Source organism: Herbaspirillum sp. GW822-FHT03A08, from assembly GCF_058801885.1.
In genome coordinates this window covers 1-115,343 of the sequence record NZ_JBXANR010000008.1, presented here as the reverse complement: position 1 = coordinate 115,343, position 115,343 = coordinate 1, and the positions used below count along the sequence as shown (strand labels likewise).

The 115,343-nt window shown below is 58.3% G+C and carries 95 protein-coding genes and 1 other RNA gene (1 of these 96 running past the window's edge); 35 read left to right on the top strand and 61 right to left on the bottom strand.

Going from position 1 to position 115,343, the window contains the following annotated elements:
* The 3 genes from AC1RN6_RS22675 to dnaE all read right to left on the bottom strand — a co-directional run.
* Positions 1–1,104, bottom strand: partial view of a glycosyltransferase family 9 protein gene (locus AC1RN6_RS22675; protein ID WP_493007726.1) — the 5' portion only. Its footprint begins 24 nt before the window's first position; the window shows 1,104 of its 1,128 coding nt (coding positions 1–1,104); it begins with the start codon at positions 1,102–1,104; its stop codon lies beyond the left edge, outside the window.
* Between the two features lie 78 nt (positions 1,105–1,182).
* Positions 1,183–2,436 (bottom strand): O-antigen ligase family protein, encoded by a 1,254-nt coding sequence (locus AC1RN6_RS22670; RefSeq protein ID WP_493007725.1) that lies wholly within the window; start codon positions 2,434–2,436, stop codon positions 1,183–1,185.
* A gap of 23 nt (positions 2,437–2,459) precedes the next feature.
* Positions 2,460–5,921, bottom strand: a complete 3,462-nt coding sequence (dnaE, locus tag AC1RN6_RS22665; protein WP_493007724.1) for a DNA polymerase III subunit alpha — start codon at positions 5,919–5,921, stop codon at positions 2,460–2,462.
* Positions 5,922–6,127: 206 nt separating this feature from the next.
* On the opposite strand from dnaE, the gene AC1RN6_RS22660 reads away from it, so the two are divergent.
* Positions 6,128–7,030, top strand: coding sequence for a sulfurtransferase (locus tag AC1RN6_RS22660; RefSeq protein WP_493007723.1), 903 nt, complete (start codon positions 6,128–6,130; stop codon positions 7,028–7,030).
* A 75-nt stretch (positions 7,031–7,105) separates the two neighbouring features.
* Here AC1RN6_RS22660 and AC1RN6_RS22655 read toward each other — a convergent pair whose 3' ends face one another.
* Entirely contained in the window at positions 7,106–7,681 is a 576-nt protein-coding gene (locus AC1RN6_RS22655; protein WP_493007722.1) for a flavodoxin family protein, read from the bottom strand.
* 251 nt (positions 7,682–7,932) lie between these two features.
* On the opposite strand from AC1RN6_RS22655, the gene AC1RN6_RS22650 reads away from it, so the two are divergent.
* On the top strand, positions 7,933–8,859 hold the full coding sequence (locus AC1RN6_RS22650; protein ID WP_493007721.1) for a LysR family transcriptional regulator: 927 nt from the start codon (positions 7,933–7,935) through the stop codon (positions 8,857–8,859).
* Positions 8,856–9,761, top strand: coding sequence for a tRNA glutamyl-Q(34) synthetase GluQRS (gluQRS, locus tag AC1RN6_RS22645; protein ID WP_493007720.1), 906 nt, complete (start codon positions 8,856–8,858; stop codon positions 9,759–9,761). The genes AC1RN6_RS22650 and gluQRS overlap by 4 nt, the downstream gene beginning before the upstream one ends.
* A 9-nt stretch (positions 9,762–9,770) precedes the next feature.
* Here the strand turns inward: gluQRS and AC1RN6_RS22640 are convergent, their stop codons facing one another.
* Together AC1RN6_RS22640 and AC1RN6_RS22635 are read right to left on the bottom strand one after the other, a co-directional pair.
* Entirely contained in the window at positions 9,771–11,288 is a 1,518-nt protein-coding gene (locus AC1RN6_RS22640) for a DEAD/DEAH box helicase (protein WP_493007719.1), read from the bottom strand.
* Positions 11,289–11,634: 346 nt separating this feature from the next.
* Complete coding sequence (locus AC1RN6_RS22635; protein ID WP_493007718.1) at positions 11,635–12,318, bottom strand: fumarylacetoacetate hydrolase family protein; 684 nt, start codon at positions 12,316–12,318, stop codon at positions 11,635–11,637.
* 185 nt (positions 12,319–12,503) lie between these two features.
* Between AC1RN6_RS22635 and AC1RN6_RS22630 the strand changes: the two genes are divergently transcribed.
* Positions 12,504–14,339, top strand: coding sequence for a tetratricopeptide repeat protein (locus AC1RN6_RS22630; RefSeq protein WP_493007717.1), 1,836 nt, complete (start codon positions 12,504–12,506; stop codon positions 14,337–14,339).
* 75 nt (positions 14,340–14,414) lie between these two features.
* On the opposite strand, the gene AC1RN6_RS22625 is transcribed toward AC1RN6_RS22630, so the two are convergent.
* Both AC1RN6_RS22625 and AC1RN6_RS22620 read right to left on the bottom strand, forming a co-directional pair.
* Positions 14,415–15,296 carry an SMP-30/gluconolactonase/LRE family protein gene (locus tag AC1RN6_RS22625; RefSeq protein WP_493007716.1) on the bottom strand — a complete coding sequence of 294 codons (882 nt, stop codon included), beginning with the start codon at positions 15,294–15,296 and terminating at the stop codon, positions 14,415–14,417.
* A gap of 140 nt (positions 15,297–15,436) precedes the next feature.
* Positions 15,437–16,546 carry a porin gene (locus tag AC1RN6_RS22620; protein ID WP_493007715.1) on the bottom strand — a complete coding sequence of 370 codons (1,110 nt, stop codon included), beginning with the start codon at positions 16,544–16,546 and terminating at the stop codon, positions 15,437–15,439.
* Between the two features lie 294 nt (positions 16,547–16,840).
* On the opposite strand from AC1RN6_RS22620, the gene AC1RN6_RS22615 reads away from it, so the two are divergent.
* Positions 16,841–17,782 carry a LysR family transcriptional regulator gene (locus tag AC1RN6_RS22615; protein WP_493007714.1) on the top strand — a complete coding sequence of 314 codons (942 nt, stop codon included), beginning with the start codon at positions 16,841–16,843 and terminating at the stop codon, positions 17,780–17,782.
* An 87-nt stretch (positions 17,783–17,869) separates the two neighbouring features.
* On the opposite strand, the gene AC1RN6_RS22610 is transcribed toward AC1RN6_RS22615, so the two are convergent.
* The 11 genes from AC1RN6_RS22610 to AC1RN6_RS22560 all read right to left on the bottom strand — a co-directional run bounded on the left by AC1RN6_RS22610 (position 17,870) and on the right by AC1RN6_RS22560 (position 30,845).
* Positions 17,870–17,944: non-coding RNA, sX9 sRNA (locus tag AC1RN6_RS22610), on the bottom strand.
* Between the two features lie 60 nt (positions 17,945–18,004).
* Complete coding sequence (locus AC1RN6_RS22605) at positions 18,005–18,781, bottom strand: SDR family NAD(P)-dependent oxidoreductase (protein ID WP_493007713.1); 777 nt, start codon at positions 18,779–18,781, stop codon at positions 18,005–18,007.
* Positions 18,782–18,805: 24 nt separating this feature from the next.
* Complete coding sequence (gene araD1, locus AC1RN6_RS22600; protein ID WP_493007712.1) at positions 18,806–19,804, bottom strand: AraD1 family protein; 999 nt, start codon at positions 19,802–19,804, stop codon at positions 18,806–18,808.
* A 12-nt stretch (positions 19,805–19,816) separates the two neighbouring features.
* Complete coding sequence (locus AC1RN6_RS22595; RefSeq protein ID WP_493007711.1) at positions 19,817–21,565, bottom strand: IlvD/Edd family dehydratase; 1,749 nt, start codon at positions 21,563–21,565, stop codon at positions 19,817–19,819.
* Positions 21,566–21,679: 114 nt separating this feature from the next.
* A complete protein-coding gene (mmsB, locus tag AC1RN6_RS22590) occupies positions 21,680–22,894 on the bottom strand; it encodes a multiple monosaccharide ABC transporter permease (protein WP_493007710.1) in 1,215 nt (404 codons plus the stop codon).
* On the bottom strand, positions 22,881–24,428 hold the full coding sequence (mmsA, locus tag AC1RN6_RS22585) for a multiple monosaccharide ABC transporter ATP-binding protein (protein WP_493007709.1): 1,548 nt from the start codon (positions 24,426–24,428) through the stop codon (positions 22,881–22,883). Before mmsA ends, mmsB begins: the two co-directional genes overlap by 14 nt.
* A gap of 199 nt (positions 24,429–24,627) precedes the next feature.
* The gene (chvE, locus tag AC1RN6_RS22580) at positions 24,628–25,701 is read right to left on the bottom strand and encodes a multiple monosaccharide ABC transporter substrate-binding protein (RefSeq protein ID WP_402274584.1); all 1,074 of its coding nucleotides are present in this window, start codon (positions 25,699–25,701) and stop codon (positions 24,628–24,630) included.
* Between the two features lie 200 nt (positions 25,702–25,901).
* Positions 25,902–26,945: a galactofuranose ABC transporter, permease protein YjfF gene (yjfF, locus tag AC1RN6_RS22575; RefSeq protein ID WP_493007708.1), complete on the bottom strand. Its 1,044-nt coding sequence runs from the start codon at positions 26,943–26,945 to the stop codon at positions 25,902–25,904.
* Positions 26,946–26,961: 16 nt separating this feature from the next.
* The gene (locus AC1RN6_RS22570) at positions 26,962–28,044 is read right to left on the bottom strand and encodes an ABC transporter permease (RefSeq protein WP_493007707.1); all 1,083 of its coding nucleotides are present in this window, start codon (positions 28,042–28,044) and stop codon (positions 26,962–26,964) included.
* A gap of 8 nt (positions 28,045–28,052) precedes the next feature.
* A complete protein-coding gene (locus AC1RN6_RS22565; protein WP_493007706.1) occupies positions 28,053–29,627 on the bottom strand; it encodes a sugar ABC transporter ATP-binding protein in 1,575 nt (524 codons plus the stop codon).
* A gap of 246 nt (positions 29,628–29,873) precedes the next feature.
* Positions 29,874–30,845, bottom strand: coding sequence for an ABC transporter substrate-binding protein (locus AC1RN6_RS22560; RefSeq protein ID WP_493007705.1), 972 nt, complete (start codon positions 30,843–30,845; stop codon positions 29,874–29,876).
* 411 nt (positions 30,846–31,256) lie between these two features.
* On the opposite strand from AC1RN6_RS22560, the gene AC1RN6_RS22555 reads away from it, so the two are divergent.
* From AC1RN6_RS22555 to AC1RN6_RS22535, 5 genes are all read left to right on the top strand, one after another.
* Positions 31,257–32,189: an aldose 1-epimerase gene (locus AC1RN6_RS22555; RefSeq protein WP_493007704.1), complete on the top strand. Its 933-nt coding sequence runs from the start codon at positions 31,257–31,259 to the stop codon at positions 32,187–32,189.
* Positions 32,190–32,203: 14 nt separating this feature from the next.
* Positions 32,204–33,175, top strand: coding sequence for a 2-dehydro-3-deoxygalactonokinase (locus AC1RN6_RS22550; RefSeq protein WP_493007703.1), 972 nt, complete (start codon positions 32,204–32,206; stop codon positions 33,173–33,175).
* 59 nt (positions 33,176–33,234) lie between these two features.
* Complete coding sequence (locus tag AC1RN6_RS22545; RefSeq protein WP_493007702.1) at positions 33,235–33,888, top strand: 2-dehydro-3-deoxy-6-phosphogalactonate aldolase; 654 nt, start codon at positions 33,235–33,237, stop codon at positions 33,886–33,888.
* Positions 33,889–34,018: 130 nt separating this feature from the next.
* Positions 34,019–35,167, top strand: coding sequence for a galactonate dehydratase (dgoD, locus tag AC1RN6_RS22540; protein ID WP_094565122.1), 1,149 nt, complete (start codon positions 34,019–34,021; stop codon positions 35,165–35,167).
* Positions 35,168–35,400: 233 nt separating this feature from the next.
* Positions 35,401–36,561 (top strand): MFS transporter, encoded by a 1,161-nt coding sequence (locus AC1RN6_RS22535; protein WP_493007701.1) that lies wholly within the window; start codon positions 35,401–35,403, stop codon positions 36,559–36,561.
* A gap of 99 nt (positions 36,562–36,660) precedes the next feature.
* On the opposite strand, the gene AC1RN6_RS22530 is transcribed toward AC1RN6_RS22535, so the two are convergent.
* On the bottom strand, positions 36,661–36,912 hold the full coding sequence (locus AC1RN6_RS22530; RefSeq protein WP_493007700.1) for a GlsB/YeaQ/YmgE family stress response membrane protein: 252 nt from the start codon (positions 36,910–36,912) through the stop codon (positions 36,661–36,663).
* A gap of 207 nt (positions 36,913–37,119) precedes the next feature.
* On the opposite strand from AC1RN6_RS22530, the gene czcI reads away from it, so the two are divergent.
* The 4 genes from czcI to AC1RN6_RS22510 all read left to right on the top strand — a co-directional run bounded on the left by czcI (position 37,120) and on the right by AC1RN6_RS22510 (position 43,468).
* On the top strand, positions 37,120–37,584 hold the full coding sequence (gene czcI, locus AC1RN6_RS22525; protein WP_493007699.1) for a cation efflux protein, CzcI family: 465 nt from the start codon (positions 37,120–37,122) through the stop codon (positions 37,582–37,584).
* Between the two features lie 77 nt (positions 37,585–37,661).
* On the top strand, positions 37,662–38,894 hold the full coding sequence (locus AC1RN6_RS22520; RefSeq protein ID WP_493007698.1) for a TolC family protein: 1,233 nt from the start codon (positions 37,662–37,664) through the stop codon (positions 38,892–38,894).
* Positions 38,895–38,906: 12 nt separating this feature from the next.
* Positions 38,907–40,193: an efflux RND transporter periplasmic adaptor subunit gene (locus tag AC1RN6_RS22515; RefSeq protein WP_493007697.1), complete on the top strand. Its 1,287-nt coding sequence runs from the start codon at positions 38,907–38,909 to the stop codon at positions 40,191–40,193.
* Between the two features lie 59 nt (positions 40,194–40,252).
* Entirely contained in the window at positions 40,253–43,468 is a 3,216-nt protein-coding gene (locus AC1RN6_RS22510; RefSeq protein WP_493007696.1) for a CusA/CzcA family heavy metal efflux RND transporter, read from the top strand.
* A gap of 90 nt (positions 43,469–43,558) precedes the next feature.
* On the opposite strand, the gene AC1RN6_RS22505 is transcribed toward AC1RN6_RS22510, so the two are convergent.
* The 7 genes from AC1RN6_RS22505 to AC1RN6_RS22475 all read right to left on the bottom strand — a co-directional run bounded on the left by AC1RN6_RS22505 (position 43,559) and on the right by AC1RN6_RS22475 (position 50,271).
* On the bottom strand, positions 43,559–43,873 hold the full coding sequence (locus AC1RN6_RS22505; protein ID WP_493007695.1) for a hypothetical protein: 315 nt from the start codon (positions 43,871–43,873) through the stop codon (positions 43,559–43,561).
* An 80-nt stretch (positions 43,874–43,953) separates the two neighbouring features.
* Complete coding sequence (locus AC1RN6_RS22500) at positions 43,954–44,349, bottom strand: hypothetical protein (RefSeq protein ID WP_493007693.1); 396 nt, start codon at positions 44,347–44,349, stop codon at positions 43,954–43,956.
* 532 nt (positions 44,350–44,881) lie between these two features.
* Positions 44,882–45,478: a hypothetical protein gene (locus tag AC1RN6_RS22495; RefSeq protein ID WP_493007691.1), complete on the bottom strand. Its 597-nt coding sequence runs from the start codon at positions 45,476–45,478 to the stop codon at positions 44,882–44,884.
* A gap of 231 nt (positions 45,479–45,709) precedes the next feature.
* Positions 45,710–46,849, bottom strand: a complete 1,140-nt coding sequence (locus AC1RN6_RS22490) for an ABC transporter ATP-binding protein (protein WP_408168549.1) — start codon at positions 46,847–46,849, stop codon at positions 45,710–45,712.
* 157 nt (positions 46,850–47,006) lie between these two features.
* A complete protein-coding gene (locus AC1RN6_RS22485) occupies positions 47,007–47,906 on the bottom strand; it encodes a carbohydrate ABC transporter permease (protein WP_493007690.1) in 900 nt (299 codons plus the stop codon).
* The gene (locus AC1RN6_RS22480) at positions 47,896–48,861 is read right to left on the bottom strand and encodes a carbohydrate ABC transporter permease (protein ID WP_493007689.1); all 966 of its coding nucleotides are present in this window, start codon (positions 48,859–48,861) and stop codon (positions 47,896–47,898) included. Before AC1RN6_RS22480 ends, AC1RN6_RS22485 begins: the two co-directional genes overlap by 11 nt.
* Positions 48,862–49,017: 156 nt before the next feature.
* Positions 49,018–50,271, bottom strand: coding sequence for an ABC transporter substrate-binding protein (locus AC1RN6_RS22475; protein WP_493007688.1), 1,254 nt, complete (start codon positions 50,269–50,271; stop codon positions 49,018–49,020).
* A 250-nt stretch (positions 50,272–50,521) separates the two neighbouring features.
* Here AC1RN6_RS22475 and zwf point away from each other — a divergent pair, with 250 nt between their 5' ends.
* The gene (gene zwf, locus AC1RN6_RS22470; protein ID WP_493007687.1) at positions 50,522–51,997 is read left to right on the top strand and encodes a glucose-6-phosphate dehydrogenase; all 1,476 of its coding nucleotides are present in this window, start codon (positions 50,522–50,524) and stop codon (positions 51,995–51,997) included.
* Positions 51,998–52,151: 154 nt separating this feature from the next.
* On the top strand, positions 52,152–54,113 hold the full coding sequence (locus tag AC1RN6_RS22465) for a glucokinase (RefSeq protein WP_493007686.1): 1,962 nt from the start codon (positions 52,152–52,154) through the stop codon (positions 54,111–54,113).
* A 270-nt stretch (positions 54,114–54,383) separates the two neighbouring features.
* On the opposite strand, the gene AC1RN6_RS22460 is transcribed toward AC1RN6_RS22465, so the two are convergent.
* Complete coding sequence (locus tag AC1RN6_RS22460) at positions 54,384–55,307, bottom strand: LysR family transcriptional regulator (RefSeq protein ID WP_493007685.1); 924 nt, start codon at positions 55,305–55,307, stop codon at positions 54,384–54,386.
* 217 nt (positions 55,308–55,524) lie between these two features.
* Here AC1RN6_RS22460 and AC1RN6_RS22455 point away from each other — a divergent pair, with 217 nt between their 5' ends.
* The 7 genes from AC1RN6_RS22455 (at position 55,525) to AC1RN6_RS22425 (ending at position 62,766) form a co-directional block, all read left to right on the top strand.
* Positions 55,525–56,628, top strand: a complete 1,104-nt coding sequence (locus tag AC1RN6_RS22455) for a porin (protein WP_493007837.1) — start codon at positions 55,525–55,527, stop codon at positions 56,626–56,628.
* A 101-nt stretch (positions 56,629–56,729) separates the two neighbouring features.
* On the top strand, positions 56,730–57,749 hold the full coding sequence (locus tag AC1RN6_RS22450) for an ABC transporter substrate-binding protein (protein ID WP_493007836.1): 1,020 nt from the start codon (positions 56,730–56,732) through the stop codon (positions 57,747–57,749).
* A gap of 124 nt (positions 57,750–57,873) precedes the next feature.
* A complete protein-coding gene (locus AC1RN6_RS22445) occupies positions 57,874–58,734 on the top strand; it encodes an ABC transporter permease (protein WP_493007684.1) in 861 nt (286 codons plus the stop codon).
* Positions 58,731–59,510, top strand: coding sequence for an ABC transporter permease (locus tag AC1RN6_RS22440; protein WP_493007683.1), 780 nt, complete (start codon positions 58,731–58,733; stop codon positions 59,508–59,510). The genes AC1RN6_RS22445 and AC1RN6_RS22440 overlap by 4 nt, the downstream gene beginning before the upstream one ends.
* Positions 59,511–59,524: 14 nt before the next feature.
* A complete protein-coding gene (locus AC1RN6_RS22435; RefSeq protein WP_493007682.1) occupies positions 59,525–60,541 on the top strand; it encodes an ABC transporter ATP-binding protein in 1,017 nt (338 codons plus the stop codon).
* Between the two features lie 61 nt (positions 60,542–60,602).
* Positions 60,603–61,571, top strand: coding sequence for a nucleoside hydrolase (locus tag AC1RN6_RS22430; RefSeq protein ID WP_493007681.1), 969 nt, complete (start codon positions 60,603–60,605; stop codon positions 61,569–61,571).
* 127 nt (positions 61,572–61,698) lie between these two features.
* Positions 61,699–62,766: an adenosine deaminase family protein gene (locus tag AC1RN6_RS22425; protein ID WP_493007680.1), complete on the top strand. Its 1,068-nt coding sequence runs from the start codon at positions 61,699–61,701 to the stop codon at positions 62,764–62,766.
* 275 nt (positions 62,767–63,041) lie between these two features.
* Here the strand turns inward: AC1RN6_RS22425 and AC1RN6_RS22420 are convergent, their stop codons facing one another.
* Positions 63,042–64,166 (bottom strand): porin, encoded by a 1,125-nt coding sequence (locus tag AC1RN6_RS22420; protein ID WP_493007679.1) that lies wholly within the window; start codon positions 64,164–64,166, stop codon positions 63,042–63,044.
* A 538-nt stretch (positions 64,167–64,704) separates the two neighbouring features.
* Positions 64,705–65,424: a GntR family transcriptional regulator gene (locus tag AC1RN6_RS22415; RefSeq protein ID WP_493007678.1), complete on the bottom strand. Its 720-nt coding sequence runs from the start codon at positions 65,422–65,424 to the stop codon at positions 64,705–64,707.
* 652 nt (positions 65,425–66,076) lie between these two features.
* Here AC1RN6_RS22415 and AC1RN6_RS22410 point away from each other — a divergent pair.
* The 7 genes from AC1RN6_RS22410 (at position 66,077) to AC1RN6_RS22380 (ending at position 72,966) form a co-directional block, all read left to right on the top strand.
* Positions 66,077–67,162, top strand: a complete 1,086-nt coding sequence (locus AC1RN6_RS22410) for a porin (RefSeq protein WP_493007677.1) — start codon at positions 66,077–66,079, stop codon at positions 67,160–67,162.
* Positions 67,163–67,309: 147 nt separating this feature from the next.
* Positions 67,310–68,488, top strand: a complete 1,179-nt coding sequence (locus tag AC1RN6_RS22405; protein ID WP_493007676.1) for an ABC transporter substrate-binding protein — start codon at positions 67,310–67,312, stop codon at positions 68,486–68,488.
* Between the two features lie 241 nt (positions 68,489–68,729).
* Entirely contained in the window at positions 68,730–69,596 is an 867-nt protein-coding gene (locus tag AC1RN6_RS22400; RefSeq protein ID WP_493007675.1) for a branched-chain amino acid ABC transporter permease, read from the top strand.
* A 41-nt stretch (positions 69,597–69,637) separates the two neighbouring features.
* On the top strand, positions 69,638–70,588 hold the full coding sequence (locus AC1RN6_RS22395; RefSeq protein ID WP_493007674.1) for a branched-chain amino acid ABC transporter permease: 951 nt from the start codon (positions 69,638–69,640) through the stop codon (positions 70,586–70,588).
* Positions 70,585–71,421, top strand: coding sequence for an ABC transporter ATP-binding protein (locus tag AC1RN6_RS22390; protein ID WP_493007673.1), 837 nt, complete (start codon positions 70,585–70,587; stop codon positions 71,419–71,421). Before AC1RN6_RS22395 ends, AC1RN6_RS22390 begins: the two co-directional genes overlap by 4 nt.
* Positions 71,418–72,182 (top strand): ABC transporter ATP-binding protein, encoded by a 765-nt coding sequence (locus AC1RN6_RS22385; RefSeq protein WP_493007672.1) that lies wholly within the window; start codon positions 71,418–71,420, stop codon positions 72,180–72,182. The genes AC1RN6_RS22390 and AC1RN6_RS22385 overlap by 4 nt, the downstream gene beginning before the upstream one ends.
* 76 nt (positions 72,183–72,258) lie before the next feature.
* Positions 72,259–72,966: an aspartate/glutamate racemase family protein gene (locus tag AC1RN6_RS22380; protein WP_493007671.1), complete on the top strand. Its 708-nt coding sequence runs from the start codon at positions 72,259–72,261 to the stop codon at positions 72,964–72,966.
* Between the two features lie 14 nt (positions 72,967–72,980).
* Here AC1RN6_RS22380 and AC1RN6_RS22375 read toward each other — a convergent pair whose 3' ends face one another.
* The 3 genes from AC1RN6_RS22375 to AC1RN6_RS22365 are packed head-to-tail and all read right to left on the bottom strand — an operon-like array spanning position 72,981 to position 76,368.
* On the bottom strand, positions 72,981–73,694 hold the full coding sequence (locus AC1RN6_RS22375) for an ABC transporter ATP-binding protein (protein WP_493007669.1): 714 nt from the start codon (positions 73,692–73,694) through the stop codon (positions 72,981–72,983).
* Positions 73,691–74,476, bottom strand: a complete 786-nt coding sequence (locus AC1RN6_RS22370; RefSeq protein ID WP_493007668.1) for an ABC transporter ATP-binding protein — start codon at positions 74,474–74,476, stop codon at positions 73,691–73,693. The genes AC1RN6_RS22375 and AC1RN6_RS22370 overlap by 4 nt, the downstream gene beginning before the upstream one ends.
* Positions 74,473–76,368: an ABC transporter permease gene (locus AC1RN6_RS22365; protein WP_493007667.1), complete on the bottom strand. Its 1,896-nt coding sequence runs from the start codon at positions 76,366–76,368 to the stop codon at positions 74,473–74,475. The genes AC1RN6_RS22370 and AC1RN6_RS22365 overlap by 4 nt, the downstream gene beginning before the upstream one ends.
* Positions 76,369–76,584: 216 nt before the next feature.
* Between AC1RN6_RS22365 and AC1RN6_RS22360 the strand changes: the two genes are divergently transcribed.
* A complete protein-coding gene (locus AC1RN6_RS22360; protein WP_493007666.1) occupies positions 76,585–77,211 on the top strand; it encodes a flavin reductase family protein in 627 nt (208 codons plus the stop codon).
* A gap of 89 nt (positions 77,212–77,300) precedes the next feature.
* Here the strand turns inward: AC1RN6_RS22360 and AC1RN6_RS22355 are convergent, their stop codons facing one another.
* The 13 genes from AC1RN6_RS22355 to AC1RN6_RS22295 all read right to left on the bottom strand — a co-directional run bounded on the left by AC1RN6_RS22355 (position 77,301) and on the right by AC1RN6_RS22295 (position 89,183).
* Positions 77,301–78,434 carry a porin gene (locus AC1RN6_RS22355; protein WP_493007665.1) on the bottom strand — a complete coding sequence of 378 codons (1,134 nt, stop codon included), beginning with the start codon at positions 78,432–78,434 and terminating at the stop codon, positions 77,301–77,303.
* Between the two features lie 226 nt (positions 78,435–78,660).
* Entirely contained in the window at positions 78,661–79,089 is a 429-nt protein-coding gene (locus tag AC1RN6_RS22350) for a nuclear transport factor 2 family protein (RefSeq protein WP_493007664.1), read from the bottom strand.
* A gap of 5 nt (positions 79,090–79,094) precedes the next feature.
* The gene (locus AC1RN6_RS22345) at positions 79,095–79,856 is read right to left on the bottom strand and encodes an ABC transporter ATP-binding protein (protein ID WP_493007835.1); all 762 of its coding nucleotides are present in this window, start codon (positions 79,854–79,856) and stop codon (positions 79,095–79,097) included.
* Positions 79,849–80,658 carry an ABC transporter ATP-binding protein gene (locus tag AC1RN6_RS22340; RefSeq protein ID WP_493007663.1) on the bottom strand — a complete coding sequence of 270 codons (810 nt, stop codon included), beginning with the start codon at positions 80,656–80,658 and terminating at the stop codon, positions 79,849–79,851. The genes AC1RN6_RS22345 and AC1RN6_RS22340 overlap by 8 nt, the downstream gene beginning before the upstream one ends.
* The gene (locus tag AC1RN6_RS22335; RefSeq protein ID WP_493007662.1) at positions 80,655–81,680 is read right to left on the bottom strand and encodes a branched-chain amino acid ABC transporter permease; all 1,026 of its coding nucleotides are present in this window, start codon (positions 81,678–81,680) and stop codon (positions 80,655–80,657) included. Before AC1RN6_RS22335 ends, AC1RN6_RS22340 begins: the two co-directional genes overlap by 4 nt.
* On the bottom strand, positions 81,677–82,558 hold the full coding sequence (locus AC1RN6_RS22330) for a branched-chain amino acid ABC transporter permease (protein WP_493007661.1): 882 nt from the start codon (positions 82,556–82,558) through the stop codon (positions 81,677–81,679). Before AC1RN6_RS22330 ends, AC1RN6_RS22335 begins: the two co-directional genes overlap by 4 nt.
* 58 nt (positions 82,559–82,616) lie before the next feature.
* Positions 82,617–83,726, bottom strand: coding sequence for a 4-oxalomesaconate tautomerase (locus AC1RN6_RS22325; protein ID WP_493007660.1), 1,110 nt, complete (start codon positions 83,724–83,726; stop codon positions 82,617–82,619).
* An 11-nt stretch (positions 83,727–83,737) separates the two neighbouring features.
* Positions 83,738–84,415 (bottom strand): 4-carboxy-4-hydroxy-2-oxoadipate aldolase/oxaloacetate decarboxylase, encoded by a 678-nt coding sequence (locus AC1RN6_RS22320; protein WP_493007659.1) that lies wholly within the window; start codon positions 84,413–84,415, stop codon positions 83,738–83,740.
* Complete coding sequence (locus AC1RN6_RS22315; protein WP_493007658.1) at positions 84,412–85,137, bottom strand: PIG-L deacetylase family protein; 726 nt, start codon at positions 85,135–85,137, stop codon at positions 84,412–84,414. Before AC1RN6_RS22315 ends, AC1RN6_RS22320 begins: the two co-directional genes overlap by 4 nt.
* Before the next feature lie 405 nt (positions 85,138–85,542).
* On the bottom strand, positions 85,543–85,902 hold the full coding sequence (locus tag AC1RN6_RS22310) for a protocatechuate 3,4-dioxygenase (RefSeq protein ID WP_493007657.1): 360 nt from the start codon (positions 85,900–85,902) through the stop codon (positions 85,543–85,545).
* A gap of 21 nt (positions 85,903–85,923) precedes the next feature.
* Positions 85,924–86,760 (bottom strand): gallate dioxygenase, encoded by an 837-nt coding sequence (locus tag AC1RN6_RS22305; protein WP_493007656.1) that lies wholly within the window; start codon positions 86,758–86,760, stop codon positions 85,924–85,926.
* Positions 86,761–86,801: 41 nt separating this feature from the next.
* A complete protein-coding gene (locus AC1RN6_RS22300; RefSeq protein WP_493007655.1) occupies positions 86,802–87,905 on the bottom strand; it encodes a Rieske 2Fe-2S domain-containing protein in 1,104 nt (367 codons plus the stop codon).
* Positions 87,906–88,001: 96 nt separating this feature from the next.
* Positions 88,002–89,183 (bottom strand): ABC transporter substrate-binding protein, encoded by a 1,182-nt coding sequence (locus AC1RN6_RS22295; RefSeq protein WP_493007654.1) that lies wholly within the window; start codon positions 89,181–89,183, stop codon positions 88,002–88,004.
* Positions 89,184–89,524: 341 nt separating this feature from the next.
* On the opposite strand from AC1RN6_RS22295, the gene AC1RN6_RS22290 reads away from it, so the two are divergent.
* Complete coding sequence (locus tag AC1RN6_RS22290; protein WP_493007653.1) at positions 89,525–90,220, top strand: alpha/beta fold hydrolase; 696 nt, start codon at positions 89,525–89,527, stop codon at positions 90,218–90,220.
* A 46-nt stretch (positions 90,221–90,266) separates the two neighbouring features.
* Here the strand turns inward: AC1RN6_RS22290 and AC1RN6_RS22285 are convergent, their stop codons facing one another.
* Positions 90,267–91,511: a LysR family transcriptional regulator gene (locus AC1RN6_RS22285; protein ID WP_493007652.1), complete on the bottom strand. Its 1,245-nt coding sequence runs from the start codon at positions 91,509–91,511 to the stop codon at positions 90,267–90,269.
* A gap of 122 nt (positions 91,512–91,633) precedes the next feature.
* Positions 91,634–91,783 (bottom strand): hypothetical protein, encoded by a 150-nt coding sequence (locus AC1RN6_RS22280; RefSeq protein WP_493007651.1) that lies wholly within the window; start codon positions 91,781–91,783, stop codon positions 91,634–91,636.
* On the opposite strand from AC1RN6_RS22280, the gene AC1RN6_RS22275 reads away from it, so the two are divergent.
* Together AC1RN6_RS22275 and fdhA are read left to right on the top strand one after the other, a co-directional pair.
* Positions 91,782–92,738 (top strand): NAD(P)-dependent oxidoreductase, encoded by a 957-nt coding sequence (locus AC1RN6_RS22275; protein WP_493007650.1) that lies wholly within the window; start codon positions 91,782–91,784, stop codon positions 92,736–92,738. The genes AC1RN6_RS22280 and AC1RN6_RS22275 overlap by 2 nt on opposite strands.
* A 113-nt stretch (positions 92,739–92,851) precedes the next feature.
* Positions 92,852–94,048 carry a formaldehyde dehydrogenase, glutathione-independent gene (gene fdhA, locus AC1RN6_RS22270; protein ID WP_493007649.1) on the top strand — a complete coding sequence of 399 codons (1,197 nt, stop codon included), beginning with the start codon at positions 92,852–92,854 and terminating at the stop codon, positions 94,046–94,048.
* Between the two features lie 220 nt (positions 94,049–94,268).
* Here the strand turns inward: fdhA and AC1RN6_RS22265 are convergent, their stop codons facing one another.
* From AC1RN6_RS22265 to AC1RN6_RS22230, 8 genes are all read right to left on the bottom strand, one after another.
* Complete coding sequence (locus AC1RN6_RS22265) at positions 94,269–95,246, bottom strand: serine hydrolase domain-containing protein (protein ID WP_493007648.1); 978 nt, start codon at positions 95,244–95,246, stop codon at positions 94,269–94,271.
* A gap of 769 nt (positions 95,247–96,015) precedes the next feature.
* Entirely contained in the window at positions 96,016–96,861 is an 846-nt protein-coding gene (locus AC1RN6_RS22260) for a DUF6602 domain-containing protein (protein ID WP_493007647.1), read from the bottom strand.
* 225 nt (positions 96,862–97,086) lie between these two features.
* A complete protein-coding gene (locus AC1RN6_RS22255) occupies positions 97,087–98,466 on the bottom strand; it encodes an ATP-dependent nuclease (protein WP_493007646.1) in 1,380 nt (459 codons plus the stop codon).
* Positions 98,467–98,468: 2 nt separating this feature from the next.
* Positions 98,469–99,419 carry a reverse transcriptase domain-containing protein gene (locus tag AC1RN6_RS22250; protein ID WP_493007645.1) on the bottom strand — a complete coding sequence of 317 codons (951 nt, stop codon included), beginning with the start codon at positions 99,417–99,419 and terminating at the stop codon, positions 98,469–98,471.
* Positions 99,420–100,257: 838 nt separating this feature from the next.
* The gene (locus AC1RN6_RS22245) at positions 100,258–101,568 is read right to left on the bottom strand and encodes an MFS transporter (RefSeq protein WP_493007644.1); all 1,311 of its coding nucleotides are present in this window, start codon (positions 101,566–101,568) and stop codon (positions 100,258–100,260) included.
* A 119-nt stretch (positions 101,569–101,687) separates the two neighbouring features.
* Positions 101,688–103,106 carry a pyruvate kinase gene (gene pyk / locus AC1RN6_RS22240; protein WP_493007643.1) on the bottom strand — a complete coding sequence of 473 codons (1,419 nt, stop codon included), beginning with the start codon at positions 103,104–103,106 and terminating at the stop codon, positions 101,688–101,690.
* The gene (locus AC1RN6_RS22235) at positions 103,090–104,442 is read right to left on the bottom strand and encodes a glycerate kinase type-2 family protein (protein ID WP_493007642.1); all 1,353 of its coding nucleotides are present in this window, start codon (positions 104,440–104,442) and stop codon (positions 103,090–103,092) included. Before AC1RN6_RS22235 ends, pyk begins: the two co-directional genes overlap by 17 nt.
* Positions 104,443–104,583: 141 nt before the next feature.
* A complete protein-coding gene (locus AC1RN6_RS22230) occupies positions 104,584–105,675 on the bottom strand; it encodes a tartrate dehydrogenase (protein ID WP_493007641.1) in 1,092 nt (363 codons plus the stop codon).
* 109 nt (positions 105,676–105,784) lie between these two features.
* On the opposite strand from AC1RN6_RS22230, the gene AC1RN6_RS22225 reads away from it, so the two are divergent.
* Complete coding sequence (locus AC1RN6_RS22225) at positions 105,785–106,765, top strand: LysR family transcriptional regulator (protein ID WP_016835141.1); 981 nt, start codon at positions 105,785–105,787, stop codon at positions 106,763–106,765.
* A gap of 212 nt (positions 106,766–106,977) precedes the next feature.
* Here AC1RN6_RS22225 and AC1RN6_RS22220 read toward each other — a convergent pair whose 3' ends face one another.
* From AC1RN6_RS22220 to AC1RN6_RS22200, 5 genes are all read right to left on the bottom strand, one after another.
* Complete coding sequence (locus tag AC1RN6_RS22220; protein WP_493007640.1) at positions 106,978–108,162, bottom strand: branched-chain amino acid ABC transporter substrate-binding protein; 1,185 nt, start codon at positions 108,160–108,162, stop codon at positions 106,978–106,980.
* Entirely contained in the window at positions 108,159–110,246 is a 2,088-nt protein-coding gene (locus AC1RN6_RS22215) for a sulfotransferase (RefSeq protein ID WP_493007639.1), read from the bottom strand. The genes AC1RN6_RS22220 and AC1RN6_RS22215 overlap by 4 nt, the downstream gene beginning before the upstream one ends.
* 26 nt (positions 110,247–110,272) lie before the next feature.
* Positions 110,273–113,836, bottom strand: a complete 3,564-nt coding sequence (locus AC1RN6_RS22210; RefSeq protein WP_493007638.1) for an autotransporter domain-containing protein — start codon at positions 113,834–113,836, stop codon at positions 110,273–110,275.
* A gap of 192 nt (positions 113,837–114,028) precedes the next feature.
* Positions 114,029–114,601, bottom strand: coding sequence for an adenylyl-sulfate kinase (gene cysC, locus AC1RN6_RS22205; protein ID WP_493007637.1), 573 nt, complete (start codon positions 114,599–114,601; stop codon positions 114,029–114,031).
* A gap of 76 nt (positions 114,602–114,677) precedes the next feature.
* A partial coding sequence (locus tag AC1RN6_RS22200; RefSeq protein WP_493007636.1) for a methyl-accepting chemotaxis protein occupies positions 114,678–115,343 on the bottom strand: 666 nt, incomplete at its 5' end.

The window sequence follows — 115,343 nt, the reverse complement described above, 5'->3', positions numbered from 1 at the left end:
GGGCAAGGCTTCGATTACCCGATCCAGACTAATCTCTTCCACCCAATCATCACGCTGCTCCGTCATCACGACGCGGCTATGTTGTTTGTCTATCGGCACCCATTCCGGGGTCAATTGCCGCATCAGAGCGACAACCGGAACCTGAACCGCATTCGCTAGATGCATGACGGCTGTTTCTACTGAAATGACTAAGTCGCATTGATTCAGCATTGCCGGCAATTGAAAAAAATTGTCGCTCGCACTAAACAGGAACACGTCGGACGCATCTGGTCTACGCTCCAGAATTGCTTTAGTTTCAGCCCATTTCTCCGGCACTGTATTGAGAACATAAGCACTGTGCTTCCACGCCTCTGTTTTTTGCATGGTGGCGATCAGATCCAACGCCTTCTCGACTGACCAAGAGCGTTCGTCCTGCTTGGAAAACGCATTGACGAATACCAAAGGAATCTTGCGCTCCTTTTTATCGCCAATCCCCCATTGCAATAAGCGCTGCAAAGCTTCCGCACGCCACATGTCGGGCAAGATCATCTGCGGAAAGCGGTCTTCAGCACTGATGTCCAGACCGAACAGTTGCTGAAACCATGCCGCGTATATATCGCTGACATGGATTGCGCCGACCGGATAGTCGACAAGCCTGGCATCAAGACTTTCAAAAGTATGACGCTTAAGCAGATCATACGATTTATAACGTTTCACGATGGCTGCCGTCGTCGCGCGAGGGTTGATCTTACGGACCAGACGCGCATAAAACGTGCGGCGCGAAAGTGCGAACGATACAACAATTGGATAAGACTGCTTCTTTGCCTCTCGCAATGAACGTGCAAATACAAACGGGCTATAAGTATCTTTATAAATCTTGTTGAAACAAGGACTTGTCTCCAGCCAATCAAAGAGCGAATACTTTCTGAGTGCTGTCCATTGACGAAAATCATAAGACCGCCTGAGTTCATCAACCCAGATATCAATCTGTATATGTGGGTAAGTCTTGTGAAAAGCCTTGAAACAACTTTCCATATAGGTAAAGTCACCCAGTGCGAGATGGGTAACAAACAAGATCTTATCGGCGCTTCGCAGCGCATCTCTCGAAATTAACTGGTCTGGCATGACGACAATCCAGTCAGCACAAATTGATTCCGAACTACGCTGTTCACCGAACTCTTATCAAGTCGCGTCGCCACAATGTCAAGCATGTTGCAATTCTTCTTTTCGCCGGACGATAAAAGCCAGGAACAGCGCAATGGCCATTGCATAGAAAATATCGCAAACTCTCCACATGAACATGACATCGACCAATCCAAAAATCAAATAACCCAGACAAAGGCTCAGCCCCATTGCCGCAGTAGCTTTTATTTGACGATCCTGGTGTCGCATTTCACGGGCAAAGTAAAAAATCGGGACCAGATAAATAGCCAAGATTCCCAGAAGACCAAACACGCCCAAGATTGCCATGTTATAGAGAACTTCGTTATGCGAGTGTGGATAGGTTGCCGCTTCTGGGGTCAGTACTTTGCGATCCGACAAATTCACCAAAGCTTTTGAAAAACCGCCTCGTCCCACGCCAAACCATGGATTTTCTTTGAACAGAACCCATGACGCATTCCATAACTGAAAACGCGTTCCGACTGATGTGTCGAGATTTTTCTTCTCTGAATAAAGATGAATATCGCTGGCTGCCTGATCAATTCTGGAACGAACAATATTTGTTGTACTGAAAAAACCAGTCAACAGTGCCGCGATCACCACAGACCACATGATTGTTTTAGTGATACGCCTCTGCTTCGAAAAAGCCATGCACGCGAGAATAACGAAGACAGGAATAGCAATCCAGGCTCCTCTGGTCTGAGAGATATAAATATTGTAGAGCCCGATTACGCCGGTAGCAGACAGCAGAATGATTTTGAATATTGCAGTGTTACGCATCCAGATGATAGAGAGCAGCGCAAATATCGCCATCAACAAACTCAATTGCGAATACGCAATAATTGGAACAAAATCGATCAGACCTACTCGTGAATGACCAAAATCCGTACTGATACATAACTTGATCGTTGCAAGTATGGTTCCCACTGCAAAAGTCCAGCGCAAGCTTCGGATGTAATTGATAGGCATCAGCAGAGCAGCCCAGGTGAGAACTCCCAGCAGAGCCATCCTTGACGCATTGTCGTACGAACGTATATTTACGTCGCCGTGGGAAATCTCGTTAATCAGAATGGCAATGGCAGTTCCGGTGCAAGCCAGATAGATCCATTGATATTGCTTCCACGATTCACGGAGAAATGCTTTGTCAGTACGTTTCAAACTGCATGCATGTACCAGCGCAAGCAACATGAGGACATAGAAACTTATATTTCCGATCTTGTTGAACAACAACGAAAAACAGAAAAAAATAGAAAAAGAGACCCAGACGATCCCGGCAGGTACGTTGACTCGGTTCATTTTGTTATTGTGCTCATCTCTATTTAGTACTCAACCGCAACAGCCTCTTGCCCCAGCGACTCTTTTAACGCTACTTGCAATCCATCGCTGGGTACCACACGCCACGCTTCACCTAGCATGACTTCGCATTCAACGCCCGACTGGACGTACTTCATGACGAAGGGTAAACCTTGCTCCTGACGGTATGTTGACAAGGTGTCCCGCAGATACGCCGGATCGATGCTCTTGTTCAGCGACACTACCACCCGTTGCCCATACTGAATACGCGCCGCACCGATATCCATGACTTTCTCGGCGGAGATACGCAGGCCGCCGTTGAAACGGTCTTCCGATACCTTGCCCTGCACGATCAGCAATTCATCTTCCTTGAAGAAAGCTTTGTTCGGCTCGGCCAGTTCGCCGTAGACGGTGACGTCGACCGTGCCGCTGCCGTCGTCGAGCGAAACGATCAGCAGCTTGCCGCGCTGGGTCATCTGTACGCGGATGCCGGTGATGATGCCGGCCAGCGAGCGCGGATCGCGTGAAGGTTCAAGGCTGGAAATTTTGGTGCGCACAAATTGGCGCACTTCTTTCTCATAGGCGTCAAACAGATGGCCGGAAAGGTAGAAGCCGAGCGCGGTCTTCTCTTCGGTCAGGCGTTGCTTGTCGGTCCAGGGACGCACTTCCACATACTCGAGCGGTGTTTCGAGGTCGCTGTCGTCGCCGCCGAACAGGCTCACCTGATTGGCAGAGGCTTCCAGCTGCTCGGCGTTTTCCCAGGCCAGGCCGACCGATGCCTGCAGGATCGCGCGGTCCACGCCGAAGCAGTCGAAAGCGCCTGCGCGGATAAGCGAGTCAACGGTGCGGCGGTTGATCTGCTTCTTGTCGACACGTTTGGCGAAATCGAACAAGTCCTTGAACGCGCCGCCTTGCTGGCGCGCGGCGATGATGGCTTCGATCGCACTCTGGCCGGAGCCCTTGACGGCGCCGAGGCCGTAGCGGATCTGCATGGCCTTCTTGCCCGGTTCGCCGACCGGCGTAAAGCGGTAGTCGGACAAATTGATGTCAGGCGGCAACAAACCCAGGCCGCAGACATCGAGTGCATCTTCGACCAGGATCTTGATCTTTTCGGTGTCGTCCATGGCGAGCGACAAGTTGGCTGCCATGAACGCTGCGGGGTGATGGGCCTTGAGGAAAGCGGTGTGATAAGACAGTAGTGCGTAAGCAGCGGCGTGCGACTTGTTGAAGCCGTAGCCCGCAAACTTTTCCATCAAGTCGAAGATTTCGTCGGCCTTCTCTTGCGACAAGCCGTCCTTGGCGGCGCCTTCACGGAAGATATTGCGATGCTCCGCCATCTCTTCGGCTTTTTTCTTACCCATCGCGCGGCGCAGCAAGTCGGCGCCGCCGAGCGAGTAGCCGCCGACGACCTGCGCCATCTGCATCACCTGCTCCTGATACACCATGATGCCGTAGGTTTCGGACAAAATGCCTTCGGTACGCGGATCGGGATAATCGAACTTTTCGCCGTGCTTGCGTTTGCAGAAATCGGGAATCAGGTCCATCGGACCCGGACGGTACAGCGCCACCAGCGCAATAATGTCTTCGAAGCGGTCGGGACGCGCATCTTTCAGCATGCCTTGCATGCCGCGGCTTTCAAGCTGGAACACGGCGACCGTTTTGGCCTTGGTCAGCAGGTCGTACGAAGCGCGATCGGTCAGCGGCAGCTTGGCCAGATCGAAATCGGCCATGTTCGGATCGAGCTGCTTGATGTAGCGCACCGCGCGATCGAGGATGGTCAGCGTGGTCAGCCCCAAAAAGTCGAACTTCACCAGGCCGACGGCTTCAACGTCGTCCTTGTCGTACTGCGACACTACGCCGGCGTCGCCGCCCTGCGTGTACAGCGGGCAGAAATCGGTCAGCTTGCCCGGGGCGATCAAGACGCCCCCGGCGTGCATGCCGATGTTGCGGGCGATGCCTTCGACCTGTTGCGCCAGGCCCATCAGTTGCTTCACTTCGTCTTCGTTTTCGAGACGCTCTTTGAGCAGCGGCTCCTCTTCGATGGCATCGGCCAGCGTCACCAGCTTGCCCGGTTTGAATGGGATCAGCTTGGAAATGCCGTCGCAGAAGTTGTAGCCCAGATCGAGCACGCGGCCGACGTCGCGCACCGCGCCCTTGGCCGCCATGGTGCCGAAGGTGGCGATCTGCGAGACCGCCTCCTTGCCGTAGCGATCTTTCACGTACTGAATGACGCGGTCGCGGCCTTCCTGGCAAAAGTCAATATCGAAGTCGGGCATGGAAACCCGCTCAGGATTGAGGAAGCGCTCGAACAGCAGGTTGTATTGCAGCGGATCCAGATCGGTAATCGACAGCGAATACGCCACGAGAGAGCCTGCGCCCGAACCCCGGCCTGGACCGACCGGCACGCCGTTGTTCTTGGCCCACTGAATAAAGTCGGCCACGATCAGGAAGTAGCCCGGGAATTTCATCTTGATGATGGTGTCGTTCTCGAACTTCAGGCGCGCTTCATAACGTGGGCGTTCCTTCTCGCGCCGCGCTTCGTCCGGGAACAAATGCTTGAGGCGCGCTTCCAGACCGAGCTTGGTTTCCGCCACGAGGAAGTCGTCGATGGTCATGCCGTCCGGCGTCGGGAAATTCGGCAACTGCGGCTTGCCCAGTGTCAGCGTCAGGTTGCAGCGCTTGGCGATCTCAATGGTGTTTTGTACGGCGCCCGGCAAGTCGGCGAACAACTCCGCCATCTCGGCCTGGGATTTGAAATCCTGCTGGTCGTTGAAGCGGCGCACGCGGCGCGCATTCGCCAGAATTTCTCCTTCGGCAATACAGGTACGCGCTTCGTGGGCGATAAATTCTTCCTGCGACAGGAACTGGATCGGATGCGTCGCCACCACCGGCAGGCCGAGACGCGCCGCCAGGGCAACCGACTGGCGCACCTGGATGTCCATGTTGGGCTGATTGGCGCGCTGGATTTCCACGTAAAACGCGCCGGGAAAGTAGTCGCTCCAGCGTTGGGCGCAACGTTCAGCGGCTGGCACATTGCCGTTCTCGATGGCGATGCCGACGTCGCCAAAATGCGCGCCGGAAAGTGCGATCAGGCCATTGCCGCCTTCTTCGTGGCGCAATTGTTCCAGCCACTCGGGGCGGATCTCGGCGCGGCCGCGATGGAGGTTGGTAAGCCAGGCTTTGCTGAGCAGGTCGCACAGCTGCAGGTAGCCATGATGGTTCTTGACCAGCAGCAGCAGGCGCGACGGCTTATCGCGGTCGTCGTCGTTGCTGATCCAGACGTCGCAGCCGGCGATCGGCTTGACGCCCTTGCCGCGCGCACCTTTGTAGAACTTGACCATGCCGAACAGGTTGGCCAGATCGGTGATCGCCAGCGCCGCCTGGCCGTCTTTTGCTGCTGCTTTGACAACATCGTCGATGCGGACCAGGCCGTCAACAATGGAATACTCGGAATGGAGTCGAAGATGAACGAATTGCGGTGTAGTCATAGGACGATATTTTACCGTGTCGTGACATGCGGCTCAGATGGAATTTACGATTGGAAAACACGAAGCAACACCATACCCGCGAATAAGTAGCGCACCGGACCATTTGATTTGCATCATGCTTCCCGCAAATTGCCGCACGCCGGCGGCGCAGAATAGGCGCGGGGCGTTTATAATGCTGTTAATTCAAAGACTTAGGCAATATCACCATGCAACAAATGCAAGAAACCGCCAATTCGTATGTCAACATCGCGGCCTATAAATTCATCACCTTCAATGACACCGTTGAAAAGCGCCCGGTGTTTCTGGAGTTTTGCCAGCAACACAAGCTGCGCGGCACCGTCATCCTGAGCCCGGAAGGCATTAACCTGTTTCTGGCCGGCAAGCGCGCCGACATTGACGCCTTTTTGACCTGGCTGCGCGCTGACGCGCGTTTTGCCGACATTCAGGTCAAGGAAAGTTTTTCCGAGCACCAGCCGTTCAACCGCATGCTGGTCAAGCTCAAGGCCGAAATCATCACCATGAAGCATCCGCTGATCAAGCCGGAAGAAGGCCGCGCCCCCTTCGTCGAAGCAAAAACGCTCAAGCGCTGGCTCGATCAGGGTCATGACGACAACGGCAAGCCGGTGGTCATGGTCGATACGCGTAACGCCTTTGAAGTCGACGTCGGCACGTTTGAAAACACCATCGATTACCGCATCGAGAAATTCACCGAGTTTCCGCAAGTCATCGCCGACCATAAAGACGAGCTGAACGACAAGACCGTAGTGACCTTCTGCACCGGCGGCATCCGCTGCGAAAAAGCTGCCATCCATATGCAAAATATCGGCTACGACAGCGTCTACCAGCTCGAAGGCGGTATTCTCAAGTACTTTGAAGAAGTCGGCGGCGCACATTATGAGGGCGATTGTTTCGTCTTCGACTACCGCACCGCGCTCAATCCGCAATTACAGGAAACACAAACCGCACAATGCTTTGCCTGCCGCGCCGTGGTGACGCCGCGCGAGCAATTGTCGCCGGCCTATGTGCCCGGCAAATCCTGCCCTCACTGCGCCCCTGAACTGGCTGCGGCAGCGTCGGCTACGGCGCCGAGTACAGGTGCTGCTGCCTGAGTCGCTCTCGCTTTAGTGTGCACATAAGCAAAAAGCCCACCGAAAGGTGGGCTTTTTGCATGGGAAGCGTAAAACTTATTTCTTGAACTGGGCCGCAGTTTCAGCAACGCGCTTGCCGAACAGTTTGGCGGTTTCCAGATCGCCAGGCAGCGGGCCTTCTTCCGGCGAGGAATCCGATGGACTTTGCGCCATCAGACCGGAAAAAGAACCGACAAAATTGATGTCATTGCGTTGCGCCGCCTTGGAGTTGGCAGGCATCAGGCCGGTGCCGACCCAGACCATGCTGTGCTGCATGCCCAGCGTAAACAGGTAGTGCAGGGTCGACAGCTTGTCGCCGTTCATTGTGGCCGAGTTGGTAAAAGCCGCGCCGATCTTGTCTTTCCACTTTTGCGAGAACCATGGCTTGGAGCTGGCGTCGGCGAATTTCTTGAATTGCCAGGACACGGAGCCCATGTAGGTCGGCGAGCCGAAGATGATGGCGTCGGCTGCATCCAGCGTGGCCCAGTCGGCATCGGTGATATTGCCTTCGGCGCTGATGGCGATCAGATCAACGGTAGCGCCGGGAGCGGAGGCGGCGCCTGCCTGCACGGCTTCAGCTTGCTTCTTGGTGTGGCCGTAGCCGGAGTGATAAACGATAGCGACTTTGCTCATGTTGGTTTCCTTGTTGGGGTGAGAGGAAAAACTGACGCCTGTACTAACGGGAGAACTGCAGAAGAAGCTGGAAAAGAATAACTTCTTTTGGCAGTCCCAATGGGAAATTTTCGGGCGTTTGTACAAATTTTCTGTGTGTGCACTACACTATATCCACTTGCTCTCACCGAGATAAGCCTGCCAATTCAGACATATCATTCAAAAAATTTAAACAAGCTTTCCAACACACCTCTTCTGCCTGTTCTCACTGCATGAATCTCACGCTGGAAGCCCTGCAAATTCTCGACATGATCGACCGCAAGGGCAGCTTCGCTGCTGCCGCGCTGGCGCTTGACCGCGTGCCGTCGGCGCTGACCTATAGCGTGCGCAAACTGGAAGACGACCTCGATGTGCTGCTGTTCGACCGCCGCGGCCATCGCGCCAAACTGACGGCAGCCGGACTGGAGCTGCTGACCGAAGGCCGCCATCTGCTGCATGCCGCCGACGACCTGGAGCAGCGCGTCAAACGCACCGCCACCGGCCGAGAGAGCGAATTGCGCATCGTCCTCAACAGCATCATCCCTTTCGCCAAAATGCTGCCACTGATCGCGGCCTTCGACCGCGAGGCCGGCGGCACGAAATTACGCTTCGTCCCCGGCGTGCTGTCCGGCACCTGGGAAGAACTCATGGCCGGGCGCGCCGACCTGGTCATCGGCGCCACGCTGGACGGGCCGGAAATCGTGCGCACCAGCGGCCGTTTCCAGACACGCCCGCTGGGCGTGGTCGATTGGGCCTTTGCGGTGGCGCCGGACCATCCACTGGCCGATGCACCGGAACCGCTCTCACCCGAACTGGTGCGCCAGCATCGCGCCGTGGCCGTCGGCGACAGCAGCCGCAGCAATCCCGGCATCACCATGGGCTTGCTGGCCGGTCAGGAAACGCTGACCGTACCGGGCGTCGACGACAAACTCCGGGCGCAACTGGCCGGACTGGGCTGCGGCCATCTGCCGCGTTTCTGGGCGCAGCACTACCTCGACAACGGCGCCTTGATCGAGAAACAAACCATCATGAGCAAACCGCATGAAAACTTCCTCGTGGCCTGGCCCAAGGCCGATCAGGGGAAGTCACTAAAATGGTTCCTCCACCAACTGTCGCAACCTGCAATCCAGGACTCGCTGCTGGGTCCCGTTATTCCATGAAATCTGCCTCCCCCGCATCTCCCCCTTACGTCGGCCGTTTTGCCCCTTCGCCGTCCGGCCCGCTGCACGCCGGTTCGCTGGTAGCCGCCATGGCCAGTTATCTGGACGCGCGCGTACATAAGGGACAGTGGCTTCTTCGCATCGAAGACATCGACGAAGCGCGTACGGTCGCTGGTGCAGCACAGGACATCGAAGCTGCTCTGCATGTGTTCGGCATGCGCTGGGATGGGCCCGTGCTGGTACAGAGCGAACGCAAGCAACATTATCGCGATGCCTGCGACCGGTTGGGTACGCATGTTTACGCCTGCGGCTGCAGCCGCAAAGAGATCGCCGATTCCCGGCTGGGTGTCGCTGCGGATGGCGCAGCCATTTATCCCGGCACCTGCCGCAACGGCCTGGCGCCTGGCAAGATCGCACGCGCATTGCGTGTGCGCGTACCGGATCAAGGGCAGGATGGTGAAGAAATAGGCTTCGAGGATCGTTGGCTGGGATGGCAAACCCAGCATCTGGCCAGTGAGGCCGGAGACTTCGTCCTGAAACGCGCGGATGGTTTCTGGGCTTATCAACTGGCGGTTGTCGTCGACGATGCCGAGCAAGGCGTGACGCACATCGTGCGCGGCGCCGACCTGCTGGAGTCAACCGAGCGGCAAATCTATCTGCAACGCTTGCTCGGCTATCCGACGCCGTCGTATTTGCACGTGCCGCTGGTCAGACATACGGACGGAGAAAAACTGTCCAAGCAAAACGGCGCGCAGGCCCTGGATCTCACTCGCCCGCTCGACGAATTGCACAAGGCCGCAGAATTTCTCGGACTGGAAATGACAACGGCGACCGAAGTCGCCGCATTCTGGGAGCTTGCTACGTCAGCGTGGCAACGCAAACTGGTGGAGTTGCCAGCTTAATCTGCAAATTTAAGCCTGACGCTTGGGCATGCCGCCCAGCAGCGCAGCGACTTTGTGCTTCGGCGGCTTGCTGCTTACCGGCTTGGCGGCAGCAGCGCCGGATTCCACCGGCGCCGGCGCGGAAGTCGGTTCGTACGGCTTGAGGAACCACGGATCGACCTTTTCCTTACGACCACCACCGTTGCTGCGGCCATAGGATTGCGTGTCGCGCGGTGCACTGGCGCGGTCGCTGCGATCGCCGCCATTGCTACGGCTACTGCTGCGGTCACCACGATCGCCACGATCACTTCTTTCGCCACGTTCTGAACGCTCGCCGCGATCACTGCGCTCACCACGCTGACGCGGCACAAAACCGGTCAGCTCGGAACGCACGAATTTGATCTTGATCAGCTTCTCGATATCGACCAGCAGGCGCTCATCCTTGTCGGAGAACAGCGAGATCGCATCACCCGAGGCGCCCGCACGGCCGGTACGGCCGATACGGTGAACATAGTCTTCCGCGTTGTACGGCAAATCGATATTGATGACGCAAGGCAAATCGGTGATATCCAGACCGCGCGCAGCGACGTCGGTCGCCACCAGGACTTCGACCTGGCCTTGCTTGAAGGCTTCCAGTGCAGCCATGCGCTCGCCCTGGGATTTGTCGCCGTGGATCGCGGAGGCTTTGACGCCGTCGTTTTCCAGCTGGCGCGCCAGTTTGGAAGCGCCGATTTTGGTATTCGAGAACACGATCACCTGCTTGAGCTGACGCTCGCGGATGATGTGTGCGACAGCGTCGCTCTTGGCGTCTTCGTCGACTTTGTAAATGGTCTGGGTCACGCGCTCGGCGGTGGCGTTGCTGCGCGCCACTTCGATGGTGACCGGATTGTTCTGGAAGCTGGCGGCCAGCTTCTTGATTTCCGGCGAGAAGGTCGCGGAGAACATCAGGTTCTGGCGTTGCTTCGGCAGCAGGTTGATGATGCGCTGCAGATCCGGCAGGAAGCCCATGTCAAGCATGCGGTCGGCTTCGTCCATGACCAGGATCTGGGTCTGCGACAGGTTCACGGTCTTTTGCTGAACGTGATCCAGCAGGCGGCCCGGCGTTGCGATAACGATTTCAACGCCGCCGCGCAGCGTCGCGGTTTGCGGCGCCATGTCGACACCGCCGAAGACCACGGTGGAGCGCAGCGGCGTGAAGCGCGAATACGCCTTGACGTTCTCTGCAACCTGATCTGCCAGCTCACGTGTCGGCGTCAGGATCAGTGCGCGCACCGGGTGGCGCGCCGGCGACATGCTGGTGCTGGCATGGGCCAGCAGCAACTGGATGATCGGCAACGAGAAGCCCGCTGTCTTGCCGGTGCCGGTCTGTGCGGCCCCCATGACATCGCGCCCTTGCAACACAACAGGAATCGCCTGCGCCTGGATCGGTGTCGGATGGGTGTACCCCTGCTCCGACAGCGCTTTCAGGATGTCGGGCGACAGGCCGAAGTCTTCAAAACGGACTTCAGGCATTTCAGGTACTGCTGTTTCAGGCAATTGCTCGGGCATGTTAGGGATGAGTCCTCAGGCGAACCCTGCGTGAATCAATGCAATGCGACACAATGTTCTGCACAGCAGATTGCGGCGGGCACATTCGCGAAGAGGCTCTGTTGCTTTCAGTAATAACGGATGTTTGACATATCACGCGGCGCCGACCAGGCATGGAAAACAGGGTGCCCGCGTCAAGAGGTTGCCGAACGGAAACCGACCGGCAAACCGCTATTATACGCCGCTCGGCAATTTGGCTTCATGACAGTTTAATGTCACGTCACCGGGGTGATATAAAAATGACAATGAGGCCATCCCGCCCGCAGTCGCGAAAAGGATGGCGCTCATAGGAGAAAACCGGAGAAAATCAGACAATCGTGACGTTCAGATCGACCAGTCCGTCGACATGGCCCTGCAACTTGTCGCCCTTGACCACGGCGCCTACACCTTCCGGCGTGCCGGTATAAATCAGATCGCCGGGGAACAGTTCGACCAGGCCCGACAGATAAGAAATGGTCTCGGCCACGTTCCAGATCAGGTCCGACAGGTCGCCTTGCTGGCGCACTTCGCCATTGACCTTGAGCCAGATTGCGCCCTTGCCGGGGTGGCCGATCTTCGATACCGGCAGCAACGGCGCGCATGGCGCCGAATGGTCGAAGCCCTTGCCCATATCCCAAGGACGCGCCAGTTTCTTGGCTTCGCCTTGCAAATCGCGGCGTGTCATGTCGAGGCCGACGGCATAGCCGAATACCAGTTCCAGCGCCTTTTCCACGGGAATGTCTTTACCGCCCTTGCCGAGCGCGACCACCATTTCGATCTCATGCTGGTAGTCGTTGGTCTTGACCGGATACGGCACTTCGCTGTCGGTCGGCACGATGGTGTCGGTCGGCTTCATGAAGAAGAACGGCGGTTCGCGATTCGGATCGTGGCCCATTTCACGCGCGTGAGCGGCGTAGTTGCGGCCGACGCAATAGATGCGGCGCACCGGGAAAGGATCGCCGCCGACGACCGGTACGGTAGTGATGGCGGGAACGGGTATGGCGTAAGTCATGACTGAAACTCCGGCTATAAATGTGTTCTTGGATGCTGAGCAGCCCACTGGGCCTCTGCGAGTGTAAAAGAAAACGCCGCAGCATGCTGGCCGCAGACGGCGAAATCCGACATGAGGCCTGGTTTTTTGTGTAGCATCGTGAAACTTAATGCCTTATTACGAACCGTCAACCAGACCTCCAGCTTATGCGGCCCACACCCCAGAATCCAGCCATCGCAGCACAAATCCAGCAAGCCGTCGTCCTGCACCAGCGCGGCGACCACGACAAGGCAGAAGCCCTGTACAAGAAAGTGCTGGCCAAGGCGCCCAAGCATTTCCAGGCGCTGTATCTGATGGGCATGCTGCAATTGCACCGTGAAGATCCTGCCGGCGCCATCGAATGGATCGATCAGGCGCTCAAGATCAACCCGACCCATATCGACGCACAATTCGACCGCGCCACCGCGCTGGAAGATCTGGAGCGCTACCACGAAGCCCTGCGCAGCTACGATCTGGTGCTGGCGCTTAAATCTGATTTCACCGAAGCGCTATACCGCCGCGGCAATGTGCTGCGCGCCATGAAGCGCCATATGGAAGCGCTGGATTGCTACAAGCGGGTACTGGCCGTCAAACCTGATCATGCGCATGCATGGCTCAAGCAGGGCAACTCGCTCAACGATCTGGGCCGCCTGCGCGAAGCCCTCACCTGCTACGAAAAAGCCGTGGAAGCCGAACCGGAATATCCTGAAGCACTGTTCAACCTGGCCAATACGCTCAAGGAATTCGACCGCATCGACGAAGCGATGGCGACCTATGACAAGGTGCTGGAAATCGAACCCGATTTCGCCGAAGCGATCGCCAACCGCGCTTATCTGCTGGCCGCCAGGAATCGTCCGGAAGAAGCCCTGGCCGGATACGACCGCGCCATCGAGCTGCTGCCCGATTATCCAGACATGGCCTACAACCGCGCCGTCACGCTGGAAGAACTGCAACGCTACGATGAAGCCATCGCCGCTTACGCGCAGGTGCCATCCAACGATCCGAACTACCAGTCGGCGCGCTGGAACACAGCGCTGTGCAATCTGAAGCTCGGCAATCTCGAAGCCGGCTGGCGCCAATACGAACAACGCTGGCAGACCGAACAAATGCGCAAGACCCAGCGCCATTTCACGCAACCATTGTGGCTGGGCGACAGCCTGTTGCTCGGCAAAACCATCCTGCTGCATTCCGAGCAAGGCTTCGGCGATACGCTGCAATTCGCACGTTACGTTCCCATGCTGGCCCAACGCGGCGCACGCGTGATCCTGCAAGTGCAACCGGCGCTCAAACCTCTGATGGCCAATATCAAAGGCGTCGCCGCTGTACTTGCAACCGGCGAGCAGTTGCCGCCGTTCGACCTGCAATGCCCACTGATGAGTCTGCCGCTGGCCTGCGAAACGTTTTCACTCAACGACATCCCGGGCGCGAATTACCTGCAGCAAGATCCTGTGAAATCCGAAAGCTGGAAGGCCCGTCTCGGCGCAAAGAGCAAGTTGCGCGTCGGTCTCGTCTGGGCCGGCAGCAACCCGCGCGTCAACAGCCCGGCCACGAAACGACTCGATGCCGCGCGTTCGATTCCATTCAACGCGCTGTCGCCGCTGCTGCAAAACGAGCAGGTTGAATTCTTTGCTGTGCAACCGCAAAACAGCGCTATTTCGTCACTGAGCCTCAACCTCGGCGGTCAATCGTCGAGCCCGGCCACCGGCGGCCAGCGCCTCGTCGACCATACGCGCGAGTTACGCGATTTCTCGGATACCGCAGCCCTGATCGACAACCTCGATCTGGTGATTTCAGTCGATACCGCCGTTGCCCATCTGGCGGGCTCACTGAGCAAACCGGTCTGGCTGCTCAATCGCTACAACCCCGACTGGCGCTGGCTGCTGGGCCGCAATGATTCACCGTGGTATCCGAGCATGCGGATCTTCCGCCAGGACAAACCCGGCGACTGGGGCAAGGTCATCGAAGACGTTCGCGCAGAACTGGAGCAGCAAACGCAGCGCTAAGCGCAGATCGTTTCTTCCAAAAAGAAAGCCCGGCAATCACGCCGGGCTTTTTTACGCCTTCAATGCTCTTCAGCATCAGCCTCCAAATCGCACTTCCGGAATACCCTTCACGCCGTCCAACGCAACAGCAAACAATCCTCCCGACAACGGTTCGCGAGCACGCTGTGCGGCATCCATGCCTTCATGCGCCGTTGTTATGTACAAAGTGTCCAGATCGGGGCCGCCGAACGCCGGACAGCTGGGCTGCGATACCGGCACCGCGATGATCCTGTCGACTAACCCGTCGGGAGCATAGCGCACCACGCGCGCGCCACCCCATTGTGCGTTCCAGAGATAGCCGCGGCTATCGATCGCCGAGCCGTCAGGGCTGCCTTGCTCGCCGCTCAGGTCGACGAACAGACGCTGTCCGCTGATTGCGCCGGTGACGACATCGTAGTCGCAGCACATGATCCTGCCCTGCATCGTATCGCAGTAATACATGCGGGCACCGTCGGGACTGAAGCACACGCTGTTCGGAATCGCCACGCCCGGCAACGGCAAACGCTCCAGACTGAGATTGGTGTTGAGGCGATAGTAGCTGCCGATGGGCGCGCGTCCTTTGTCTTCGTTCAAGGTGCCGAACACGAAGCGTCCCTGGCGATCGCAGCGGCCGTCATTCAGGCGGGTGGTCGGCAGATCGTCCTCGATACTGCAGATCGGCGTGATGGCCTGCGTATCCAGATCGAAAAATGCCAGCCGCGAAGCGAGACCGATCAACAGGCGATTGGCTTGCGCCGTCAGCGCAAAGACCGACAAGCGCTCCGGCATGGTCCAGCTGCGCGTAACGCCATCGGCAGGACGGTAGTTCCACAACACCGAGGCCTGGATATCCGTCCAGAACACCGACTGCGTGCGATCGCACCAGATCGCGCATTCGCCGAGTTCACATTTTCCATCAACGATCAGGCTTGCTTGCATCGGACATCATCTCCATTTTTACTTTTAAGAACACTATGGTGAATCAACTTTAAACGAAAAAAGGCAAGCCGTGGCTTGCCCTTTTCCGCTGCTGCGTTTTACTGCGCTCTGCTGCACATTATGATCGGATCCTCATACGATCAGAACGAGTGAGCGATACCGAAGTAGCCGCCGGTCTGGCTTTGACCTGCCAGTGGCGCACCGGCTTCGTCTGCTTCCAGCGAGAAGGTGCCGTTGCCGCTGTTGCGAACAGTACCAGCGCCGACATACAGCAAGGTGCGCTTGGACAGGTTGTAGTTCAGGCCGGCCATGAACAGGTTGGCAGAACCGCCGTTGTTGTTGGCATTGACGCGAAAGACCGAGCCGATCAAAGTCAACGCAGGCGAGACCTCGTAGTTGGCGCCGATCCAGTAATGATTGACCTTGTTGGTCGAACCTGGAGCAACGTCTGGCGCCTTCAGGTTTTCATAACCCAGGTACATCTTCAGCTTGTCGATGGTGTAAGTACCGCCCAGGATCAGCTCTTTGGAAGAGTCGTAGATATTTCCCGGGACCACAACGCCAGCCTTGTTCGTCGTAACGCTGCCGTACTTGCCGTTGGCGTCACGCGCCAGATCGTAAATCGCGCGCAGTTCCAGACCTTGGTTTTGATAGACCAGCGACACGCCATCTTTGCGGCCCTTGGTTGTGGAGCCGGCCTGCTCGCCCAGACTGGTCTGGAAGGTTGCATTGAAACCACCCCATGTCGGCGTCTGGTATTCAATCACATTGTTGGCGCCGCCCCAGTTGCGGCCATGCACCAGATTGGCGGTGCCGATCCATTGCTGACCGGTCGGATCCAGGAACCAGACGTCATTGTCGATGAACAGGTTCTTACCGAGTTTGATCGAACCGGCGCTGCCGTTCAGACCGACATATGAGCGGCGATTGAACAAACCGGTGCCGTTGAAGTCACCCTTGGTAGCGCCGAAACCCGACTCCAGCAGGAAGAAGCTGTTCAGCCCGCCGCCCAGATCCTCCTTGCCTTTGAAGCCGATCATGCTGGTGCCCCACTGATTGCTTGCAGCGCGGACTTGCGTGCCGGTGTTGCCGTTGGCCTGATGCACATTTGTCTGAACGTCGACACCTGCGACGACGCGGCCGTAAATGGTGACGCTGTCTTCCGCCTGCGCGGATGCGAGACATGCGCCGAACAACGAGGCCGTGCCCAAGGCCTTAAGAATGGTTTTGGTTGAGATGGACTGAGTCATCTGAGGTCTCCGTAGAACTTTGTAGTTTTAACAGGGTGTAGTCGATTGCTGCACCCGCACTTTTTTGTCAAAAGTCACATTAATCCGGCGCGCAAAAAGTCTCCTCGATACCGGTAGTCATAACCGTTCGATAAGCCTTCCAGAAGCGTCATTTCAACGTGAAGATCACAACGTGAAATCGTTGTGAACTGGGCTAGATACTAAGGACTCGCGACATATATTTCTAATGAATTATTTGCCTAAGCTGATACTTGATTTGATATCATCGAAAGATATAAAAAATGGTGGAGACAAATGAAGAACAGCGACCCGAATTGGTTTCTGCGCGCGCGTCTGAAAACACGGCAACTCTTGCTGTTAATCGCGCTAGATGACGAACGAAATATCCATCGCGCAGCCAACGAATTAAACATGACGCAACCAGCCGCGTCCAAGCAGCTCAAGGATCTGGAGGACACGCTCGGCGTGACGCTGTTTGATCGTCTGCCGCGCGGCATGCGTCCTACCATCTACGGCGAAGCCATGATCCGCCACTCGCGCATGGCCCTCACCAGCCTGTCCAAAGCGCATGAAGATATCGTTGCATTGAAGTCAGGTTTGTCCGGCCAGGTTGACGTCGGCGTCATCCTCTCTCCCGGCATGTCTTTGATCCCCGCCGCCATTGCGCGCGTCAAGGAGCACTCCCCGATGTTGCGCATCGGCGTCGAAGTGGAAAGCAGCAACATCCTGCTGGCGCGCCTGTTGCGCGGCGATCTGGATTTTCTGGTTGCGCGCATTCTCGATGAAGAAGTCAGCCACAACCTGCACTACGAAGAGTTGTCAGACGAACCGATCTGCGCCGTCGCCCGCGTCGGCCATCCACTCCACGAACACAAGAACCTGGAGCTGAAAGACATCGTCGACGACCCGTGGATCATGGCGCCCAAAGGCAGCATCCTGCGCAGCCGCGTCGACCTGATGTTCCGCAAGAGCGGACTGACGCCGCCGGCCAACGTGGTCGACACCACCGCCATCCTGACTATCACCAGCCTGCTGCAACAGACCGACTTCCTGTACGCCATGCCGACCGAAGTCGCACGCTATTATTCCCAGGCGCGCCTGATGGATCTGTTGCCGATAGAATTGCCCTGCAAGATGGATGGCTTCGGCATCATCACCCGCCGCGAACATCTTCTCTCGCCGGGCGCGATGATCTTGCAACAGGCGATCAGGGATGTGGCGAAAACGATTTACTGATTTCCTAAATTCCAGCCATAAAAAAAGCGAGACCAAAAGTCTCGTTTTTTTATTTTCAGCAGCAACATTCTCAGAAGCTCGCGAACCTGTTCACGATCTGTAGCGAGAGGCCATCAGCCGGTAGCGGACGGAGCGGAGGAACCGGAGTGTGCTTGAGCACATGAGGATTCCGAGCACAGCCCGATGCCGGATCATGGCCTCTCAGTAAGATCGTGGGCAGGTTCAAGCCCAGCCGGCGTCTACGATGAACTCTTGTGCCGTACACATGACGCTTTCATCCGACGCCAGGAACAACACCATGCGCGCCAGATGCCAGGGCAGCAACTCGCCCTGCAGGCATTGATTGCGCTTGATGTCTTCCTTGCCCTTTTCATCCAGCCACAATTCAATCTGACGCTCCGTCATAACCCAACCCGGCGTCACGGTGTTCACGCGAATATTGTGCGCGCCCAGATCACGGGCCAGACCGCGCGTCAGGCCCAGCACCGACGACTTGGCCGTGGTGTAGACCGGGAAGCCGCCGCTGGAAGTATGCCAGCTGATCGAGCTGAAATTGATGATGGAACCGGCCTTCTTCTTGATCATGCCCGGTGCGATAGCCTGCACCGCGAAGAACGAGGGACGCTGATTGATCGCGATACGGTTGTCCCAATATTCTTGCGTCACGTCTTCCAGCTTGTGACGCTCGTCGTTGGCAGCGTTGTTCACCAGCACGTCGAAATCGCCGAGCTGCGCAGCCAATTCCTTGATGGTGTTTTGCAGCGAGGCGATGTCGCGCAGGTCGCAATAACGGAACGATGGCGCGGCGAAACCGGCGTCGGCGATCTGCTTGCACAGCGCTTCGCTGGCGTCCTTGGCGATGTCGACGAATGCGACCACCGCGCCTTGTTCTGCCAAAGCGCTGACAATCGCCGCGCCGATGCCGGTGCCGCCGCCCGTGACGAAGACGCGCTTGCCCTTGAGACTGGGATAATTCGCCAGTTGGTATGTTGCAGACATGTTTTCTCCAGAATTAGATTTTGCTCAGAGCACGTTGACCTGCGGATGCGGTACATCGTCCAGACTCAGACGATTGCGCAATGCCGGGCCGAATGCGGCGACGTCGATTTCAAACGTCTCACCGGGTGCGACGGTGATGTTGTCCGAGCAGCTCAGCGTTGCCGTGCCGAAGAAGTGGATATGCACGTCGCCGGGACGGCGGAACAGCGGGTACTTGAAGTGATGGTATTCAAGATTGGCAACTGTGTGCGACATGTTGTCTTCACCGCTGACGAAAGGTTTTTCCCAGCGCACTTTGCCGTCTTGCGCGCGGATGCGCGACATGCCCTGCACGTGCGCCGGCAGTTCGCCCACCAGCAGTGCCGGTCCGACTGAACATACGCGCAGCTTGGAATGCGCAAGGAACAGATAATTCTGACGTTCGGTCACGTGATCGGAAAACTCGTTGCCGATGGCGAAACCGAGACGATACGGCTGGCCGTTGTCGCCGATGATGTACAGGCCGGCGATCTCCGGCTCTTCACCGCCATCGAGTGCGAAGTGCGGCATCGCCAGCGGTTCTTCCGCGGCGCGCACGATGGAGCCGTCGCCCTTGTAGAACCATTCCGGCTGCACGCCGATCTTGCCGGCGGCAGGCTTGCCGCCTTCCAGCCCCATGCGGAACATCTTCATGCTGTCGGTCAGGTTGTCGCCGGCGCCGTCCAGCTTCTTGTGCATGGCGTCGCGGCCATCGGCGCTGCCCAGATGGGTGAGGCCGGTGCCGGTGACATAGCAGTGCGCCGTGTCTTCATGGTCCAGCGGCGCCAGCAGGCCGCCGCTTGCAGCGATCTGTGCATAGTCGGCCACGGTTGAACCGAGTACCGCGTTGGTGAAATCCTGCAAAGAACTCTTCTTGGCAATGGCGGCGCGCGCCAATGCGTAGGTGCTGCGATAACCGTCGACGACACGGATCTTCTTGCCGTCGTCGTCGAGAACCCCGACATGACGATTACCGTCGGCTTGTTTGAATTGCACCAGCAACATGCTTGTTACTCCTCAATGTGAATGCTTGGGAACGGCAGCGCCACGGCAACCGACCAGGAAGTCGAAATCGCAGCCTTCATCGGCCTGCAGTACGCGGTCGATGTACAGCGACTGATAGCCGCCCTGCATTGCCGGTTTGACCTGGGCCAGCTTTTCGGCGCGTGCAGTCTGGCGCTGCGCCATTTCTTCATCGCTGATGTCGAGGTGCAGGCGGCCGGCAGCGCAGTCCATTTCGATCCAGTCGCCGTCCTGCACGATGCCCAGCGGACCGCCGGCGGCCGCTTCCGGCGCCACGTGCAGCACCACGGTACCGTAGGCGGTACCGCTCATGCGCGCGTCGGAAATACGCACCATGTCCTTGACGCCCTGCGCCAGCAGCTTTGGCGGCAAGCCCATGTTGCCAACTTCGGCCATGCCCGGATAACCCTTGGGGCCGCAGTTCTTCATCACCAGCACCGAGCTGGCGTCAACGTCCAGATCGGGATCGTTGATGCGCTCCTTGTAATGCGCGAAGTCTTCGAACACCACTGCCTTGCCGCGATGCTTCATCAACTCGGGCGAAGCAGCCGATGGTTTCAGCACCGCACCGCGCGGCGACAGATTGCCGCGCAGGATGCAGATGCCGCCGTCATCGATCAACGGGTTGTCGAGTTTGCGTACGACTTCATCGTTATAGATCGGCGCATCCTGGTTGTTTTCCCACAGCGTCTTGCCGTTGACGGTCAGCGCGTTTTTGTGCGGGATCAGGTCGGCTTCGCCGAGGCGGCGCAATACGGCCGGCAAGCCGCCGGCGTAATAGAACTCTTCCATCAGGAAACGTCCCGAAGGCTGCAAATCGACGATGGTCGGTGTACCACGGCCAACGCGGGTCCAGTCTTCCAGTTCCAGATCGACGCCGATGCGACCGGCGATTGCCTTCAGATGAATGACGGCGTTGGTCGAACCGCCGATGGCGGCGTTGACGCGAATGGCGTTTTCAAATGCTTCGCGCGTCAGAATCTTGGACAAGGTCAGGCCTTCCCACACCATGTCGACGATACGCATGCCGGACATGTGCGCCAGCACGTAGCGGCGCGAATCGACGGCAGGGATCGCCGCATTGTGCGGCAAAGACGTGCCCAGTGCTTCGGCCATGCAAGCCATGGTCGATGCGGTACCCATGGTGTTGCAGGTGCCTGCGGAGCGCGACATGCCGGCTTCGGCCGACATGAACTCGTGAATCGAAATCTTGCCTGCCTTGACTTGCTCGCTCAGTTGCCAGACCACAGTGCCTGAGCCGATGTCCTTGCCTTCGTGCTTGCCGTTGAGCATCGGACCGCCGGTGACGACAATCGCCGGCACGTCGCAGCTGGCCGCGCCCATCAGCAACGCCGGCGTGGTCTTGTCGCAGCCGACCAGCAGCACCACCGCATCCAGCGGATTGCCGCGTATCGATTCTTCGACATCCATGCTGGCGAGATTGCGCGTGAGCATTGCGGTCGGACGCAAATTGGATTCACCGTTGGAAAACACCGGAAACTCCACCGGGAAACCACCCGCCTCGATGATCCCGCGCTTGACGTGTTCAGCGATCTTGCGGAAGTGCGCATTGCACGGCGTCAGTTCGGACCAGGTGTTGCAGATGCCGATGACCGGCTTGCCTTGAAATTCGTGATCGGGAATACCTTGATTCTTCATCCAGCTGCGGTACATGAAGCCATTTTTGTCGGCCGTACCGAACCATGCTGCCGAACGCAGCGTGCGCTTCTTGTCGATAGTCATTTACTCATCCATTGGAATAATGCGGTCGCCACCTCCCGACGTGGCGACACTGATCTAAACCGGCTGCAAGACGCGATACACATTTTGCAGCCACCCCCTCTTGCAGAATTTTTATTATTTATTTTTGTTATAAACGTCGAAGAACACTGCGGCCAACAACACCAGGCCTTTGATCACCTGCTGATAATCGATACCGATACCCATGATGGACATGCCGTTGTTCATGACGCCCATGACAAAAGCACCGATGACTGCCCCCATCACTTTACCGACGCCGCCCGATGCCGATGCGCCACCGATGAAACAGGCTGCAATCACATCCAGCTCGAAGCCGGTACCCGCTTTCGGTGTCGCCGTATTCAGACGCGCCGCGAAGATCAGACCCGCCAGCGCAGCCAGCATGCCCATGTTGACGAAGGTGTAGAAACTCACGCGTTCGGTCTTGATGCCCGACAGCTTGGCCGCTTTTTCATTACCGCCGACAGCGTATACGCGGCGGCCGATCGTGGTGCGGTTGGTGACGAAGGTATACACCACCATCAACGCAAACATGATGATCAGCACGTTCGGCATGCCTTTGTAGGATGCCATCAGATAGCTGAAGGCAATGATCGCAGCAGCAAACAAGCCGTTTTTCAGCAGGAAAAACACAGCCGGCTCTTCCTCCATCCCATGCTTGACCTGCTTGCTGCGGCCGTGAACTTTCACCGCCAGCAAGATTGCCGCTGCCGCCACACCGACCAGCAAGGACGTCAGACGCACGCTGCCGGTATCGGCAAACAATTCAGGAATGAAACCCGAGCTGAGCAACTGGAAGCCGCGCGGGAACGGACCCACCGATTGCCCTTCGAGCAGCGCCAGCGTCAGGCCCTTGAACACCAGCATGCCCGCCAGCGTGACGATAAACGACGGGATGCGGAAGAAGGCCACCCAGTAGCCTTGCGCCGCGCCGATGGCGGCGCCGGCGATCAGACAGATGACGGTGGTCAGGATGAAGTTCATCTCATAGTTGACCATCAGCACCGCCGCCAGCGCACCGATGAAACCGACCACCGATCCTACCGACAAGTCGATATGGCCGGCGACGATCACCATCAGCATGCCCAGCGCCATGATCACCACGTAGCTGTTTTGCAGCACCAGGTTGGTCAGGTTGAGCGGCTGCATCAGTGTGCCGTCGGTCATCACCTGGAAGAAAGCCATGATGGCGACCAGCGACAGCAGCATGCCGTATTCGCGCATATTGTTCTTGAGGAAGCCGGTGTATTCCCGCTTGGCTTCCGGGACCGCGTCGAGCGTAGGTTTCTTGCTCATTTCAGTGTTCTCCATTCTTCACAATCCTCTCGTTCCTGACGATGGAACGCATGATTTTTTCTTGCGATGCATCCGCCGCCGTGTACTGGCCGACGAACTGCCCTTCGTTCATGACATAGATCCGGTCGCACATGCCAAGCAGTTCCGGCATTTCCGACGAGATCATGATGATGCACTTTCCCTCGGCAGCCAGCTGGCTGATCAGGGTATAGATTTCAAACTTGGCGCCGACGTCGATGCCGCGCGTCGGTTCGTCCAGGATCAGCACTTCCGGATTGGAGAACAGCCATTTGCTGAGCACCACCTTCTGCTGATTGCCGCCGGACAGATTGACCACGCGCTGCAGCACGCTGGAGCAGCGGATGCGCATCTTGCTGCGAAAATCGTCCGCCACCTTGAATTCGCGCGCCTCGTCGATCACCGACTTGTCGGAAACCGCGCCGAGATTAGCCAGCGAGATGTTTTTCTTGATGTCTTCGTCCAGCACCAGACCGTCGCCCTTGCGGTCTTCGGTCACATAAGCGATGCCGTGATTGATTGCCTTCTGAATCGTGCTGACGTCGATCTTCTTGCCGTGCAGGTGAACTTCGCCGCTGATCCTGGTGCCGTAAGCACGGCCAAAAATGCTCTTGGCCAGTTCGGTGCGGCCGGCGCCCATCAGACCCGCGATGCCGACGATCTCGCCCTTGCGGACGTTGAAATCGATGTCCTTGATCACCACGCGTTCAGGGTGAATCGGATGATGCACGCGCCACTGCTTGACTTCAAAAATGGTTTCGCCGATGTGCGGCTCGCGCTTGGGATAACGGTCCGCCATCTCGCGGCCGACCATGTTCTGGATGATGCGGTCTTCGCTGATGGCTTCCTTGCGGCAGTCGAAGGTATCGACCGTGGCGCCGTCGCGCAGCACGGTGATCGAATCGGCGACTTTGGAAATTTCGTTGAGCTTGTGCGAAATCAGGATGGACGAAATCCCCTGCGCCTTCAGCTCCAGCAACAACTCGAGCAAGGCGTCGCTGTCGCTTTCGTTGAGGCTGGCGGTGGGCTCGTCGAGGATCAGCAGCTTGACCTCTTTCGACAAGGCCTTGGCGATCTCGATCAATTGTTGCTTGCCGACGCCGAGGTTGGTGATCAGCGTCGATGGCGGATCCTTGAGGCCGACCTTGGCCAGCAGTTCCTTGGCTTTGGCATAGGACACTTCCCAGTCGATCACGCCGCCGGTGGCTTGTTCGTTGCCGAGGAAAAGATTTTCGGTAATCGACAGCAGCGGCACCAGTGCCAGCTCCTGATGGATGATGATGATGCCGACGCTTTCGCTGTCGACGATATCTTTGAATTCGCGCGTCTGGCCCTGATAGACGATGTCGCCGGAATAGGTGCCGTGCGGATAAACGCCGCTGAGGACTTTCATCAGGGTGGATTTGCCGGCGCCGTTTTCGCCGACCACGGCGTGGATTTCGCCGGTGCGCACTGCCAGGTTGACGTTGTTGAGCGCCTTGACACCTGGGAATGTCTTTTCAATTCCGCGCATTTCCAGAATTGTACTCATGTGTTCTGACCTCTTCTTCTGCTCCGGCCTGCCATGATGGTGGGATGCTGCGGGCCGCTTTCCCGGTCCAGGTTGCTGCAAAACCGCCGCAACTGCACCTTCTCCGGAAACACCAACCCCGCGCGCACGGCGCGGGGCTGCTTTTTTGTCCGGTCAATGCATGCCGACCGGACCACACTCATTCAACGCGGCAAGCGAATTATTTCACTTGCGCTTCAGTGTAGTAACCGCTGCCAACCAGCACTTCTTTCCAGTTACTGGCGTCGACACTGACCGGCTTCAACAGATAGGAAGGCACAACCTTGACGCCATTGTTGTAGGTCTTGGTGTCATTGATGGTTGGTGCTTTGCCCGACAGCACGGCGTCCACCATGGAAACAGTGACCTTGGCCAGTTCACGTGTGTCCTTGAAGATGGTCGAACGCTGTTCGCCGCGGATGATGGACTTGACCGAAGGCACTTCCGCATCCTGACCGGTCACGACCGGCATTGGCAGCTTCGGTGTACCGTAGCCGACGCCCTTGAGCGACGAGATGATGCCGATACTGATGCCGTCATACGGCGACAGCACCGCGTCAACGTGCGCATTGCCGTAATAGGCGCTCAGCAGGTTATCCATACGGGCTTGCGCAGTCGCGCCGTCCCAGCGCAGGGTTGCAACCTTGTCCATGCCCAGCTGTTTGCTGCGCACGACCAGCTTGCCCTTGTCGATGTATGGCTTCAGCACCGACATGGCGCCGTTGTAGAAGAAGAAAGCGTTGTTGTCATCAGCCGAACCGCCGAACAGCTCGATATTGAATGGGCCCTTGCCGCCCTTCAGATCCAGCGCCTTTTCGATGTACGAAGCCTGCAGCACGCCGACCTGGTAGTTATCGAAAGTTGCGTAGTAGTCGACGTTCTTGGAGTTGCGGATCAGGCGGTCGTATGCGATGACCTTGATGCCCTTGTCGGCTGCTTTTTGCAGCACGTCGGACAATGTCGTGCCGTCGATCGCCGCGATGACCAGCACTTTCACGCCCTTGGTCACCATGTTCTCGATCTGCGCCAGCTGATTCGGGATGTCGTCTTCTGCGTATTGCAGGTCGGTCTGGTAGCCCTTTTCCTTGAATACCTTGACCATGTTGTTACCGTCGGCGATCCAGCGCGCCGAGGATTTGGTCGGCATGGAGATCCCGATCAGGCCTTTGGTCTGGGCGCTGACTTGCGCGCTCACAGCCATCAGACCCATGCTCAGGCCGAGTGTCAGCCCGGCCAATACCGATTTGAGTTTCATACTTCTGTCTCCTAAGTTGTTTGTTGTTTTACTAGCAATGCAGAACGTGCGGGGGACGTTATATTCTGCAAGGCCTCTAAGATAACCATTAGAGCAATACATTTCTAATGATTTTTTTCATGAAACCAATATTGTTTTCAGCATCACTTTTTGCGCAAACACCGTAATTATCAACAACTCGCGTCTACAGTATTTGCGACTTACGCTGCCTGCGCGGTCGGTTTGACGACAGCGTTGCCGGTATTCGCATCTGAAGCCTTGGCCGCACCCAACGACATTAAGCGCTGCGCCAGACAAAACACGAACAGCAGCACGCCAATCACAATCTTGGTCCACCACGAACTCAAGGTACCGTCAAAGGCGATCAGGGTCTGGATTACGCCCAGGATCAACACGCCGGTCAGCGTCCCTGCCACATAACCATAACCGCCGGTGAGCAAAGTGCCGCCGATCACTACCGCGGCGATGGCATCGAGCTCGGTCCCCTGCGCATGCAAGCCATAGCCCGACAACATATAGAAAGAGAACAATACACCCGCCAGCGCCGCACAGAAACCGCTGAAGGCGTATATCGCGATCTTGGTGCGACCGACCGGCAAACCCATCAGCAAGGCCGAATGCTCGTTGCCGCCAACGGCATAGACCGCGCGGCCGAAGCGTGTGTAATGCGCCAGATAGATCGCCAGCACCAGCATCAGCACGGCGATCACCACACTGGGCGAAATGAAGACATCACCGAGTCCGAACTCCAGCCGCGTCTGCGACATCGCTACGTACAAGGGATCGTCGATAGTGATCGAATTGATGCTGATCAGATAACACAGACCGCGCGCCAGGAACATCCCCGCCAGCGTGACGATGAAAGGCTGCAACTTGAAAAAATGGATCAGCACGCCCATCGCCGCACCGAACAGCCCCCCCAGCACCAGCACGCTGACGATCACCAGCAAGGGATGCCAATGCCAGGCATGCAGCAGGTAGGCCGAAATCATCGTGGTCAGCGCCAGCACCGAACCGACCGACAGATCGATGCCGCCGGACAGGATGACAAAGGTCATGCCGATGCCGATCACCAGCAGGAAGGCGTTGTCGATCAGCAGGTTCAACACCACCTGTACCGAAAAGAAACCGTCGTAGACGACCGAACCCATCGCGAACAGCAGCACCAGTAAGGCGACGGTGATCAGCGAAGTGAAATAAGGCGTCGCCAACACATGATGAAAGGAAGAGCGAAAATTCTTCATGATTTATCCTGAATGCTTAAGCTTGGTTGCCGGATTTGAACAAGCGCAGACGGCGGAATTCAGGCGACTGCGACAGACAAACCAGGAACACCACCACCGACTTGACCACCATATTGACTTCCGGCGGTACGCCCAGCGAATAGATGGTGTAGGTCAGCGCCTGAATGATCAGCGCGCCGATCACGCTGCCGACCAGGCTGAACTTGCCGCCGGCCAGCGAAGTACCGCCCAGCGTCACCGCCAGGATGGCATCCAGCTCCAGCAGCAGACCGGCATTGTTGGCGTCGGCGCTCTTGATGTTGGCGCTGATCATCAGCCCCGCCATGCCGGCGCAGGCGCTGCAAAAGATGTAGACGAAAAAGATCAGCGCCGCCGTGCGGATGCCCGCCAGACGCGACGCCACCGGGTTGATGCCGACCGACTGGATGAACAGTCCCAGCGCCGTCTTGCGCATCAGCAGCGCCAGCACGATGAACATGCCCGCCACGATGAACAGCGAAAACGGCAAGCCGAACAGATAGCCGCTGCCGATATAGAAGAACGGCTTGTAATACACCGTGATGATCTGGCCGTCAGTCATCAGCTGCGCCAGGCCACGCCCGGCCACCATCAGGATCAGCGTGGCGATAATGGGCTGCAAACCCAGCGTCGCCACCAGCAGGCCGTTCCACGCGCCGCACAGAATTGCCGCTCCCATCGCGGCGGCAATCGCCCAGCCCATAGGGATATTGCTGGCGTATTCCTGCACGCCGTTGTGCATCACCATGGTGCCGCCAATCAGCATCGCCGCGACCGTGCCGGAAATCGCCACCACCGCGCCGACCGAAATATCAATGCCGCGCGTGGCGATCACCAGTGTCATCCCCAGCGCCGCCAGCATCAGCGGCGCCGCGCGGTTGACGATGTCGATCACGCTGCCGTACAGATGGCCGTCCTTGAACTCGATGCGGAAGAAGCCCGGAATCATGAAGAAGTCGATCAGCAGCAGCACCGCCAGCGCTCCCAGCGGACGCGCCAGCGGATGGCGCAAGCCGAGCAGCAGGCCGCGCCAGCCGGCGGTATCGTTGTTGTCCTGCCCGGAAACCAGATTTGAATTCATTGATGCACTCACACTGTTTCTCCCGCGTTTTCACCCGCGATCACCTGCAACACCGACGCATCGTCTAGCTCGCCGCGCAGGTATTCGCCGCAGCCTTCACGATCGCGCAGCACCAGCATGCGGTCGCTGCAGCGCAGGACTTCGGGAATTTCGGAAGAAATGAAAAGAATCGCCATGCCTTTGTGGCACAGCGCCATGACGAAATCCATGATCTCCTGCTTGGCGCGCACGTCGATCCCGCGCGTCGGCTCATCCAGGATCAACATGTCGGGATCGGTCGCCAGCCAGCGCGCCAGCAGCGCCTTTTGCTGATTGCCGCCGGACAGCGAGCCGATCGGGGTATCGATGTCTGGCGTCTTGATACCCAGCCATTTGACGTAGTCGGAGGCGATCTGCTGCTGGCGCTTGCGCGGAATCACATGCAGCAAGCCGTTGCGCGCCTGCAGGGCGAGGATGATGTTTTCGCGCACCGACAACTCCAGGATCGCGCCCTCCTTCTTGCGGTCTTCGGAACAGAAACCGATGCCGGAGGAAATCGCATCGCGCGGCGTGGAAAACTTCACCGCCTTGCCCTTGATGCTGATCGTGCCGCTGTCCGCCTTGTCGGCGCCGAACAGCAAGCGCGCCGTTTCGGTGCGTCCCGATCCGAGCAGACCGCACAGGCCGAACACTTCACCGGCGCGCAGATCCAGATCCTGCGGCTCCAGTGCGCCCTTGCGACCCAAACCGCGCGCCTGCAGGAACACTTCGCCGTCACTGGCCGCCGGCGTGATGGCGGCGTTGGCGGCCAAGGCATTACCGGCGGCAGTGGCATCAATCTGCACGCCGACCATCTTGTTGACGAGGTCGAGGCGCGACAATTCGCTGGCGGCGTACTCGCCTTCCCGCACGCCATTACGCAGCACGGTGATGCGATCCGAGATTTCATAAGTCTGATCGAGGAAGTGCGTGACGAACAGGATCGCCATGCCTTCATCACGCAGGCTGCGCAAGACTTTGAAGAGCAGCTGCACTTCCGCCTCATCAAGGCTGGAAGTGGGTTCGTCGAGGATCAGCACGCTGGCCGACACGCTCACCGCACGTGAGATCGCCACCATCTGCTGGATCGCCAGCGGATACGATGACAGCGGTTTTTGTACGTCGATATGCAAGTCGAGCTTGGCCAGCAGCTTGGTAGCGCGGCGATGCATCGTGGCCCAGTCGATGGGACCGAAGCCGCCCCACTTGCGCGGATAGCGGCCGATAAAAATATTCTCGGCCACCGATAAATTCGGACACAGGTTCACTTCCTGATACACCGTGCTGATGCCCAACTGCTGCGCTTCCAGCGTGGAACCCGGCTGGACCGCACTGCCTTTGAGCAGGATGTGGCCACTGTCGGGCGTGTACACGCCGGTCAGCACTTTGATCAGGGTCGATTTGCCGGCGCCATTTTGCCCCATCAGGGTATGGACTTCGCCGGGATAGAGGCGCAGGCCGACATCGGTCAGGGCCTTGACGCCGGTGAATGCTTTGTGAATACCGATCAGTTCCAGCGCCGGTTCGGCGCTACCGGTTGCGGCAGTCGTGGCAACTCCAGACATGGGCGTTTCCAGAAAAGAAAAGGCGGCAGAGCGAAGTCTGCCGCGTAAAGCCTTTTTTTACAGAAGGCCCGACACCATGCCGATGACAGGATGCAGCACTGGCTGGTCAACAGGCAGTCAATGGCATGGTGTCAGACCCTCAAGGCCCAGGGGGATACTCCAGAGGAGGAGAACAAGACCGGAAGCGTCGCCGCCCCCGGCGATACGATCAACACTGATTCAGCGTAGTCGCTGAATCAACATCGATCAATATTTACGGTTAGGGAATTCCTTGGCGGCCACTTCCGCCGGGAATACACCTTCTTCTGTCGTGATGCGCTTCGGCACTTCCTTGCCGGCCTTCACATCCTTGGCAATCGACATCAGTTGCGGTCCGAGCAGCGGGCTGCATTCGACGGTGACGTTAAGCTTGCCTGCCATCATGGCTTCAAACGCGCCCTTCACGCCGTCGATGGAGATCACGAGAATGTCCTTGCCCGGTTTCAGGCCGGCTTCTTCGATCGCCTGGATGGCGCCGATGGCCATGTCGTCGTTATGCGCGTAGAGCACGTTGATTTTCTTGCCGTCTGCCTTGAGGAAGGCTTCCATGACTTCCTTGCCCTTGGCGCGGGTGAAGTCGCCGGTTTGCGAACGGATGATCTTCAGGTTCGGATTGGTCTTGATGGTTTCTTCGAAACCGGCCTTGCGGTCGATGGCAGGCGCCGAACCCACGGTGCCTTGCAGCTCGACGATATTGATGTCGCCGGCAGGCATGGTCTTGGCGCGGTCCAGCAACCAGCGCGCGGCGCGGCGGCCTTCTTCGACGAAGTCGGAACCGATGAAGGTGACATACAGCGATTTGTCGGTGACGTTGACCGCGCGGTCAGTCAGGATGACCGGAATCTTGGCGGCCTTGGCTTCGCGCAGGACGGTATCCCAGCCTGACTCAACCACCGGCGAGAATGCGATCACGTCGACTTTTTGCGCGATGAAGGAGCGGATGGCCTTGACCTGGTTTTCCTGCTTTTGCTGCGCATCGGCAAACTTCAGATTGACGCCTGCCTTCTTGGCGGCATCCTTGATCGAAACGGTGTTGGCGGTGCGCCATTCGCTTTCGGCGCCGACTTGAGAGAAGCCGATTGTCAGCGGTTTGTCCGCGGACATGGCGGAGGACATGACGCCCCAGCCCAGACCCACACAGATTGCGGCACCCAATAGGGTTCTACGTGTCATTTTCATTGCTTGTCTCCGATATGTGAATCACAGATTCTTTTGTTATGAATTGGTGCGTGTTCTTGGCGAACCGCCCATTTTTTGCGACGAATTTCCACTTCTTTGCGTCCTCGCCAGAACCTTGCGTCCTGCGAAATGTGCCGGTCAATATTAGGAGTGTGAGAAATATCTATCCAATGAATTTTTCGCGCTTTCCGATACAAAAACAGACATGACGCTTTACCTGACTACATCCGGACCGGGATGCAGAAATCCAGATCGTTTTTGATATCAATCTTCATTAATTTTTCATTATTCCGCATCAGTAGCCGATGTTAGGATCGGCCCTGTTTTTGCTTGCCCTCGCAGCAAGCCCCCCAAAGCGGAGCAGACCGCACAGCATCCGCCCGAATAATCGAGACAAGTAATCGAGACGCCATGACCACCACATCACCTGCACCGCTGCGCGGCGGCGCCTCTGCCGTTGAGACGCTCACCCTGCAATCCGGGCGGCAGCGCCTGAGCGTATTGCCGGGTCTGGGAGCCAGTGTGGCGGCGTGGGATCTGCAATGGCGCGGCCAATGGACGCCGCTGTTTCGCCCTTGGGCGGGCAGCAAGGATCTCTATACGACGGCGTGTTTTCCGCTGGTGCCATGGTCCAATCGCATCACCGAAGGCGGCTTCATGCATCAGGGCATGCACTACCCGGTGCTCCAGAACCGCGCCGGCGAAAGCTATCCCATCCATGGCGACGGCTGGCTGCAGGCATGGCAAGCCGAGGCCTATACCGACAATAGCGTGGTGCTGACGCTGAGTTCGGAACAATATGACGGCGATCCGTACACCTATTCCGCGACGCAAACGCTGACCTTGCACGACGACGGTCTGGAAATCGACCTGCAAGTCACCAATCGCGGCGCCGAAGAACTGCCGTTCGGCCTCGGCCTGCATCCTTACTTTCCACGCAACGCAGCGACGCGGCTGCAATCGCGCGCCGACGGCGTGTGGCTGTGCGGTGCCGATCCGATTCCGACCGGACATACGCAGGACTTTCCGCCGACCTTCGACTACAACCGGTTTGCGCCGGTGGATTTTCCTGCCGACGGACCGTTGATCGACAACTGCTTTACCGGCTGGGACGGCGTCTCCTATATCAACTATCCCGACCGCGGCCTGCGCATCGAAATGCGCATGGAGGACTGCAACGGCTACAGCCTGATGTATCGCCCGCCCGGTCTCGACTATTTTTGCCTGGAACCGATCACGCATCCTATCGATGCCTTCCACATGCCTGGCCGCGATGGCCTGGTCAATCTGGCTCCCGGTGCTTCGATGCGACTGCTCACACACTTCAAGGTGAGCGAACTCTGAACATGACATCTGCAATGCAAACATCTTCATCCACCGGCCTGATCGCGCTCGACTGGGGTACGTCATCCCTGCGCGCCTATCGTTTCGATAAACAAGGCAAGGTCGTCGGCAAACGCGCGCTGCCCTGGGGCATCATGAATCTGCCGCCTGCTGAAAACGGCGCGGACGACAACGTCGATGCCGGCTTCCGACGCGCGCTGCAAGCCGCTTGCGGCGACTGGCTGCGCGAGGCGCCCGGCACACCGCTGATCGCCGCAGGCATGATCGGCAGCAAACAAGGCTGGCGCGAAGCGCCGTATCTCGACGTGCCGCTGGCCGTGAGCGACATCGGCAAATCGCTGATCACCATCGACACCGGCCTCGGCACGGTGCTGCACATTGTCTCGGGCCTGCTCGAACGTTCCGCTCTGCCCAATGTGATTCGCGGCGAAGAGACGCAGGTCGCCGGCATTCTCGACCAGTTGCAGGTAGAAGACATCCTGATCGGCTTGCCCGGCACGCATTCCAAGTGGGTGCACGTCGCCGGTCGCCGCATCACGCATTTCGACACCTTCATGACCGGCGAGATGTATGCCGCGCTGTCCAACCACACCATCCTGGGCCGCACCATGCAGCGCGACGGCGCTCCCGACGAAGCCGCCTTTCTGCGCGGCGCGGGCGTGGCGAAAACAGCCGACGGCCGTGCCGGCATGCTGTCGAACATTTTCAGCAGCCGCACGCTGGGTCTGACCGGCGAACTGTCGCCGCGTGCCCAGGCCGATTATTTGTCAGGCCTCCTGATCGGCCACGAAATTGCTGCTTTGCTGGCATTGGCCGATGGCCGCCTGCAAGCCCGCATCGCTTTGATCGGCGACGACATGCTGTGCCGACGCTATCGCCAGGTGCTGGCGCTGTACGGCGTCACGCAAGTGGAGATCGCAGAGGCGGCAACCGAACACGGCCTGTGGAAACTGGCCGGACATGCCGGCCTGCTTGCTTCGTCCTAATTATCTGATTGCCTGATCAGATTTCGTCACCACGTTTTTGTCACACAGAAAGCAGAACCATGCTGAAGAATCTTTTCCAACACGCGCTCAGAGACTGCGGCCTCATCGCCATCCTGCGCGGCGTGCGCCCCGACGAAGTCGAAGCCATCGGCAGCGCCTTGTACGAAGCCGGTTTTCGCATCATCGAAGTACCGCTCAATTCACCTGAACCGCTGCAAAGCATCGCCACGCTGCGCCGCACGCTGCCGGCCGATTGCATCATCGGCGCCGGCACCGTACTCAGCCCCGAAGCCGTCTTGCAAGTCAAGGAAGCCGGCGGCGAACTGATCGTCATGCCGCACAGCGATGCGCGCGTCATCACCGCCGCCAAGGAAGCCGGCCTGTGCTGCGCACCGGGCGTGGCGACGGTCACCGAAGCTTTCGCCGCGCTGGCGGCAGGCGCCGACGTGCTGAAGATGTTCCCGGCCGAGCAGCTCGGCCCGCACGTGGTCAAGGCCTGGCGCGCAGTCATCCCGACATCGGTAGCGCTGCTGCCGGTGGGCGGCATTCTGCCGAGCAGCGTCTCGGTCTTTATCGACGCCGGCGCCTCCGGCTTCGGCCTAGGCTCGGCGCTGTATAAACCGGGCCTGACAGCGGCCACCGTCGGCGAAAACGCCAAGGCCTTCGTCAGCGCGTGGCAAACCCGCGCAGCTGCCAGCTCCAGCGTCAGCTGACGGCAGAGAAACATAAGCGAACCAAACAAACGAAAAGACAAAATCCCTGCCGCCAGAACCGGCCAAGTATTTAACCAGCTCTGCCATCGACCATGGCCGGGCGCTACTCAGAGAAACGGAAATCTCTCCGATGAAAATCACCAAACTGACTACCTTTATCGTTCCACCGCGCTGGTGCTTCCTGAAGATTGAAACCGACGAAGGTATCGTCGGCTGGGGCGAACCGGTCGTCGAAGGCCGCGCACACAGCGTCGCCGCCGCCGTGGAAGAACTTGCCGACTACCTGATCGGCAAAGACCCACGCCACATCGAAGACCACTGGACCATCCTCTATCGCGGCGGCTTCTACCGCGGCGGCGCCATCCACATGAGCGCGCTGGCCGGCATCGACCAGGCCTTGTGGGACATCAAGGGCAAGGCGCTCGGCGTTCCGGTCAGCGAATTGCTGGGCGGTCCGGTGCGCGACAGCATTCGCGTGTATTCGTGGATCGGCGGCGACCGTCCTGCCGATACGGCCAAGGCTGCCAAGGACGCCGTCGCGCGCGGCTTCACCGCCGTCAAGATGAACGGCACCGAAGAACTGCAATTCATCGACACCTATGACAAAGTCGAAGCCACGCTGGCCAACGTCGCCGCCGTGCGTGAAGCCGTCGGTCCGAACATCGGCATCGGCGTCGACTTCCACGGCCGCGTACACAAGCCGATGGCGAAAGTCCTGATCAAGGAACTGGAGCCGTACAAGCTGATGTTCATCGAAGAACCCGTGCTCAGCGAAAACTACGAAGCGCTGAAGGAAATCGCACATCTGACCGCGACGCCGATCGCGCTGGGCGAACGCCTGTATTCACGCTGGGATTTCAAACGCATCCTCAGCGAAGGCTATGTCGACATCATCCAGCCTGACGTCTCGCACGCAGGCGGCATCACCGAAACACGCAAGATCGCCACCATGGCCGAAGCCTACGACGTCGCGCTGGCGCTGCACTGCCCGCTCGGCCCGATTGCGCTGGCCGCCTGCCTGCAGGTCGATGCGATTTCGTACAACGCCTTCATCCAGGAACAAAGCCTCGGCATTCATTACAACGAAAGCAACGACTTGCTCGACTACGTCACCAAGCCGGAAGTGTTCAGCTATAAAGATGGCTATGTGACAATTCCGAACGGACCGGGTCTGGGCATCGAGATCAATGAAGAGTATGTGAAGCAGCGCGCAGAAGTCGGTCATCGCTGGAGAAATCCGATCTGGAGACACAAGGACGGCAGCTTCGCAGAGTGGTGAGAAAAACCTGTTCCTGATGTAGTAGCAACCGCTTTCACACCACTGGGTCCCGGCATGCGCCGGGACGACTGCATTTTTGATTTCTGCGACGCGACGGCGCCATCTGAAATAGAAGAAAGCGCCGTCGTCCTGACGAACGTCAGGACCCAGTGGCGTTTGCCGCACTGAAAAAACATTTGCCAAGTAAAATAGCGGTTTTCTCCCCCGCAGTAATTCCACAGGATTTCTCCACCATGCATTGGCCCCTCTTCGCCCTCGCCGTCGCTGCCTTCGGCATCGGCACTACAGAATTCGTGATCATGGGGCTGTTGCCTGATGTCGCTCGCGATCTTGGCGTGTCGGCTCCGGCGGCGGGTATGCTGGTGTCAGGCTATGCACTGGGCGTGGCAGCGGGTGCACCGGTGCTGGCGATCCTCACCGCCAAGTGGCAGCGCAAACGCGCACTGGTCGGTCTGATGTGCCTGTTCATTCTTGGCAACGTATTGTGCGCGATTGCGCCCAACTACAACTTTCTGATGGTGGCGCGCGTGGTGACGGCGTTCTGTCATGCAGCGTTCTTCGGTATCGGCGCCGTAGTCGCCGCCGAACTGGTGCCGCGTGAAAAACGCGCGCAAGCGGTGGCGCTGATGTTCACCGGCCTCACTGTGGCCAACATTCTCGGCGTGCCGTTCGGCACCGCGCTGGGTCACGCCGCCGGCTGGCGTTCGACCTTCGGTGCGATCACGCTGATCGGCCTGGCCGCCGTCATCATGCTGTGGGTCTGTCTGCCGAAGAAGATCGCCATGCAAGGCGGCAGCATTTTCAAGGAATTCCGCGCCATCATCCATCCGCAAGTGCAGCTGGCGCTGCTGACCAGTACGCTGGCCTCGGTCAGCATGTTCAGCGTGTTGACCTATATTGCTTACATCCTGCTCGACGTTACGGGTTTCACGGCACATCAGGAAAGCTGGGTGCTGTTGCTGTTCGGCGCGGGCATTACGGTCGGCGGCCTGATCGGTGGACGTCTCGCCGACTGGCGCCTGATGCCGGTGCTGTTTTCGATGTTCGTCTGCATCGCGCTGATCCTGGTGCAATTCTCGTGGAGCAGCCACTACCAGTTGCCGACATTAATCACCATGTTCATCTGGGGCGCCTTCTCGTTCGCCGTCGTGCCGGCGGCGCAGATCCGCGTGCTGGACAAAGCCAAGGACGCGCCGAACCTGGCCTCCACGCTTAACCAAGGCGCCTTCAACGTCGGCAATGCGACGGGTGCATGGCTGGGCGGCCTGGCGATTTCGGCAGGTCTGCCGCTGACCGACTTGCCGCTGCTGGGTGCCGGCGTGTCGGTGCTGGGTTTCCTGACGGTGCTGACGTCGGCGATGCTGGACCGTCGGGCAGCAAGAGCGCTGGCATAGAAGATTCTGTCGACGCATCAATGAAAACGCCCCCTGGCAATCGCGCCAGGGGGCGTTTTTCATAGCGGTCGCGGAAACAACAGCGACGTCATCTGCGCATCAACGAAGAAAGTGGTTATAGGCCATCAGAACCAGCACCGCACCGATCACCGACAGGATCAAGCCTGCCGGATGGACGAACGAGCCATCAACAGGCTTACTGAACAGACGAGCGATCAGGCCGCCGACGACCGAGCCGACGATACCCAGCACGCCGGTCAGCAAAATGCCGAAATGCTCGCTCCCCGGAACGAAAAGGCGGGCAATCGCGCCGACAACAATACCAACGATGAACATCAAAATGTAGTGCATGGTTTACCTTCGAAAAATAATGGACATGTCGATTACCCTGAAAAAGTCAGGAAATCGACGCCTTGCCTGAGAGATATGCCCTGCGTACATCCTGCGCTACACAGCGCCGCTCCCAAGGACTGGATCAACAACGATGCCCTGTCGACGCGTGTTGACGCTGCAGTTGCGAGAGATTGAAATCCTCTCCGTTAATCGAGAATTTTCTATTTGCTCATCAAAAATGAATGCCCTGTTCAACACGCATGCATCAATCCGCCGTCAACTATCGCCTGTATCAGATTTGAGCGCCCTTTCAGCAAGTGCGGCTATAATTGCCGCGCCATGCGACGCTACCTGATCATTTTCCTGCTGCTGCTCCTGCCGTTCCAGTTCTCCTGGGCGGCGGTCGCGTCGTATTGCCAGCATGAAACTGAAAGCAGCACGCAGCATCTCGGCCACCATGCCACCGATGCCGGCAGCAAGCAGGATCAGACTCCGGAAAAAAAACTCAGCGAAGGCGATGACGCCGATTGCGGCTTTTGCCATTTTTCGTGCAGCAAGCCTGTGAATTCGCACGCGACATGGACGCCGCCTGCGCAGGAAAAGAATAGCTTCAAGCCTTCCTTACCCTCCCAGTATCTCTCCCACATCGGGGAATCCCCTGATAAGCCCGACTGGATGCTCGCCGCCTAAGCCGGCGAGCCGTCCTTCTCTTTACCTCACCACAGCCGACCGCTCGCCGAATTCCTTTCCTTTAATCGGAGAATTCGATGTACACCCGTTTCTATCCGCTGGGACTGGCGCTTCTGCTCGCCTGTCCGGCCTACACGCATGCGCAGGAGGCGGCAACGCCCATCACCCTGAGCAACGCCGTCGCGCTCGCGCTCGACAACAATCCTGAACTGTCCGCCGCCCGGCACGAACTGGAGGCGGTCGACGCCACCGTCACGCAAGCCGGCGCGCGGCCCAATCCCGAACTGTCGACGCTGATGGAAGACACGCGCAAAAGCACGCGCACCACCACCATCCAGCTCAATCAGCCGATCGAACTCGGCGGCAAGCGCGCCGCCCGTATCGGCGCAGCCGAACGGTCACGCGAGGCCGCCCGCATCGAGCTGGCGATCAGGCGCGATGAAATCCGCATCGCCGCCACGTCCGCGTTCTTCGCCGTGCTGACGGCGCAGGAACGCCGGCGCCTGGCGCAGGAATCCGCCGAGCTCGCGCGCAGCGCCGCCGACGCCACCGGCCGTCGCGTCACCGCCGGCAAGATCTCGCCGGTAGAAGAGACCCGGGCGCGCGTCGCCGCGGCTTCTGCACGACTCGAACTGAGCCAGGCCGACGGCGAACTCGATCTCGCGCGCCGCCGCCTCGCCGGCCTGTGGGGCAACGCCCAGCCGCGCTTCACGCTGGCCGAAGGCGCGGCCGGGCAATTGCCGCCGCTGCCGGCCATCGCCGACATTGCGGAGCGCAGCGTCGACGCGCCGCAACTCAAGCTGGCCCGGCTCGAAGTCGAACGCCGCCAGGCACAGAGCAAGATCGAAAGCAGCAAGCGCATTCCCGACGCCACACTGAGCCTGGGCAGGAAACGCGACGAAGAAGCCGGCCGCAGCATGTGGGTAGTCGGCGTATCGATGCCGCTGCCCTTCCTCGACAGCAATCGCGGCAACCTGGAAGAAGCCTTGCGCCGCACCGACAAGGCGCGCGATGAACTGGCCGCCACCGAGACACGCGTGCGCACCGACATCGCCCAGGCGTATGAAAAGCTGCGCAACGCCCATGCCGAAGTCGCCGTCCTGCACAGCGACATCCTGCCCGGCGCGCAGAGCGCCTATGCAGCCGCCGGCAAGGGCTTCGAACTCGGCAAGTTCAATTTCCTGGAAGTGCTCGACGCCCAGCGCACCTTGTTCCAGGCGCGCTCGCAATACCTGCGCGCGATCTCCGACGCCCATCTTGCCTCGGCCGAACTGGAGCGCCTGCTCGGTTCCGCCGGCACCAACCAATAACCGGACGCCATCATGACCAAGAAACAGAAACTCACCCTCGCCGCAATCGCGGCCATCACGGCGCTTCTCGCTGCCCTGATCCTGCTCAGCGGAGCGAGCAAATCGGCGCCGACAGATGCCCATGCCGAAAGCGGCCATGACCATGCCGCAGAGAAAACGACCAAGGACGATCACAAGGAAGAAGGCCACAAGGAAGCCAAAGGTGACCATGACGATCACAAAGACGACGATCACGCTGAAAAGGGGCACGATGAAAAGGGTCACGAAGAAGACGGCAAGATCGCCTTCAGCGAAACGCAACTGAAAGCCGCCGGCATCGTCCTCGCCACCGCCGCACCGGGCAGCATCCGCACCAGCCTGCAACTGCCCGGCGAAATCCGCTTCAACCAGGACCGCACTGCGCACGTGGTGCCCAAGGTCAACGGCGTGGTCGAATCGGTCAGCGCCAATCTCGGCCAGCAGGTGAAGAAAGGACAAGTGCTCGCCGTCGTCAGCAGCAGCACGGTGTCCGAACAGCGCAGCGAATTGCTGAGTGCACAGCAACGCCTGGCCCTGGCGCAATCGACGCACGCACGCGAAAAAACCTTGTGGCAGGAAAAAATCTCCGCCGAGCAAGACTATCTGCAAGCCGGACAGGCGCTGAAAGAAGCCGAAATTGCCGTACGCAATGCGCAGCAGAAGCTGGCCGCCATCGGCGCAGGTAGTGCCTCATCCGGACTGAACCGTTATGAAATCCGCGCCCCCTTCGACGGCATCGTAGTCGAAAAGCACCTGGCGCTGGGCGAAGCGGTGAAAGAAGACGCCAACGTCTTCACGATCTCCGACTTGTCCAGCGTGTGGGCCGAGATCACGGTCGCCGCCAAAGACCTGGCCGCCGTACGCGTCGGTGAAAACGTCACCGTCAACGCCACCGCGTTTGCCTCCAGCACGAACGGCAAAATCGCCTATGTCGGCGCGCTGCTGGGCGAGCAGACACGCACTGCCAAGGCCCACGTCGTGCTGCCCAATCCGGGCAACGCCTGGCGTCCCGGCCTGTTCGTCAACGTTGACGTGCTGGCGCAGGAAACCGAGGCAGCGCTTGCCGTCGCCGCCGATGCCGTGCAATCGGTCGAGCAAAAGCACGTCGTCTTCGTCCGTACGCCTGACGGCTTCAGGAAACAGGAAGTCACACCGGGACGCAGCGACGGCAAGCGCGTGGAAATCGTCAAGGGCCTCAGCCCCGGCGACGTCTATGCTGCTGCCGGCAGCTTCGTCATCAAGGCCGAAATGGGCAAAGGGAGCGCCGAACATGCGCACTGATTTCGCCCCTGGCATAAACAGCAACGTTATCGCTCACCTCCCGCGAGAAGGACACGCTCATGTTTGAACGCATCATCCGCTTCGCCATCGAGCATCGATGGCTGGTCATGCTGGCCGTCTTCGGCATGGCGGCCTACGGCGTCTACAGCTACCAGAAGCTGCCCATCGACGCCGTCCCCGACATCACCAACGTGCAGGTGCAGATCAATACGTCCGCGCCGGGCTATTCGCCGCTGGAAACCGAGCAGCGCATCAGCTACCCGATTGAAACGGTCATGTCCGGCTTGCCGAATCTGGAACAGACGCGCTCACTGTCGCGCTACGGTTTGTCGCAGGTGACCGTGATCTTCAAGGACGGCACCGACATCTACTTCGCGCGCCAGCTGGTCAACGAACGCATCCAGGAAGCGCGCAGCAAGCTGCCGTCCGGCATCGATCCCGCGATGGGACCGATCTCGACCGGCCTCGGCGAAATCTACCTGTGGACGGTCGAAGTCAAAGACGGTGCAAAGAAAGCCGACGGCACACCCTACACGCCAGCCGACCTGCGCGAGATCCAGGACTGGATCATCAAGCCGCAACTGCGCAACGTCGCCGGCGTGACTGAGATCAATTCCATCGGCGGCTACGCCAAGGAATATCACGTCGCGCCCTCACCGGCCAAACTGGCCTCCTACGGCCTGACGCTGCAAAACGTGGCAGCCGCGCTGGAACGCAACAACGCCAACGTCGGCGCCGGCTACATCGAGAAACGCGGCGAGCAATACCTGATCCGCGCACCGGGACAGGTGGCGTCCATCGACGATATCCGCAACATCGTCCTCAGCAACGTGCAAGGCGTCGCGATCCGCATCCGCGACGTGGCGGAGGTCGGCATCGGCCGCGAACTGCGCACCGGGGCCGCGACGGAGAACGGCCGCGAAGTCGTGCTCGGCACCGTCTTCATGCTGATCGGCCAGAACAGCCGCACGGTCTCGCAAGCGGTCGACAAGAAGATGACCGAGATCAACCGCTCGCTGCCGGAAGGCGTGCAGGCCGTCACCGTCTACGACCGCACAGTGCTGGTCGACAAGGCCATCAACACCGTCAAGAAAAACCTGATCGAAGGCGCGGTGCTGGTGATCGCCGTGCTGTTCCTGTTCCTCGGCAACATCCGCGCTGCGGTGATCACGGCGACGGTGATTCCGCTGGCGATGCTGTTCACCTTCACCGGCATGGTGTCGAACCATGTCAGCGCCAACCTGCTCAGCCTCGGCGCACTGGACTTCGGCATCATCATCGACGGCGCCGTCGTGATCGTGGAAAACTGCGTGCGCCGCCTGGCGCATGCGCAGCAGCACCACGGTCGCCCATTGACGCGCAGCGAGCGCTTCCACGAAGTCTTTGCCGCCTCACGCGAGGCGCGCCGCCCGCTGCTGTTCGGCCAGCTCATCATCATGATCGTGTACCTGCCGATGTTTGCGCTGACCGGCGTCGAAGGCAAGATGTTCCAGCCGATGGCCTTCACCGTGGTGGCGGCCTTGCTGGGCGCGATGATTTTGTCGGTGACCTTCATCCCGGCGGCGATTGCGCTGTTCATCGGCGACAAGGTCGACGAAAAGGAGAACGCGTTGATGCGTTTTGCCAAGCGCAGCTATGCACCCATACTGCAACGCTCGATGGCCAACAAGCCGATTGTGCTGTCGCTGGCGGCGGCCGTCATCGTGCTGTGCGGCCTGCTGGGGACAAAGCTGGGCAGCGAATTCGTGCCCAGCCTCAATGAAGGCGACCTGGCGATCCAAGCCCTGCGCATTCCCGGTACCAGCCTGACGCAATCGGTGGAAATGCAGCAGCAGCTGGAACGCACGCTCAAGGACAAATTCCCCGAGATTGAGCGTGTGTTCGCCCGTACCGGCACCGCCGAGGTCGCGTCCGACCCGATGCCGCCGAATATCTCGGACGGCTACATCATGCTCAAGCCGCAAGACGAATGGCCGAAGCCGAGGAAGACGCAGGCCGAATTGCAGGAAGCGATTCAGGATGCGGTAGCTGCACTCCCCGGCAACAGCTACGAGTTTTCGCAGCCGATCCAGTTGCGTTTTAATGAGCTGATCTCGGGTGTGCGCAGCGACGTGGCGGTCAAGGTCTTCGGCGACGACATGGACGTGCTCAACGACACCGCCGCCAAAATCGCCGGGGTATTGGGCAAAGTCCCCGGCGCAACCGAAGTCAAGGTAGAGCAATCGACCGGCCTGCCGATGCTGACGGTAAAGATCGACCGAGAAAAGACGGCGCGCTACGGTCTCAACATCGGCGACGTGCAGGACACCGTCGCCATGGCCGTCGGCGGCAAGGAAGCCGGTGCGCTGTTTCAGGGCGACCGCCGCTTCGACATCATCGTGCGGCTGCCGGAAAACGAGCGCAACGACCTCGACGCCATCAAGCGCCTGCCGATACCCTTAACGCACAGCGACGGCAAGGTAAGTTTCATTCCATTGGGTGAAGTGGCCGACTTCGACATCGCCCCCGGACCGAACCAGGTCAGCCGCGAAAACGGCAAGCGCCGCGTGGTCGTCAGCGCCAACGTGCGCGGACGCGACCTCGGCTCCTTCGTCGACGACGCGGCAGGCCAGATAGCCACGCAGGTGAAAATCCCCGCCGGCTACTGGACTGCATGGGGCGGCCAGTTCGAGAACCTGCAATCGGCGACGCAGCGTTTGCAGATCGTCGTGCCGGTCGCCTTGCTGCTGGTGTTCGTGTTGTTGTTTGCGATGTTCAACAACGTCAAGGACGGCCTGCTGGTCTTCACCGGCATCCCGTTCGCCCTGACCGGCGGCGTGCTGGCGCTGACGATGCGCGGCATCCCGCTGTCGATCTCGGCGGCAGTCGGCTTCATCGCGCTGTCAGGCGTGGCGGTGTTGAACGGCCTGGTGATGATCGCCTTCATCCGCACCCTGCGCGAAGAAGGCCGCTCGCTCGACGACGCCATCTTCGAAGGCGCGATGACACGCCTGCGACCGGTGCTGATGACCGCGCTGGTGGCGTCGCTGGGATTCGTGCCGATGGCACTGGCGACCGGGACCGGGGCGGAAGTGCAACGGCCATTGGCGACCGTGGTCATTGGGGGGATTTTGTCGTCGACGTTGTTGACGTTGCTGGTGTTGCCGTTGTTGTATCGGTTGGTGCATGCGGGGGATGCTGAGGATGGCGATGCAGGCAGAACATCATCAACTTGGCGAAGTTGCTTGCGGGCTTGGCTACGCATCGATAAGTTCAGGAATACTTCGTCGCCATGAAGAAAAAAGCCCCGCAACATAATCGTTGCGGGGCTTTTTTCTTTTGACTGGCTGCTCCTGGCCGATTGGAGACGCCGGAGGGAAGGAAAATTATGGCTTATAACCATTCTGAATGAATTGCCACAATTCCCTTGCGGTTCCTATCTTCCAAGGCGATTCTCCATCCTCTGGGTTCCACAAAATTGCGTGAGACAAGTCTGGAGACCAGCCCAAAAAATTCCCTGTTCCATCGTCCCCAAACCAGATAATTTTTTCGAGCGACACCGGATACCAATCTTCAGCACGTAACCAGATTTGCATCTCTAAGAGTTTCTGCTCCGGCAAAACAAGCCACACCCCAGGAGTAAGCTGATAGCCGTCTGGGAGATTATTCTTAATTTCGTTAGGAAGAGAAGATAGATTCATTTTTTGGAATCCCGATTATTTTGAATGACTGTTACTGGCCGATTGCAGCCGTCGCAAACTATGCGTGTTTCTAGCAGTTGTTATTGGTCAGGGCACGCCGTTATTCCAGCCGATTGAAGGGCTTCTGAAAACTCGTTTGAAAAATCCATGTAGCCACGTCCATTCGGAAGTTTTTCACGAAGAAAACGACCCACTAAAAGTGGAGCCTGTTTTTGAAGCTCCTCTATTCCTAGATTCGTTTCTGTATTTAGCTGAAGAATGTAGCAATCGCAAGCCTCCCCCTCTGGCATGCCAAAAAGCGTGAATTCGACTCCTCCCTTTTTCATCATGAATGCGGGAACTTCGTCAAATCGGTCCGTCTCTTCAAAAACGTTCTCTAAGGTACGCTCGAGTAAATCAGCGGTCTGGCTTAACGAATTCTGCGCACTAAGTTGAACTGTTGCAATTATGGAAATTGAAGATTTGTTGTTCATCATGTGTTCTCAAATTTGACTATGACACTAGACGTCTGCGCCTGGCCGGTTGCGGACCTCTTTAGTTATTCTGATTGCGTATCCACCACAACATCGTTTCCAGTTCCTTACGTTTGTTCTCGTCAGACTCTAGCTTCAATATCTCTCGCAAGCACTCGTTGCAAATATCAGCGCCATATGTGGACGCAAGGTAGTGAGGAAGTTGTTCAACACTACGGTCCCAATGCCCAAGTGCAGACTGAATTATTGCATGCACATCGGCGGCATAAGGAGGTTATAGTTCAACTAAGAGCCGACCACCCAATTCCTGACGCTCATAAGAATTTTCTCGCGTGAAAATATCAATAAGCGCTTTAGCCAATTGCTGTTACTCGCACTTAGCGAGCACGGAGGAAAGAAATGCAAATTGCTGAGGATTCTGAGCGCCGAATCTATCCGCTGATGTCGTCACTCTTTCATAGATTTCGTTGCTATTCATTCTTAGTCTGCCTAGAATATTTCTATCTGAGATGCCTGCTTCTGGCCGATTGCGGTCTTAGGCTACAGGAAGGTCGTGATAAGCCTCGTAGAATTCCTGTTGCACGATTAGCTGCTCGATAATTTTTTGCAGATCGCCGTCGTTGACGGCACGCTGCTTCAGCGGTCCAAGTGCGTAAGTCAATGCCTCTTCGCGGAATGTGGGTGCCGCGCTGACAAGCGATGAGACGATCTCCTGTTGATCGGGATCTTGCGCGGCAAGCCGGCACAATACTTCGATCGCATTTCCTTGTGACCAATCGTACGGGCCGAAGGCTACTTTTTTTACAAGCGGAAGCGCTGGGGAACCGACATAGAACAAGATCTCAAAGATCGCAAACTGTCTAGCTGCTAGCCATTGGCCCAGACCTGGGAATTGCTGCTGAAGATGTTCAGGAGGAACGGATTCCGCGTGGATTTGCGCTTCCATACCCGCCAATTCGTATTCGCCAATATCTTTTGCTACGCTGCTTGCCCGTCGCTCGAATTCAGGAACGTCAGCAATCACTTCAGCTACCCATCGAATTTTTTGAGAGAGAGGGGCATATTCCTCCGCTTTTTTATTGAAGGGAGATATTGATGTCCGACCGAATATGGTTCGGAGAAATCGGATCATAGACAGATTGACGCTCTAGACGAAGATGCGAGGAATTATAGCCACAAAGCTTCTGCCTACTCCATCCGCCACGACCGCTCCTGGCCGATTGTAGGCTCTGCCTATGAACTGAATTGCAACTCTATCAAAAAAATTACTGAGAGCGCATTTAACTAAAATTGGTACTCCTCAACGAATAAGAAAAAAGCCCCGCAACATCACTGTCGCGGGGCTTCTTTTATTTACTTTACTTCAAGCAATCCGCTGCTCCGAAGCCGGATCAAACAACAATGCCTTGGTCAGGTCAAACGCCAGCTTCAACGGCTCATTCGGCAAAGCGCCTGCGCGCGGGTGCGTGCGGCAAGTCACTGGCGCATCGTTGAAACGCGCCACCACCAAGGTATCCGGGCCGGTCGGTTCGGTCAGTTCTACCGTGCAGTCGACTTCTGTCGGGCGGTAGTTGCCGTTGCTCAGTGGATCTCCGTTACGGGCGCTCATGGCGTCGGTGACGTGTTCCGGACGAATGCCGAGGACGATGTCGCGGCCTACCCATTTTGCGACGGCGTCGGTGTGGCCGTTCAGCGGCAGGGTCAGCAAGGTCTTGCGGCCACCGTGGTCGAGTTCGAATGCAGGGGCCGAGCCGTCGGTGGTGAGTTTGCCGCGCAGGAAGTTCATCGACGGCGAGCCGATGAAGCCGGCCACGAACAGATTGCTCGGCGAGTCGTAGATCTCTTGCGGGCTGCCGAATTGCTGGACCACGCCGTCCTTCATGACGGCGATGCGGTCGCCGAGGGTCATCGCTTCGATCTGGTCGTGCGTGACGTAGACGATGGTGCTGCCGAGACGTTGATGCATGCGCTTGATTTCGGCACGCATTTCGACACGCAGCTTGGCGTCCAGATTCGACAGCGGTTCGTCGAACAGGAACAGTGACGGATCACGCGCAATCGCACGGCCCATTGCGACACGTTGACGCTGGCCGCCAGACAGCAGCGCCGGCTTGCGGTCCAGCAGATGTGTAATTTGCAGGATGTTCGCGACGCGCTCGACGATTTCCTTTTGTTCGGCTTTGGGGATCTTGCGGATGCCTAGGCCAAAGGAAATGTTTTCGCGCACGGTCATGGTCGGGTACAGCGCGTACGACTGGAACACCATGGCGATGTCGCGCTCTTTCGGGGCGACGTTGTTGACGACGCGGTCGCCGATCATGATCTCGCCTTCGGAGACGGTCTCCAGACCGGCGATCATGTTGAGCAGTGTCGACTTGCCGCAGCCGGAGCCGCCGACCAGGATCAGGAACTGGCCGTCTTCGATTTCGAGGTCGATGCCTTTGAGGACTTCGTTACCGTTCGGGTAAACCTTGCGTACGTTGCGAATTGATAAGCTTGCCATTTTCTTACATCTCCATGAATTCTTTTCTATTCAGTTAAGCCCAACTGTATAACTGTCGTCCTGACGAAAGTCAGGACCCAGCGTCGTATCGACCGTCTTTACGACACTGGATCCCAGCGTTCGCTGGGACGACAGCCAGGAACTGAGGATTAACTGCTTAACCTTTGACTGCGCCAGCCGTCAGGCCACGCACAAAATACTTGCCTGCCAGGATGTAGACCAGTAGCGTCGGCAGAGCCGCGATGATCGCCGCCGCCATGTTGACGTTGTACTCGGTTACGCCGGTCGAGGTGTTGACCAGGTTGTTCAGCGCCACGGTCACCGGTTTTGCATCCGAACCGCCGAACACCACGCCGAACAGGAAGTCGTTCCAGATCTGCGTGAACTGCCAGATGAAGCACACCATGAAAATCGGCAGCGACAGCGGGAAGATGATCTTGCGGTAGGTCAGGAAAAATCCTGCGCCGTCGATGCGCGCCGCCTTGACCAGCTCTTCCGGCACAGTCACGTAGTAGTTGCGGAAGAACAGCGTGGTGAACGCAATGCCGTAGACGATGTGGACGAAGATCAGGCCGGGCGTTGTATTAGCCAGATCGAACATGCCCAGCAGACGCGCCATCGGCAAAATCACTACCTGAAACGGAATGAAGCAGCCCACCATCAGTGCGGCGAACAACGCCTCCGATCCGCGGAAGCGCCAGTGCGCCAGCACGTAGCCGTTGAGCGAACCGATCAGGGTCGAGATCAGCACGGCCGGGATCGTCATCTTCAGCGAATTCCAGAAGAATGGCGCGAGGCCGCCGCAGTCGACGCCGGTACACGCGGTGTCCCAGGCTTTGCCCCAGGCTGCGGTGGTGGGCGACATCGGCAGCGCCAGCAGATTGCTGGTGCGGATTTCGTCGAGCGACTTCAGCGAGGTAGTGATCATCACGTACAGCGGCGCGAGGTAGTACAGCGCCACCAGCACCAGCAGGATATAGATCAGCACGCGGCCGATGGTGAGCGGCTTGCGCTCCTGGTTCGGCCCGCCTTTGGGCGCAAAAGTATCAACGGCCATTGCGGGTTCCTTTCGTTTCCAGATACATCAAAGGCACCAGCACGGCCAGCACGGTCGCCAACATCATCACGGCGGAAGCGGCGCCCAGGCCGAGCTGTCCGCGCGTGAAGGAGAACTGATACATGAAAATCGCCGGCAAGTCCGACGAGGTGCCGGGGCCGCCTGCGGTCAATGCCATGACAAGGTCGAAGCTCTTGATCGCGATGTGGCCGAGCACCAGCAGCACGCTGAAGAACACCGGGCGCAGCGCCGGAATGACGATACGGCGATAGATGGTCGGCAAGCTGGCGCCGTCAACCATGGCAGCCTTGATGATGGCATCGTCGATGCCGCGCAAACCCGCCAGGAACAGCGCCATCACAAACCCCGACGACTGCCACACACCGGCGATGACGACGGTGTAGATCGCCATGTCGGAGTTGACCAGCCAGTCGAAGGTGAAGTTGGCGAAGCCCCAGTCATGCATCATTTTTTCCAGGCCGAGACCGGGATTGAGAATCCACTTCCATGCGGCGCCGGTCACGATGAAGGACAACGCCATCGGATACAGGTACACGGCGCGCAATGCGCCTTCGGCACGGATCTTCTGATCCAGCAAGATTGCCATGAACAGGCCGATGACCAGGCACAGCAGAATGAACAGGCCGCCGAAGATACCGAGGTTGGCCGCAGCCGTCCACCAGCGGTCGAGGGCGAACAATCGGGTGTATTGATCGAAGCCGGCGAATTCGTAGTTGGGCATCAGGCGCGAATTGGTCAGCGACAGATAGCCGGTGAGTGCGATAAAGCCGTAGACAAATACCAGCGACAAAATGATGGTCGGTGATAAGACCAGGCGCGGCAGCCAGTTGTCGGCCAGCGCGGCGAATTTTCCACTGCGCCGCGGTGCGGCCTTGCCGGCAGCGTTGTTGCCGCCAGTGCCGGTCGACGACAGGGAAACTGTTGAGTTGGACATGCATGTCTCCTGAACCCGGGGAAGCATCGCGAAGCCGGCCGGACAATCTTGCCGGTCTTTCACGAAGATGGGCGCCCGACCGCTGCGCCCGCCCCGTAAATACCCTGTCCGCAGGCGCCGAAGCGCTACGGACAGGTCCTTAGTACATATTACTTATTATTGCGTTTTAGCTGCTTTGGCCAGGGCTTGCACGGCGGCTTGCGAAGTCATGTTGGAGTTCATGAACTTGGCAATCACGTCGAACATCGCGCCTTGAGCGGCCGAGCTGACAGCCATACCGTGGGCCATGCTTGGCTCCAGTGTATTGGCTTTGCTGGAGGCGGCAAAGTCATCCATCGACTTGGTCGCGCAGCTGTCGAACTTGGTGCGCGGCACATCAGGACGGACCGGGATCGAGCCCTTGTTCAGGTTGAAGACTTCCTGGAATTCCGGGCTCATGATGGCAGTAGCCAACGTCAGCTGCGCTTTTTGTGAATCAGGATTCTTGACCTTGAACATGGCGATCGAGTCGATGTTGAAGGTGTAGGACTTGTCGGTGCCTGGTGCTGCTACGCACAGATAGTCCTTGCCTGGTTGCTTGCCGGCTGTCGTGAATTCGCCCTTGGCCCAGTCGCCCATGAATTGCATGCCTGCCTTGCCGTTGATGACCATGGCGGTTGCCAGGTTCCAGTCGCGGCCTGCGGAATCCTTGTCGATGTAGGTCTTGATCTTGCCCAGTGTATCGAAAGTCTTGACCATGTTGGCGCTGGTCAGGGCTGTCTGGTCCAGTTTCACCAGCGCCTTCTGATAGAAATCGGCGCCGCCGACGCCCAGGGCGACGGTTTCAAACACGGTGGCGTCCTGCCATGGCTGACCGCCGTGAGCAACAGCGACGAAACCGGCCTTCTTGATCTTTTCAGCAGCGTCGAAGAATTCGTCCCAGGTGGTCGGAGTCTTGGCGCCGGCTTTCTTCAGCACTTCCGGATTGATCCACAGCCAGTTGACACGGTGCACGTTGACCGGTGCGGCGACATAGTGGCCTTGGTATTTCATCACGCTGGACACGGACTTCGGCAGCAGCGAATCCCACTTGCCGGCGGTTGCGGCGGAATCAATGTTCGCCAACACGCCTTCTTGACCCCACTCTTGAATTGCCGGGCCCTTGATCTGGGCAGCTGTCGGAGGGCTGCCGGCGATGACGCGCGCCTTCAGCGCTGTGGTTGCGTTTTCACCCGCGCCGCCTGCAACGGCGAAATCCTTCCAGGTTACGCCCTTGGCTTCCATGATTTTTTTCAGTTCAGCAACCGATTTTGCTTCACCGCCGGAGGTCCAGTAGTGCAGCACTTCCACTTCCGCGGCATACGCTACGGTGGAAGCTGCGATCAGGCTGGTGGCGATCAGACTTTTTTTAATGGCGTGCTTCAACATCATTTTTTATCTCCTGTGTTTTAAAAATTGCCGGCGACTTGCATCGCGGCAAGGTCAGCGTTCCCGGGGGAGAGAACTTGCTACTGGTTGGCGGTGCCTTGCTGACACTCTTTGCCGGTTCACTTTACTTAAACTACAAAAACTGCCTCAATAAAATTTAATTATTAGGGCGAACTCCCGTCGCTCGCTTGTAATTGTAGTAATGCTACAGTAACATTGCAATATAAGTTTTGTTTAATTACATAGAAATTACATGCACGTCATTCAAGAAGAAGAGACTTTGTTCAATTTCGTCCTGTTTGGAGCGACAGGCGATCTGGCAATGCGCAAGATTATTCCGGCGCTGTTCTCCGCGCATCTTGACGGTAAATTGCATCAACACGGTCGCATCATTTGCGTTTCCAATCAGCAACTGAGTCAGGACGCCTATCTTGACTGGGCGCACACCCAGGCCGGCGCCCATGTCAGCGAAGGTGTTGCCGGTGAGAACGCAAAAAAATGGCAAAGTTTTCTTGAACGGATCACCTACGTCGTGCTGGACGCCACCAACGCCGCCGACTACGCCCTGCTGGGACAGCAACTGAATAGCGACGCCGTCACGGTGTTTTATCTGGCGACTTCGCCCAAGCTGTTTGAGCCGATCTGCAATCATCTGGCGGCCAGCAGCATCTCTCTCGGCAACGCCCGCGTCGTGCTGGAAAAGCCGCTGGGCCACGATCTGCAATCCTCACGCGCGATCAACGACGCCGTGGCGCGTGTCTTCGCGGAAGACCAGATTTATCGTATCGATCACTATTTAGGCAAGGAGTCGGTCCAGAACCTGCTGGCGCTGCGCTTTGCCAACAGCCTGTTCGAACCGCTGTGGCGGCGCGAGTCGATTGAACACGTGCAACTGACCATCGCCGAGCAGCTCGGCGTGGAAGGCCGCGGCGAGTTCTACGACGGCACCGGCGCCCTGCGCGACATGGTGCAGAACCATTTGCTGCAGCTGTTATGCATGGTCGCGATGGAACCTCCGACCTCGCTTGATGCCAACGCTATACGGGATGAAAAAGTTCGCGTGCTGCGCGCCCTGAAACCGTTCAGCCGCGACGACCTGGAATCACACGCCGTGCGCGGCCAGTACGCCGCTGGTGCAGTGCGCGGCCAGCCGGTCGTCGGCTACCACCAGGAAGCAGGCATCCCGAAGCAATCCAAGACGGAAAGCTTTATCGCCCTGCACGCTGAAATCAACAACTGGCGCTGGGCCGGCGTGCCGTTTTTCTTGCGTACCGGCAAGCGCCTGGCGGAACGCACCGCGGAAATCGTGATTACCTTCCGTCCGATTCCGCACGCGATCCTGCCGATGCCGAGCGGCATCCCGACCAGCAACCGCCTGGTGATCCGCTTGCAGCCGGAAGAATCGATACAGTTGCATTGCTTTGCCAAAGAACCCGGCGACGGCATGGCGATCCAGCCGGTGGCGCTGGATCTGGCCTTTGACCAGGCGTTCAAGCAAAAGCGAGCCGATGCCTATGAGCGTCTGCTGCTGGATGTGATCCGGGGAAATCTGTCGCTGTTTGTGCGGCGTGACGAGCAAGAGGCCGCCTGGCGCTGGGTGGAGCCGCTGCTCAATCACTGGCAGAGCACCTCGGCCGCACCGAAATCGTATTTGGCTGGAAGTTGGGGACCCAGTGCATCGTCGGCAATGATGTCGCGCGCCGGCGCGCACTGGCCAGAAGACCGGTGATCGAACGGGTAAAGCAGTCACGCCGGCATGATCAGGCGTTGCAGCCTTACCAAAACGGATTTGCGCAAAGCGAGCTACTATACGCCACTGCGATCTGCAACCGTTCAGAATCACCGATAACGCATAACCGTTTTTATTCGGAAAGTTTTACTACATGTCTTCAGCATCGCTCATACATGGCAGTTACAATTCGTCGAACACCTTCATGGATGGTCCGCGCTTGTTGGCTGATATCGGCGGCACCAATGCCCGCTTTGCGCTGGAACGCGCGCCCGGGCAGATAGACACCATCCAGACACTGCGTTGCGCCGATTACCCGGAGTTTTCGCAGGCCGTCAAAGCCTATCTGGCGACCAACGATCATCCCGCGATTCACCACGCAGCCATCGCCATCGCCAATCCGGTGCAGGGCGACCAGATCAAGATGACCAATCACCACTGGGCGTTTTCGATTGAAGAGACGCGCAAGCTGCTCGGTCTCGATACGCTGCTGGTGGTCAATGACTTCACCGCGCTGTCGATGGCCTTGCCGCATCTGGAACAGTCGCACTGCATACAGATCGGCGGCGGCCAAGGACTGGAAGGCGGCGTGATCGGCCTGGTCGGCGCCGGCACCGGCCTCGGCGTGGGCGGTCTGATCCCGAGCGAGGGCCGTTGGATTGCGCTGGGCAGCGAAGGCGGTCACGTCTCGTTCTCGCCGGCCGATGAAAAAGAAGCGGCGATCCTGCAATATTGCTGGCGCACTTATAAACACGTCTCGGCCGAACGCCTGATCTCCGGCCCCGGCCTGGAAATGATTTACAGCGCCTTGTGCGAGATCAACAAGATCAAAAACGCCGAAGAACTGGCGGCGCCGCAGATCGTTGACCGCGCGCTGAACCAGAAAGACGCGCTGTGCCTGGAAGTGGTCGACTGCTTCTGCGGCATGCTCGGCACGCTGGCGTCCAACGTCGCCGTCACGCTGGGTACGCTGGGCGGGATTTATATCGGCGGCGGCGTGGTGCCGCATCTGGGTGATTATTTCGCGAACTCGGCTTTCCGTGCGCGCTTCGAGAGCAAAGGGCGTTTCGACGCCTATATGCAAAAGATCCCGACTTACGTCATTACCGCGCCCTACCCGGCTTTCGTCGGCGTCGCCGCAATCCTGGCGGAACGTCTGGGCGGCGGCAATGCCGTGCCTTTCCTGGAACGCATCCGCAAGGCGCGCTCGCAATTCTCGCCGGCTGAGGAACGCGTCGCCAGCCTGATCCTGGCGCATCCGCGCGCCGTCATGAGCGAACCGATCTCGGAAATCGCCCGCCGCGCCAACGTCAGCCAGCCGACCGTGATCCGCTTCTGCCGCACGATGGGTTGCCAGGGCCTGGCCGACTTCAAGCTGAAACTCGCCTCGGGCGTCACCGGCACCGTGCCGGTCGCACACAGCCAGGTGCATGTCGGCGACTCGCCGCTGGACGTCGGCGTCAAGGTGGTCGACAACACCATCGCCGCCATGATGGAAGTGCGCGACAGCCTCAATGCGGACACGCTGAGCAAGGTCATCGAAGTGCTGAGCCACGCCACCCGCGTGGAGTTCTACGGCTTCGGCAGCTGCGGCCTGGTGGCCGAAGACGCGCAACAAAAGTTCTTCCGTCTCGGCATTCCATCGACCGCTTATACCGACCCGCAATTGCAGGAAGTGTCGGCATCGCTGCTGAAGAATACCGACGTCGCCGTGATCATCTCCAACTCAGGCCGCCTGCGCCATCTGGCCACCACGGTCGAGGTCGCGGTCAACTCCGGCGCGACTATCATCGCGCTGGCGCCGAGCAATTCGCAACTGGCCAAGCGCGCCGACTTCACCTTGGCGGTCGAGCACGATGAAGGCAGCACCATGCACATTCCGATGGTGTCGCGCATCCTGCTGCTGCTGCTGGTCGATGTGCTGGCGGTCGGCGTGTCGCTGAACCGTTCCAGCCCGTTCGCCGAACTGCAGCGCCAGGCCAAGCGCGGCATCCTGGCGCACATCGCCTCGACGCATGACGTGATCGGCGACAAGGTGTCGGCGGCGGATGACCACTCTGCCGATCGCCATGGCGAAGAAGGCGGCAAACCCAATCTGATCTCGCATACCAAGTAAGCGGGCGCATCGTTTCATCGGCGGAGACAAGGAAGGCAGACGAAACAATAAGCCTTCTGCATAAAAGACAACCGGCAAGACCTTTGGGTCTTGCCGGTTTTTCTTTGCACCTTGCCAGCTTGATGCAAAAGATTGTTTCGCCGTCGTCCTGACGAAAGTCAGGACCCAGTGTCGTATCAACGGTTGTCACGCCACTGGGTCCCAGCGTTCGCTGGGACGACGGTGAATTATGAAAGACGGTAATAAATTTAATCAAACGGCATCAGCCCCTCAGAACCAATGATTGGCCTGCTTGAGGTCGTCGCGCAACTCGCGGAAGCAGTGATCGGTCCATTCGCTGCGACTCACTTCATTACGCCGCATCAGCACGATCTTGCGCTTGAGCGTAGGAAAGCGCAGCGGCGCGACGTGCAGCGTATCGTCGCGCAGATAGCTGGTATACAGGCTCGGCATGATGCCGATGGCGATGCCCGAGCGCACCACGCCGTACAGCGACTCGCTGTGCACCACCTGATAGCGCTTGGATGACGACAAGCCATGCTGCAGCAAAGCCGCCGAGGCGAACTCCCACACGCTGCCCTGAGTAAATAACACAATCTCCTCGCCCGCCATCTGCCGCCAGTGCACTTCCTTGGAGCCGGCCAGCGCATGCTCACGCGACACGATCAGCACCAGTTCGTCCTCGAACAGCGTGACGGTATCGAGCGACGCGGCATCCGGATCGGGCGGCTTGATGCCGACGCAAAAATCCAGCTTACCGGTGTGCAAGGCCGCCAGCAGCGCATCGTTGGGCATGTCCGACAACATGATTTCCACATGCTCGTCATGAGCAGCGTTGTAGCGCGCGATCACGGCCGCGGTCAGCGTGACAGCGGATGGAATCGCGCCGATACGGATGCGATGGCGCCCGGTTCCGATCACGTGCTGGATATCGTTGAAGGTATTGGCGGCAGTATTGAGCAGGTGTTTGGCGTATTCCAGCACCACCGCGCCCTGCGCGGTCAGACCGATCTGGTGCGTGGTGCGGTCGAACAGCTTGGTGCCTAGCTGGTTTTCCAGCTGCTTGATGGAGGCGCTGAGCGCCGGCTGCGTCACAGACAGTTCTTCCGCCGCCTTGCTGAAACTGTTGGTAGAAGCCAACGTCGCCAGCGCCTGCAGATGGCGCAAGGTAACCTTGTTATTGAGCTTGATCATGGCAATGGCCCGCTTTCGCCCGCCCCGTGCGCGTTACATCAGGGATACGCACAGAATGGTTATAAGTTAAATTTATGAAATTATAAAAATAAACAAATTATATTATTTATCTAATTATCATATTCTGCATCCCGGTGGCATAACGCCTAAAACGTATCTTTTATTTTCTCGGGCTCTGCGCCCGATTTCCGGGGGGATGGTGATGATGAAGCAATGGATGATCGGCACGGTGGCAATTCCAGCGTTGCTGGCAGGTGCTCAGGCACAGGCGCAGAGCAAGGTGGAAATTTATGGTTTGATCTCCGGCGGCGTCGGCTATCTGAGCAATCAGGGCGGCCCGCACAATCTGGAAGCCCTGAGCGGCACCAACCAGAATCCACGCATCGGTTTCCGCGGCCAGGAAGACCTCGGCGGCGGATCGAAGGCGATCTTCAATCTGGAAAACGGCTTCAACATGATGAACGGCACCGCCTCTCAGAACGGCCGTCTGTTCGGACGCCTGTCCTACGTCGGCCTCAGCAGCAACAGCATGGGTACGCTGACCGTAGGCCGCCAGTACGAAGCCGTCAAAGACTATCTCGGCCCGGTGGTGATCGCCAGTAACGGTGTGCATATCGGCGACAACGACAACGGCTACAACAACCTGCGCGCACAAAATTCGGTCAAGTACATCAGCCCGACCTTCAACAACTTCAACGTCACCGCGCTGTACGGCTTCGGCGAAGTTGCGGGCGATAGCAGCATCAACCGCGTCATGAGCATCGGTTCCGGCTACAAGAGCGAGCGCTTCAAGTGGGCCGTGGCCTACACCCAGATGGATACGCCCAACAGCGCCCAGAGCCCTGACGGCGCGATGTCCAACGACTACGCCAGTTCGCTGCTGATCTTCAACAAGAGCGCCGTCCACAGCACCGTCGGCGTGCAAAAGCAACGTATCCTCGGCACCGGCGGCTTTTACACCGTGGGCAATACCGACTTCGGCCTGATGTACAGCAACGTCAAATACGACTACCTGGACAACACCAAGCTGACGCTGCAGAACCTGGACCTGAACCTGGTGCACCACATGACGCCGGCGCTGAACCTGGGCGCGTCCTACTTCTACACCGTCGGCAAGTACGACACCATCAACACCAATCCGAAGTGGCATCAGGTCAACTTCCAGGCGGATTACTTCCTGTCCAAGCGCACTGACGTAGCCATCACCTACAGTTACCAGATCGCTGCAGGCGACGCCAAGAACGCCACCATCTTCGGCTTCCCATCGTCGAGCGACAAGCATCAGGGCGTCCTGATGCTGGGCATGCGTCACGTATTTTAAGTAAGACCCGGGCCTGTCTTCCCATGGACAGGCCTAAAATAGGCATCGCATCTGATTATGTCTAAAGGAAATCTATTTTGAAAAAAGCAAGTTTGGCGGGCATGCTTGCCCTGCTCGGTACGGGCCTGCTCACCCTGGCAGTCTCCCCAGCCCATGCCGAGAAACGTACGTTGGTATTGTCCGCCTACCCGATCGCACAGCCGCTGTTCAACAAGTACGTGTATGCGCCGTTCAAGGAAAAATGCGGCTGTGAAATCGTGGTCGAAACCGGCAACAACGCCGACCGTATCGCCAAGCTGGATGCGCGCCGCGACAATCCGGTGGTCGATCTGGTGCTGTTGTCGGACTTCGGCATGCTGGAAGCGTCGCGCAAGGGGCTGATCCAGCCGCTCGACTACAGCAAGCTCAAGAACTACAGCCAGATCTATCCGTTCGCGCGCAATCCCATCGGCGGCAACTACGCCGTCGGCTACACCATTTACTCGGTCGGTCTGGTGTATCGCACCGACAAGATCAAGTCGCTGACCTCGTGGAAAGATCTGTGGCGCGACGACATGAAGGGCCGCATTGCGCTGCCCGACGTCAGCACCACGCAAGGTCCGCTGGCGCTGCAAATGGCAGATATCGCCTGGGGCGGCAAGACGGAAAACTTCAGCACCGGCATGCAAAAGATCCTGGCCATCAAGAACAACGTGGTGACCTTCTCCAAGAACAGCGCGCAGTTGTCTTCACTGTTCGCGCAGGATGAAATCTGGGCTGCTCCGGTGGCGCGCTTCACCTGGGCGCAACTGATGAAGACCGGCATGCCGCTGAAATGGAGTATCCCGGCCGAAGGCCAGGCCGCCGGCATGAACGTGATGGGCATCGTCAACAAATCCAAAAACGCCGACCTGGCTTACCAGCTGATCGACTTCTGGCTGTCGAAAGAGGTGCAGACCGCACTGGCTATGGATCTGGTCGACTCGCCCGTGAACACCCAGGTGGTGCTGCCGAAAGACAAGGCCGAGTTCAACACGTACGGCGGCGAACACATTGCCTCGCTCAAGTTCGTCAAGCCGGAAACTTTGCTCAAGCACCGCTCCGCCTGGCTTGAACAGTGGAACAAGGGAATTAGCAAGTAGGCTGCAAATAAGCCGATGCCCTGAAGCTTCAAGCAACGCCCGGGATCGCGGCCACGCCATCCCGGGCTTGCGCATCTGACGCAGCAAACAAGTAGCAAATAGCAAGAAAACGGAGTCGCAACACATGGTTGCACATGATAAAAAACGCTTAGGCATCCTGCTGGTGACGCCGGCACTGATCTTCACGGTAGTCTGCTTCCTGCTGCCGGTGCTGGCCTTGTTGCTGGACGCCTTCCGCGTCGGCGGTCCCGATAGCGTCGATGGAGCAGCATTGCACTGGGGCGTGGATCGTTTCGTCGCCTTCTTCTCTGAACCGCTCAATCGCCAGGTCTTCATGCGCACCTTGCGCATTGCTGCTCTGGTGACGCTGTTCTCTGCCCTGCTGTCCTATCCGGCGGCACAAGCCATCGTGCGCGTGTCGCCACGCTATCGCGGCCTGGTGCTGGGCATGATGATCCTGCCGCTGATGGTGTCGCCGATTGCGCGTACCTATGCCTGGATCGTGCTGTTCGGCCGTAACGGCGCCATCAATTCCATCCTGTTGCACCTGGGCCTGGCCGATGAGCCGCAACGCCTGCTGTTCAGTGAAATGGCGGTGTTCGTCGGCCTGCTGCAATTGCTGCTGCCGCTGATGCTGATGTCGCTGGTCAGCTCGATGGAAAATCTCTCGCGCGACATCACGCTGGCGGCGTCCACGCTCGGCGCCAATACCTGGCAGGTATTCACCCGCGTCACGCTGCCCTTGACGCAGGAAGGCCTGATCGTCGGCGGCACGCTGGTGTTCACCGGTTGCGTCACCGCTTATGTCACGCCGGCACTGCTGGGCGGCCCCAAGGTGTTGATGCTGGAAACCCTGCTGTATCAAAAAGTCAGCGTCGAAAGCGATTTCGGCACCGCCAATGTGATCGCGGTCATCCTGGTTGCCATGACGCTCGCCGTCAACGCCGGATTGAAACGCATCTCTTCCAGCCGGAGCTCCACATGAAAGAAGGTTTATTTTCCCGCGCCATCCTGTGGCTGGTTTTCCTGTTCCTGCTGGGACCGTTCATCATCGTCTTTCTGGCCGGCTTCAGCGCCGGTGAAACACTGGCGTTTCCGCCGACATCGTATTCGCTGCGCTGGATCTTTGAAGTGCTGGCGGCGGAGGAATTCCAGCGCGCCTTCCAGACCAGCCTTGAAATCGGCTTGCTGGCGACCGTGATTGCCTTGCTGCTCGGCGTGCCGGTGGCCTACGCCATGTCGCGCATGCCGCCGCCGGGCATGGGTGCGATCAAACAAATTCTGACCTCGCCGCTGATCGTTCCGGCGATGCTGGTGGGTCTGGGTCTGCTGCGCCATTTCGTGCTGCTGGTGGATGCGCCGGTGTTCCTCGGCTTGCTGGTCGGCCATATCGGTTTGCTCACACCCTATGCAGTGCGGGTGGTGTACGCCAGCCTGGTCAACCTGCGCGTCGATATCGAAGAAGCCGCGATCACGCTGGGCGCCTCGCGCGCACAGACCTTTTTCCTGATCGTGCTGCCGAATATCCGCAGCGCCGTCATTGCCGCCTTCTTCCTGGCCTTCGTCACTTCGTTCAACCAGGTACCCGTGTCGCTGTTCCTGACCGGCCCCGGCATCAGCACTTTGCCGATCGAGATGCTAGGCCATATGGAAAACAGTTTCGATCCTTCGATCGCCGCCCTGTCGACCTTGCTGGTCTTGTTCACCATGGCCTTTGTGCTGGTGACCGAGAAGGTGCTGGGAATTTCAAAATACATGTGAGACGCGAGAGCACGATGAGTTATCTTGAACTGCGCCAACTGGCGCTGGGTTACGGCAAAAGCAATGCCGCCGTAGAAAATCTGGACCTGTCGGTCGAACAGGGCGAACTGATTTCTCTGCTCGGCCCGAGCGGTTGCGGCAAGACCACCACCATGCGCGCCATCGCCGGCCTGATCGACCTGCGCGCCGGCAGCATCACGCTGGACGGCCGCGACATCGGCCGCCTGCCGCCCAACAAACGCAATATCGGCATGGTGTTCCAGTCATATGCCTTGTTCCCGCATCTGAACGTGTTCGACAACGTCGCCTTCGGCCTGCGCCTGCGCAAGGTCGACGACAAGACGCTGCGCGCGAAAGTGGAAAAGGTCATCGCCGCCGTCGGCCTGGCCGGTTTCGAATCCCGTCTTCCGGCGCAGATGTCGGGCGGCCAGCAGCAGCGCGTCGCACTGGCGCGCGCCATCGTCATCGAACCCAAACTGCTGTTGCTGGACGAGCCGCTGTCCAACCTCGACGCCAAACTGCGCGTGCAGATGCGTGCAGAGTTGCGCCGCATTCAGCGCGAACTCGGCATCACCATGCTGTACGTCACCCACGACCAGGAAGAAGCGCTGGCGCTGTCGGACCGCATCGTCGTCATGAACGCCGGCAAGATCGAACAAATGGATGCGCCGGAAAACCTGTTCCGCCAACCGCGCACCCGCTTCGTCGCCAACTTCATGGGCTTTGAAAACATCTTCGGCTATCGCGACGGCAACTTGCAGGGCAACGGCCAGCAGTTGCCGTTCAACGCGTCCGTGCCGGCCGGCACCGCCTGCATCGGCTGGCGTCCGGAGCGCGTGATTGTCGGCATCGGCACCTACATGGGCACCGTGTTGTCGCGCGGCTTCCTCGGCGACTCGGTCGAATATCTGCTGCAAACCCCGCTGGGCGAAGTCAAAGGCTTTGCCGAAGCGCGCTTTGCGACATGGCGCGAAGGAGACACGGTCTTGTTCGATCTGCCGCCTGACAGCGCCTTGTTTTTGCCGGCCTAAAGCAACAAAAATACAGAACAAGAACAGAGCAGTAAAAAGCACACGCAAGAAAGAACACAACATGCAAAAAATCTGGCTGGATACCGATCCCGGCTTCGACGACTGGCTCGCGATGCTGATGCTGTCGGCCAATCTCGACGTGCAATGGCTGGGCGTCTCGGTCGTCGCCGGCAACGCACCGCTGGCGACGACATACGACAATGCCTTGCGCATCAAGAAGCACTATCACCTCGACGTGCCCGTCTACGCAGGCTGCGACGCCCCGCTGGCAGGCGCACAGGAAACCGCGCAATGCATTCTCGGCAATGAGGGCATGGCAACCACCGGCGAGGCTTTGCCGACCGTCGACATCCGCCAGTCGGAAGCAGAACAAGAAGCGCGCGAGCAACGCAGCCCGCTGCCGCATGCGGTCGATGCCCTGATTGAAGCGGTACGCAAACATCCGGGCGAACTGACGCTGATGTGCATCGCACCGATGACCAACATCGCCACCGCTCTGCAGCGCGCGCCGGACATCGCCGCGCAGATCAGGGAAATCATTCTCATGGGCGGCTCGGCCGACCAGGGCAATCACACCGCCGCTGCAGAATTCAACATCTTTGCCGATCCGGAAGCGGCCGACATCGTCTTCAATGCCGGCATCCCCTTGCGCATGTTCGGCCTGAACCTGTGCCGCCAGTTGCTGGTGACCTCCGCCGAAGTACAGCAAGTGCGCGCACTCGGCACGCCGCGTGCCAAATGGCTGGCGGGATATTTCGATGCCTATCTGCGCATTCGCAGCGCCGACGGTTCGGTGCCGATGCCGATGTACGATCCGGCAGTGGCGATTTATCTGCGCCGTCCGGAGTTGTTTTCCTTCAAGCCGGCACGGGTGGACATTGAAGTGCAAGGCCGCCTGACACGCGGCATGACGGTGTGCGAATTCCGCGTGCCGCGCCGCGCCGAAGCCAATACCGAAGTCGCCATGACCGTCGACGGCCCGCGCGCCATGGAATGCATGATGCAGGAATTGCTGGGCACGCTGTCGTAGTTCACTCCCGGCCACGCGCAAACAGAAAAACAGCAGCAGAACAGAATGGATTCAGGTTTTATGAAAGCAGTTGATTCATCCGTCATCGCCAAGCTCTCCGTGATTTTTGCAACTGAGGGGGCGCGCCATGCATAGCGACAACACAACGCCACTGAGCCTGGAACAATTCGTGCGCGCCATGCCGAAGATGGAATTGCATTGCCATCTGTTCGGCGCGGTGCGCAGACAGACCTTCATCGACTTATCGGAGAAATCAGGCAATCGCGTCTCCCGCGAGGAAATCGATGCCTTCTATACCCGCGGCGAAAAGCCGGTCGGCGTGCTGCGCGTATTGCGCGCACTGGACGCGCATCTGATTCAGAGTCCGACCGACTTGCATCGCATCACTTACGAATATCTGGAAGACCTGCACAGTCACGGCGTGCTCTATACCGAATTTTTCTGGAATCCGACCGGTACGGTGCGCGTGTCCGGCATCAGCTACGCCTCGGCGCAGGCGGCGATTGTGCTGGCGATTCGCGAGGCGCAGCGGGACTTCGGCGTCATCGGGCGTCTGATCCCCAGCATCGACCGCGAAGCGGATCCCTTGGAAGCAGTCGCCATGGTGCGATGGATGGCCGAACATCGCCAGCCGGAAGTCATCGGCATCGGCATGGACTATCGTGAAAACGATCGTCCGCCGGAACTGTTCCTGCAGGCCTATCGCGATGCGCAGGCCGCCGGTTTCAGGACCACCGCGCACGCCGGCGAATTCGGCATGCCCTGGGTCAATGTGGAAACGGCAGTCGAACGACTGAAAGTCGACCGCGTCGATCACGGCTACACCATCGTTGATAATCCCGCGTACATGCAAGAGTGCATCGCTAAAGACATCATCTTCACCGTGGTGCCGACCAATTCCTACTACCTTCGCACCCTGCCGCCGGAGCGCTGGGCACAAGATCACCCGATTCGCGCGATGGTCAACGCCGGCGTGCGCGTGCATCCCAACACCGACGATCCGACGCTGCATCTGGTGACGCCGACACGCGCCTGGCTGATGATGACGGAGTTCGGTTTCGGCGTGGACGACATGCGCAACTTCATGCTCAACGGCCTTGATGCAGCCTGGATCAGCGACGACCAGCGCGACCACTGGCGCACCGAATGGACGGCATCTTTCGACGCCCTGCGTGACAGGCTAACTACCGACTAACTCCGGACCGGCTGTGCAATAAGAATGGTGCGATGGTGAAAATGCGGCGGACATAAAAAAGCCCGCTCAACATCGAACGGGCCAAGAGGGGGAGTTCCTCAGGATGTCACTACACCTACGACTACTCTGCGTTACGTGTGCCGCCCGACTAAAGTACAGCACGTTTGCTGCAGACCCGCGCAGGATGCCCCTGCCGCGACTATTAACGACAGAATCATGCCCGCGAGGACGGTGCCGGGGTCGCGGGACCCCGGGCTTGTCTTACATGAGAACGATTAGAACGAGTGGCTGACGCCGAAGTACAAGGCGTTCATGTTCTGACCGACAGCACCGCCGTTGGTACCGTATTCGACCGAGAAGTCCGAAGTCGAGCTGTTGCGGATCGTACCGACGGTTGCGTACAGCAATGTACGTTTGGACAGGCTGTAGTTACCGCCCAGAACAAACAGGTTGGCGCTACCGACGCCAGCATTGACGTTCACGTGATAGGCGGCACCGATCAAGGTCAAAGCAGGCGTGATCTGATAGTTCGCACCCAGCCAGTAGTGGTTGGCACGGTCCGGTGAACCTGTCGCTACAGAATTCGCACGCAGATTTTCATAGCCGGCGAACAGCTTCAGTTTGTCGATGGTCACAGTGCCGCCGAGTGTCAGCTCTTTCGAGGAAGCAAACAATGACGAGTACTGACCGTTGGTGTCGCGTTGCACGTCATAGATAGCGCGCAGTTCATAGTTCGGTTGCACGAAGGCCAGCGAAATACCATCACGGCTGCCATTGTTCGACACGACGCCTGGTGCAGTCGCCACACCCTTGGTGAACGAACCTGCAGCTTCGCCGAAACCATGCATCACAGTTGCAGTGAAGCCACCTAAGTTTGGCGACTCATAGCTGACCATGTTGTTGGTTTGCGGCCAATTGCGTTCCTTGACCAGCGTTGCTGTACTCAGCGCTTGTTGACCAGTTGGATCCAGCGCCCAGATCGGATCGCTTTGGATCGCCAGGTCTTTACCCATCTTCAGGGTACCCGCAGAACCGCTCAGGCCTACGAAAGAACGACGTGTCCACAAACCGGTGTTGCCGTTGACTTGTCCGTTCGATGCGTCAAATCCGCTTTCCAGTGTAAACAGTGCTTTCAGACCGCCGCCCAGATCTTCATTGCCTTTGAAGCCGAACATGCTGGTGCCCCACTCATTGCCGTCAACGCCCCATTTGCTACCGCGCGAAACAACTGCGCCAGTGGCATCACGTTGAGTGAAGTTGCTTTGATAGTTAACACCAGCATCAATACGACCATAGATGGTCACATTTGTCTGCGCCTGAACGGCAGCGGATGCGCATGCCAGAACGGCTGCAACAGCGAGTGGCTTCGCAATGAATGCGACTTTTGAAGCTTTTTTCATTTCATCTCCTAAATTTGCTTGTGGGACTTCCACTATTTTTCGAGCATTGCACCCGAATTCTTTTTTATGGGCATTGTTTCCGTACAGCCATGTAACGGTCCGTACTTCTTTTTGCCTCTCTACATTTTATGTAGTTTTACTAAAAATTTTATTTAATTCTACACATTAAAAATTTTATTTCCATCACTTTTTTACCTCAACTACAGTGATTCATTAGATTTAATGCGAATTACAACACTCTTTTCCTATGACGACAAATAATATGTGTACTAATGTTACAAGTAGCTTTGCTACTTGCAACTAGTTTTAAAACTACATTTGGACGTATTGGAAAGTTGTTCAGCAGAATGAAAGCTTGCTGTCAGGAATGGATTTGGAGAGAAAACTGTTTTGTTGCACAAAGGCAAGCACTGCGCCCTCTACCTACTTGTGAGAACGTCGGTGAAAAAACAAAGGGTTAGCAGAATCTGCTAACCCTCTTTCCTGCTGATGCAGCGACGACAACAAAATGCCGTCAGGAAAATACCCAGCCGGCAGCTCAGCGCACCGGAGCAAACAACTTGCCGAAATCGATTTCCGCCGGCTGCGTCGGCTCCGCCAGCAAACCCAGCGCATATTCGCCCAGATGATGTTCCATCAACCGCGCAGCCAGCGCCGGCTGACCTTGTTCGATCGCATCCAGGATAGCAATGTGCTCGTCGGCCGAGCAGCTATTGCGCTTGGGCGTTTCATAAAGGCCGATCAGCAATGAGGTGCGTGCGATCAGAGTACGCAGATAGCCGCTGACGATGTCATTCTGATTCACTTCGGCCAGCTTGATGTGAAATTCACCCGAAAGCCGGATCCAGTCGCGCCAGTTGCCGTCTTCGCGCAGAGCATGCTCTTTCTTGATCATCTCGCGCAGCTCGGCGAACGCCTTGCTCTTATTAGCTTGCTTGGCGGCCAGCCCCTTGACCGAACCGACCTCCAGAATGACGCGCGCCTCGAACACTTCGCGCGCTTCGCCGATGTCATGCAAGGCGATGATAGCGCCGCGGTTGGGCTGCAGTTCGATGACCCTCTCATGCGCCAGCTTGACGAAGACGCGCCGCAAGGTTCCGCGGGTGACGCCAAAGGCCTCGCACAATGGCGCTTCGACCAGACGCGTTCCTGGCGGAAGCTTGTGATCGAGGATGGCATCGATGATCGCCATATATATACGTGCATCGACGGCGTCGTTGCTCAACTCCCTGGCCTTTTCTGCTTTGGCTTCGCTCATTCCGCCTCCCGGCGGGCGGTAGAGAGATTGCCCATTGTGCTCAATCGACGCATAAATCGTAGAAAATATTTGTACATATGTTCACAGTATAAGTGCTTCCCTCCAGGCCTGCACGAGACAGCATACTCTGGGCACAGCCTTGCATAACGCCGCAGCAAGCATCACAAGGACAATACGCACCACATCCGAAACCCGCCTGCCCATCCGCACCATAATCTGGATGCAGCTCCCAAATTGTGCACAATCGTGACAAGAAGGTGCACAACGATGTTTTTTGTCAGCCTTCCGACAGCATCCGGTTGAAATTCTCCCGCGAGCAATATCCCACATCCTCTCTCGCATTTCTCCGTGAAAGCCTTTGTCCACGGCGCTTTTCACCACCAAAACAGAATCCTCTGGGTGCTCTGGCACGCTTTTCGCTTATTTCAAATTCCAAGATTGTGCACAATCCTAATTGAAATTGTATTCATCTGAACAAGACTCGCTGATGCCGGACAGTTGGCATCAGCCGGCGCGGCAGATATGCAGCACGCAATACAGGTACCTCAGCAATCCTCGTGACAACGCGTGAAAAGCTGGTCCGGCAGGGAATCGGGGTCGGGCCGATGTGACAAAACCTATTGAAAACATCAATCAAGAGAAGAAGGAAAACATGAGCACTTTCGTCAAATTCGGGGCAGCAGCCATCCTCACACTGGGCGCAAGCGGCGTCGCCTGCGCACAATCGAGCGTCACCGTCTCCGGCGTCATTGACACCGGCTTCGGCTACACCAGCAACGCCGGCAACGGTTCGCAAAACAAGATCGGTGCGCTCAACAGCATCCTGGGCGTGTCCAACGTCGGCTTCCGCGGCAAGGAAGATCTCGGTGGCGGCCTCAATGCGGTGTTCAACCTGCAAGCCGGCTTCAATCCGACCAACGGTTCTCAGTCGGCTACCGGCCAGCTGTTCTCGCGCAATTCGCTGGTCGGCCTGGAAAGCTCGTCCGGTGCGCTGACCGTCGGCAAGCAATGGAACTTCAACGATGACTGGCTGGTGGGCAGCGTGTTCAAGGGCGGCTACAACTCCGGAGCGATCTTCAAGTTCTCCGAGTTCGACGCGGTCAGCGAAATCTATAACAACACCATCAAGTACGTGTCGCCTGAAGTCGGCGGCTTCCAGGGCGGCGTGATGTACGGCTTCGGCGAAGCGGCAGGCAGCCTGCGCACCGGCCAGATGTACAACATCGCGGCCAAATACACGCAAGGACCGTTCTTCATCGGCCTGACTTTCGACCGCGAACAGGACGCCACCATCGGCCTCACCAACACCGGCAACGTGATGAAGCTGACCACCCTCGGCGCCAGCTACACCATCAACGCACTCAAACTGCGCCTGGGTGCAGCGCGCAGCGATGTCTCCGGCCCAGGCTCGTTCCAGTCGATCCCATCGCTGCCGACCGCACGCAAAGCCTATGCCGTGGAAGCCGGTGTCGACTACACCTTCACGCCTGCCTTCACCGGCTCGGCTGACGTGCTTTATCGCAAGAACACTACGCTCTCCAACAACACCAAGGTGTATCGCCTGCTCGGTATCTACAGCCTGTCCAAGCGCACCAGCCTGATCGCCAACCTGGCGTATCTGAGCAACGGCGACGGCGCCACCGAATCGCTGATCAGCACCAACTCGACCGCCATCGGCGGCGGTTACGCCAATCAGCATCAGACCGCGCTGGCGCTGGGCATTCGTCACACGTTCTGACCAGAGCCGCTGCACCTACGGCACATACAGATCGGAAGCGGCACGGCGTGATCCTTGCTTGATTCGCAGCTGACCTTTTATCTGAAAATTTTTGAATCGACTTTTCTGTTTTACATTTTTCAAACGGGAGTAATGATGAACAAACGCATGTCCTTGAAAACCCTGGCCGCATTGACGCTGACCATGTTCGCCGCCGTACCGGCAGCGTACGCCGCCGACAACGTTCTGAAGATCGGCGTCAACGGCGTCATGTCGGGCGCCGCTGCGTCGTGGGGCCTGGTCAACAAATACTGCGCCGAGACCACGGCCGAAATGTACAACGCCAAAGGCGGCGTCGACATCGGCGGCAAGAAATACAAAATCGAAATCGTCGCCCTCGACGACAAGAACGATCCGAAGATCTCCATCTCCAACGCCGAAAAACTCGCCAGCGACGGCGTCAAGTACATCATCGGACCGAACATCGACACCACCGCCATCGCCGTCAAGCCGGTGATGGAACGCGCCAAGGCGATGAACTTCCCGTACGCGTTCTCCAAGGAGCTGTACACGGCGCCTGCCAATGCATCGGTGCTCGGCATGGTGGCTTCGTATCAGGTCGGTCCGGTGGTCTACAAATACCTGATGGACAAGAAAGGCGTGAAGAGCATTTCCTTCGTCGCGCGTAACGAGTCCGACGCCAAGAACCAGCAGGAAGAAGGCGTGGCTGCAGCCAAGAGCCTGGGCCTGAAAGTGCTGGCCGACAAGGAAAGCTACGAGCCGGGCACCACCGATTTCATGCCGATCATGTCCAAGCTGGTACGCGCCAAACCTGACGCCATCGTGCTCTCGGGTGTCGCTCCATCGGATGCGCCGTTGCTGATCAAGGCTGCACGCGACCTCGGCTTCAAGGGCCAGTTGTCGACCGAGACAGGACAGGACGCCAAGATCCTCGAACAAGTCGCCGGTGAAAAAGCGGCAGGCTTCCTCTCCGTCGGCGGCGCATCGACGCCGGCAATTCAGTCCGACTACATGAAGCAATTCGTCGAGGTCTACAAGAAACGCGTCGGCGAATGGAATGACGAAGCCGGCACCAAGGCCTACGCACTGGAGCTGATCCTCGCTGTCTTGCAAAAGAATCCGAAGGCGCTGACCGACGTCGAGCAATTCCGCAAGGAGATGCCGTCGTTCAAGATGACCAATCCGTTCGTGAAGGACAAGACCACATTGCAATTCGTCGGCAAAAAGGATTTCGGCCGTCAGTCGCAGGTGGGCGTGCCGCTGGTGGTCAACGCCTATAAAGGCGGCGGCTTCGAAGCGGTCTACGTCGGCCAGGTGGCGAACTAAGCATGCAGTCGTAAAGCGCGTTGTTGTACCCCGCCACACGTTGTCCCGCGTGCGGCGGGTTTAGTAGAAGCAAAGCAGCAGGTAGTACCAGGTAGTAACAACCGGCGCACGGCCCCGCAACGAGACCATGAGCTGGTTGGCTGTAAAAATAGTCTGTCTCACCCATTGCCTGCACCGGCCTCCCTTCCGGTGTGGGCAATACCCCGACATTCATGCAACGACAGAGGATTCATCAACCGACATGCTGCAAATTCTCATCAACGGACTCATCCTGGGCTCAGCCTACGCGCTCATTGCGCTGGGACTGACCATGGTCTTCAGCATCATGCGCGTGGTCAATTTCGCCCACGGCCAGATGTACATGCTGGGCGGCTTCGTCATGTACTACCTGTACGGACAATTCGGCTTCCCGTTCTGGCTGGCGCTGCTGCTGGCGGGCGCGACGCTGGGCGTGATCGGCATGGCGTTCAACCGCTTCCTGTTCCAGCCGGTACTGGCGACTTCCAAGCGTGAAGAAAGCAGCATGCTGATGGCGGTCGGCACTGCCCTGCTGCTGGAAAACGTCGCCCTCTCGCTGTTCGGCGAAAAGCAGCGCGGCGTGCCGACGCTGATCGACGGCGTGCTGATCCTCAACGACGGCGATGCGTATCTGCCCTATTCCAATCTCGCGGTCGCCGCGATCTCGATCGGCTTCATCGTGGCGCTGCTGCTGTTCGTGCAATACACCAAACCCGGCCGCGCCCTGCGCGCCGTGGCGCAAGACAAGGAGGCCGCGCTGCTGCAAGGCGTCAACGTCAAGTTCATCACCACGCTGGGTTTCGCCATCGGCGCGGCGCTGGCCGGCATCGCCGGCGGCCTGCTGGTGACGCTGTACGGCGTCAACGCCGGCGTCGGCACCAACATTTCCACCAAGGCCTTCATCATGATCATGATCGGCGGCGCCGGCGTGACCTCGGGCGCGATCATCGGCGGCTTCGTGCTTGGCATGGCAGAAGCGGTCGGCTACGACCTGCTGCCGAGCAGCATGACCTACCTGCTGATCTTCGTCGCCATGATCGTGTTCCTGATCTTCAAACCGAACGGCCTGTTCGGCAAACCCTGGGGCTGATCATGACTGCACCTCTTAACGCTTTACTTCCACGAGGCTCCATGAAACTCGACCAACGTCGCGACTTCTCGGCGATCCTGCTGATACTCGGCGTGCTAATCGTCCTCCCGCTCGGCATCGGCCACTCGCGCTATCTGATGTCGGTACTGATGAACTGCGCCGGCGTGGCCGTCATCGCCAGCGGCGTGTGGCTGACCTTTTGCATCGGCCGCATCAACATCTGCCAGGCAGGCTTCGCACTGATCGGCGGCTACGTCACCGCCATCCTGATCGCCAAGGCAGGACTCAGCTTCTGGATCGCGCTGCCGTTGTCGTGTCTGGCGTCAGCCCTGTGCGGCGCGCTGATCGGCAGCGTCATCCTCAAGCTCAAGGGCATCTATTTCTCGATGCTGACCATCTGCCTGACCGAAGCGATTCGCCTCGCCTTCCTTAACGGAGGCGACCTGACGCAGGGTTCCAAGGGCATCACCGGCTTGCCGCAACCATTCTCCGGCGATTCTCCATTGCCCTTGTATTACGTCGGCATTGCATTGCTGGCGATCGCACTCGGCGTGGTCTGGCGTGTGCACTACTCGCGTCTGGGCGGCATCTTCCGCGCCATGCGCCTGAATGAAGATCTGGCTGAGAGCTTCGGCGTCAACGTCTGGCGCTACCGCATCATGGCCTTCTCCATCGCCTGCGCATTGGGCGGTCTGGGCGGCAGCTATTTCTCGGTTTTCACGCAGAGCGTGTATCCGCAGAGCTTCACGGTGGAGCACAGCATCTACTACATGCTGTTCTGCTTCCTCGGCGGGCTGGAGTATGTCAGCGGCGCGATGATCGGTGCCTTCGCATTGACCATCCTGTTCGAGCTGCTGCAGGATTTCCAGCAATACCAGTCGCTGATTTACGGCGTACTGATGATCGTCGTGATGCTGACGCTGCCGAATGGATTGATGGCGCTGCGCGGCTTCTCGTTCTCGCTGCCGTTCCGTAAAGGAGAAGCGAAATGAGCGCCTCCATGAACCCGGTGAGCCCGTCGGTGGTCCCGCCCCCGGACAAACGCGTCATCCTCGAAGCCAGCGGCCTGAGCAAACGCTTCGGCGGCTTGCTGGCCAACGACGACGTCTCGCTCTCGCTAGGCACCGAGACCGGCAAGGTCACCTCCGTGATCGGCCCTAACGGCGCCGGCAAGAGCACCTTCTTCAAAATGCTCGCAGGTTTTTGCACGCCGACGACCGGCAAGGTACGCCTGTTCGGTGAAGACATCACCGGCCTGACGCCGCATAAAATCTCCGCCAAGGGTCTGGTGCGCACTTTCCAGGAAACCACCATCTTCCCTGAACTGACTGCGCTGGAGCACGTCGCGCTGGCACGCCAGCTCTCGCGCAGCGCCAACGACCTTCAGGTATTCGCCAACACCGCATCGGCGCGCCGCGATGAAGACCGCATGCGCGCCGATGCGCTGGAGATCCTGCGTTTCCTCGATCTCGACGGTGTCGCCAACAGCATCGCCAAAACACTCCCGCATGGTTACCTGCGCCTACTCGGCATCGCCATGGGCATGGCCGCCAATCCCAAGGTGCTGCTGCTGGACGAACCCTATGCCGGACTCAATCCCGACGAAACCGACCGCGCCGTCGAACTGACGCGCAAGATCGCCGCCAGCGGTGTTTCCATCCTGCTGGTGGAACACGACATGAAAGCCGTGATGAAAATTTCCGACCATATCCACGTGCTCTACTTCGGCAAGAAAATCGCCGAAGGCACGCCGGAAGAAATCCGCAACAACGACCAGGTGATCGAAGCCTACCTGGGCAAGGAAGACGAGGACATCGGCCTATGAACGCGATACTGGAATCCGCAGCACCCGTCGCGCCGCAAGCAAGCGCCGTCCCGCATCTGCAACTGCAGAACGTCTCGCTCAACTACGGCCAGGTGCGCGCGCTGCAAGACGTCAGCCTGCGTGTCGACCAGGGCAGCGTGGTGGCGCTGATCGGCGCCAACGGCGCCGGCAAGTCGTCGACCCTGCGCGCCGTCACCGGCCTGTCGCCGGTATGCGGCGGGCAGGTGCTGCTCAACGGCAGCAATGTCACCGGCACCTCGGCGCACAAGCTGGTCGAACAAGGCGTGGCGATGGTGCCGGAAGGCCGCCACGTGTTTCCCTTCATGTCGATCAAGGACAACTTGCTCATGGGCGCCTATACGCGTTCGGACAAAGGTGGCATCGCCGCCGATCTGGACAAGGTGCTGACGCGCTTTCCGCGTCTGAAGGAGCGCTTCAGCCAGCAGGCGTCGAGCCTGTCCGGCGGCGAGCAGCAGATGGTCGCCATCGGCCGCGCACTGATGGCGCGTCCGCGGCTGCTGTTGCTGGACGAACCATCGCTCGGCATCGCGCCGCAATTCATCCGCCTGATCGCGCGCACCATTCTGGAGATCAACAAGGACGAAGGCGTCACCATCATGCTGGTCGAACAGAACAGCCGCATGGCGCTGATGATCTCGCGCTACGCCTACATCCTCGCCACCGGCCGCATCGAACTGGAAGGCGTCTCGCGCGAGCTGCTCGACCATCCCGACATCAAGCGCCTGTATCTGGGAGCATGAGTACGAACATCAGCATGAACATCAGCAAGCGCAAGAACAAGACCCCGCATCAACCGCCAAGAACAATCGAGACAACGTGAAAATCAACATCGTCAATCCCAACACCACCACCAGCATGACGGCCAAGATCGGCGACTGCGCGCGCCAGATTGCCGCGCCGGACACCGAGATCTGGGCCTGCAATCCCGCCACCGGACCGGTGTCAATCGAAGGCCACTACGACGAAGCCATGTGCATACCCGGCCTGCTGGCGGAAATCCGCCGCGCCGAAGCCGCTGGCGCCGATGCCCACATCATCGCCTGCTTCGGTGACCCGGGCCTGGAAGCCGCCCGCGAAATCGCCAGCGGCCCGGTGTTCGGCATCGCCGAAGCCGCCATGCATGCCGCCAGTTTCGTCGGCAAGCATTTCAGCATCGTCACCACGCTGGGCAGAACCTGTGGCATCGCTGCGCATCTGGCGGAACGCTACGGCATGCAGCGCTTCTGCCGCAACATCCGCGCCTGTGAAATCGCCGTACTCGATCTCGACAATCCGGCTTCCCACGCTTACGCCGCGATCATGCAGGAATGCCGTCTCGCGTTGGAACAAGATGATGTCGATTGCATCGTACTGGGGTGCGCCGGCATGGCAGACCTGTGCCAGGCCATCAGCAAGGAATTGGGAGTGCCGGTAATCGACGGCGTCAGCGCCGCCGTGACCTTTGCCGAAAGTCTGGTGCGGCTGGGCCTGCACACCAGCAAGCGAGGTGAATGGAATTACCCATTGCCGAAGGTCTATCTGTAAATCTGCAAGAACGCTTACACCGCCAGATAAGCGCGGCGCACGTCGTCGTCAGCAGCCAGCTGCGCCATCGTGCCCTGATAGCGAATGTGGCCGTTTTCCAGCACATAGGCGCGGTCACTGACCAGCCCAGCGAAATGCAGGTTCTGCTCCGACAACAGAATGGACATGCCTTCCCGTTTGAGCTTCAGGATGGTCTCGGCCATCTGCTCGACGATTACCGGCGCCACACCTTCGGACGGCTCGTCCAGCAACACCAGATAGGGATTGCCCATCAGCGTGCGCGCGACTGTCAGCATCTGCTGTTCGCCGCCGCTCATCTGGCCGCCCGGACGCTGCGGCATTTCGCCGAGGTTGGGAAACAGGTCGAACAGTTCTTTCGGTGTCCACGTGTAGGCATCGGGACGCGGCGGCTGACGGCCGACCTCCAGGTTTTCCAGCACTGTCAGGTCGGTGAATATGCGCCGGTCTTCCGGCACGTAACCCATGCCCATGCGCGCGATCTGATGCGGCCGGGTACGGCTGACATCCTTACCGCGAAAATGCACCTGGCCCTGCACCCGATCCAGCATGCCCATCACGGCTTTCATGGTGGTCGATTTGCCGGCGCCGTTACGCCCCATCAGCGCCACCACTTCACCGCGCCGCACTTCGAGACCGACGTCGAACAGAATATGCGCGCGGTCATACCAGGCGTTGAGGCCCTCGGCCTTGAGCAGCACATCACTCATGCCGGCCTCCCTGCATGCAGCGCATCTTGTTTCTCGAAGGTCTTGCCGGAGCCGAAATACACTTCCTGCACCTTGGGATGATTGCGGATGGCGTCACCATTGCCCTCGGCGATCAGTTGTCCACGCGCCAACACGATCATGCGGTCGGCGAAAGCAAAGACTACGTCCATGCTATGTTCGGTAAACAGCACCGACAGATTGCGTTCCACCACCAGTTTCCTGGTCAGCGCCATCAGCGCGTTGCGCTCCTGCGGCGCCATGCCGGCGGTAGGCTCATCCATCAACAGCAGGAGCGGACGATTGGCCAGCGCCACCGCCAGCTCCACGCGCTTGATATCGCCGTACGCCAGCACGCCGCAGGCACGTTCCGCCTGCGCCGCCATGCCGACCTGTTCCAGCAGCGCCATGGCTTCATCGCGAAACAGCGATGCCGCCGGCCGCCACAGCCGGAACAACTTTTTTTCGCGCGAGATGAGCGCCATCTGTACGTTTTCCACTGCGGTCATCGAGGCGAAAGCGGCCGAGATCTGGAACGTCCGCCCGACGCCGAGGCGCCAGATGTCGCGCGGTTTCATGCCGCCGATTTCATGTCCGTCGAGCAGCACCGATCCGGCATCGGGCCGGTACTGGCCGTTGAGGATATTGAAGCAGGTCGACTTGCCCGCGCCGTTGGGTCCGAGCAAGGCCAGCAATTGGCCGGCGGGCAGATCGAAAGACACATCGTCGACCGCCTTGACGCCGCCGAAAGCTTTACTGATATTGCGCACTTGCAGGAGACTCATGCTGCCTCTCCTTCGCGCCGGCGTGCAGCGATGCGTTCGAAAAATCCGGCGATACCGCTCGGAAACAACAACACCAGCGTTAGCATGACGACACCGAGCAAGGCGCGCCAGTAATCGGTCTCGCGCGCGATAACATCCTGCAGCCAGGTGAACACTGCGGCGCCGACCACCGGCCCCAGCAAGGTTTGCACACCTCCCAGCATGACCATCACCAGGCCGTCGACCGAGCGGCCGATGCTGATTGCTTCCGGCGAGATGCTGCCTTTGGAAAAGGCAAACAGCGCGCCCGCCATACCGCAGAACAAACCCGCCACGACGAACGCCATCCACTGCACGCACTTGACGTCGATGCCGATCGCCTCGGCGCGCAAAGGCGAATCGCGGCCCGCGCGCATCGCGTAACCGAAAGGAGAAAACAGCACGCGCCGCAACAGCAGCACGCCCGCAACGCTGAACGCCAGCGCCAGATAATAGAACGCCGTCGGCGACGCCGCCCAGGCCGACGGCCAGATGCCGATCAGTCCGTTGCTGCCGCCGGTGACGTCGTCCCATTGAAAGATGATGGCCCAGACGATCTGCGCAAAGGCCAGCGTCAGCATCGCCAGATACACACCCGACAAGCGTACGCAGAACCAGCCGAACAGCAAGGCGCCTGCCGCTGCAACCAAAGGCCCGGCGACCAGCGCCACTTCCATCGGCAGATGCAGGCCGGTCAGCACCAGCGCGGCGGCATAGGCGCCCAGCCCGAAGTAAGCCGCATGACCGAAAGAATGCATGCCGCCCGGCCCCATCATGAAATGCAGGCTGGCGGCGAACAGTACGGCGATGAGAATTTCCACCAGCAACACGGTGAGATAAGGAAAACTGCCCGACAACAGCGGTGCAGCCAGCAACAGCAGCAAGGCGGCGAGCGCCAGTTTGCGCTGCAGAGGGCCGGCCGCGCGCAAGGGCGCTTCCGACGCACCGCCGCTGCGGCTTACGGCCTGCGGCTTGCCCAGCAAGCCCCACGGACGCACCACCAGAATCACAGCCATTACAAGGAATTCCACCACCAGCGTCAGCTTCGACAGGGAGATATCGATGCCGCCGATGGACACCTGACCCAGCGCCACGCACAGCGCCTTGATCTCGGCAATCAGCAAGGCAGCCAGAAAGGCGCCGCTGATCGACCCCATGCCGCCAACCACCACGACGACGAAAGCATTGCCGATAGTTTCCAGATCGAGCGCCAGATTGGCCGGCATGCGCGGCCCCTGCAAGGCGCCGCCCAGACCGGCGAGAAAGCAGCCGAGCGCAAAGACGCCCGTGAACAGCCACGACTGATTGATGCCGAGCGCGCCGGCCATTTCACGGTCTTGCGTGGCGGCGCGGATCAAGGTGCCCCAGCGCGTGCGATTGAGCAGCAGCCACAACAGGCCCAGCACCACCGGACCGATGACGATCAGCACCAGGTCGTATTGCGGCAGGCGGCGTCCCAGCAACTCAACGGAACCCGCCAGACCGGGCGCGCGCGGACCGAACAGATCCTCCGGTCCCCACAGATACAAGGCGGCATCTTTGAGCACCAGCACCAACGCAAAGGTCGCCAGCAATTGAAACAATTCGGGAGCGCGATAGATGCGGCGCAGGATAACGATCTCGACCGCAGCGCCCAGCAGCGCCACCGCGCAAGCCGAGAGCAAGACGGCAGTCCAGAAACCCAAGCCGCCGGCGCCGATCAGGCTGACCAGCGTGTACGCAACAAAAATACCCAGCATGTAAAACGAACCGTGGGCGAAGTTGACGATGCGTGTCACGCCAAAAATCAGCGACAAGCCTGCCGCCACCAGAAACATGGCGGATGCGTCGGCCAGACCGTTGATCAACTGTACTATCAGACTTGAGAGCGTCATTCCCTGTTCCCTGAGGCGCTGTCGGAGGTGAAAACTTGCAAGCCAGCTATTGTAGTCGCCCGGCAGTACAAGCGCAGCAAGCACTACAAGCACCACGAACGCGGTGGAGCGGTTTTCCGGCTAGAGTATACGATCTCGTTGTTTTTAATCCCCCTTTCAGATGCATCAGAGGCATTTGATGCATCTGATGTTGCCGATGTCACCGATGGAGTACCCATGTTTCTGGATTTTTCTCAGGTTGATCCCCGCCAGGCCTATAGCTGGCTCGCCTCGGCGGTCATTCCCCGCCCCGTCGCCTGGGTGTCGACGGTTTCTGCAGCGGGCGTCAGCAACCTGGCCCCGTTCAGCTTTTTTCAGATGGTTACCGGCAAACCGCCGACAGTCATGATTTCGCCACTGGTACAGCGCGACGGCAGCATCAAAGACACTGTGCGCAACGCGCAGGAAACCGGACAACTAGTGGTCAACCTGGTTGGCTTTGAACTCGCCGACGCCATGAACGAGACGTCCTTTTCTTATGGCGCCGACGTCAGCGAATTCGAACAATGCGGCATCGCCTCCAAGCCGTCATCGCTGGTGCGCCCGCCGCGCGTTGAGGCTGCGCCGGTCAGCCTGGAATGCGAACTGGTCAGTTGCATTCCCTATCCTGCCGACGCGCCGTCCTGCCACATTCTGCTGGCGCGCGTGCTGGCGGCGCACTTTGATGAACGCATCCTCAACGACAAGCAACTGCCGGATCCGGACAAGCTGAACCTGCTCTCGCGCATGGGCGGCGACTGGTACGGCCGCACGCGCAGCGACGCCAACTTTGAACTGGCACGGCCGCGGGGCTGGGCTAAATAAGCCTCCCTCGACGTAAAGAAAAAAAGCGTGCCGTCCGTTCAGACGACACGCTTCCGGCAACGATGCCAGCTCCTCAAGACATCATTACATCAGAATGTATGGCGAATACCCGTCATGACACCCAATTGATTCATGCCGGTACCGACCGTACCGCCGGCATCGACGGCAATCGCCGAGGTGCCGGAATTTTTGATATAGCCGACCGACGTGTACAAGGCGGTGCGCTTGGACAAACTGTAAGTCAGGCGCGCCACCGAGAGCGTGGCTGAGTTCGCCGTGCCCTTGAACTTGAGGCGCGAGATCTGCGTATCGAGCACCAGCGCAACAGTGAACGGATAGCTCAGACCCAGGTAGTACAGATCGGAATCGCTCTTGGTCGCTGTCTGCACCTTGCGGTCCAGCACGCCGAGACCGATGCGCGCATCGCTGATCATGAAGTAACCGTGCAGGCCGATACGCGTATCGGTGTAGCTGCTGCTGTTCATGCCGAAGATCGCATTGGGACCGCCATTGAGCTTGTCGTACGCCAGGTTGACGCCGAAGGCTTTGTTGTCATAACCCAGCAAGCCGGTGTATTGACGGCATGCCTTGCTGTCGCCTGCGGTCTCGCCGGCGCAGTTGGTCGAGGCCGGGCCGCCTGCCGCAGTGGCGTCGCGGCCGAAGCTGTAGGTCGCGCCCACGGTCACGTCCGAGAAGGTGCCGAGATATCCAATGGAGTTATCGCTGCGCGCATTCGGCAAGTAGGCGTCGAGATTGCCGATACTGTGGATATTAGGTCCCATCACGTCGGACTTCAGCGTCGACAGGTAGGTCATGTTGACCTGGCGGCCCAGCATGACGCTTTGCGTCGCGGTCTTCAGGCCGACATAGGATTGGCGGCCGAACAGACGATTTCCCTGTCCCATGCCGCCGGTGTCGACTGCCATCCCGGCTTCCAGAACGAACATGGCTTGCAGGCCGCCACCCAGATCTTCGGTTCCCTTGAAGCCGATGCGCGACGGGAATGAACCGGTCAGCGAGGGCATCTTGACGACCGAGTTACCGGCCGCGTTGGCATTGGTGACATATTCGACACCGGTGTCGATCAGACCGTAGATCGTGACCTGCGATTGCGCCATTGCCGTCGGCGACAACAGGGCTCCCGCGATGCCGGCAACGGCGCCCAGGGTACTCATTGCGCCGAATGCGCGAGTGACGCCGGCGGCGCGTACTGATTTCTTCATTTCTTGTCTCCTCCAGGTATTTTCTGTTTATGTATTCGCTTGGCAGCGGGATCGATCTTGGTGTCGTTGCGCTGCTGCGAAGTCATGCAAGGTGCTGCATTCGTATCGATGATTCAGCGTGAATCATTCTAGCGACGGGCCTGCTCGCCTTTGTTGCCGATTGCCGCGAGGGTCGATCTAATCTGTTTATGACGGCGCGGAAAACGACATTTCTTGGGGTGTATTTTCAAATCCAGAACGATCCGCGCCGCTCGACGAATTTCCATCCCTGTGCGGTGAGGCGCAGGCGATCTTCAAACGTTCCGGGTGCAGGCGGTTTGGATACGGCATCGGCGGCGGCCTCGGACCGCGGCCCCGACAACAGCACAATGCGCGAACGCGCGGTGGCGTGTTCGCGGTCTTCGATCTCTACGATCACATCGGTGCACAGATGGAAGGTGCGCACATCGGCCGGCCGGCCGCGAAACGAGGCGAGGATGGCGTCGCGCCCTACCAGCGGAGTCGCCGGCGCTGAAGGACGATAGAGGATCGCGTCGTCGGTGAACAGGTCGATAAGCGCATCGAAGTTGCGTTCATCATTGAGATAGGCGTAGCGATGGATAAGGCGCTGGCATTCCTGCTCGATCAGCAGGCGTTGAAGTGCATCGAAAGGCATGGCTGTCAGCTCGCGAGTTTGAGGTCGGGTTTCCGCGCAGGTTCGACGGCGCCTTCACTTCCCTGTTCATGCGCCAGGCCGAGCAGCTGGTGCATGGTGGCATCGTCCTTGAGCAGCAGATCGCTGCGGCCGTCGTGCACGATGCGGCCGCGGTCCATGATGACCACGCGCTCGGTCGCTTCCAGTGCAAGATGCGCATGCTGCTCGACAAGGATCAGTGTCAGTCCGCTTTGCTTGAGCTGTTTGACCGCATCCAGCAAGATGTCCATCATCACCGGCGACAAACCTTCCAGCGGTTCGTCCAGCAGTAGCAATTTGGGATTGCCGACCAGCGCGCGCGCCATGGCGAGCATCTGCTGCTCGCCGCCGGAGAGCTGGTTGCCGTAGTTGTTGCGGCGTTCTTCCAGACGCGGAAACAGTTTGTACGCCGCCGCGATATTCCATTCACCGGGACGCGCGGCGACACGCATGTTTTGCTCTACGGTGAGCGATGGAAAGATCTCGCGCTCCTGCGGCACGTAGCCGAGGCCCATGCGATTGCGCTGATAATTGGCGGCGTTGCCGATATTCTTGCCGTCGAATTCGAGACAGCCTTTGCTGACCGTAGTCAGTCCCATCATGGTCGCCAGCAGCGTGCTCTTGCCGACGCCGTTGCGGCCCAGCAGACTGACCGCTTCGCCCTGCCCGATGCTGAACGAGAGATCGTCGATGACGACTGCGTCGCGGTAGCCGGCGCTGAGATTATGGATGTCGAGCAGCTTAGCCATGGCGACGCCCCAGATAGACATTGCGTACGCGCTCGTCGGCGCGGATGTCGGCGGGCGTACCTTCCGTCAGCACGCTGCCCTCCACCAGCACAGTGATTTTTTTGGCGAAGCGAAATACCAGGTTCATGTCGTGTTCGATAAACAGGATGGAAATATCTTCGGGCAGGCGCTCCAGCAGATCGATGATCATGCCGCTTTCGCCGTTGGGGATACCCGCAGCCGGCTCGTCCAGCAGCAGCACTTGCGGCTTCAGCGCCAGCGCGATGGCGATCTCGATCATGCGGCGCTGGCCGTAGGCCAGTTCATTGACGCGGCGCGACGCCAGTTCCAGCAAGCCGAGCTGTTCCAGCAAGGCCGCCGCCTCTTCCACCACGCCGGCATGGTGCGCCGGCTTGCCCCACAGCTTCCACGCGATACCCATGCGCTGGCCGAGCGGAATGGCGACGTTCTCGGCGACGGTCAGCTCGGTGAACAGGGTGTTGATCTGGAAAGTGCGTGCCAGGCCGCCGGCCACGCGCTTTTGCGGGCTGGCTTGCGTGACGTCGCGGCCTTCAAGATAAATGCTGCCGGCAGTGGGAGAAACTACACCGGTCACCAGATTGACGAAGGTGGTCTTGCCGGCGCCATTCGGGCCGATCAGTGCGTGGCGGGCGCCGCGCTCGATGCGCAAGTCGACGTTGCGCGTGACTTCGATGGCGCCGTAGCGTTTGTACAATCCGCAGGTTTCCAACGCACAGGGAAGCGTGGACGTTGCCGCCGGAGATGCCATGTCCGCATACCTTGGCTGCAAGACGGGATTCATTTCTGCTCCTTGGCGAGATTGACGGAAAGACGATTGCGTATACGCTCAAACGCGGTGCCGCCCAGGGCCAGCAAGCCGCCCGGCGCAAAACGCACCAGCACGATCAACGCGATACCTACAAAGAACATCCAGTGAAACGGGTCGATCGCCGCGGCACGATCCAGCAACAGCATGTACAAGGGAATGCCGATGAAAGCGCCATACAGACGGCCGACGCCGCCGATGATGAGCATGATCAGGATGTTGCCCGACAACTGGAAACTCAGCAGATCGAGGCTGACGGTGCGCGTGATCTGCGCGCTCAGGCCGCCGGCGATACCGGCGATTGCCGCCGACAGCGTGTAGGCAAGAATCAGCTTGGCATGCACCGGCGTGCCGACCAGCAGCATGCGCTTCGCGTTTTCGCGGATGCCGCGGATCGACAGGCCGAACGGCGAATTGGCGATGATGCGCACGGCGACAAAGACCACGAACAGCACGCCCAGCGCATACAGATACGCCGTCTTGCCGTACAGGTCGAACGAGAACAAACCAAATAGCGGTGCCGTCTCCATGCCCGACAAACCATCCGCACCGCCGGTGACGCCACGCCAGGTGTTGGCAACTTCATGCAACACGACGGTGGTGACCATGGTCAGCATCAGTAATGCCAGTCCGCTGGTGCGCAACAGCAGCCAGCCCGACAGCAAACCGATCAATGCCGCCAGAGCGGCTGCCACCAGCAAGCCGCTGAACGGCTCCGGCGACACATGCAGCGAGAAGTAGCCTGCCGCGTAGGCGCCGATGCCGAAGAAGGCGGCGTGTCCCAGCGTATTGATGCCGGCGAAGCCGAGCGCGAGATCGAGCGAGATGCCGAAGATCACCATGATCAGGATTTGCGAGCCGATCGACATATAGGTGTCGAAGGTGAAGAACGCGGCCAGCGCAACCACCCATGGCAGAACATCGGCCAGGCGGACACGGTAGAACGGCAGCGCTCCGGGCGGCAGAATGTGGCGGATTGTGGCGGTGGTGATTTTCATGCTGTTTGCCTTCCGAAGAGTCCTTGAGGGCGCACCAGCAGCATCACCAGCGTCGCCAGATAAATGACCAGGCCGCCCGCTTCCGGCAGGAAGTAGCGTCCCAGCGTGTCGATCATGCCCAGCACCAGCGCGGCGATGAGCGTGCCCTTGATGCTGCCGAGGCCGCCGACCGATACCACGATCAGCACCAGCACCAGATAGTTGAGCGCGTAAAACGGTTCCAGCGGGAACATGTCGGCGCCGAGCGCGCCGCCCAGTCCGGCAAAGCCGCAGCCGATGGCGAAGGTGACGGCGAAGAAGGCCTTGACGTTCATGCCGATGCAGCCGGCCATCTTCGCGTTGTCGACAGCAGCGCGCAGCTTGGCGCCGACCTGGGTGCGGTCGAGCACATACCAGATCACCAGCGCACAGGCGCAGCTGACCGCAATGAGAAACAGGCGATAGACCGGCAAGCCAATCGCGCCCACCTGATAGGTGCCGCGCAATGCGCCCGGCACCGGGATGTCCTGGATGGTGGAACCGAACATCGCGTTGGCGGTGGCGATCATGACAAAGGTCAGGCCGATGGTCATGAGCACCTGGCCCAGCTCGCTCTGGACATAGATCCATGAATACACGGTACGCTCCAGCAATGCACCGAGCAGCATGGTGCCGATCACCGCCAGCGGCACGGCAACGGCATACGGCAGCTGCGCCTGCGTCACCAGCATGAAGGTCATGTAGCCGCCGGCCATGGCGAAGCTGCAATGCGCCAGATTGACCACGCGCATGACGCCCATCGTGATCGACATGCCGATCGAGATCAGGAACAGGATCATGCCGAAGGCCAGGCCGTCGAACAGAAGTGAAACAAGAGAAATGGCAAAACGGGATAGCATGGTTTTCCTTGACTGGCAGTCGGTTACATAAGAGTTGCGCGATTCGCAAACGCCAACATCACGGCCACACCCGATGCGGCACGAACACCTGGCCGTCGAGCAGCATGCGCGCGGTGCGCAGCAAACCCGAGCTGACAAAACGCGTCTGGCCGCCGGCGATTTCCGTGCGCAAGGCCACGGTAAATTCACCGGTCGGATGCTCCACCGATATCTCCACCTCGCCCCCTTCGCCTTTCCGTGGCGGTTCGGCGATGCCGTCCATGCCCGCCGTCACCGATCCAGGCAGCAGGCAGGCGCTGGCGACGCTGACCGCGCCGAGCACGCCGATGGCGCTGTGGCAGCGATGCGGAATGAAGGTGCGCGTGGAAAGATGACCGCCATTGATGGCCGGCGAAATGAGGGTCATCTTCGGCACCACCTTATTGCGTACATCGCCCAGTCCCATCAGTTCACCGGCTTGCAGACGCACGGCTTCCAGGCGTTTCTTGAAATCGGCGTCGGCGTCGAGTTGCTGCGGCGTCTCCTGCCCGGTCTTGCCGAATGCCTCTGCACGCATGACCACCACCGGCATGCCGTTGTCGATGCAGGTCGCTTCGATGCCATTGAAGACGTCGCGCGTGCGGCCGGTCGGCAGCAAGCTGCCGCAGGCCGAGCCGGCGGTGTCGCGAAAGGCGATATTGATCGGCGCCGAAGTGCCGGGCACGCCGGCTATTTTTGCTTCACCGTCGTAGACGACTCGGCCGCCGTTGGTTTGCACCAACGCTGTCGCGATATTGCCGCTGTTGACCATGTGGATCACCACCGGCGTCAGATCGCCGCGAACCGGCACCAGCCCGCGCTCGATGGCGAATGGCCCTACGCCGGCCAGCATGTTGCCGCAATTGGGCGAAACATCGACCAGCGGCTTGTCCACTGCCACCTGCGCGAACAGGAAGTCGACGTCGATGCCCGGCACCGACGACGGCGACACGATCGCGACCTTGCTGGTGAGCGTGTCACTACCGCCCAGTCCATCGATCTGGCGCGGATCGGGCGAGCCCATCACCGCCAGCAACACTGCATTGCGCATGGCCGTATCCTGCGGCAGATCGCTGGCCAGAAAGAACGGGCCGCGCGAAGTGCCGCCGCGCATGAAGGCACAGGGAATGGCGCGCTGGGAAGCTTCCATGATCTTCTCTCTTAGCGGTAGACGAGTCCGGCAGCGGCCAGCTTGGCGCGCATGTCGTAGATATCCAGGCCGAGCTCACCGGCAGCGAGACGCTTGCGCTTCTGCTCTTCATTGGCGGCGCGTGCGATGCAGGCCTCGGTGACGGCGCCCAGCTGTTCACGCGGCACGACAGCCACGCCGTCGTCATCGGCCACGATCACGTCGCCGGGCTGGATCAGCTGTTCGCCGCACACCAGCGGCACGTTAACCGAACCGACCGTGGCCTTGACCGTGCCTTGCGCACAAACGGCGCGCGACCAGACCGGGAAATTCATTTCGCGCAAGGTGCGCACGTCGCGCACGCCGGCATCGATCACCAGGCCGAGCACGCCGCGCGCCTGCAGCGAGGTCGCCAGCAAGTCGCCGAAGTAGCCGTCCTCGCAATGCGAAGTCGGACTGACGACCAGGATGTCGCCGGGCTGGCACAGCTCGACGGCGACGTGCAGCATCCAGTTGTCGCCCGGCGCTACGCTGACGGTGACGGCCGATCCCGCGATCGAGGTATCGGCAACCACCGGCCGCAGGCGATGATGCAGCAGGCCGGTGCGGCCTTGGGCTTCATGCACGGTGGCGACGCCGTATTGCGCCAGCGCCGCGACGCGCTCGGCCGGTGCGCGTGAAATGTTGCGCACGGCGACGTTGCGGCTCATGAGAACTCTCCGCAGACTTGCGGGAAGACGCGTTGATAGCCTTCGCCGTACTTGATGTTGCGCGAGGAATTGCGCGATGCCTGCACGCCGCGTTGCAGCGCCACACGGGTGTAGTACTCCCACAGGTGTTCTTGCGCGTTCATGGTTTCGAAAGCGGCTTTTTTCTTTTCCCACACGGAGGAAATATCCAGCAGCACGTCCGGCTTCCAGCCGCATTGTTCAGGCTGATGCGGTTCGTACAGCAGCACCGGCGGCGCGCCGATGACGGCTTGCTCCGGATTGTGGCCGTGCGCCTGGGCGATGATGCGCGCTTCCTGCGCGACATGCGTGGCCAGCGGATGATCAAAGTTGTAGGGATCATGCAGCGAGTGGCTGAGTACGAACTCGGGACGCAGCTCGCGGTAGATGTCGACCAGCTTGTACAGCACCTCGTCGCTGACACGCATCGGGTAGTCGCCGATATCCAGAAATGCGATCTCGGCGCCGAGGATGTCCGCGGCCTTGGCGGCCTCTTCATGGCGCGCGGCCTTGACCTTGTCCAGCGTCATGCCGGGCTGCTTCCACATCTTGGCCGACTCGCCGCGTTCGCCGTAAGAAAGGCATACGACCTTCACGCGATAGCCGCGTTCGCTATACAACGCCACGGCGCCGCCCGATCGCCAGACGAAGTCGGCCGCATGCGCGCTCACCACCAGCAGTGATGGCTTTTGAGTCTTTTCCATGTTTTTCCTGTTGATTCGATAAAAATGAATTGGCTTGTCTCGTGCTTGTTATTTTTTTATTGCTGCCCCGGTGCAGTTTTCATCGTCACCTTATTGCCGGTGTTGACCGCTGCGCAGGGCATCACTGTTAAGTCGATTTATTCTATGGCAGCGCTTGACCGCTCGCGTTTCTCTTTAGCTGATAGCGCATCTAATTTACTTATCGACTGAACGCGTCACACGAAAGCGGCCATAGCAAAAACCGTATCGCACCAGAAAACAGGCGCAAAAAAACGGCGCCCCTGCCATCGCAGCGGACGCCGTGAATGCTCAGAAAGAGATTGATGCCGCTTGTTACATCGCCTGCGATGCTGCGCGTTGTGCCGGTCGTTGCGTTGCTCGTCAGGTTACCCGCTACGTCACTGGCTACGCCGACTCCGGGACACGGCGCGTCTTGAGGAAAGCTTCCAGCGTCTCGCCGCGCATGGACGCATAGACGGCCAGGTTAGACATCTTGACCACGCGCGCGAATTTTTCCAGCACGAAGAAGCTCACGCCGTATTTGATCAGGCCAAGCCAGTCCTGGTTGGTGACCAATGCACGCTCTTCATCATTGAGTTTCAGCTCATCGCAGGCGGCGTTGAAATCGCGGGCCAGCAGCGCACGGAACTCCGGCTCGCGATGCCGCCAGAAGAAACGGTTCAGGCGCAGCGATTTAACGCTCTGGCGGATATCGAAGACATAGGTGCCTTCGATGTCCTCGATACCTTCGAGTTGTGGGTTCATCGTTTGATTCTCTTTCAATCCTTAAGCCTGCTCGTAAATCGCCACGGCCATCGCGGTCGTGGTTGCCAGATAGACGTTCTGGTGGATGCATTTGATCTTGTCATCGAGCGCACCGCGCATGGCCAGCCACATGATCACTTCAACGCTTTCAGCGCCGCCCAGACGCACAAAGTCGGCGTGCTTCAACTTGGTCAGGCTGAGCGGATCGTCGACGATGCGGCGCAGGAACTCATCGTCCCATTCCGGATTGTTGAAACCGGTGCGCTCGCCATGGATCTGATGCGACAGGCCGCCGGTGCCGACCACCGCGACCTTGAGGTCTTCGGGGAAGGATTCGATGGCGCGGCGCACTGCCTGGCCGAGCTTGTAGCAGCGCGCGGCGGTCGGCAGCGGATATTGCAGCACGTTGATTTCAATCGGCACAATCGCGCCCGGCCAGGCTGGCTCGTGCGGCCACATCAGCGACAGCGGCGAGTTGCAGCCATGGTCGAGTGCGCGTTCCTGGAACAGCGTCATGTCGAATTCGTCATTGACCAGGCATTCGGCCAGATGCGCCGCCAGCTCCGGGTGGCCGTTAATGTCAGGCAAGGGACGCTTGCCCGCGCCTTCATCCGCCATTTCAAAACTGGGCGATACGCCCAGCGCGAAAGTCGGGTAACAATCGAAGAAGAAACTGTTGGCATGATCGTTGTAGAACATGACCAGCACATCCGGCGCCTGCTCGCGCAGCCATTCGGCGACCGGCTCATAGCCTTTGAACAGCGGCGCCCAGGCCGGATCATTCTGCCGCCCCTTGTCGTACGCCAGGCCGATGGTGGGCACATGGGACGTGCCGATTCCTCCTACGATTCTTGCCATGTTTTCCTCAATACGCTTTCATTTCAAAACACTCATTACATTCAGTACATTTTTATGGCGATGCCCGGTGGCGTCTCCGCCTGCGTGACTTCTGCTTCTGCCAGCCGCAGCAGCGTCTTGCGCATGGCCAGACCGGGGCGGTCGGGACCGAAACTCAGTTCGTCCGGCGGACCGTCGCCTTTTTCCACTTCTTCCTGTATCCAGGTCAGGGCATCGACGTCTTCCGTGTAAGCCTTGACCGAAGCGGAGGCCAGATATTCGCTGGCGCCGGCATCATCGAGCGCGAAGTCGCGGCTGTTGAACCACCAGTAGTGGATCGTGCCTTGAAACTCCGGCGTGAACAAGTGCGTAATATTCACGCGATAGTCGGTCTGCTCGCCTTCGCGCGGTTCCAGGTTGGCGATGCGTGCAAACGCGATGTGGCCGGCCGGGGAGACGAAACGGCTGTCGGAGAAGCGATCCACCGGACGCCCGGTCAGCTTCATCGGGATACCGTAAATCGGCGGCGGCGGCGAATTGCGCAGCTCGCGGCGAATCCGTACGACGTCGCCTTCGTTGTGGATCTCCAGGCTGGAGCGCGAATACTCTGGTGTGCCGACGGTGTCCGCATGCAGGATCGGAAAGTGGGTCTGATCCAGCAGGTTCTCGTGCATGGCGACGTAATTGGACTTCATGTGGAAATAGCCGGTAACGGTCGTCCACTCCGGCGCATCCAGCCACGAAGTATCGGGAATCAGCGCCGGATCGGCCTTGCTGGCGTCGCCCATCCAGATCCAGATCAGCGGCCCCTTCTCCTGCACCGGATACGAGGCGATGCGCGCATGGGTCGGCGGATTGGCCAGCGACGGCATGTGCACGCACTGGCCTTCGGGGTTGTACTCCATGCCGTGATAGCCGCAGACCACCTGATCGCCATTCAGGCGGCCTTTGGACAAGGGAAACGAACGATGCGCACAGCGGTTCTGCATGATCACCGGCGTGCCGTCGAGTTTGCGGTACATCAGTACGGTCTTGCCGAGCAGCGTGCGTTCCAGCAGGTCGCGCGTGACTTCACGCGACAAGGCGGCAACGTACCAGCAATCCTTGATCAGAGGCGTGGTGTGATTGGCCATCTTCGGCTTGGCGGCAGCAGCTTTCTGAAGCATGGAAAAACTCCTTTAAACGGTATGCGGCGACCTTGGCTTTCGCCGCAATGAACAGGATGCGCGAGGACGAGTCCTACGCTTTGATACTGCTCCTTACTACTGCACCTTCACGCCGGGATCCTTGATCGCAGGATAGGTCTTGAACGGTTTGTTGACGTAGACACCATCAACCTTTTCGATACGGCGGATATAGATGTTCTGCGTCATCTCGCGGGTCTGCGGATCGATGCTCACCGGACCGCGCGGGCTTTCCCACGAATAGCCCTTGATTGCGGCCATAGCCTTGTCGCCATCCTGCTTGCCGCCGGTGGCGCGGATCATTTCATAGATCATCTTCATCGAATCGTAGGCGGCAATCGACGCCACGTTCGGGGTTTTATCGGCGCCGTATTTCTTGCGGAAGGCGCTGACGAAGGCGACATTGGCAGGCGTGGTGCTGGCCGGCGAATAATGCAGCGCCGTCACGATGCCGACCGCGGCATCGCCGTAGGACGGCAGTTCGCTCTCTTCGGTTTCGGCGGTGGCCAGCAGCTTGATGCCGGACTTGTCCAGACCACGCTCGACGAAGGCCTTGATGAAGGCCACCGCCATCGGGCCGACCGGCGTAAACATGTAGACGTAGTCAGGATTGGCTTCCTTGATCTTCTGCATGTAGGTGGAGAAGTCGGAGGTGTTGAGCGGCATCTTCAGCTCGGCCACGACCTGGCCTTTTTCTTCGGTGAAGGACTTCTTGAACGAGGTCAGCGCGTCGGCGCCCGGGGCATAATCAGCCACTGCCAGCGCCACGCGCTTGCCGCCCTGCTCCGCCGTCCATTTTGCCAGGGGCGTCGCCACCATCCATTGGGTATAACCGGCGCGCAGCAGGTAAGGCGACTTGCTCAGGATGCCGGAGGTGCCGGCGTTGATGATGACGATAGGCACCTTGGCTTGCGTGGCGACATCGGCGACAGCCAGCGCCGTCGGCGTGAATTCGAGACCGCTGATGTATTGCACCTTGTCGCGCACGACCAGCTCTTCGGCCAGTTGGCGGGCACGTGCAGGATTGTTGCCGCCGACGTCGCGGTAGATGATCTTGATCGTGTGCTCACCGGCGCGGCCGTTGTTTTGCGCGAGGAACAGCTCGGTGGCGTCCTGGATCTGTTTGCCCCAGTTACTGTACGGACCGCTGAAAGCGGCGATCACGCCGATGCGGATCTCATCGGCATGGGCGGCTGGTGCGGCGGCAAATACGGCGGCGCCGGCGAGCGGCAAGGCAAACTTCATGAATCTGTGCAACATCAGTGGTCTCCTGTTGTATGGAATTTGTTGTCGGCATGAAGCCGTTTTTATGGAAGCATTATCGGGTTCGAACGGTGTCGGCGTTATACATTTAGCCTTCCCATCCCATCTAATTTGCTTATTGATTTTTGGACGGGCGCCGATCGACGCTTGCCAAATGTGTTTTCGAAGATAATTTAAATTCTTTTAAATCAATACCTTATCCACCACCCCCAAGATGAAAATGCGATATCCCGGTTGCTGCAGCATGTCAAACTGACTGATTGAGACGGAATACCCGGCTGGACACGGGCAAGGCGTTTGGATACATTGCATCTCGTTTTTCACCCTTCGGAAGCAACATGAAAACGATTTATTTGCTGTGTGGTTTGCTGTGCGACGACATCGTCTGGGAGGTGCAAGCCGAGGCCCTGCGCAAACAGCGCAACGCCGACGTGCGCATCGTGAGTTTTCAGCAAGACGACTCGATCGCCGGCATGGCGAGCCGCGTGCTGCAGGATGCGCCGGAACAGTTTTTACTGGCCGGTCATTCGATGGGCGGCCGCGTTGCGCTGGAGGTGTATCGCCAGGCGGCGCAGCGCGTGCAGCGCCTGGCATTGCTGGATACCGGCTACGAGGCCGCGACGCCCGGCGAAGACGTGCGCCGAGCGGTGCTGGTCGATCGCGCACGCGCCGATGGCATCGATGCGATCGCCGAGACCTGGGCCATGCCGATGCTGGCGCCGGGCAATCGCGGCAATGCGCCGCTGGTGCGCAGTATTCTCACGATGGTGGGACGCATGTCGCCCGAGATCTATGCCGCCCAGACGCGCGCGCTGCTGGGCCGTCCCGATGCCACGCCGGTGCTGCCGGCGATCACCTGTCCCACCCTGATCCTGTGCGGTGCGGAAGATGCATGGAGTCCGCCGGAGCGGCATGCGCGCATGGCGGCGCTGGTGAAGGGAAGCGTATTGACTGAAGTGCCGGCATGCGGACACATGTCGACCATGGAAGAAGCGGACGCGGTGACGCAGGCGCTGCTGGATTGGGCAGCTTAAGCGAATAACCGCGCAAGTCCCGACGCGATTAACGGCATGCTCGGCGCTACCAGTGACCGTTGTTGGCGGCGCGCTGCTCCATCTGCGCCGTCACCTCGCGAATTGCATCCATCAGCACCACCGCACCCGGCGACGGGTGACTCTCTTCGCGCTGCGTGATGCCGATAATGCGCGAGGTGCGCGGCAAATCGAAGTCGAGCACCTGCAACGCATTGGAGTGAATCTCGTACTCCAGCTGCTGCGCCGAAATCGCCGTGACCATATCGCTGTGCAACAGCAAACCGCGCAAGATCGCGAGGTCGCTGGTCTCGACGACTTCGGTCGGTGCCGGCATGTCTTTGCGGCTCATCGATAATTCAAATAAGGCGCGCGCCGGCGTCCCCTTGCTCGACAGGATCCACTGGGCGCGCATCATGTCGTCGAGCGTGACTTTCGACTTCTGCGTCAACGGGTGACCGCGGCGCACAATCACCGACATCTTGTCTTCCAGCAGCGGCTCGCCATGCAGGTCGCTGGCGTATTCCGGCGGACGCAAGGCGCCAAGAATGAAATCGATATCGCCCGCGCGCAGGCGTGCCGCCAGGCTGTCGAACGGTCCTTCGATGGTGGTGATGCGCAATTGCGGATGTGCCGCGATGACGCTGGCGATCGCGCGCGGCAGGATTGTGGTGCGGCTCAACGGCAAGGCGCCGACCACGACCCGCCCCTGCGTGGTGCCCTTGAGCGCGGAAATGTCGGCTTCGGCGTGGCGCAATTCCGCCAGCGCGCGCTTGGCGCGAAACAGCAGCAAGGCGCCCGGCTCGGTCAGCAGCATGCCCTTGGGCGTGCGCTGGAACAAGGTGGCGCCAAGGCTGGTTTCCAGATCGGAAATGGACGCGCTTACCGCAGGCTGCGTGATGCCGAGCGCATTGGCCACCGTCGGCATGTGATGCGATTCGGCCAGCTTGACGAAGATCTGCAGGCGCCTTTCGTTGAACAGCATCGACAGGATGGAGGTCTTCATCGCACCGGTCGGCGTCTTGATCTTGCTATAAATCTCGTCGCGCGCCAGCTCGAATTCCTGCGCCGCCCTGCGTGCACGGAACAGCAAGGTGTTGCCGAACACGGTCAGCAGCATGCCGCTGGACTTGCGTTCGAACAGTGACTCGCCGATAACCGTTTCAAGCTCGTGTACCGAACGCGTGATCGCCGATTGCGCGCGATACAGCGCATCGGCGGCGCGGGTGACGCTGCCCAGTTCGGCGACGGTGATGAAGGCGCGCAGATGTCGCAGGCTTACGGTGGATGTCATAGGAAAGACGCGGCTCCTGGCGTGGCGGAATGATAATTTCCGGTATCTTTTTTTCTAGGATGAAGGATATGCCGGTTTTTGACAAGCTCGCATTGCAGTTGCGAAGCAAGTCTCTGCACAGCTTATTCAATCGACATCAGTTTTGCCACTCCGATAAGAAAATTAGATGCCTGCGCGGGTGAATTTGGCTGGTTCACGGCAATGAATTCCCACAGAATCGAACGACCGCCCCGGTTGCCGGGCTCTTCTTTCTTCCCGCGAGAATCCATCATGCCCACGGCTGCTTCCGATACCGCATTTCTCTCCGTCTGCCTCATCGGCTATGGCGAAGCAGGCAGGATTCTGGCGCAAGGCTTGTCGGCAACGGGACGCTGCACCGTGTCGGCATACGACATCCTGCTCAAGGATGCGGTCGCTTCAGGCGCGATGCGGCAATCCGCTTCTGCGTCCGGTGTCACACTGGCTGAAGATCTCGCTTCCGCCATCGCACCTGCCGACGTCATCCTCTCCGCCGTGACGGCGAGCTCTGCGCGCGATGTCGTTATGGAGACCGCCGCGTCGATACGTCCCGGACAATTCTTCCTCGATATCAATTCCGTCTCTCCCGCACTCAAGCGCGAGAGCTTTTCCTTGCTCACCGCCCGTCGCGCACGCTACGTCGAAGCCGCCGTGATGGCGTCGATCCCGCCTTATGGCATTGCGGTGCCGATGATGCTGGGCGGACCGCATGCAGAAGAATTCATCGTGAGGATGCAGCACTCGGGCATGCGGATGACGCTCGCGTCGAAAGACATCGGCGTGGCCTCTGCCATCAAGATGTGCCGCAGCGTGATGATCAAAGGCCTGGAAGCCCTCACCGTCGAGAGCATGCTGACTGCGCGCCACTATGGCGTGGAGGAAGAGGTCCTCGCCTCGCTGGCCGAAACATTTCCGGGCATCGACTGGCAACGCCAGCCCGATTACCTTGTCTCGCGTGTCGTACAGCACGGCCGCCGCCGCGCCGCCGAAATGCGCGAGGTTGCACACACCGTGGACGACGCCGGCCTGACGCCCTGGTTGTCGTCGGCCATCGCCCAGCGCCAGGACTGGCTGGCCGACCAGGTACAGGCAGGCGTTGTCCACAAACAGGAGACAAGCTGGCGCGAAGTCGCCGACCGCATTGCAGCGGCGTCGGCGTCGGTGTCTGCATCGGCACTCAATATCAACGTCTCGGAGAAGACGGCATGACCTGTGCGCTGAGGCGAATGCCGGCAGCGGCGTCATCGCGGCGCACAGGTACATCAGTTCATCAGAACTATAAGACTACAAGAGGGATTTACCCATAACAAAGGAGATGATTCATGGCAGAAAATCGTGGTGTGGTGTACGTCGCGCAAGGGCGCGTCGAGGTGCAGTCGATTCCTTTTCCCAAGTTCGATAATCCGCAAGGCCGGAAGATCGAACACGGCGTCATCCTCAAAGTGGTGACCACCAACATCTGCGGCTCGGACCAGCACATGGTGCGCGGCCGCACCACCGCGCCGTCGGGGCTGGTGCTCGGACACGAAATCACCGGTGAAGTGATCGAGGTCGGCAAGGATGTGGAAACGCTTAAGAAAGGCGATCTGGTCTCGGTCCCGTTCAACGTCGCCTGCGGCCGTTGCCGCACCTGCAAGGAACAACACACCGGCGTCTGCCTCAGCGTCAACCCGTCACGCGCGGGCGGCGCCTACGGCTATGTCGACATGGGCGGCTGGATCGGCGGCCAGGCTGAATACGTCATGGTGCCGTACGCCGACTTCAACCTCCTGCGCTTTCCCGACAAAGACAAGGCGATGGAAAAGATCACCGATCTGACCTGCCTGTCCGACATCCTGCCGACCGGCTTCCACGGCGCGGTCACCGCCGGCGTCGGTCCCGGTTCTACGGTGTATGTCGCTGGCGCAGGACCGGTCGGTCTGGCTGCGGCGGCGTCTGCACGATTGCTGGGCGCAGCAGTCGTGATCGTGGGCGACGTCAACGCTACCCGCCTGCAACATGCGCGCAGCGTCGGCTTTGAAACCGTCGATCTGTCGCAGGACGCAACGCTGGCCGATCAGATCGCCGCGATCCTCGGCGACTCGGAGGTCGACTGCGCCATCGACTGCGTCGGCTTCGAAGCGCGCGGCCACGGCCACAGCGGGTCGCAAGTCGAAGCACCGGCAACCGTGCTGAACTCGCTCATGGAAATCACCCGCGCCGCCGGCCGCATCGGCATTCCCGGCCTGTACGTCACCGACGATCCGGGCGCAGTCGACAGCGCCGCCAAACGCGGCAGCCTCAGCATCCGCCTCGGATTGGGATGGGCCAAATCGCACAGCCTGCACACCGGCCAGACACCCGTGATGAAATACAACCGCCAGCTCATGCAAGCCATCCTGTGGGACCGCCTGCACATCGCCGACATCGTCGGCGTGCAAGTCATCTCGCTGGATCACGCGCCGAACGGTTACGGCGAATTCGATGCGGGCGCGCCGAAGAAGTTTGTGATTGATCCGCATGGAGCGCTGGCGGCGTAAGTTGCATCGGCGGGAATACTGCGCTCGTTCGCCAGGCGCAGCAACCGACGCGGTCATTGATGCCGCAAGCGGCATGATTGCGCAGGATTGATCATGCACGCGTCGCCGGAGGAGCATCACCTCTGCAGGATAAAAAAGGGCTTACGTTTTACCGTAAGCCCTTTTTGCTTTCCTCTGCCCGATGCACGGAAATTCGCTTCCGTGCACCGCGTCATCAAGACTAATTCTTCACCGCCGGCAACGACGCCACGATGCTGCGAAATGCCGCCACCGTCAACGCCTCATCCTGCTCTGCGCCGTGGTCGCTCAGCTTGACGATCACGGTATCGCTGACCGGATCGATATAAACATACTGACCGTGAATGCCAATGGCCGTGTAATCCTGCCCGTTGGTCGTCCGGCGCGGCAACCACCAGCCGCGGCCGTAAGCAAAGTCCGCATCCGCCACGCCAACCTGTTCCGGCCGCTGCATCCAGCTCTCCGGCAAGACCGCCTTGTCATTCGCCTGCCCGCGCCGCAAATGCAGCTGACCGTAACGCGCAAAGTCGATGGCGCGCGCATTGATGCAGCAAAAACTTTTCTCCACCGCACCCGCATCGCTATCCACACTCCAGCTCGCCGGATACTGCGCCCCCATCGGCTGCCACAGCTTGTTTTGCAGATAGCGCGTCAACGGCTCACCAGTCGCCGCCGACAACACCATGCCCAGCAACAGATAGTCAATGCTGCGATAGACAAATCCCTCACCCGGCGTGAACTGCGTCGTCCCGAGTCCACGTACGAAACGCTTGAGATCGGTGATGATGTACATGTAAGCGATCTGCGAAAACACGCTGTCGTACTTCTCATCGACATGAATGCCGGAATGCATGTTGAGCAGGTCGTTCACTTTCAGCGAATCGAATTTCTCCGGCAGATACGGGAGATATTTGCGCACCGGATCGGACAAGGAAAGCTTGCCTTCTTGCACAGCAATACCGGTCAGGTCGGACAGGATGGACTTGGCGACGGAGTATGAGGGGAAGACTGTCTCGCGTGTTGCGCCGAGGGGGTAGAGTTCCTGGACGAGCCGGCCGTGATGGATCACCAGCAAGGCGTTGGTGTGGGTCTGAGTCAGGAATTGTGAGAGGTTAACGGTTGCGCCATCGCGCCAGGCGACTTGCTGGGACAGAAATGGCGATGGTGCAGTCGACAACACGGGAGACTGTGTTTGCAACGCTTGCGGGGTCGTACTCGCTGCGATCGGCGCGCTGTCGAAATATACGTAGCTTTGTGAAAATGGTCGCAACTCAAGAGCCAGGCCGATTAATGCTGTTGGCGACGGCAGACGCAGCAAGCTTGTAACAGGCCAACACAAACCCGCCAACAAGCTCAAGCCGGCGACGCAGTACAACGTGATCTTCAGGTATTTACGCATTGTTTCCGTCTTGTGATGTGTATTGCCCATGCCTCGACAACCCTGATGTCGCGAGAGCGAAGCATGTCGCAGAGACGCGACATATTCAGAAACAGCATTAAACACCATTTCAAACTGACGCAGAACTAGCAAAATAAAAGGGCTTACGTTTTACCGTAAGCCCTTCTGAATTGCTGGTGGCCCCCCCCCGTGAGTCGAACACGGCACCAACCGATTATGAGTCAAAAGAGCATGTATGCGGCGAGTCGCAAAGCCAGGCTAGAAAAGGATCACTGATCGTGCACACAGTGCGTGAATTCTCCGATTTGCACCAGTTTGGGAAAAATATTCCCCAGCAATAAATTTCGATACAATTTGGAGTCGATTGGACCCCAACGTCCGCAATCAGCCCGAAGCAGCCAGTTGGGGTGAACTTGAAAAGGGTGGCTCAATCCGCAAAGTAAGTCGAAACGAAGCGCAAAGGCGGGGGCCGCCAACAGCTATACGCTGTTGGCATAGGCTTGACAAATCAGTTACCCAATTCCTTAATGAACTTGCCAATGAATTCGTCCTACTGTGTTGGCGAGGCCCTTGGGTGGATCGGCCCCCAGCCACGTTGATATTGGTGTGCATAGATTTGCAGATCACCCGGAATTCTTCGCTTAGCCTCCCGTTGAAGGAAGTTCATGAGAGACAGATACCAATCAAGAAAAGCATTTGTAGTATCGTTGGCATAGACCTTACCTTTTGCCTCACCCGGGATAAATATTCCACGATCCAGTACAAGAATGTTATCGACATCGCTGATGTAAGCGCCTTCACCGAGAGCACTTTCGCTTTGTGTTGCGCTATCAGCTCGTGCAAGCTCAGTTACTAACCATTCTGCTGAGCTTGTTGAATTTGTTTCGAAGGCGAATATGGAGTAATGGCATCGCGGGAGTTTTTGGTCTCTATCTGTGTTACCCGCTGGATTAGATGCATTGCGCTTAAAACATTTTTGATATGGGCGCAGCTTTTTTAGTTTCGCTGCTGCCTTGTAGGATGTGTTTAGTTCATTTTGAGTAAGTGTGGTTTTGCACTCAATTGCCGCGTACACACTTTCCGCGGGAATAAGAAGATTCCCATCATTTCCCTTGAATAGAACTGCAGTATCCTGGCGGTCATAAACAATCAGATCAAGCTGTGTCGTTTGATTGCCTTGGTAGTCAATCGCTTCGCCTTTTGCAACGCCAAACTTAGCCGGAATTGTTGATCGCAGGAACTCAGCAAGCGCCGCGGCCCGCTCATCCCCCTTTATTCCTTTATGCAGAAACACAGCCGCTTGCTGGCCATTTGTAATGATTGCTTGTGCAGATAGTTTGATTGAGTCTTGGAAGGGTTGAACAGGCTTCCTTGCCCCGCGCAATTTTTTTGTCATTCTTTAGTCCGTGTAAAGGTGAAGTGAACAGGAGGCCTATCCGATCAGCACATTCTTCCGTAGGAAGTACAAATATGAACAACTTAGCTCGCGAGTTCCAAAAGGGAATTATTGAGGCTCCTCGTTTATATTTCCTGCCTTTAACTCTGTGCTTCCGATCAATTTCCAAATTGATCGGAAGCCGTATGTAAGAACTCCTGAGTTATCAATTCGATGAGAGCCGGCTTACATCAAAGCGGTCGGCCGCTCCAGGAAAGTCTTGAGTACTTTCTCTATGAAAACCTTGAGGCTAGCCTCTTCAGATTCAAATACGTATTTATAGAGTTCCAATGGGGACATCTTTCCGTGCCTCACGTAATGCGCCCATAGAACTTTTCCTTTATCCTTTTGCTCCACCTGGTTAAAGCGTCCCAGATCTTCTGCAGAGACCTCTGGCAATGACTCTGGAGAAGCTTGATATCTCAATGCCAATTGCTTTTCCACGCTTTCAATTGGAAGGCAAAATACATTATCGCGCCTAGTATGCTGGAGGGCTTGTTGATCACCATCTAGAATCGATATCACATTTTCGGCCGACGTCAAAAAACCTTGATCGCGATTCCTCTTCATCAGATCCGTCACATTTGTAGCGCCACCCACGTAAATTATTTTGTATTGATAGTAGGCATTTACTCCATATCGGTTGATCATGAACTCAAGAAATTCTTGCAGACACTCGTCTTCCGTCAGAATGTATTTATCCCAGCCTTTGAAACCAAAAAGTAGGCTTTTTATGGAATTGTAGGATTGCGGAGAGGTGACTATTACGCCCTGCTCCGTCTCTTCCATGTATAAAAGTTCTGTTTCCTCCAGCGTCCTCATCATCGCTAGGGAGTGAGTAGTGAATACAATACTCACTCCAAATTTTGCACAGAACTCTCGCAGTTTTTCGACCAATTTGGCCTGAGCGATGGAGTCAAGCGATATATCGATCTCATCGATCACGAGCAGCCGAGTTCCACTTTGAATACGGCGATATAAGCTCAAGAGGAAATACTCCCCCGAACTCAAATAGTCTTCACGGATATAGCGACTGTCAGGTAATAGCAAGCAATAGTATGAAGTCCCCTTGATCTGGACCTCAATAAGACTTTCGAATTTTGTTGAACCGTATATCTCGTTAAGAAAACGGATTAAGTCCGTCGGCGTTTTATAATTTTCAGAAACTATAGCCGCTCGAATATCCCCATCTGCGAGACTCAGACTTTGGAAAAAATTGAAACGACTTCCATGAGGCATTGGCAGTTCTACAGAAATCATTTCCTTTATAACAGTTGGAATGATCGATTTACTGTTTAACGCCCTCAAATCGCTATCGTATATAAATTCAAATGAATCTTTATCGTCAACGCTATACGTAATTTTGCTGCTAGATTTAAAAATGGAAATCGCTGATGTTCGAGGAAAAGTGTCCGCTGATCGTAGCGTTTGAATCGCTTTAATAAGTGTGGTCTTCCCTGCCCCATTCTTACCGACGATACATGTTAACTTTGGCTCCCCGATATCAATAGAAAAATCCAGCAACTTAATATGCTGAATGTTCTCAATACGAAAACGTAATTTCATAGCTATTTGGCCGAACGATGAAAAAACATATCTACGACGGTAAGGCCATATTTCTTTCTCAGCTTATCCAAATAGTCAGGATCGATAGTATTTATGTAGTTTAGGTATCCTGACAGTCGCTCGATTCCGGACTTTTCGTCCCCATCCAAAGCGTCCACAAATCGTTCTCGATTTTTTAAGTAGAAGTGCAATAAGACCTCCACTTCACGCTTCATTTTCGAATCAACACTAACCTTTCCATCATGGTGAATCACAATGCCTAGCAATTTCACTTTTTGCCCTCGGGCGCTAAACTTGCTTTTGGCCTCGTTTATTACCAGGCAGCCATCAAAGACATCCGTCAATATTTGGTTGATCTCTTCTTCAATTCCTTGAAGCGACTCTTTGTCAGCTGCCGAGATAATCAAATCGTCAGAGTACCGCGTGAAAACGAGGCCGGTTTGGTGGCAATATTCCTGCAGCTGATTATCGAAATGATATAGACAACCATTGCTGATATGAGGCGAAGTTGAGAATCCGATGGGCATCGATTCGTCTATCGTCACCAAATCAATGATTCGCTCCATATGACTGCTCACATCACTAACAGGAAAGCGATCAAGACTTTCTTGGATCGTTTTTTTAATGATGGGAGCTTTCAAACTATGAAAGAAATTTGAGAGATCGGTCTGAAAAAAATATCGATTCTCCGCATGACGGGTTACCGCATCCAGAACCTTGGTTCCCTTTCTATATGAGAAAACAACATCTTCATTAATGAGCAAATGTTGAAATACAAATAGATTCAGAAACGAATGATAGGTCTTTAACTTCTTGTTAGGGTTAAAGATGGGACGCTCATGAATAGTAAAGACCTCATAGTTCGCAGACACGTTGCCTGATATGAAGTCTGAGAACTCATGTTTTCCGTGATACATGGCGTCAAACGCGGCTTGTAAAGTCTTCTTGTTCATGCAGTTGTAGGCAGCTAAATATTAATCACTATTGCTCAACAACGAACCTTGCCTTACAAAGACAGCAATTATTATCTGGCAGAAGGGACGACTGAAAAGGAGAGAGGGGCTGTAACACGGGGAATTTACAACTTGCACGATTGCCCCAAAGAGACAACCGTGCAACCGTAAACCATATCTAGCCCTGTAGAGGCCAACTTTTTAACGACTGGAGATGCTCCTAGTCAGTTGACATGAGTGAATTTTACCGCATATTGGGGCATGGTCAAATTTTATCGGTCGGGAGTATGTCGGAAGTCTCAATAAAAAAAGGGACTCCGATCACCCGGAATCCCTTTCTAATACTGGTGGCCCCCCCGTGAGTCGAACACGGCACCAACGGATTATGAGTCGGTTCCAAACTCCTTGTATTACAACGAGTTTTTCAGGTAGTCCTATAAAAATCAAAAACTTAGCTTACCGCTACTTCCTGCCAGTTACCGCTATTTGCTGCGTCCAGTGCAGCAAAATTGCAGCAACGCTGGACATAGTTTGGGTGAAAACTATGTCTTAAGCAACTCTTCGTTAAGCATCATCTTGTTGACCGTAACCGCTTCCCCATGTTCCTAGACCAGCCTGAAGAAAACTTGGACAACGAGACTGTCTTCAACATTCTCATAAATGTTATCAACAGAGCGAAACAGCATCGGCAGGTCATCACGGTTAACTTGGCGCACTATTCTTGAGCACAATAGTCTCAGAAGAGAAGCGTGGCTTGTGCATCGGCAGCCTTAGCCGCCATCAGGGTCAGAAGACCCATTATTCCACGCAAGCTTTTTCTTTTAAACATGACATCCCCTCAGTGTCCGTGACTAGCCTTCGCAACCCTGTCAGGTTGGGCAGTCTGGCGGCTCAGCATCAACGTAACAACCGCTGACAGCGCCAACGAGGCAGCTACGACATACAAGCCTGCCGCGTAGCCGCCCGTAACGTTCTTAAGCCAACCTATAGCAAACGGCCCGACGAATCCGCCCAAGTTACCAAGGGAGTTAATCATCGCAATGCCAGCTGCTGCGCCTGCCCCGGAGAGGAAGGTACTAGGCATCGCCCACAGCGGAGCCTTGGCCGAGCTAATGCCGACATTCACAACAATCAAGGAAAACACGACGAATAATGCGGTTGTGGCATTGCCTGCCAGCAGAAATCCAACGCATGCCACGACGCAGGGAATCACGACGTGCCAAGTGCGCTCGCCGCTACGGTCAGAATGGCGTGCCCACAGCACCATTGCCACTACAGCCACAACACTTGGAACACCTGTCAGCAGCCCAGTCTCAAACGGAGTGAAGCCAAACTCACGAATCATGAGTGGCGCCCAGAGCCCCAAAGTGTAGAGGCCTGCGGAAGTGCCGAAGTAAATCAAAGCAAGAGCTAGGACACGCGGGTCCTTCAGTGCGCTCCAAGCGCTGGCAGTGTGGCCATGGCCGCCCTTCTTGGCATCCGCTTCCGACTTTAACCGAGCCACCAGCCATTCACGCTCGTCCTGTGCCAACCAATGAGCTTGTTCCGGCTTGTCTGTCATGTATTTCAACACTACGAAACCCAGAATGACGGCTGGTGCAGCTTCAATGATGTAGAGCATCTGCCAGTCCTTCAAACCGAATAAACCAGGCAATTGCATGATGGCGCCAGACAATGGCGACCCCAGTGCTACCGAAATTGGGGCTGCGGCCATAAACCATGCTGCGGCGACAGCCCGCTGCTTAGCAGGAAACCACAGTGACAGGTAGAGAATGATGCCGGGGAAAAAACCGGCTTCAGCTACTCCCAATAGGAAGCGCAGCAAGTAGAAGCTGTTGGGGCCAACCACAAATGCGGAAATTGCGGAGATGATGCCCCAAGTAATCATGACCCGCGCAATCCAGATACGCGCGCCGACTTTGTGCAAAATCAGATTGGAAGGCACTTCGAAAAGGAAGTAGCCGATGAAGAATAAGCCGCCTCCCAGCCCGAAAGCCGTGGGTGACAACCCCAAGTCTTTATTCATTGTGATGGCCGCGAATCCGACGTTGACGCGGTCAAGGAAGCTGATGAAATAGAGCAGCATCACAAAAGGAATGATGCGCAACATGAGTTTTCGCGAAACGCGCGCTTCGATTTCAGTTTTCATTGTCTCCTCCTTGGAGGTTAAGTCCGTTTAAGAAATTGGTTCTCGTGCTATCTGTTAATTGAGTTATGTTTGATAGCTTCTTTTGTTCCGGCGCTGCCCACTGCTAAGTCATGTCCTCCTCATGCGATTTGTGCAAGACGCAGTAAATTCGTTGTTCCGGGGGCGCCAAACGGCATCCCCGCAGAAATCACAACGGTTTGACCTGTGTAGCCGAATCCTTCCGCGCTGACTGTGCGACATGCGAGTTCGCTTACCTCTCCGGCATCCACGACTTCGTGACATAACACCGGGTGAACACCCCAAACCAGGGCCAGGCGGCGAGCTGTAGTGCGATTGGGTGTCATGCCGAGAATTGGCGTACTTGGTCGTTCGCGGGCCATCCGAAGGGCCGAATAACCCGAGGTTGTGTAGGCGACGGTTGTTGCGGCATTCAGCAGACCTGCGACGTGCCGCATGGCGTAACCGATGGCGTCAGAGAATTCGGCCTTTGGAGCTGAGTGGGAAGCGGCGATGGCTTCGCGGTAATAAGGGTCTTGTTCGGTGCGACCGATAATGAGGTCCATTGTGCGAACGGCCTCTACCGGCCATGCACCGCTGGCAGATTCGGCCGACAACATCACCGCATCCGCGCCATCATAGATAGCAGTCGCCACGTCTGATGCTTCTGCTCTCGTAGGCACCGGCGCGGTGACCATCGACTCAAGCATCTGGGTCGCAACAATCACCGGCTTACCTGCGCAGCGGCAAGCTCGAACAATTCGTTTCTGCAGGGCAGGAACTTGTTCTGCCGGGAGTTCGACACCTAAGTCACCACGGGCAACCATGACAGCGTCCGCTTCACTGACGATTTCATCTAAGAGTGCGATGGCAGCCGGCTTTTCCAACTTTGCAACAATCGCCGCGCGCTCACCGGCAATGGCTCGTACCTCTTGGATATCTTCAGGGCGTTGGACGAACGAAAGCGCTACCCAGTCCACACCAAGCTCCAAACCGAATTCCAGGTCACGACGGTCCTTTGCCGTCATCGCTGACACGGGCAGAACGACGTCTGGAACATTTACACCTTTGCGCTCGGAGAGCAAGCCGCCCACTTCGACCAATGTCTCGGCAAAATCCAGGCAGCAACGCAGTACCTTCAGACGAATACGGCCATCATCGAGCAGAAGCCGGGTACCGACCTTCAATGCAGCAAAGATTTCAGGATGAGGCAGTGCCACGCGGCTCACTGTCCCAGGCGTCGCGACGTCGAGGTCCAAATGGAACGCGGCGCCAGTTTCCAACAGCACAGGGCCTGCCAGGAAGGTGGCAATCCGCAGCTTCGGTCCCTGAAGGTCCAGCAACACGCCGATTGGGCGCTGCTTCTCCGATTCGATATCGCGAATCAGTTGAAGACGCTGGCGATGGTCCTCATGACTGCCATGACTGAAGTTCAGACGAAAGACATCGACGCCGGCGTCGAAAAGAGCCGCAATCGTCGCGCGGTCACTGCTAGCTGGGCCGAGAGTGGCGACAATCTTTGCGTTACGCTGACGGCGCATGGCTGATTCCCTTGTTGGTTTGTTGTGTGTTGCCAGGTGCATCAATGAAGATGGCTCGAAAATCATTCACATTGGTCATGGTTGGGCCGGTAATGACAGAGTCACCGAGTGCCTGGAAGAAGCTATGTGCGTCGTTATTCTCGAGACTGGTCATTGGTGACCGATTGAACTCACGTGCGCGGGCCAACGTGTCTGGACGTAATAAGGCACCCGCAATTTCTTCTCGGCCATCCACGCCATCGGTGTCGCCTGCGAGTGCATGCACTCGCGCTTCGCCGTTTAGCGCGATGCCCATCGAGAGCAGGAATTCAACATTGCGTCCTCCTTTACCGTCTCCACGCACCGTGACAGTGGTCTCGCCACCTGAAAGAATCACGCAAGGTGCCGAGAACGGCTTATCACCACGCGCAACCTGGCGCGCAATTGCCGCCATGACTTTGCCTACGTCGCGCGCTTCACCTTCTATTGCATCCGACAGAATATGAGCAGCCACATGATGTTGTGCAGCAAACGCCGCGGCGGCTTCGAGAGCCATTTGCGGAGTGGCAATCAGGTGTGTCTCAACACGCGCCAAGCGCGGGTCGCCGGCTTTGGGCGATTCGGCGGTACCGTCAACCAACATGGCTCGCGCGTGCGGTGGCAGCACAATACGGTAACGGTCAACGATGGCCAGAGCATCATTACAAGTCGTCGGGTCCGCGACCGTGGGTCCGGACGCGATGTCGTGCAGCCCGTCCGCAGGGACGTCAGAAATCAACAGATTCAGAACGCGTGCAGGATGGCAGGCAGCAGCCAGACGGCCGCCTTTGATGGCGGAGAGATGGCGGCGTACGCAGTTCATCTCGGAAATTGATGCACCGCTATCAAGAAGAGCTTGGTTAATGCGCTGCTTGTCGGTAAGGGTCATCCCTTCGATAGGTAAGGGCAACAAGGCCGAACCACCGCCTGAAATCACGCATACGACAAGGTCATCGGGGGTAAGCCCGTTGACAAGCTGCATCATGCGTGCGGCCGCAAGCAGGCCATTCTGGTCAGGGACCGGGTGTGCGGCTTCCACAATCTCAATGCGTTCACATGAGATGCCATAGCCATAACGAGTCACCACGAGACCTTCGAGCTTACCTGGCCAGTTATTCTCAAAAGCGCGGGCCATCGCTGCAGACGCCTTGCCAGCACCGATAACGATAACCCGTCCGGCAGGCACTTTTGGCAGAAACTTGGGAATACGGACGGCAGGCTGCGCTATCGCGATAGCTGCATCGAACATACCTTTCAACAGGCGGTCAATAGCAGCCTGCTCGGACAGCTCGCCGTCCTGTGTTTTTGCAATTGTCATTGCGTCTCCTGCGCAAGCAAGGCTGATTGCCCTGCCTTGGATTTTTTGATTCAGCGCACAGAATCACCCGCCCGTGCCTTGCGGCGCCGATGCAAAATAAGTTGTGCGAGAAGCAGCCCGAATGGGCCGCTGAATGATTGCTTAAGCTGCCTTCTTGCTGCTGGCTGCGTAGGAGACGAACGCACACACCGCGTCAGTGACTTGAGCAGTGGTGGCCTTTCCACCCAAGTCTCCGGTATGCAACGCCGGGTCGGCTGTGACCGCTTCGACGGCGTCCATTACCTGATTCGCTGCTTCATGTTCACCCAGATGTTCCAGCATCATCACCACGGACCAGAACGTACCGACCGGGTTAGCCAGCCCCTTACCCATGATGTCGAACGCCGAACCATGGATGGGTTCAAACATCGATGGGTAGCGGCGCTCGGGGTCAATGTTGCCGGTCGGTGCAATGCCCAGGCTGCCGGCCAACGCTGCGGCCAGGTCGGACAGAATGTCTGCGTGCAAATTGGTGGCAACGATGGTATCCAGGGTGGCAGGACGATTGACCATGCGTGCAGTTGCAGCATCGACCAGTTCCTTATCCCATTTCACGTCAGGGAATTCCTTGGAAATCTGCACAGCAATTTCGTCCCACATCACCATCGCGTGGCGCTGAGCATTGCTCTTAGTAATAACCGTCAGCAATTTACGCGGACGAGATTGTGCCAGCTTGAAGGCGAAGCGCATGATGCGCTCGACGCCAGCGCGGGTCATCATCGACACATCAGTCGCTGCTTCAATCGGATGACCTTGGTGCACACGGCCGCCAACACCGGCGTACTCGCCTTCCGAGTTTTCGCGCACGATGACCCAGTTCAGGTCTTCTTGAGCACAGCGCTTCAGCGGAGCATCGATGCCTGGCAGGATACGTGTCGGGCGTACGTTCGCGTATTGGTCAAAGCCTTGGCAAATTTTGAGGCGCAGCCCCCACAAGGTGATGTGGTCGGGGATATGCGGGTCGCCTGCAGAACCGAACAGGATGGCGTCCTTGTTACGCAATGCGTCCAAGCCGTCTGCCGGCATCATGGCGCCAGTCTTACGATAGTAGTCACCGCCCCAGTCGAAGTTCTCAAATTCGAATTTGAATTTGCTGCTGGTTGCGGCAAGCGCCTCCAGCACTTGCTGACCTGCAGGAACAACTTCCTTGCCAATGCCGTCACCAGGGATAGTTGCAATTTGATAAGTTTTCATGTCTCCGACCTTTCAAAAAATGATGTGGTGCTGTCGCACTGTACGCAAATTTTTCAGAAAAAATCGGTGCTAAACTCAAAGCATCCTTAACTTATATTCAAGTATTGTTATGCAAGACACTGTGCTTCCCTCGGATTTGCGCTTTTTTTCAGTGCTGGCTATGGCGGGCAGCTTGTCCGCAGCTGCTCGCGAGCTGGGCTTAACCACTGCAGCTGTCAGTAAGCATCTGACGCAAATGGAAAGTCGCGCCGGTGTGCCCTTGGTAAATCGCACGACACGTCGAATGATGCTTACACCTGAGGGGGAGTTATATCTCGAGCACGCACGCCGCATTCTTGACGAAATCGACGAGCTCTCAGAACTCTTGGGTAGCTCCAAGCGCCGTCCAGAAGGCCTGCTGCGCGTCAATGCAACGTTGGGATTTGGACGTAGTCATGTGGCACCGGTTATCTCTAAATTTGTGACCGAGTACCCTCAGGTTTCAGTACAACTGCAGCTTTCGGTGATGCCTCCGCCTCTGACCGATGACAGCTTTGATGTCTGTATAAGATTTGGAGAACCACCAGATACGCGAGTCATAGCAAGACGTCTGGCTCCGAATGACAGACTGCTATGCGCAACCCCTGGGTATCTTGCGCGCCGCGGAATACCTGCTACCCCTCACGACCTCACCAAACACAATTGTCTAGGAATTCGCCAAGGGGATGAGGCTTATGGCGTATGGCGATTGACCGCCAGTAGCGGGTTAACGCCAAAGACGGAAACGGTAAAAATCCGCGGAAATCTCACTACCAACGACGGGGAAATTGCGGTCAATTGGGCACTGGAGGGACATGGCATCCTCATGCGTGCAGAATGGGACATACGAACTTATTTGCAAGATGGACGGCTTGTCCAAGTCCTCCCGGGTTGGCATACACCCAATGCCGACATTTATGCCGTCTATTCGCAACGTCATCAAATGTCCAACCGCATACGCGCATTTGTCGATTTCATTGCTGAACAGCTGACGAGTCACTCACTAATCACCCAAGCAGGAGGTTCCGCCTATAGCCGAGCGCGAGACGTCGTGGACGAAAAACCCATGTGAATATCGCGGGGTATTTCGCCTATTTCCTAGAATAGCAACGTTCGGGACTACATATTTTTCAAGTTGCTCTTGCGACTATCGATGTCGGCTCCTGGCCGATTGCGGACATCCCCATCCACGACGTCCGTAAAATTCATCTGGATTTCTCTCGAATCCATGACGTATGCGTTGACGTGACAATCAGCGACCGTACAGAGGACGATCAAATTAATTCATGGCAAAGTATTGATAACTTTCCAGCGGCGTTGCTGGGCAAGATATAGCGTGTATGCCTGATACTGCGCGCTGCCGTCAGAAGTGAAGGCAACGGTCCCTGACATGCCCTTGAATTGAATCTTGTGCAAGGCGACTGAAAGCTGGCTTGGCTCAATTGAGTTTGCAAGCTTCATGGCTTCGATCAAGGCGCTCACCGAATCGTAGGAGAACCAAGTGAAAGGAATCAACGGGGAGCTGAATTTCTCTTTGTAGCTTTTCTCCAGACGCTTGAAATCAGGAGCTTTATCGACGGGCCTCCCTCCTGCCAACATCAACGTTCCTTCAGGATAGTCGCCTGTATTATCGGGAAATTCAGGATTGGTCGCGCCGCCTGCCAACAACAGATTTGCACGCACGCCGACTTGCTGCAAACGGACGGCAAAGGCGGTACTTTGCGGGTTGACTCCCGCAAAAAAAATCAGGTCGGGCTTGGCCTGCTGGATCTTGGCGATGGTTGCGTTGAAATCAGAGGTCTTGGCGCTGATCCGATCACTGTCGACGATCACTCCACCTCCGCTGGTCACGGCAGCTCCGAAGCTGGCCGTAAGCTCTCGTCCGAGAACAGTATTGTTATCGACCAGCATAATGCGCTGCGCATGCAGGGTCTTGATCGCTTCCAGAGCCAGATACTGACCGGTGTGGCCGCTGTGTCCGAGCATCTGGAACACGTTGCCGTAAGCTTTCTGGGTGAATTCCCGTCCTGCCGCCGTCGGTGACAACTGAGGAATTCCGGCGGCATTGTAGACCGGAGAAGCTGCGATGCTTGTATCGGTGGTCAGGTGTCCGATCACGCCAACGACGCCTGCTTTCACGGCGGCATGGGCGCCAAGAACGGCAAGGTTCTTGTCGTTCTTGTCGTCAATGATGAGCAGTTTGAGGATGGTGTTCTTGCCGTCGATGCGCAGCCCCTGCTGATTGATCCGCTCGACGGAAAACTGCACGCCATCGAGCGTGGATTTCCAGCGTGGCTGGCTGACAGGACCAATCACGCCAACCAGCGCAGTTTGCTCAGGCTCTGTTGCCGATGCGATCGTTGTCATGCCGAGGGTGATCGAGAGAAAAATGATCGCCGCGTGAAATAAAATGGATCTCGCTTTTTCTTTGCGCATGTATTCCCCCAAATGATTGCTCAACTTATTCATGGCGTATCGATCTCCAACGCCTTGAGCAGCGGTTCAAGATGGGCTGCGTAAGCATGCCAGCGCCCCTTCGAAGTTTTGTAGATCCGTTGGCGCACCTGATTGACGCTGGCCGTGCGCACGACCCGGCGATTGTCATGGAAACTCAGGCAGGCATCTTCCCAGGGCAAACCAAGGAAGGCGATCAGACGGCGCGCCTCGCCGTCCAGGTCGTCAACTACGGCCTCATAGTCGACTTCGATGAAACGCTCGGGAGGCAGCACCGCGCGCCAGTGCGTCATCAGGCGTTCATAGTCGCTATGGAATCGCCCCAGCTCGGACTGGTCATAGGCGAATGGCTGCTCGCCGGCGAACAGCTTGGTGTAGCACGACAGGCAGGTGTCGACCGGATTGCGCCGGGCGTGAATGATACGTGCGCCCGGCAGTATCAGCGGAATCAATCCTGCATACATGAAATTCCCCGGCATCTTGTCCACCAGACGCGCACGCCCTTGCGCCAGCACTTCGGTACGTTGCAGGTATGCCTGTCCCAGCCCGGCAAAGTCCGCTTCTGTCATGTTGACAACGCTGGCCGGGAACGTCCCGGCGCTCTCTGTGACCAAGCGCAGCGCCGACAACTCGCCGGCGCCGGTCACCTGCGAGTGCGACGACAGTATCTGCTCGATAAGCGTGGTCCCTGAGCGTGGCATGCCGACGATGAAAACCGGCAATGCCGACCCTGCATGACTGTCGCTTGCTCTCTCGAACAGTTCGGGCGTGAAGATTTTTTCAATGTCCGACACCCAGCGACTGATCGCATCGGCATCATAGGAAAATGTCGCGCGCTTGAGTCGGTTGCCCTGGTCGAGATGATGGAACGCCCGTGCCGCATCCCCGGTGTCAAGATAGGCCTTTCCGAGCGCGAAATGCGCCGAGATCCGATCGGACAAGGAGCGGCGCTCGCCTTCGGCGACACAATCTTCCAGGGTAGCGATATCAGGGTCACCGGCCCTGAAGGTCCTGGCGTCGGCCCTTCCGGTCAGCACCTTTACCGACCTCGGGAAGGCTTTGAGCGCCTGTTCAAAGGCTGCGCGTGCTTCGTCATTGCGACCGGCTTCCGTGAGCAGGACGGCGCGTCCGACCAGCGCCGCCTCGGCGACCGTACCCGGCAGTTGCGCCGCCTGGTCGAATTGCGCGAGTGCCTCTTCGGTCTGTCCCAGAGATTGAAGCACCATGGCGAGCGTGTGGTGCGCTTCGGCGTTACCAGGCGCCAAGGCCACCGCCTGGCGCGCAAAACCGAGCGCCTCGTCAAGGCGCTCGCTCCGGTTGAGCGCCTTAGCGCGTGCAATCAGTGAGGCAGGATGTTGAGGTGCAAAGGCGGAAAGCAGGTCGAGTGCACGCAATGCCGCGTCATGACGACAGCGAGAAATTTCCGCGTCAGCCAGATTCAGATAGGCATCGACGAAATGGGGTTCGATGGCAATGGCTTGCTGAGCATGCGCAACGGCTTCATCGTGGACACCCTGCGCGGACAACAGGAAGGCCAGGTTGCTATGCGCCTCTGCATAGGAAGGAAGCAGCGCAAGCGCCTGTCGATAGTGCTGCGCAGCGCGGTCCATGCGGCCCAGACGGCGGTAGGTGTTGGCCAGATTGTTATGCGCCTGCGCCCAGTCGGGCCGGAGCGCGATCGCTCGCTCAAGGCAGTCGAGACTCTCTGCAAACTTGCCCGCCTCCTGCAGAAGGATACCCAGGTTGTTCCAGCCGGACGTCTGCGCCGGGTCCATCGCGACGGCCCGACGGGCCGCTGCCTCGCCATCGGCCAGCAGTCCTTTGCGGCGGTACATTTCTGCGAGATTGCTGAAATAGATCGCGGGTGCTCTGGAATCCATGCACGCCTGCTGCAGATGCGTAATTGCCGTATCGAGCTGCCCCTGCGCGAGCGCCATCAAGCCCAGCAGATGCAGCGCATCGGCATGACCCGGCCAGACGACCAGCACTTGGCGGCAGAGCTGGCCAGCCTGATCCGCACGACCGGCGTTCCAGTGGGCATGGGCATGGCTGACGGCTTCTGCAATGGTCAGGATTGTCTGGTCGGGTAAGGTGGACATAAAAGGCATAAGCAGCTTAGAACAGCTCAGAACAGCTTGCGCAGGCGCAGCCACGCTGTCTGCGACAAAAAGCCACGGCCGGCCTGCAGATCGTAGCGCAGCGCCAGGCTCAGATTGTCGGAACGCTGCAGCGTGGCGCCAAGTGAAATATCTGCGAGGTTCGACACCGACGATGCACTCACCGTCGTGAACGCTGTCTGTCCGGTGGCGTCGCCGACAAAGCTGGCGCCCACCGTCTGCCGGGTGTCGCGATATTCATGGATCCACTGCGCACGGCCACTCAATACAAGTTTGCCGTAGCTGGTAGTGAAGTCCTGCTCCAGTTTTGCGCCCAGTGCGCTTTTCAGAGAGCCGGCATGCGCGGAGCTCACCGCCAGGGCCGCGCCGTTGCTGCTGTTCTCCGTGTAGCCGGCCTGCGTCCGGTAGCTATACATGAGGCCGGCAAGCGGCGTGAGTGTTGCATTGCCCAGTGCCAGCGGATAGCCGGCCTCGGCACGCGCCACATACAGCCGGCCGTTGAAACTACCCGAAGCCGAGTCTGAAAATCCCGGGAGGCTGATCGCCCGGCGAGTCTTGTAGCGCTGCTGCACCGCCGCGCCGGAGTATTTCACGTACCAAGGATTACCGTCATAACTCGCGTAAGCAATCAAACCGTAGCCATCGACACGCGTGTCGCTGCCGGAGGTGTCCCCCGTATTGTTGATCGCGGTATTGCTGTAGCTGAACGCGCCGCCGACGCGCCAACCGTCGTTGATCGCCTGATCCACCCCAAATAGCAGACCGCTGTAGTTGGCACCATAGCCGTCCACCTGATCGCGCTCACTCTGGCGCGCATGGCCGCCATAGGCCTGGCCCCATATGGTCCGCTGAACTGCACTTTCGCCGGTTGCCACACCGTCGTCGCCGCCGTCCTCCGCGCGCCGAAGTCCATCAACGTGTTCGCCCACCATGTCCAGAGCATGAAAGAAAGGCGCGTCTGGCGCCCAGTTGGCCTGGGCAGGCGCCAATTGTTTGCCGATGCGATTGGCGCTCGCCACCGAACCTTGACTCAGGGAGCCCAGCGTGGCGTTGTACAGATTCAGTAATCCCGCATTGCTGATACCGGTGTAGCGCAACAAACCGCGGAGAGACGCAATGGCATTCGGTGCAGTCGCAAATTCTGGCGTTGGCGCGACGCCCTGTACGTTGAGCACCAGATCGCTATTGGCGCCGTTGGCGACAACCGAGCCGGTCACGGTGCCTGAATTGCCATTTATCGAGTAACGCAGCGTGTCCGCATTGTAGTTGGCGGTGCCGGCGGTATCCACCACCACGTAACGTTGTCCGGCGGCGAAAGCATAGCCGTTTGACTGCAGTCGTATTGATGAGCCCGCGGCAATTGTCGTGTCGCCGGTCACGATCAATCTGCCGTAGCCCGTGTCGGTGATCGCGCCCAGCGTTGTGGCGCCAGCGGCGACGCCGATCTGCAGGCTTGCACCGGCCCCCTGGTTGTAGTTGCCGGTGATGGTCACCGGCTGATTGACCTGCAGCACAGCGGTGCCGGTATTGTTCACCGCGTTGACGCCGACGTTGATGTTGTCGTTCAGCAGCAGGTTGCCTGAGCCGAATATGATATTCGAGTTGACGTTGGTGATCGTGCCGATCGTGCTGCCGCCGCCAAAACCGGTCAGGGTGCCGAAGGTCGTACCGGTGCCGCCATTGAAGGTCAGATTCTGCGTACTGAGGTTCTGGATATTGCCGGCAACCACACCAGAGTTCGTAATCGGACCGATCGCGCCGGCAGTGTCATTGTAGATAGCATTGACGGCACCGGTAATGGTGCCGCTGTTGGTCAGCGGCCCTATCGTGCCGGTGTTGTTGATGCCGATATCGCCGCCGCTGATGGTACCGGCATTGGTCAGCGCATTGATGGCGCCGGCGTTGTTGATACCGGCAGTAGGGGTTAGCGTGGTAATTGTTCCCGTGTTGGTGAGACCCGTATTGCTGCCGCTGATTGTGCCGTTATTGTTCAGCGCGGTGATCGTCCCGGTGTTGTTGATGCCAGCAGTTGTCAGCGTACCGATTGCTCCGGTATTGTTGAGACCGGAGTCACTGCTGCTGATGGTGCCGTTATTGGTCAGCACAGTGATCGCCCCCGAATTGTCGAGGCCGGTATTGTTCAGCGTGGTGACCGTTCCACTGTTGACGAAGCCTGTATTGCTGCCGCTGATGATGCCGCTATTGGTCACGGTACCGATCGCACTGGTATTGTTCAGGCCGATATGGCTTAACGCGGTGATCGTACTGGTGTTGCTGAGCCCTGTGTCGCTGCCGCTGATGATCCGGGTATTCAAATTTGTCAGCGTGCTGATCGTGCCGCCGTTACTGATACCAAAACGGGTCAAAAGAGATGTGGCGCTGGCATTGACGAGGTTTGTTTCGCTGGCGCTGATGGTGCCGTTGTTGGTGAGTCCGGTTATCGCGCCATTGGAATTGAGCAGAATGCCGACTGCATCGGCGCTGATGGCGCCGTTGTTGAGCAGGCTGCCTATGCTGCCGTCAGTGACGATGGCTGCACCTCTCAGCCCGGTGGGTGAGCCGTTGATGGTGTCATTGTTGATCAGCGTCCCTATCGTCCCTGACTGGTTGTTGGAAATGCCGACAAATCCAGCCGAGATAGTCCTGTTGTTGACCAGGGTAGTGATCGTACCGCCGTTGGTGATGGCGGTCCCGACCGAATTGATGGTGCCATTGTTGGTCAGCGTACCGATCACGGCGTTGCTCGGTCCGCCGGTGGTGCCTAAGTTGAAGATGGCGTTACCATTGCCGTCGATGGTGCCGTTGTTGGTCAGGGCGTCTATCCTGCCGCCGATGGTATTTACAATGGCATTGTTACTCGAGTTGATAGCACCGCTGGCGTTATTGAGCAGCGTCGTAATGGTGCCGGAGTTGCTGATGCCGGATTGAGGTCCGCTGATCGTGCCGCTGTTGTTCAGCACGCTGATGGTGCCGCTGTTGGTGACTGCCACCCCGTTTGTACTGTCGGAGGCACTGATGGTCTTGCCGCTGTCGTTGGTCAGTGTCGTGATCGTGCCGGAGTTGTTGATGCCATAGTAAGTGCCGCTGATGGCGCCGCTATTGGTCAGCGTGCCGATGCCGGCGGTGTTGTTGAGCGCCCCCCCTCCCGAAGTGTTGCCGCCGCTGAGGGTGCCGTTGTTGGTCAGTGTCCCCAGCGCGCCGCCCTGGCTGACGCCGTAGACATTGCCGGTGCTGTTGATGACCCCATCATTGGTCAGCGTGCCAAGTGTGGCTGTGCCGTCGGTGACGATGGCGGTGACGCCGCTCGTGTTGATAGGCGCCGACACCGTCATGTTCTGTGGCGAGCTGGCGTCGAATGCATATTCCACGCCTTCGGTGCCACCATTGACGGTCACTCCGGCCGGAGGAGCAGCCACGGCTGTATTTGCCAGCGTCGCCGCAATCAGGATGGTGAGAGCACGCTTGCGTCCTCTGCCGCCTCCGCGCGAAACCTCGGCGACCGCAACCCATTCATCCTGAGCGTCACTCCAGACCAGACGGTACACATGGTTCATGGATCCGGGATATTTCATATCGATACCCTTCTACGAGGGAGTTAATTACGTCTCCGCAGCGAATTCGTTGTATCCCAACAGTCATCCGCGACATAGCCATGTTACGCAGAAGACACCTACGCTAATCCAATGAATTGCGTGGAGTATTACCATCATTTATTGATTTCCAGCAAAAAAAACAATGTCGTCCCGCTGATTCACGCCCTGTCGTTAACGAACGCTGCGACCTGGCGATACTCCCGTCGATGTGTTCAGCGCGAGGTAATGCTTAACGATTTGATCAGTTGCCGCCCTGGCTGAAAGCAGGTCGGTATCGATCAGAAATTCAGGATGAGTCGGTCGTTCGTAGGGATCATCTACGCCTGTAAAGTGTGTGATCTCCTTTGCCTTGGCCCGCCGATACAATCCTTTCGGATCTCGCTCCATGCAGACCTCGATATCCGTATCGATGAACACCTCGAAGAATTCGTCATTGCGAAAACGCCGCCTGGCCGCCTGGCGATCATCTTCATATGGGGAAATTGCACTTACAACAACAACCAGGCCGGCCTCTACCATCAGCTTGGCGACTTCGCTGATGCGGCGCACGTTTTCTGATCGGTCCGCTTTGGTGAACGACAAATTATTGTTCAGCCCAAGCCGCAATCGATCGCCGTCCAGCACAAAGGATCGATAGCCCTGAGCGCGCAAAGTTTCATCGATCAGGTTTGCGATCGTTGATTTTCCAGCCCCGGACAAACCTGTGAGCCAGTAACAGCAGGACTTTTGAGCGGTGGTATCCATGGGCAGGATATCTCGTAAAAGATCAATCAGAGTGCACGCGTAAGTTGTTCATTTCACTTTGCCAACATCGCGCGCCTTAGAATTCCTCCCAGGATCCGCTGCCGTCTTTTTCGGCGATGTCCTTCTGAGCGGAAGACTTCGGAAGCGCAGGCTTGGGTGCAGTGTTTTTCTGGATCGGTGCAGGCTTGGGCGTGATATCCACGGTCGCCTTGCGGATCGCGGCAGTCGGGGTCGTGGGCGCGGCGGCACGAGCGAAGCCGGTGGCGGCCACACGTTCAGGGTCAAGTTTGAACACGCTGACCGTCTTTTCGAGATGTTGCGCCTGATCCCGCAACGACTGTGCGGCGGCGGCAGCTTGTTCGACCAACGCCCCATTTTGTTGGGTGGCTTGATCCATCGAGGTAATAGCCTGATTCACCTGCTCGATGCCACTGCTTTGTTCGGCGCTGGCGGAGCTGATTTCACCGACGATATCGGTAACCCGGCGCACGCTGGTGACTACTTGCTCCATGGTGGCGCCGGCCTGTGCAACCAGATTGCTGCCGTTCTCGACGGTGGAGACCGAGTCATCAATCAGCGTCTTGATTTCCTTGGCTGCGGTCGCGCTGCGTTGCGCAAGGTTGCGCACTTCGGAAGCTACCACGGCAAAGCCGCGGCCCTGCTCTCCGGCACGGGCAGCTTCTACCGCCGCATTGAGTGCGAGGATGTTGGTCTGGAAGGCGATGCCGTCGATGACGCTGAT

Bases quoted from the DNA above. Each gene is read 5' to 3' on its own strand.
- AC1RN6_RS22275 (WP_493007650.1), top strand. From the start codon at position 91,782: ATGCCCACGGCTGCTTCCGATACCGCATTTCTCTCCGTCTGCCTCATC.
- zwf (WP_493007687.1), top strand. From the start codon at position 50,522: ATGCACGTCATTCAAGAAGAAGAGACTTTGTTCAATTTCGTCCTGTTT.
- AC1RN6_RS22550 (WP_493007703.1), top strand. From the start codon at position 32,204: ATGCAAACATCTTCATCCACCGGCCTGATCGCGCTCGACTGGGGTACG.
- AC1RN6_RS22310 (WP_493007657.1), bottom strand. From the start codon at position 85,902: ATGAACCCACAACTCGAAGGTATCGAGGACATCGAAGGCACCTATGTC.
- AC1RN6_RS22400 (WP_493007675.1), top strand. From the start codon at position 68,730: ATGCTGCAAATTCTCATCAACGGACTCATCCTGGGCTCAGCCTACGCG.
- AC1RN6_RS22560 (WP_493007705.1), bottom strand. From the start codon at position 30,845: ATGAAAATGACACGTAGAACCCTATTGGGTGCCGCAATCTGTGTGGGT.
- AC1RN6_RS22220 (WP_493007640.1), bottom strand. From the start codon at position 108,162: ATGAATAAGTTGAGCAATCATTTGGGGGAATACATGCGCAAAGAAAAA.
- AC1RN6_RS22425 (WP_493007680.1), top strand. From the start codon at position 61,699: ATGCATAGCGACAACACAACGCCACTGAGCCTGGAACAATTCGTGCGC.
- AC1RN6_RS22625 (WP_493007716.1), bottom strand. From the start codon at position 15,296: ATGCAAGCAAGCCTGATCGTTGATGGAAAATGTGAACTCGGCGAATGC.
- AC1RN6_RS22630 (WP_493007717.1), top strand. From the start codon at position 12,504: ATGCGGCCCACACCCCAGAATCCAGCCATCGCAGCACAAATCCAGCAA.
- AC1RN6_RS22635 (WP_493007718.1), bottom strand. From the start codon at position 12,318: ATGACTTACGCCATACCCGTTCCCGCCATCACTACCGTACCGGTCGTC.
- AC1RN6_RS22430 (WP_493007681.1), top strand. From the start codon at position 60,603: ATGCAAAAAATCTGGCTGGATACCGATCCCGGCTTCGACGACTGGCTC.
- AC1RN6_RS22555 (WP_493007704.1), top strand. From the start codon at position 31,257: ATGACCACCACATCACCTGCACCGCTGCGCGGCGGCGCCTCTGCCGTT.
- AC1RN6_RS22415 (WP_493007678.1), bottom strand. From the start codon at position 65,424: ATGAGCGAAGCCAAAGCAGAAAAGGCCAGGGAGTTGAGCAACGACGCC.
- AC1RN6_RS22420 (WP_493007679.1), bottom strand. From the start codon at position 64,166: ATGAAAAAAGCTTCAAAAGTCGCATTCATTGCGAAGCCACTCGCTGTT.
- pyk (WP_493007643.1), bottom strand. From the start codon at position 103,106: ATGCGCCGTCAGCGTAACGCAAAGATTGTCGCCACTCTCGGCCCAGCT.
- AC1RN6_RS22615 (WP_493007714.1), top strand. From the start codon at position 16,841: ATGAAGAACAGCGACCCGAATTGGTTTCTGCGCGCGCGTCTGAAAACA.
- AC1RN6_RS22570 (WP_493007707.1), bottom strand. From the start codon at position 28,044: ATGAATTCAAATCTGGTTTCCGGGCAGGACAACAACGATACCGCCGGC.
- AC1RN6_RS22605 (WP_493007713.1), bottom strand. From the start codon at position 18,781: ATGTCTGCAACATACCAACTGGCGAATTATCCCAGTCTCAAGGGCAAG.
- AC1RN6_RS22530 (WP_493007700.1), bottom strand. From the start codon at position 36,912: ATGCACTACATTTTGATGTTCATCGTTGGTATTGTTGTCGGCGCGATT.
- AC1RN6_RS22480 (WP_493007689.1), bottom strand. From the start codon at position 48,861: ATGTCCAACTCAACAGTTTCCCTGTCGTCGACCGGCACTGGCGGCAAC.
- AC1RN6_RS22395 (WP_493007674.1), top strand. From the start codon at position 69,638: ATGAAACTCGACCAACGTCGCGACTTCTCGGCGATCCTGCTGATACTC.
- AC1RN6_RS22465 (WP_493007686.1), top strand. From the start codon at position 52,152: ATGTCTTCAGCATCGCTCATACATGGCAGTTACAATTCGTCGAACACC.
- AC1RN6_RS22660 (WP_493007723.1), top strand. From the start codon at position 6,128: ATGCAACAAATGCAAGAAACCGCCAATTCGTATGTCAACATCGCGGCC.
- AC1RN6_RS22500 (WP_493007693.1), bottom strand. From the start codon at position 44,349: ATGATGAACAACAAATCTTCAATTTCCATAATTGCAACAGTTCAACTT.
- dgoD (WP_094565122.1), top strand. From the start codon at position 34,019: ATGAAAATCACCAAACTGACTACCTTTATCGTTCCACCGCGCTGGTGC.
- gluQRS (WP_493007720.1), top strand. From the start codon at position 8,856: ATGAAATCTGCCTCCCCCGCATCTCCCCCTTACGTCGGCCGTTTTGCC.
- araD1 (WP_493007712.1), bottom strand. From the start codon at position 19,804: ATGTTGCTGGTGCAATTCAAACAAGCCGACGGTAATCGTCATGTCGGG.
- AC1RN6_RS22300 (WP_493007655.1), bottom strand. From the start codon at position 87,905: ATGCTTCAGAAAGCTGCTGCCGCCAAGCCGAAGATGGCCAATCACACC.
- AC1RN6_RS22350 (WP_493007664.1), bottom strand. From the start codon at position 79,089: ATGCCTTTCGATGCACTTCAACGCCTGCTGATCGAGCAGGAATGCCAG.
- AC1RN6_RS22370 (WP_493007668.1), bottom strand. From the start codon at position 74,476: ATGAGTCTCCTGCAAGTGCGCAATATCAGTAAAGCTTTCGGCGGCGTC.
- AC1RN6_RS22340 (WP_493007663.1), bottom strand. From the start codon at position 80,658: ATGAATCCCGTCTTGCAGCCAAGGTATGCGGACATGGCATCTCCGGCG.
- yjfF (WP_493007708.1), bottom strand. From the start codon at position 26,945: ATGAAGAATTTTCGCTCTTCCTTTCATCATGTGTTGGCGACGCCTTAT.
- AC1RN6_RS22545 (WP_493007702.1), top strand. From the start codon at position 33,235: ATGCTGAAGAATCTTTTCCAACACGCGCTCAGAGACTGCGGCCTCATC.
- AC1RN6_RS22510 (WP_493007696.1), top strand. From the start codon at position 40,253: ATGTTTGAACGCATCATCCGCTTCGCCATCGAGCATCGATGGCTGGTC.
- AC1RN6_RS22670 (WP_493007725.1), bottom strand. From the start codon at position 2,436: ATGAACCGAGTCAACGTACCTGCCGGGATCGTCTGGGTCTCTTTTTCT.
- AC1RN6_RS22620 (WP_493007715.1), bottom strand. From the start codon at position 16,546: ATGACTCAGTCCATCTCAACCAAAACCATTCTTAAGGCCTTGGGCACG.
- AC1RN6_RS22495 (WP_493007691.1), bottom strand. From the start codon at position 45,478: ATGATCCGATTTCTCCGAACCATATTCGGTCGGACATCAATATCTCCC.
- AC1RN6_RS22335 (WP_493007662.1), bottom strand. From the start codon at position 81,680: ATGAAAATCACCACCGCCACAATCCGCCACATTCTGCCGCCCGGAGCG.
- AC1RN6_RS22325 (WP_493007660.1), bottom strand. From the start codon at position 83,726: ATGGAAGCTTCCCAGCGCGCCATTCCCTGTGCCTTCATGCGCGGCGGC.
- AC1RN6_RS22345 (WP_493007835.1), bottom strand. From the start codon at position 79,856: ATGGCTAAGCTGCTCGACATCCATAATCTCAGCGCCGGCTACCGCGAC.
- AC1RN6_RS22460 (WP_493007685.1), bottom strand. From the start codon at position 55,307: ATGATCAAGCTCAATAACAAGGTTACCTTGCGCCATCTGCAGGCGCTG.
- AC1RN6_RS22365 (WP_493007667.1), bottom strand. From the start codon at position 76,368: ATGACGCTCTCAAGTCTGATAGTACAGTTGATCAACGGTCTGGCCGAC.
- AC1RN6_RS22505 (WP_493007695.1), bottom strand. From the start codon at position 43,873: ATGAATCTATCTTCTCTTCCTAACGAAATTAAGAATAATCTCCCAGAC.
- mmsB (WP_493007710.1), bottom strand. From the start codon at position 22,894: ATGGAGAACACTGAAATGAGCAAGAAACCTACGCTCGACGCGGTCCCG.
- AC1RN6_RS22475 (WP_493007688.1), bottom strand. From the start codon at position 50,271: ATGATGTTGAAGCACGCCATTAAAAAAAGTCTGATCGCCACCAGCCTG.
- AC1RN6_RS22360 (WP_493007666.1), top strand. From the start codon at position 76,585: ATGTTTCTGGATTTTTCTCAGGTTGATCCCCGCCAGGCCTATAGCTGG.
- chvE (WP_402274584.1), bottom strand. From the start codon at position 25,701: ATGAAACTCAAATCGGTATTGGCCGGGCTGACACTCGGCCTGAGCATG.
- AC1RN6_RS22285 (WP_493007652.1), bottom strand. From the start codon at position 91,511: ATGACATCCACCGTAAGCCTGCGACATCTGCGCGCCTTCATCACCGTC.
- AC1RN6_RS22245 (WP_493007644.1), bottom strand. From the start codon at position 101,568: ATGAAAACTGAAATCGAAGCGCGCGTTTCGCGAAAACTCATGTTGCGC.
- AC1RN6_RS22290 (WP_493007653.1), top strand. From the start codon at position 89,525: ATGAAAACGATTTATTTGCTGTGTGGTTTGCTGTGCGACGACATCGTC.
- AC1RN6_RS22445 (WP_493007684.1), top strand. From the start codon at position 57,874: ATGGTTGCACATGATAAAAAACGCTTAGGCATCCTGCTGGTGACGCCG.
- AC1RN6_RS22655 (WP_493007722.1), bottom strand. From the start codon at position 7,681: ATGAGCAAAGTCGCTATCGTTTATCACTCCGGCTACGGCCACACCAAG.
- AC1RN6_RS22375 (WP_493007669.1), bottom strand. From the start codon at position 73,694: ATGAGTGATGTGCTGCTCAAGGCCGAGGGCCTCAACGCCTGGTATGAC.
- dnaE (WP_493007724.1), bottom strand. From the start codon at position 5,921: ATGACTACACCGCAATTCGTTCATCTTCGACTCCATTCCGAGTATTCC.
- AC1RN6_RS22320 (WP_493007659.1), bottom strand. From the start codon at position 84,415: ATGAGCCGCAACGTCGCCGTGCGCAACATTTCACGCGCACCGGCCGAG.
- AC1RN6_RS22595 (WP_493007711.1), bottom strand. From the start codon at position 21,565: ATGACTATCGACAAGAAGCGCACGCTGCGTTCGGCAGCATGGTTCGGT.
- AC1RN6_RS22315 (WP_493007658.1), bottom strand. From the start codon at position 85,137: ATGGAAAAGACTCAAAAGCCATCACTGCTGGTGGTGAGCGCGCATGCG.
- AC1RN6_RS22250 (WP_493007645.1), bottom strand. From the start codon at position 99,419: ATGAACAAGAAGACTTTACAAGCCGCGTTTGACGCCATGTATCACGGA.
- AC1RN6_RS22355 (WP_493007665.1), bottom strand. From the start codon at position 78,434: ATGAAGAAATCAGTACGCGCCGCCGGCGTCACTCGCGCATTCGGCGCA.
- AC1RN6_RS22305 (WP_493007656.1), bottom strand. From the start codon at position 86,760: ATGGCAAGAATCGTAGGAGGAATCGGCACGTCCCATGTGCCCACCATC.
- mmsA (WP_493007709.1), bottom strand. From the start codon at position 24,428: ATGAGTACAATTCTGGAAATGCGCGGAATTGAAAAGACATTCCCAGGT.
- AC1RN6_RS22450 (WP_493007836.1), top strand. From the start codon at position 56,730: ATGCTTGCCCTGCTCGGTACGGGCCTGCTCACCCTGGCAGTCTCCCCA.
- AC1RN6_RS22255 (WP_493007646.1), bottom strand. From the start codon at position 98,466: ATGAAATTACGTTTTCGTATTGAGAACATTCAGCATATTAAGTTGCTG.
- AC1RN6_RS22235 (WP_493007642.1), bottom strand. From the start codon at position 104,442: ATGACAATTGCAAAAACACAGGACGGCGAGCTGTCCGAGCAGGCTGCT.
- AC1RN6_RS22490 (WP_408168549.1), bottom strand. From the start codon at position 46,849: ATGGCAAGCTTATCAATTCGCAACGTACGCAAGGTTTACCCGAACGGT.
- AC1RN6_RS22535 (WP_493007701.1), top strand. From the start codon at position 35,401: ATGCATTGGCCCCTCTTCGCCCTCGCCGTCGCTGCCTTCGGCATCGGC.
- AC1RN6_RS22230 (WP_493007641.1), bottom strand. From the start codon at position 105,675: ATGAAAACTTATCAAATTGCAACTATCCCTGGTGACGGCATTGGCAAG.
- AC1RN6_RS22295 (WP_493007654.1), bottom strand. From the start codon at position 89,183: ATGTTGCACAGATTCATGAAGTTTGCCTTGCCGCTCGCCGGCGCCGCC.
- AC1RN6_RS22455 (WP_493007837.1), top strand. From the start codon at position 55,525: ATGATCGGCACGGTGGCAATTCCAGCGTTGCTGGCAGGTGCTCAGGCA.
- AC1RN6_RS22565 (WP_493007706.1), bottom strand. From the start codon at position 29,627: ATGTCTGGAGTTGCCACGACTGCCGCAACCGGTAGCGCCGAACCGGCG.
- AC1RN6_RS22210 (WP_493007638.1), bottom strand. From the start codon at position 113,836: ATGAAATATCCCGGATCCATGAACCATGTGTACCGTCTGGTCTGGAGT.
- AC1RN6_RS22435 (WP_493007682.1), top strand. From the start codon at position 59,525: ATGAGTTATCTTGAACTGCGCCAACTGGCGCTGGGTTACGGCAAAAGC.
- AC1RN6_RS22280 (WP_493007651.1), bottom strand. From the start codon at position 91,783: ATGATGGATTCTCGCGGGAAGAAAGAAGAGCCCGGCAACCGGGGCGGT.
- AC1RN6_RS22330 (WP_493007661.1), bottom strand. From the start codon at position 82,558: ATGCTATCCCGTTTTGCCATTTCTCTTGTTTCACTTCTGTTCGACGGC.
- AC1RN6_RS22260 (WP_493007647.1), bottom strand. From the start codon at position 96,861: ATGACAAAAAAATTGCGCGGGGCAAGGAAGCCTGTTCAACCCTTCCAA.
- AC1RN6_RS22485 (WP_493007690.1), bottom strand. From the start codon at position 47,906: ATGGCCGTTGATACTTTTGCGCCCAAAGGCGGGCCGAACCAGGAGCGC.
- AC1RN6_RS22640 (WP_493007719.1), bottom strand. From the start codon at position 11,288: ATGCCCGAGCAATTGCCTGAAACAGCAGTACCTGAAATGCCTGAAGTC.
- cysC (WP_493007637.1), bottom strand. From the start codon at position 114,601: ATGGATACCACCGCTCAAAAGTCCTGCTGTTACTGGCTCACAGGTTTG.
- AC1RN6_RS22225 (WP_016835141.1), top strand. From the start codon at position 105,785: ATGCAAGACACTGTGCTTCCCTCGGATTTGCGCTTTTTTTCAGTGCTG.
- AC1RN6_RS22385 (WP_493007672.1), top strand. From the start codon at position 71,418: ATGAACGCGATACTGGAATCCGCAGCACCCGTCGCGCCGCAAGCAAGC.
- fdhA (WP_493007649.1), top strand. From the start codon at position 92,852: ATGGCAGAAAATCGTGGTGTGGTGTACGTCGCGCAAGGGCGCGTCGAG.
- AC1RN6_RS22515 (WP_493007697.1), top strand. From the start codon at position 38,907: ATGACCAAGAAACAGAAACTCACCCTCGCCGCAATCGCGGCCATCACG.
- AC1RN6_RS22405 (WP_493007676.1), top strand. From the start codon at position 67,310: ATGTCCTTGAAAACCCTGGCCGCATTGACGCTGACCATGTTCGCCGCC.
- AC1RN6_RS22390 (WP_493007673.1), top strand. From the start codon at position 70,585: ATGAGCGCCTCCATGAACCCGGTGAGCCCGTCGGTGGTCCCGCCCCCG.
- AC1RN6_RS22440 (WP_493007683.1), top strand. From the start codon at position 58,731: ATGAAAGAAGGTTTATTTTCCCGCGCCATCCTGTGGCTGGTTTTCCTG.
- AC1RN6_RS22410 (WP_493007677.1), top strand. From the start codon at position 66,077: ATGAGCACTTTCGTCAAATTCGGGGCAGCAGCCATCCTCACACTGGGC.
- AC1RN6_RS22215 (WP_493007639.1), bottom strand. From the start codon at position 110,246: ATGTCCACCTTACCCGACCAGACAATCCTGACCATTGCAGAAGCCGTC.
- AC1RN6_RS22520 (WP_493007698.1), top strand. From the start codon at position 37,662: ATGTACACCCGTTTCTATCCGCTGGGACTGGCGCTTCTGCTCGCCTGT.
- AC1RN6_RS22650 (WP_493007721.1), top strand. From the start codon at position 7,933: ATGAATCTCACGCTGGAAGCCCTGCAAATTCTCGACATGATCGACCGC.